At 50.6% G+C, this 115343-nt stretch carries 110 protein-coding genes and 6 pseudogenes (2 of these 116 cut by a window edge); 85 read left to right on the forward strand and 31 right to left on the reverse strand.

The features are described from left to right. On the forward strand, positions 1-619 hold the 3' end of the coding sequence (locus tag LC084_RS18555; protein WP_226572757.1) for a DUF3748 domain-containing protein. Its footprint begins 647 nt before the window's first position; 619 of the gene's 1266 nt are visible here — the last part of the coding sequence; the start codon falls outside the window, past its left edge; its stop codon occupies positions 617-619. 33 nt (positions 620-652) lie between these two features. Here LC084_RS18555 and LC084_RS18560 read toward each other — a convergent pair whose 3' ends face one another. Continuing rightward, positions 653-976, reverse strand: a complete 324-nt coding sequence (locus tag LC084_RS18560) for a YceK/YidQ family lipoprotein (protein ID WP_226572759.1) — start codon at positions 974-976, stop codon at positions 653-655. Positions 977-1286: 310 nt separating this feature from the next. On the opposite strand from LC084_RS18560, the gene ibpA reads away from it, so the two are divergent. The 6 genes from ibpA to LC084_RS18590 all read left to right on the forward strand — a co-directional run bounded on the left by ibpA (position 1287) and on the right by LC084_RS18590 (position 6053). After that, complete coding sequence (ibpA, locus tag LC084_RS18565) at positions 1287-1700, forward strand: small heat shock chaperone IbpA (RefSeq protein WP_226572762.1); 414 nt, start codon at positions 1287-1289, stop codon at positions 1698-1700. Between the two features lie 119 nt (positions 1701-1819). Then, positions 1820-2248, forward strand: a complete 429-nt coding sequence (ibpB, locus tag LC084_RS18570; protein ID WP_226572764.1) for a small heat shock chaperone IbpB — start codon at positions 1820-1822, stop codon at positions 2246-2248. A gap of 177 nt (positions 2249-2425) precedes the next feature. Further along, a complete protein-coding gene (locus LC084_RS18575) occupies positions 2426-4084 on the forward strand; it encodes a putative transporter (protein WP_226573030.1) in 1659 nt (552 codons plus the stop codon). Between the two features lie 105 nt (positions 4085-4189). Next, entirely contained in the window at positions 4190-4534 is a 345-nt protein-coding gene (locus LC084_RS18580) for a YidH family protein (RefSeq protein WP_226572766.1), read from the forward strand. Then, positions 4527-4892 (forward strand): DUF202 domain-containing protein, encoded by a 366-nt coding sequence (locus LC084_RS18585; protein ID WP_226572767.1) that lies wholly within the window; start codon positions 4527-4529, stop codon positions 4890-4892. The genes LC084_RS18580 and LC084_RS18585 overlap by 8 nt, the downstream gene beginning before the upstream one ends. Positions 4893-4997: 105 nt before the next feature. Continuing rightward, positions 4998-6053 (forward strand): cellulase family glycosylhydrolase, encoded by a 1056-nt coding sequence (locus LC084_RS18590; protein WP_404808762.1) that lies wholly within the window; start codon positions 4998-5000, stop codon positions 6051-6053. Positions 6054-6055: 2 nt separating this feature from the next. Here LC084_RS18590 and emrD read toward each other — a convergent pair whose 3' ends face one another. Further along, positions 6056-7243, reverse strand: a complete 1188-nt coding sequence (gene emrD / locus LC084_RS18595; RefSeq protein WP_226572768.1) for a multidrug efflux MFS transporter EmrD — start codon at positions 7241-7243, stop codon at positions 6056-6058. A 152-nt stretch (positions 7244-7395) separates the two neighbouring features. Continuing rightward, positions 7396-7866, reverse strand: a complete 471-nt coding sequence (locus LC084_RS18600; RefSeq protein ID WP_226572769.1) for a GNAT family N-acetyltransferase — start codon at positions 7864-7866, stop codon at positions 7396-7398. Positions 7867-8926: 1060 nt separating this feature from the next. Here LC084_RS18600 and LC084_RS18605 point away from each other — a divergent pair. The 37 genes and pseudogenes from LC084_RS18605 to LC084_RS18780 all read left to right on the forward strand — a co-directional run bounded on the left by LC084_RS18605 (position 8927) and on the right by LC084_RS18780 (position 50738). Further along, on the forward strand, positions 8927-9424 hold the full coding sequence (locus LC084_RS18605) for an SH3 domain-containing protein (RefSeq protein ID WP_226572770.1): 498 nt from the start codon (positions 8927-8929) through the stop codon (positions 9422-9424). Between the two features lie 26 nt (positions 9425-9450). Continuing rightward, entirely contained in the window at positions 9451-9954 is a 504-nt protein-coding gene (tssJ, locus tag LC084_RS18610; RefSeq protein WP_226573035.1) for a type VI secretion system lipoprotein TssJ, read from the forward strand. Between the two features lie 24 nt (positions 9955-9978). Continuing rightward, complete coding sequence (gene tssK, locus LC084_RS18615) at positions 9979-11322, forward strand: type VI secretion system baseplate subunit TssK (RefSeq protein ID WP_226572772.1); 1344 nt, start codon at positions 9979-9981, stop codon at positions 11320-11322. Positions 11323-11342: 20 nt separating this feature from the next. Continuing rightward, a complete protein-coding gene (locus LC084_RS18620) occupies positions 11343-12581 on the forward strand; it encodes a DotU family type VI secretion system protein (RefSeq protein ID WP_226572774.1) in 1239 nt (412 codons plus the stop codon). 3 nt (positions 12582-12584) lie between these two features. Continuing rightward, on the forward strand, positions 12585-16214 hold the full coding sequence (gene tssM / locus LC084_RS18625; protein WP_226572776.1) for a type VI secretion system membrane subunit TssM: 3630 nt from the start codon (positions 12585-12587) through the stop codon (positions 16212-16214). A gap of 16 nt (positions 16215-16230) precedes the next feature. After that, positions 16231-16941, forward strand: a complete 711-nt coding sequence (gene tagF, locus LC084_RS18630) for a type VI secretion system-associated protein TagF (protein WP_226572779.1) — start codon at positions 16231-16233, stop codon at positions 16939-16941. Between the two features lie 10 nt (positions 16942-16951). Then, on the forward strand, positions 16952-17983 hold the full coding sequence (gene tssA, locus LC084_RS18635) for a type VI secretion system protein TssA (RefSeq protein WP_226572781.1): 1032 nt from the start codon (positions 16952-16954) through the stop codon (positions 17981-17983). A 74-nt stretch (positions 17984-18057) separates the two neighbouring features. Continuing rightward, positions 18058-18582: a type VI secretion system contractile sheath small subunit gene (tssB, locus tag LC084_RS18640; protein ID WP_036113871.1), complete on the forward strand. Its 525-nt coding sequence runs from the start codon at positions 18058-18060 to the stop codon at positions 18580-18582. Positions 18583-18585: 3 nt separating this feature from the next. Then, positions 18586-20082: a type VI secretion system contractile sheath large subunit gene (tssC, locus tag LC084_RS18645; RefSeq protein ID WP_226572783.1), complete on the forward strand. Its 1497-nt coding sequence runs from the start codon at positions 18586-18588 to the stop codon at positions 20080-20082. A gap of 696 nt (positions 20083-20778) precedes the next feature. After that, on the forward strand, positions 20779-21261 hold the full coding sequence (locus tag LC084_RS18650; RefSeq protein WP_036113859.1) for an Hcp family type VI secretion system effector: 483 nt from the start codon (positions 20779-20781) through the stop codon (positions 21259-21261). A gap of 114 nt (positions 21262-21375) precedes the next feature. Beyond that, positions 21376-22047 (forward strand): hypothetical protein, encoded by a 672-nt coding sequence (locus tag LC084_RS18655; protein WP_226572785.1) that lies wholly within the window; start codon positions 21376-21378, stop codon positions 22045-22047. Between the two features lie 51 nt (positions 22048-22098). Further along, complete coding sequence (locus tag LC084_RS18660) at positions 22099-22332, forward strand: hypothetical protein (protein WP_226572787.1); 234 nt, start codon at positions 22099-22101, stop codon at positions 22330-22332. 52 nt (positions 22333-22384) lie between these two features. Next, positions 22385-22504: pseudogene (locus LC084_RS23385) on the forward strand (lysozyme inhibitor LprI family protein); the annotation flags it as partial. Between the two features lie 27 nt (positions 22505-22531). Further along, positions 22532-22894, forward strand: coding sequence for a hypothetical protein (locus LC084_RS18670; RefSeq protein WP_226572789.1), 363 nt, complete (start codon positions 22532-22534; stop codon positions 22892-22894). 93 nt (positions 22895-22987) lie between these two features. After that, complete coding sequence (locus tag LC084_RS18675; protein ID WP_226572791.1) at positions 22988-23344, forward strand: T6SS amidase immunity protein Tai4 family protein; 357 nt, start codon at positions 22988-22990, stop codon at positions 23342-23344. Positions 23345-23509: 165 nt separating this feature from the next. After that, positions 23510-25507: a type VI secretion system-associated FHA domain protein TagH gene (gene tagH / locus LC084_RS18680; protein ID WP_226572793.1), complete on the forward strand. Its 1998-nt coding sequence runs from the start codon at positions 23510-23512 to the stop codon at positions 25505-25507. Then, positions 25504-26298: a PP2C family protein-serine/threonine phosphatase gene (locus LC084_RS18685; RefSeq protein ID WP_226572795.1), complete on the forward strand. Its 795-nt coding sequence runs from the start codon at positions 25504-25506 to the stop codon at positions 26296-26298. The genes tagH and LC084_RS18685 overlap by 4 nt, the downstream gene beginning before the upstream one ends. 21 nt (positions 26299-26319) lie before the next feature. After that, on the forward strand, positions 26320-27297 hold the full coding sequence (locus LC084_RS18690; RefSeq protein WP_226572796.1) for a hypothetical protein: 978 nt from the start codon (positions 26320-26322) through the stop codon (positions 27295-27297). 23 nt (positions 27298-27320) lie between these two features. Next, positions 27321-28145, forward strand: a complete 825-nt coding sequence (locus tag LC084_RS18695; protein ID WP_226572797.1) for a type VI secretion system accessory protein TagJ — start codon at positions 27321-27323, stop codon at positions 28143-28145. Next, on the forward strand, positions 28138-28710 hold the full coding sequence (gene tssE, locus LC084_RS18700) for a type VI secretion system baseplate subunit TssE (RefSeq protein WP_226572798.1): 573 nt from the start codon (positions 28138-28140) through the stop codon (positions 28708-28710). Before LC084_RS18695 ends, tssE begins: the two co-directional genes overlap by 8 nt. Positions 28711-28712: 2 nt before the next feature. Beyond that, a complete protein-coding gene (gene tssF / locus LC084_RS18705; RefSeq protein ID WP_226572799.1) occupies positions 28713-30584 on the forward strand; it encodes a type VI secretion system baseplate subunit TssF in 1872 nt (623 codons plus the stop codon). Then, positions 30581-31645, forward strand: a complete 1065-nt coding sequence (gene tssG, locus LC084_RS18710) for a type VI secretion system baseplate subunit TssG (protein ID WP_226572800.1) — start codon at positions 30581-30583, stop codon at positions 31643-31645. Before tssF ends, tssG begins: the two co-directional genes overlap by 4 nt. A gap of 75 nt (positions 31646-31720) precedes the next feature. Next, positions 31721-34354, forward strand: a complete 2634-nt coding sequence (gene tssH, locus LC084_RS18715) for a type VI secretion system ATPase TssH (RefSeq protein ID WP_226572801.1) — start codon at positions 31721-31723, stop codon at positions 34352-34354. A gap of 32 nt (positions 34355-34386) precedes the next feature. Beyond that, on the forward strand, positions 34387-35808 hold the full coding sequence (locus LC084_RS18720) for a serine/threonine protein kinase (protein WP_226572802.1): 1422 nt from the start codon (positions 34387-34389) through the stop codon (positions 35806-35808). Positions 35809-36068: 260 nt separating this feature from the next. Further along, a complete protein-coding gene (locus LC084_RS18725; protein WP_226572804.1) occupies positions 36069-37994 on the forward strand; it encodes a type VI secretion system Vgr family protein in 1926 nt (641 codons plus the stop codon). Between the two features lie 156 nt (positions 37995-38150). After that, entirely contained in the window at positions 38151-38531 is a 381-nt protein-coding gene (locus LC084_RS18730; protein WP_226572807.1) for a DcrB-related protein, read from the forward strand. A 53-nt stretch (positions 38532-38584) separates the two neighbouring features. Beyond that, positions 38585-39427, forward strand: a complete 843-nt coding sequence (locus tag LC084_RS18735; RefSeq protein WP_226572808.1) for an N-acetylmuramidase domain-containing protein — start codon at positions 38585-38587, stop codon at positions 39425-39427. Further along, positions 39424-39990, forward strand: coding sequence for a hypothetical protein (locus LC084_RS18740; protein ID WP_226572810.1), 567 nt, complete (start codon positions 39424-39426; stop codon positions 39988-39990). Before LC084_RS18735 ends, LC084_RS18740 begins: the two co-directional genes overlap by 4 nt. A 240-nt stretch (positions 39991-40230) precedes the next feature. Beyond that, positions 40231-40833 carry a hypothetical protein gene (locus tag LC084_RS18745; protein ID WP_226572812.1) on the forward strand — a complete coding sequence of 201 codons (603 nt, stop codon included), beginning with the start codon at positions 40231-40233 and terminating at the stop codon, positions 40831-40833. Positions 40834-40857: 24 nt separating this feature from the next. Continuing rightward, on the forward strand, positions 40858-41724 hold the full coding sequence (locus LC084_RS18750) for an N-acetylmuramidase domain-containing protein (protein WP_226572813.1): 867 nt from the start codon (positions 40858-40860) through the stop codon (positions 41722-41724). 81 nt (positions 41725-41805) lie between these two features. Beyond that, positions 41806-42249, forward strand: coding sequence for a DcrB-related protein (locus LC084_RS18755; protein WP_226572814.1), 444 nt, complete (start codon positions 41806-41808; stop codon positions 42247-42249). 1 nt (position 42250) lies between these two features. After that, positions 42251-46633 carry an RHS repeat-associated core domain-containing protein gene (locus tag LC084_RS18760; protein ID WP_226572815.1) on the forward strand — a complete coding sequence of 1461 codons (4383 nt, stop codon included), beginning with the start codon at positions 42251-42253 and terminating at the stop codon, positions 46631-46633. Between the two features lie 15 nt (positions 46634-46648). Next, on the forward strand, positions 46649-47251 hold the full coding sequence (locus LC084_RS18765; protein ID WP_226572816.1) for a hypothetical protein: 603 nt from the start codon (positions 46649-46651) through the stop codon (positions 47249-47251). A gap of 516 nt (positions 47252-47767) precedes the next feature. Further along, on the forward strand, positions 47768-47995 hold the full coding sequence (locus tag LC084_RS23390; protein ID WP_404808728.1) for a DUF805 domain-containing protein: 228 nt from the start codon (positions 47768-47770) through the stop codon (positions 47993-47995). Between the two features lie 37 nt (positions 47996-48032). Further along, positions 48033-49866, forward strand: a pseudogene (locus LC084_RS18770) (RHS repeat-associated core domain-containing protein); the annotation flags it as partial. Positions 49867-49893: 27 nt separating this feature from the next. Beyond that, positions 49894-50217 (forward strand): hypothetical protein, encoded by a 324-nt coding sequence (locus LC084_RS18775; protein ID WP_226573055.1) that lies wholly within the window; start codon positions 49894-49896, stop codon positions 50215-50217. 23 nt (positions 50218-50240) lie between these two features. Further along, positions 50241-50738, forward strand: coding sequence for a hypothetical protein (locus LC084_RS18780; protein ID WP_226572817.1), 498 nt, complete (start codon positions 50241-50243; stop codon positions 50736-50738). 150 nt (positions 50739-50888) lie between these two features. Here the strand turns inward: LC084_RS18780 and LC084_RS18785 are convergent, their stop codons facing one another. Then, positions 50889-51464, reverse strand: a complete 576-nt coding sequence (locus LC084_RS18785; protein WP_226572818.1) for a DUF4291 domain-containing protein — start codon at positions 51462-51464, stop codon at positions 50889-50891. A 411-nt stretch (positions 51465-51875) separates the two neighbouring features. Between LC084_RS18785 and LC084_RS18790 the strand changes: the two are divergent. From LC084_RS18790 to LC084_RS18815, 6 genes and pseudogenes are all read left to right on the forward strand, one after another. After that, positions 51876-52385, forward strand: a pseudogene (locus LC084_RS18790) (RHS repeat-associated core domain-containing protein); the annotation flags it as partial. Then, positions 52382-52846: a hypothetical protein gene (locus LC084_RS18795; RefSeq protein ID WP_226572820.1), complete on the forward strand. Its 465-nt coding sequence runs from the start codon at positions 52382-52384 to the stop codon at positions 52844-52846. The pseudogene LC084_RS18790 and the gene LC084_RS18795, both read left to right, overlap by 4 nt. 399 nt (positions 52847-53245) lie before the next feature. Then, positions 53246-54343 carry an ADP-ribosylarginine hydrolase Tri1 gene (gene tri1, locus LC084_RS18800; RefSeq protein ID WP_226572822.1) on the forward strand — a complete coding sequence of 366 codons (1098 nt, stop codon included), beginning with the start codon at positions 53246-53248 and terminating at the stop codon, positions 54341-54343. A 101-nt stretch (positions 54344-54444) separates the two neighbouring features. Beyond that, complete coding sequence (locus tag LC084_RS18805) at positions 54445-54756, forward strand: DUF805 domain-containing protein (RefSeq protein ID WP_226572823.1); 312 nt, start codon at positions 54445-54447, stop codon at positions 54754-54756. Between the two features lie 105 nt (positions 54757-54861). Beyond that, on the forward strand, positions 54862-55119 hold the full coding sequence (locus tag LC084_RS18810; protein ID WP_226572825.1) for a helix-turn-helix domain-containing protein: 258 nt from the start codon (positions 54862-54864) through the stop codon (positions 55117-55119). 191 nt (positions 55120-55310) lie between these two features. Continuing rightward, on the forward strand, positions 55311-56303 hold the full coding sequence (locus tag LC084_RS18815; RefSeq protein WP_226572827.1) for an Rpn family recombination-promoting nuclease/putative transposase: 993 nt from the start codon (positions 55311-55313) through the stop codon (positions 56301-56303). Positions 56304-56454: 151 nt separating this feature from the next. On the opposite strand, the gene LC084_RS18820 is transcribed toward LC084_RS18815, so the two are convergent. From LC084_RS18820 to LC084_RS18840, 5 genes are all read right to left on the reverse strand, one after another. Then, positions 56455-57750: a histidine-type phosphatase gene (locus LC084_RS18820; RefSeq protein ID WP_226572828.1), complete on the reverse strand. Its 1296-nt coding sequence runs from the start codon at positions 57748-57750 to the stop codon at positions 56455-56457. Positions 57751-57768: 18 nt separating this feature from the next. Continuing rightward, on the reverse strand, positions 57769-58464 hold the full coding sequence (locus LC084_RS18825) for an oligogalacturonate-specific porin KdgM family protein (protein ID WP_226572829.1): 696 nt from the start codon (positions 58462-58464) through the stop codon (positions 57769-57771). A gap of 466 nt (positions 58465-58930) precedes the next feature. Beyond that, a complete protein-coding gene (locus LC084_RS18830) occupies positions 58931-60124 on the reverse strand; it encodes an amino acid aminotransferase (protein WP_226573037.1) in 1194 nt (397 codons plus the stop codon). A gap of 26 nt (positions 60125-60150) precedes the next feature. Continuing rightward, positions 60151-60765: a YitT family protein gene (locus LC084_RS18835; protein WP_226572831.1), complete on the reverse strand. Its 615-nt coding sequence runs from the start codon at positions 60763-60765 to the stop codon at positions 60151-60153. A gap of 251 nt (positions 60766-61016) precedes the next feature. Next, the gene (locus tag LC084_RS18840) at positions 61017-61496 is read right to left on the reverse strand and encodes an Lrp/AsnC family transcriptional regulator (protein WP_036113765.1); all 480 of its coding nucleotides are present in this window, start codon (positions 61494-61496) and stop codon (positions 61017-61019) included. A gap of 329 nt (positions 61497-61825) precedes the next feature. Between LC084_RS18840 and LC084_RS18845 the strand changes: the two genes are divergently transcribed. Both LC084_RS18845 and LC084_RS18850 read left to right on the forward strand, forming a co-directional pair. Beyond that, positions 61826-63208: an amino acid permease gene (locus tag LC084_RS18845; RefSeq protein ID WP_226572833.1), complete on the forward strand. Its 1383-nt coding sequence runs from the start codon at positions 61826-61828 to the stop codon at positions 63206-63208. A gap of 1476 nt (positions 63209-64684) precedes the next feature. After that, positions 64685-64897: a YdgH/BhsA/McbA family protein gene (locus LC084_RS18850; RefSeq protein WP_226572835.1), complete on the forward strand. Its 213-nt coding sequence runs from the start codon at positions 64685-64687 to the stop codon at positions 64895-64897. Between the two features lie 242 nt (positions 64898-65139). Here LC084_RS18850 and LC084_RS18855 read toward each other — a convergent pair whose 3' ends face one another. Genes LC084_RS18855 through LC084_RS18885 form a run of 7 tightly spaced genes read right to left on the reverse strand, consistent with a single transcriptional unit; the run spans position 65140 to position 71436 of the window. After that, positions 65140-67236: a flagellar biosynthesis protein FlhA gene (locus LC084_RS18855; protein WP_226572837.1), complete on the reverse strand. Its 2097-nt coding sequence runs from the start codon at positions 67234-67236 to the stop codon at positions 65140-65142. Next, positions 67226-68356, reverse strand: a complete 1131-nt coding sequence (gene flhB / locus LC084_RS18860; RefSeq protein WP_226572838.1) for a flagellar biosynthesis protein FlhB — start codon at positions 68354-68356, stop codon at positions 67226-67228. Before flhB ends, LC084_RS18855 begins: the two co-directional genes overlap by 11 nt. Next, a complete protein-coding gene (fliR, locus tag LC084_RS18865; RefSeq protein ID WP_226572839.1) occupies positions 68356-69135 on the reverse strand; it encodes a flagellar biosynthetic protein FliR in 780 nt (259 codons plus the stop codon). The genes flhB and fliR overlap by 1 nt, the downstream gene beginning before the upstream one ends. Continuing rightward, positions 69135-69404: a flagellar biosynthesis protein FliQ gene (gene fliQ, locus LC084_RS18870; protein WP_226572840.1), complete on the reverse strand. Its 270-nt coding sequence runs from the start codon at positions 69402-69404 to the stop codon at positions 69135-69137. The genes fliR and fliQ overlap by 1 nt, the downstream gene beginning before the upstream one ends. A gap of 4 nt (positions 69405-69408) precedes the next feature. Next, a complete protein-coding gene (gene fliP / locus LC084_RS18875) occupies positions 69409-70152 on the reverse strand; it encodes a flagellar type III secretion system pore protein FliP (RefSeq protein WP_226572841.1) in 744 nt (247 codons plus the stop codon). After that, a complete protein-coding gene (fliN, locus tag LC084_RS18880) occupies positions 70149-70550 on the reverse strand; it encodes a flagellar motor switch protein FliN (RefSeq protein ID WP_226572842.1) in 402 nt (133 codons plus the stop codon). The genes fliP and fliN overlap by 4 nt, the downstream gene beginning before the upstream one ends. Next, positions 70543-71436, reverse strand: coding sequence for a FliM/FliN family flagellar motor switch protein (locus LC084_RS18885; RefSeq protein ID WP_226572843.1), 894 nt, complete (start codon positions 71434-71436; stop codon positions 70543-70545). The genes fliN and LC084_RS18885 overlap by 8 nt, the downstream gene beginning before the upstream one ends. Positions 71437-71958: 522 nt before the next feature. On the opposite strand from LC084_RS18885, the pseudogene LC084_RS18890 reads away from it, so the two are divergent. The 7 genes and pseudogenes from LC084_RS18890 to fliJ all read left to right on the forward strand — a co-directional run. Beyond that, positions 71959-72921: pseudogene (locus tag LC084_RS18890) on the forward strand (sigma-54 interaction domain-containing protein); the annotation flags it as partial. Positions 72922-72944: 23 nt separating this feature from the next. After that, positions 72945-73295, forward strand: a complete 351-nt coding sequence (fliE, locus tag LC084_RS18895) for a flagellar hook-basal body complex protein FliE (protein WP_226572847.1) — start codon at positions 72945-72947, stop codon at positions 73293-73295. Positions 73296-73305: 10 nt separating this feature from the next. Further along, entirely contained in the window at positions 73306-74970 is a 1665-nt protein-coding gene (gene fliF / locus LC084_RS18900; RefSeq protein WP_226572849.1) for a flagellar basal-body MS-ring/collar protein FliF, read from the forward strand. After that, positions 74939-75973, forward strand: a complete 1035-nt coding sequence (locus LC084_RS18905) for a flagellar motor switch protein FliG (protein WP_226572851.1) — start codon at positions 74939-74941, stop codon at positions 75971-75973. The genes fliF and LC084_RS18905 overlap by 32 nt, the downstream gene beginning before the upstream one ends. Before the next feature lie 12 nt (positions 75974-75985). After that, on the forward strand, positions 75986-76699 hold the full coding sequence (gene fliH / locus LC084_RS18910) for a flagellar assembly protein FliH (protein ID WP_226572853.1): 714 nt from the start codon (positions 75986-75988) through the stop codon (positions 76697-76699). Further along, the gene (fliI, locus tag LC084_RS18915; protein ID WP_226572855.1) at positions 76686-78005 is read left to right on the forward strand and encodes a flagellar protein export ATPase FliI; all 1320 of its coding nucleotides are present in this window, start codon (positions 76686-76688) and stop codon (positions 78003-78005) included. The genes fliH and fliI overlap by 14 nt, the downstream gene beginning before the upstream one ends. Before the next feature lie 5 nt (positions 78006-78010). Continuing rightward, the gene (gene fliJ, locus LC084_RS18920) at positions 78011-78442 is read left to right on the forward strand and encodes a flagellar export protein FliJ (RefSeq protein ID WP_226572857.1); all 432 of its coding nucleotides are present in this window, start codon (positions 78011-78013) and stop codon (positions 78440-78442) included. A gap of 30 nt (positions 78443-78472) precedes the next feature. Here fliJ and LC084_RS18925 read toward each other — a convergent pair whose 3' ends face one another. The 4 genes from LC084_RS18925 to flgA all read right to left on the reverse strand — a co-directional run bounded on the left by LC084_RS18925 (position 78473) and on the right by flgA (position 80846). Then, positions 78473-79135 (reverse strand): DUF4396 domain-containing protein, encoded by a 663-nt coding sequence (locus tag LC084_RS18925; protein ID WP_226572859.1) that lies wholly within the window; start codon positions 79133-79135, stop codon positions 78473-78475. Positions 79136-79229: 94 nt separating this feature from the next. Continuing rightward, positions 79230-79670, reverse strand: coding sequence for a flagellar protein FlgN (flgN, locus tag LC084_RS18930; protein ID WP_226572860.1), 441 nt, complete (start codon positions 79668-79670; stop codon positions 79230-79232). Continuing rightward, entirely contained in the window at positions 79667-79948 is a 282-nt protein-coding gene (flgM, locus tag LC084_RS18935) for a flagellar biosynthesis anti-sigma factor FlgM (protein ID WP_226572863.1), read from the reverse strand. Before flgM ends, flgN begins: the two co-directional genes overlap by 4 nt. Positions 79949-80063: 115 nt before the next feature. After that, positions 80064-80846, reverse strand: a complete 783-nt coding sequence (gene flgA, locus LC084_RS18940) for a flagellar basal body P-ring formation chaperone FlgA (RefSeq protein ID WP_226572866.1) — start codon at positions 80844-80846, stop codon at positions 80064-80066. A gap of 81 nt (positions 80847-80927) precedes the next feature. Between flgA and flgB the strand changes: the two genes are divergently transcribed. The 12 genes from flgB to LC084_RS19000 all read left to right on the forward strand — a co-directional run bounded on the left by flgB (position 80928) and on the right by LC084_RS19000 (position 90672). Further along, a complete protein-coding gene (flgB, locus tag LC084_RS18945) occupies positions 80928-81278 on the forward strand; it encodes a flagellar basal body rod protein FlgB (RefSeq protein WP_226572868.1) in 351 nt (116 codons plus the stop codon). A gap of 20 nt (positions 81279-81298) precedes the next feature. Further along, entirely contained in the window at positions 81299-81727 is a 429-nt protein-coding gene (gene flgC, locus LC084_RS18950; protein ID WP_226572870.1) for a flagellar basal body rod protein FlgC, read from the forward strand. Continuing rightward, positions 81727-82401 carry a flagellar hook assembly protein FlgD gene (gene flgD / locus LC084_RS18955; protein WP_226572871.1) on the forward strand — a complete coding sequence of 225 codons (675 nt, stop codon included), beginning with the start codon at positions 81727-81729 and terminating at the stop codon, positions 82399-82401. Before flgC ends, flgD begins: the two co-directional genes overlap by 1 nt. Before the next feature lie 30 nt (positions 82402-82431). Then, entirely contained in the window at positions 82432-83628 is a 1197-nt protein-coding gene (flgE, locus tag LC084_RS18960) for a flagellar hook protein FlgE (RefSeq protein ID WP_226572872.1), read from the forward strand. Beyond that, positions 83628-84359 carry a flagellar basal body rod protein FlgF gene (locus LC084_RS18965; protein ID WP_226572873.1) on the forward strand — a complete coding sequence of 244 codons (732 nt, stop codon included), beginning with the start codon at positions 83628-83630 and terminating at the stop codon, positions 84357-84359. Before flgE ends, LC084_RS18965 begins: the two co-directional genes overlap by 1 nt. Positions 84360-84389: 30 nt before the next feature. Then, positions 84390-85175 (forward strand): flagellar basal-body rod protein FlgG, encoded by a 786-nt coding sequence (gene flgG, locus LC084_RS18970; protein WP_226572874.1) that lies wholly within the window; start codon positions 84390-84392, stop codon positions 85173-85175. A 31-nt stretch (positions 85176-85206) separates the two neighbouring features. Then, on the forward strand, positions 85207-85860 hold the full coding sequence (flgH, locus tag LC084_RS18975; protein ID WP_226573038.1) for a flagellar basal body L-ring protein FlgH: 654 nt from the start codon (positions 85207-85209) through the stop codon (positions 85858-85860). 10 nt (positions 85861-85870) lie between these two features. After that, the gene (locus LC084_RS18980; RefSeq protein WP_226572876.1) at positions 85871-86965 is read left to right on the forward strand and encodes a flagellar basal body P-ring protein FlgI; all 1095 of its coding nucleotides are present in this window, start codon (positions 85871-85873) and stop codon (positions 86963-86965) included. A gap of 12 nt (positions 86966-86977) precedes the next feature. Then, positions 86978-87283: a rod-binding protein gene (locus LC084_RS18985; protein ID WP_226572878.1), complete on the forward strand. Its 306-nt coding sequence runs from the start codon at positions 86978-86980 to the stop codon at positions 87281-87283. 89 nt (positions 87284-87372) lie between these two features. Next, on the forward strand, positions 87373-88737 hold the full coding sequence (flgK, locus tag LC084_RS18990) for a flagellar hook-associated protein FlgK (protein WP_226572880.1): 1365 nt from the start codon (positions 87373-87375) through the stop codon (positions 88735-88737). Between the two features lie 18 nt (positions 88738-88755). Continuing rightward, a complete protein-coding gene (flgL, locus tag LC084_RS18995; protein ID WP_226572882.1) occupies positions 88756-89676 on the forward strand; it encodes a flagellar hook-associated protein FlgL in 921 nt (306 codons plus the stop codon). 6 nt (positions 89677-89682) lie between these two features. Beyond that, complete coding sequence (locus tag LC084_RS19000; protein ID WP_226572884.1) at positions 89683-90672, forward strand: hypothetical protein; 990 nt, start codon at positions 89683-89685, stop codon at positions 90670-90672. A gap of 27 nt (positions 90673-90699) precedes the next feature. Here LC084_RS19000 and LC084_RS19005 read toward each other — a convergent pair whose 3' ends face one another. Together LC084_RS19005 and LC084_RS19010 are read right to left on the reverse strand one after the other, a co-directional pair. Continuing rightward, a complete protein-coding gene (locus LC084_RS19005) occupies positions 90700-91164 on the reverse strand; it encodes a hypothetical protein (protein ID WP_226572886.1) in 465 nt (154 codons plus the stop codon). Continuing rightward, positions 91136-92179 carry a winged helix-turn-helix domain-containing protein gene (locus tag LC084_RS19010; protein ID WP_226572888.1) on the reverse strand — a complete coding sequence of 348 codons (1044 nt, stop codon included), beginning with the start codon at positions 92177-92179 and terminating at the stop codon, positions 91136-91138. Before LC084_RS19010 ends, LC084_RS19005 begins: the two co-directional genes overlap by 29 nt. A 738-nt stretch (positions 92180-92917) precedes the next feature. Here LC084_RS19010 and LC084_RS19015 point away from each other — a divergent pair. The 10 genes and pseudogenes from LC084_RS19015 (at position 92918) to LC084_RS19060 (ending at position 101044) form a co-directional block, all read left to right on the forward strand. Then, positions 92918-93757, forward strand: a pseudogene (locus LC084_RS19015) (flagellin N-terminal helical domain-containing protein). Positions 93758-94028: 271 nt separating this feature from the next. Further along, positions 94029-95324: a flagellar filament capping protein FliD gene (fliD, locus tag LC084_RS19020; protein WP_226572890.1), complete on the forward strand. Its 1296-nt coding sequence runs from the start codon at positions 94029-94031 to the stop codon at positions 95322-95324. Positions 95325-95336: 12 nt separating this feature from the next. Continuing rightward, complete coding sequence (gene fliS, locus LC084_RS19025) at positions 95337-95732, forward strand: flagellar export chaperone FliS (RefSeq protein WP_226572893.1); 396 nt, start codon at positions 95337-95339, stop codon at positions 95730-95732. Further along, a complete protein-coding gene (locus LC084_RS19030; RefSeq protein ID WP_226572895.1) occupies positions 95725-96030 on the forward strand; it encodes a hypothetical protein in 306 nt (101 codons plus the stop codon). The genes fliS and LC084_RS19030 overlap by 8 nt, the downstream gene beginning before the upstream one ends. After that, a complete protein-coding gene (locus tag LC084_RS19035; protein ID WP_226572897.1) occupies positions 96030-97202 on the forward strand; it encodes a flagellar hook-length control protein FliK in 1173 nt (390 codons plus the stop codon). Before LC084_RS19030 ends, LC084_RS19035 begins: the two co-directional genes overlap by 1 nt. A 24-nt stretch (positions 97203-97226) precedes the next feature. Further along, positions 97227-97697, forward strand: coding sequence for a flagellar basal body-associated FliL family protein (locus LC084_RS19040; RefSeq protein WP_226572899.1), 471 nt, complete (start codon positions 97227-97229; stop codon positions 97695-97697). Between the two features lie 14 nt (positions 97698-97711). After that, positions 97712-98449, forward strand: a complete 738-nt coding sequence (locus LC084_RS19045; RefSeq protein ID WP_226572901.1) for a FliA/WhiG family RNA polymerase sigma factor — start codon at positions 97712-97714, stop codon at positions 98447-98449. Then, the gene (gene motA / locus LC084_RS19050; RefSeq protein WP_226572902.1) at positions 98428-99294 is read left to right on the forward strand and encodes a flagellar motor stator protein MotA; all 867 of its coding nucleotides are present in this window, start codon (positions 98428-98430) and stop codon (positions 99292-99294) included. Before LC084_RS19045 ends, motA begins: the two co-directional genes overlap by 22 nt. Further along, positions 99291-100196, forward strand: coding sequence for a putative lateral flagellar export/assembly protein LafU (lafU, locus tag LC084_RS19055; protein WP_226572903.1), 906 nt, complete (start codon positions 99291-99293; stop codon positions 100194-100196). The genes motA and lafU overlap by 4 nt, the downstream gene beginning before the upstream one ends. Before the next feature lie 38 nt (positions 100197-100234). After that, entirely contained in the window at positions 100235-101044 is an 810-nt protein-coding gene (locus LC084_RS19060; RefSeq protein WP_226572905.1) for a C40 family peptidase, read from the forward strand. A 55-nt stretch (positions 101045-101099) separates the two neighbouring features. Here the strand turns inward: LC084_RS19060 and LC084_RS19065 are convergent. After that, positions 101100-101195, reverse strand: a pseudogene (locus LC084_RS19065) (IS200/IS605 family transposase); the annotation flags it as partial. Between the two features lie 527 nt (positions 101196-101722). On the opposite strand from LC084_RS19065, the gene LC084_RS19070 reads away from it, so the two are divergent. Continuing rightward, on the forward strand, positions 101723-103309 hold the full coding sequence (locus LC084_RS19070) for a hypothetical protein (RefSeq protein ID WP_226572907.1): 1587 nt from the start codon (positions 101723-101725) through the stop codon (positions 103307-103309). Between the two features lie 191 nt (positions 103310-103500). Further along, positions 103501-104052, forward strand: a complete 552-nt coding sequence (locus LC084_RS19075) for a flavodoxin family protein (protein WP_226572909.1) — start codon at positions 103501-103503, stop codon at positions 104050-104052. A gap of 1037 nt (positions 104053-105089) precedes the next feature. Here LC084_RS19075 and eat read toward each other — a convergent pair. Continuing rightward, positions 105090-106454: an ethanolamine permease gene (gene eat / locus LC084_RS19080; RefSeq protein WP_226572912.1), complete on the reverse strand. Its 1365-nt coding sequence runs from the start codon at positions 106452-106454 to the stop codon at positions 105090-105092. A gap of 274 nt (positions 106455-106728) precedes the next feature. Here eat and LC084_RS19085 point away from each other — a divergent pair, with 274 nt between their 5' ends. Further along, positions 106729-107736, forward strand: a complete 1008-nt coding sequence (locus tag LC084_RS19085) for a phosphotransferase enzyme family protein (protein WP_226572914.1) — start codon at positions 106729-106731, stop codon at positions 107734-107736. A gap of 187 nt (positions 107737-107923) precedes the next feature. Next, positions 107924-109000 (forward strand): AraC-like transcriptional regulator QhpR, encoded by a 1077-nt coding sequence (gene qhpR / locus LC084_RS19090; protein ID WP_226573040.1) that lies wholly within the window; start codon positions 107924-107926, stop codon positions 108998-109000. Between the two features lie 168 nt (positions 109001-109168). On the opposite strand, the gene sra is transcribed toward qhpR, so the two are convergent. The 7 genes from sra to fucI form a co-directional block, all read right to left on the reverse strand. After that, the gene (gene sra, locus LC084_RS19095) at positions 109169-109312 is read right to left on the reverse strand and encodes a stationary-phase-induced ribosome-associated protein (RefSeq protein WP_072007014.1); all 144 of its coding nucleotides are present in this window, start codon (positions 109310-109312) and stop codon (positions 109169-109171) included. 94 nt (positions 109313-109406) lie between these two features. Next, positions 109407-109877, reverse strand: a complete 471-nt coding sequence (locus LC084_RS19100) for an Hsp20 family protein (RefSeq protein WP_226572916.1) — start codon at positions 109875-109877, stop codon at positions 109407-109409. A gap of 168 nt (positions 109878-110045) precedes the next feature. After that, positions 110046-111188 carry an alpha/beta fold hydrolase gene (locus tag LC084_RS19105; RefSeq protein WP_226572918.1) on the reverse strand — a complete coding sequence of 381 codons (1143 nt, stop codon included), beginning with the start codon at positions 111186-111188 and terminating at the stop codon, positions 110046-110048. A 130-nt stretch (positions 111189-111318) separates the two neighbouring features. After that, positions 111319-112047: an L-fucose operon activator gene (gene fucR, locus LC084_RS19110; RefSeq protein WP_226572920.1), complete on the reverse strand. Its 729-nt coding sequence runs from the start codon at positions 112045-112047 to the stop codon at positions 111319-111321. A gap of 32 nt (positions 112048-112079) precedes the next feature. Beyond that, positions 112080-112505 carry an L-fucose mutarotase gene (gene fucU, locus LC084_RS19115; RefSeq protein ID WP_226572922.1) on the reverse strand — a complete coding sequence of 142 codons (426 nt, stop codon included), beginning with the start codon at positions 112503-112505 and terminating at the stop codon, positions 112080-112082. 18 nt (positions 112506-112523) lie between these two features. Next, positions 112524-113963: an L-fuculokinase gene (fucK, locus tag LC084_RS19120; RefSeq protein ID WP_226572924.1), complete on the reverse strand. Its 1440-nt coding sequence runs from the start codon at positions 113961-113963 to the stop codon at positions 112524-112526. 82 nt (positions 113964-114045) lie between these two features. After that, positions 114046-115343, reverse strand: the 3' portion of a protein-coding gene (gene fucI / locus LC084_RS19125; RefSeq protein WP_226572926.1) for an L-fucose isomerase. 478 nt of this gene lie beyond the right edge of the window; only the last 1298 of its 1776 coding nucleotides appear in the window; its start codon lies beyond the right edge, outside the window; its stop codon occupies positions 114046-114048.

Below are 115343 nucleotides of genomic sequence, written 5' to 3' on the forward strand. Positions count from 1 at the left end.
CTACCTGAAATCAAACGGTGAACGCCAGCGTTATGCACTCGCTTTTATTGGCGACACACGCTCAGCACAGGGCAAAACAATACCTGAATTGTTTATTGCCGACTTACCCGATAACGAAGCTGCCTGGAAAACTCAGGGCGACGCACCCCTGGCCGGTACACCCGGCACTATGCCTGCACCACCAGCAGGTATTAACCAAAAACGCCTGACTTACACCCATCACCGCACTTATCCAGGCTTAGTTAACCAGCCGCGTCATTGGGTGCGCGCCAGCCCGGATGGGGAAAATATCGCTTTTCTGATGCGTGATGATAGCGGAGTCGTTCAGGTATGGTTGGTTTCACCCAACGGGGGCGAATGCCGGCAGTTAACCCAGCTTGAGCATGATGTTCAGTCGGCGATTAACTGGCATCCAACAGGCAAATGGCTGGGCTTTATCTGCGAGCAGAAAGTGGTGATGTGCAGCTATCCGGAAGGGAAAATACGTGAACTTACCAGCCCACAAAAAGAGATCTCTGGTGATGCGGTTGTCTTCTCACCTGATGGGCAGTTTATTGCCTGGATGCAACCTGACGAACAAGGTTTCCGCCAGATATTTATCTGCCATACCGGTTGTTGAACCTGAGCCGGGTACCGCTACCCGGCAATAATATCAGGGGGCCGCGGGGGGGATAACTGAATTAGTCGCGAGGTTTTTCTGCTCACTTTTTTCTACCCTTGCCCGGACAGAATCATTAGTGTGAAATGCATCCCAGGGCAGCAACAGTGTGTCTGCCACAGCCGTTAATGGCATATCCAGTGCCACAAAAGGCTTCAGCCCCCAACTGGTATCATCGTCTTTCAGTAACGCATAACTCGCTCTGGTGCCTGGGTAATACCCTTCCTGGCCACCAGTGTGCGTCATCATACTGGAACAGCCGCATAAAGCGACTAACCCACTCCCTAAAAAAACTTGCTGTAATTGGCGTATTTTCATAGTGTTATCGTCATTTTCGCCGAAGCTTCTATTGCGGAAAAAATAAACCGCAGTGGCCCAGTCCTTAACGCACCTGCTTCCATGCAAAAGACACATTCATTTGCGCCAGGTGCTACATGATTTTCGTTTAGTCTACGCGATGTGAAATAAAGTGCAAAAAAAGCGCAATTTGCACACTTGAAAACAACGAGTCTGTCACCATCTAATCATCAGAGCCAAAAACGGATAGGCCAGATGGGTATCCGGGTTCTGCGGTCTGTCCAACAGGAAGGCCATAAAACATTCTCGCTGATTTCAGGAGCTACTAACGATGCGTAATTTTGATTTCTCTCCACTTTACCGTTCTGCCATTGGTTTTGACCGCCTGTTTAACCACCTGGAAAATAGCCAGACCCAAAGCAACGGAGGTTACCCTCCTTACAACGTTGAACTGGTTGATGAAAACCACTACCGCATAGCGATTGCTGTTGCTGGTTTTGCTGAAAGTGAACTGGACATTACCGCACAGGACAACCTGCTGGTGGTAAAAGGCGCACACGCGACGGAAGAAAAAGAACGGACCTATCTCTACCAGGGCATTGCTGAACGCAACTTCGAGCGCAAATTCCAACTGGCTGACAACATTCACGTCAAAGGGGCTAACCTGGTGAATGGCTTGCTGTATATCGAACTGGAACGCGTTATTCCCGAAGCTAACAAACCGCGTCGCATCGCCATTAACTAATTCTGTTTGTGCTGTACTGCCAGTTGGGTAGTGCAGCCTGTTACGTGCTTGCCGTCAGGGAGCACAGGCCGGAAACGTATACCGGCAGTATTCACTCGCTTCAAAGAAGGAGACTGATTATGCGTAATTATGATTTTTCCCCCTTATTCCGTCAGTGGATTGGTTTTGACAAACTGGCTAACGCTATGCTGAACAGTAGCGAAGCCCAGTCGTTCCCTCCCTATAACATCGAAAAAGCGGACGATAACCATTACCGCATCACACTGGCACTGGCAGGTTTTCGCCAGGAAGACCTGGATATTCAGCTTGAAGGGCAGCGCCTTTCCATAAAAGGAACGCCGGTCAAACCCGAACAAGAAACCACCTGGCTACACCATGGTCTGGCAACTGAGCCATTTAGCTTAAGTTTTACCCTGGCCGACCATATGCAAGTCTCTGCTGCAACCTTCAATAACGGGTTACTGCATATTGATTTAACCCGCGAAGTCCCCGAGGCTCTGGTACCGCAACGTATCGCCATTAGCGAGCGCCCGGCACTCAATAGCTAATTAGCTAATTCTTGCACTTGTAGTCCCTGCCGCACCTGGTTAATCCGGTGCGGTTTTTTTTGCCTGTAGCAGAGCGTGCTTAACCTTGGTTAATACGTGGTCTTTTGTGCGCTGTCAGGCAGTTATCTTTACTGTGCTCTGCCACAATCAAACCAACGCAGCAACAGGGGCTGAATGATGAGTGATATCGCGCTAACTGTCAGCATACTGGCACTGGTTGCCATCGTTGGTTTGTGGATTGGCAATATTCGCATCCGTGGCATTGGTTTTGGCATTGGTGGCGTGCTATTCGGCGGAATAATCGTCGGGCATTTTCTCGATATGGCTGGTGTGAAGATCAACAGCGATATTTTGCATTTTGTTCAGGAGTTTGGCCTGATCCTGTTTGTTTACACCATCGGTATTCAGGTGGGGCCTGGTTTCTTCTCTTCCCTGCGGGTTTCCGGCCTAAGGCTTAACCTTTTTGCCATGTTAATTGTGGTGCTGGGTGGGCTGGTTACTGCATTACTGTATTGGTTATGCGATATCCCCTTACCCGTCGTTCTGGGTATTTTCTCAGGCGCAGTGACTAACACTCCGGCACTCGGTGCCGGGCAGCAAATTCTTACTGACCTGGGTGTACCAGCGGCACTGCGTAACGAAATGGGGATGAGCTACGCCATGGCGTACCCTTTTGGTATTTGCGGTATTTTGTTCAGCATGTGGCTGTTGCGCGTGGTTCTGCGTATTAACGTCAACCGTGAAGCGGCTCGCTTCCAGAAAGTTAACGGCCAGGCCCAGCCGTTAAGCGCCATTAACGTTCAGGTGAATAACCCAAACCTTCATAATCTGGCACTCCAGGATATTCCGCTACTGAATAACGACAACATTGTCTGCTCCCGGTTAAAACGTGGAGAAACACTAATGGTCCCCTCTTCGTCCACCTTAATTGAGCGGGGAGACTTACTGTACCTGGTTGGCAACAAAGAGGATTTGCACAGCGCACAACTGGTATTAGGCCAGCAAGTTGATGCCGGGCTTTCCACCAGTGGTACTGATTTGCGGGTAGAAAGGGTGGTGGTAACCAACGAAAAAGTCCTGGGGAAAAAAATCCGCGACCTGGGTATTAAAACGAAGTATGACGTAGTGATTTCCCGGCTAAACCGTGCCGGGGTTGAGCTGGTTGCCAGCAGCCATGCCAGCCTGCAATTCGGCGATATTCTTAACCTGGTTGGGCGGCAGGTCGATATTGATGCTGTCGCGGCATTGCTGGGTAATGCAAAACAAAAACTCCAGCAGGTACAGATGTTACCTGTTTTTATTGGTGTGGGGCTTGGAGTGTTATTAGGGTCTGTCCCACTTTTTATCCCCGGTTTCCCGGTTGCCCTTCGTTTGGGGCTGGCGGGTGGCCCACTGATAATGGCACTGATTCTTGGCCGAATCGGCAGTATTGGCAAGCTGTACTGGTTTATGCCTCCCAGTGCGAACCAGGCGTTGCGTGAGCTGGGCATTGTATTGTTTCTGGCTGTGGTCGGGTTGAAATCCGGCAGCGGCTTTGTGGCCACGTTGACTCAGGGGGATGGGGTGCTGTGGATGGGATACGGTATTCTTATCACCGCCATTCCGTTATTGGTTGTGGGTTTTACTGCCCGTCTGCTGGCAAAAATGAACTACCTGACAATTTGCGGCATGCTGGCCGGTTCCATGACAGACCCTCCAGCCTTGGCATTTGCCAATAATCTTCATGCCACCAGCGGCGCGGCTGCCCTCTCATACGCTACCGTTTACCCACTGGTAATGTTTTTGCGAATTATCACGCCACAATTACTGGCTATTCTCCTGTGGGGTGTCACCTGATGAGCACCCAGCCCGTTGTTGCATTTTGCCTGGTGATTTCCCGGCCATAACATGTTGATATAAGAAGATGGCCGGGCATCTCTCTGCATATGCACAAGGAGCATAATGAAAATCACCCAACTGGGCGAAGCGCCTGACTACCGCTTTTCTCTGGCGAACGAGCGCACCTTTCTTGCATGGATCCGCACGGCTTTAGGCTTCCTGGCTGCGGGCGTTGGGTTGGATCAACTGGCTCCTGACCTTGCCACACCACTTATTCGTGAAATATTGTCGTTATTCCTGTGTCTGTTCGCTGGCGGCCTGGCGGTATACAGTTACATTCGCTGGTTACGCAATGAAAAAGCGATGCGGCTGAAGCAGGATTTACCCTATACCCGCGGGCTGAAGTTGATAAGCCTGGTGATGGTCGTGGTGGTGGTGATTGCAATGGTGATGGTGTTTTATGCCTGAATCTTCCCGCCGCCTGCGCCGTGAACAGGACCCTGGCCTGCAACCGGAACGCACGGCACTTGCCTGGTACCGTACATTGCTGGGATACGGTGCCTTGCTGGCACTGGCATTACGCCACAGTTGGCATCGCGCCGGGCCATTATTCTGGGTATCGTTGCTAGTGCTGGCGGTTCTGGTGGGCGTGGTTTATGCCTGGGCACGGCAACGCCAGCTAATGGACATCGCCCGCCAGGATTTACTTGGTGCGCAAACTGTCCGTGGCAAATGTGTGATTGCCTTGGGGGTTCTCGGGCTGGCGTTATTATTTGCCGCTGTGCATATTCACCAAATTTGGTTACATCTTTGGTCACCAGAATAACGATTTTATTTATGCACCTGTTTCCCCAAAGCATGCTAAATAAATACATATATTTCTGATATCAATTGCCGGAAGGTCAATGCCTTGAAGACTTTCATCGCGTTTATGACAGGGTTAGTCAGTGCAACGGCCTGTGCCACATCATTGCCCGCCACAGCACCGATACCCTCGGTTGTGCCAGTGCAGGCTGAAACCGCTGCACCTTCACGCTTGCCAGCAGGTTTTACTGCCCGGCAATATGCCGCTGCATTGGGTACCGGTATGGATGTTGACTGGGCAAGAACGGAACGTGGAATTCGCGAGTTTGACCCGTTAGTGGTACGTGATTATCAACAGCGCGGGCTGGGGCATGTGCGCATTCGGGTAGCCAATGACGCAACAGAAAGGCACTTACTTCATTTACGCAAAATTGTTGAAGCCTGTGAAAAATATGGCGTGATACCCATCATTTCTTACCAGGCGGATGAATTTAAAAATGATCCCTCTGGGAGTAATGAAGCCAAAGTAGTTGCCTGGTGGAATACCGTAAGCCGCTATTTTGCCAGTACCCACCCTGAACTTGGGTTCGATATCATCTACGAGCCCAGTGAGAAACTAAACCATGATCAACAGGCGCTAAACCGCCTTTATGACAAAGTCGTGCGGGATATTCACCATATTGACCCACAGCGTATGGTGTTTATTGCACCGCGCCAGCGTGCCACACCGGAAGACCTGGTTAACCTCAAGTGGCCTTCCCAGAGTAACGGCCATGTGCTGGCCGAATGGCATATTTTCCCCTGGGGGCCTGTGAAAGTGGGTAATAAATATCCATGGACCACAGGAACCGCTGCGGAAAAAGCCGCGATTCGTAGCCGTATCAATACTGCGCTGCACTGGCAGCAGAAAACCGGGCATTTTTCTTGGGTTGGGGGCTGGTCGGCTGGTGCAACGCTGAAAAACCCGGTTCAGCCTTCCCAAATCGCCTTCGCGACGTTTATGGCATGTGAACTCCAGCAGGCACAGATTCCTTATGCACTCAATGCCGATAACCTGTTTTACGATGGGGAGGAAGGTGCCTGGCGGCCGGGTACTGCGGCATTACTCCAGGCGATGATAAAACCCGCGTGTCCGCCTGCTGACGCGAAAATACCCGGAAAAACTAAAGCACACCATCATTGAGATTAAACGGGTTGGCGGCGGTGATGTTGTTGGCGCAACGCCAGGGGCAACCAGCACCCCAGCATTACCAGGCCCATCGCGGTCATCAACATACCTACACTACTCTGGCTGGTTTGCGGTAACAGCGCAGAGAGCCAGGCCATCGAACCTGCCCCCATATTTTGTAATCCGCCTACCAGTGCGCCAGCGGTGCCAGCCAGGAACGGGAACGGCTCCATGGCACCACTGGTTGCTAATGGGAAAACCATACCTGCACCGAAGAAAAACAGCGCGGCAGGCACCAGCAGTGTCCAGATATTCATCACGCCAGCCCAACCGGGAATCCACATTAGCAAACCGGCAACCAGGCAACTAAGCACAGCCTGCCACATTAACGTAGTAAACTGTTTCCCTGCTCGCCCCGCATACCAGGCACCAAAAAAAGCAGCGGGAATAGGCAGAATAAACAAAATACTAACGGTAACACTATTCAGCCCAAGCACACTGCCCATCAACACACCCGCACAGGCCTCGAATACAGCAATACCTGCCAGCCCACCCACCAGCATCAACAAATAGCAGCAAAATGCACGTTGGCTGAATAAGGCCTGGTAGTTACGTAATAGTGAAGTGGGGTGCGATGCCTGGGGGCGCGTTTCAGGCATAAAACGCGCAATACACAGAGTAACAACCAGGCACAATAGCAACAGAAAAACAAAGCAAGCACGCCACCCCGCAAAGGTATTGAGCACACCACCCAGTAAAGGTGCTAATAGCGGGCTAACCAGAATGCCCATATTTAACAAGCTATTAGATTTTCGTAAAGACGGCCCCTCATATAAATCGCGTGGCATGGTTCGGGCCATCACGCCCGCCACACCGGTGCCCATTCCCTGTAACCCACTCGCCAGCACCAGCACCGAAAAGTGCGGTGTTGTGGCCGCAACAAGAGTTGCGAGCATAAACACGCTCATCCCCACCAGAATCACAGGGCGGCGACCAGTCAGGTCTGAAATCGGGCCATAAAATAATTGGGAGAGACCATAGGTCAGCAGATACGCTGCCATAACGCTCTGAATCGCACCTTCCCGCACCTGGAAACTGGCGGCCATATTAGTCATTGCCGGTATATAAATGGTTTGCGCCATCTGCCCGACGGCGATCAGCAGAATAAGCAGTATTAACTGCGGTTTATGCGTCAGCGTTTTCATGGTTTTTTAGATAATTATTCTGTAAATGCAGGTTATGATTCTGCGTGAATCTTAATTTGTCGAGGAATCTACCATGAAAATAGCCGTGCCTCTATTCGGCTTGGGTAATTCTTAATAGTCTGGCGTATTTGGCAGGAAACAGATGTTGGCAACTATTGTTGCCAGTTGTTGAGTGTGGCAGGTGCGAGGTATTTTTGGTGCGTCAGCCGTTCCTGCCCATATACGGGAAGAAACCCTAGGGACTGATAAAAATCAAACGCTGTTTCTGGCGCGTGGGTGTTGAGGTGGTGAAAACCGGCAAGCCTTGCGTGGGTTTCCAGTGTACTAACAAGGCGCAGGCCCACTTTTTGGCGGCGAAATGCCGGGCTAACATAAAGGTGGCGTAATCGTGCTGCTTTCGGGTGTGTGTCAAACGGGCACTGGTTAAGGCCTCCAATACCTGCCAGCTCTCCTTCTACCCAGGCCGCGAGAAGAATTTCACCTGTCTTATCGAAAAGGTTACTTCCATCCTGCCAGTGTTGTTCAAGGCGCCTGAGCATGGCGAAACCTTCACTCTGGCTGGCCGCACAGAGTTCCGCAAAACCCTGTAGCGGCAAGGTGACGGGGTTAATCGTTGTAAGCATCGCAGTCGTACCAACCTGTGTGTGTGGCTCTGCCCGGAATACCAGGGGTGAGGATTGTCTGATTTATGCTCGCATCTCGGTGTAGCAGGAATAGCAGATTTTAAAACGTGATCTGTATCACATAAAAAAATGATCTATAGGTTAATCCTTTTACCTGCTTATTATTAATTCCATATCACCTTTCCGGTGGAAGAATATATTCGGATAAAACTCATACGAAATATATTTCGTAATATTTCTACTACGATAAAAAAGTGACTATAAAAGCCTACTAAATATTGTAGGTATTGGCTTTTTGGGCCTCATTCCTTCGTACTATTAGGACTATTCCTGGTTATTTTTATAGCCCTGATAAAATATCGTATGGCTCATAAAATTAATACCTGATTACACATTTTTTATGTGTGTTTTTTGTACATATAAATGTACTTCATACTGATATTTAATAAATATCAGTAGCTTGAAAGACTTTTCTGATGCATAAGCGTGTCAAAATCCCCTTGCGGACAGAGTAGAGCACACAGCAGTGCTTCCAGCAAACAGCGCCTCAGTTTGTAATTACACACAAGGGTTTTTTGGCTCCTTAAGTAAAATATATCCGTGCTAAAACTGATGGGTGAATATATCCATCTGTTTGTTGTGTCGTCTTTGTAGCAGGGAAAATAAAATCTGATGGTGTATCCGGTCCTTATATGTGTAAGGTTCGTGCGGTAGCTTTACCTTTGAGACAGTGAACACCGATTATTTCGTATGTTTATTATTTCATGCTTGAGCACTATCTCGAAGACTACAGCACTGTGTAATAATGTTGCAAAGGTATAGTGCCAGACCCGCTGGTCGATTAACCTTATACGCGTTATACCTTCAGATTGCTTGCTGGCATTGTGGCTTTTAGCGGGGGTTACATCGCTGATGTCACTGCAATCTACACGATGTTTTTATGGTTGGTTTGCCGTTATGCGCGACGGTGAAGGCAATCGCTTTCGTCCATGCCTGTACGTACAACGCCTCAGGTACGGCATCAAACTTTTGTCACTCCCTCTTTCAATGGAAGAATACGATGAAATTACGAATCGTCCTTGCTCTGTTATTTGTATTCGGTGTATCTGGTTGTGTGAAACATCCACCCGCTGTGAATGATGACACTATCGTCAGCAGCACCGTTGATGGTGTGAAACTGACTTACCGTCATGCTATTACGCCACCGACTGAATTCCACCCGATTAATGAAGAGTACCGTGCGCTTTACAAAGCTTCTGTAATGAGCCGCCCGGATTTTGGTGGTAACGTCGTGCGTTATTTGGATAACGGTGGCACTTACCAGGTTCTCGGTCGTGTTCAGGATTACTGGATGGCGGTTGCTGAGCAGGGTAAAGATGAGCTGATTGGTTATGTTCCCCTGCGCGCTGTCGTGAAAAGCGACCTGTACGATGCAACCTTGCGTAAAGATCGCCCACGCAAACGCCGTGCTGCCGCGAAGAAAACCAACTGTGTGTCTGTTGATAACAACAGCCAGGCATGCAAAAACACCAACAGCGGAACCTGGATAATCCAGTAAGCCGCTTTCTCGTGTGAATCCTCATGATGAAAACTCGTCTGATGCGCCAGGGACTCCTGGCGTTTTTCATGGTGGCGCTGGCACTGTTATCAGGTTGTGTTTCTTCATCGCGCACTGTGCCTGCCAAATACAACCTGGTATTCATGGCTCACCCGCAGATAAACCAGTCTGCGCCGCTTAAAATCCGGGTCTTTTTGCTCAAATCAGACGCTGACTTTATGTCAGCTGACTTTTATTCGTTACAAAACAATCCTCAGGGCGTTCTGGGCGCGAACCTGCTAAACAGCGATCAGTTCTTCCTGATGCCTGGCCAGCAGAACAAACAGCTCGCTGGTCAAAGCACCCCGGATGCCCGTTTTATCGGCATCATGGCGGAATACCAGTCTCTTGATGGTAAAAAATGGCGCGTCTCCTTGCCGTTACCGGCACCCAGCGAAGACAGCTTCTACAAGTTCTGGAAATGGTCGTCAGATACGCTCGAAGCGCACCTGTTCCTGGATATCAATGGCATACGTGTTGTTAACGAATAACCCGTCTTACAACAGGAAAGCAGTATGAACAAAGCAGAAAAGGTCGTGTGGACAGAAGGCATGTTCCTGCGTCCCCATCATTTTCAACGTGCGGAAAGCTACCTGAAAAGCCAGTTACGCGACTGGGGAATGCAAACCCGTCCGTACATGTGGGGTTTTCAGCACATTGAATTTGACGAAGCTTTACTGCGCCAGGGCTGTGTGGCGCTAAGTAGCGCAACAGGCCTGTTACCCGACGGTACGCCATTTTCTTTTACACGAGCAGAAGATGGCCCGGCTCCGCTGGCTATTGGCGATAACGTAAATAACGCCCGTGTCGTGCTGGCTTTACCTGTGAGCCGTTCAGGCCGTGAAGCGGTGATTTTTAGTGAAGCCTCTGACTCCCTGGCGCGTTATATCGCCTGGGAAGCGGATGTGGACGACGACAACGACATGGCGGTGGGCAGCGCCACAGTCCAGTTTGGCAAATTACGCCTGCGCCTGATGCTGGAAAGTGACCTGACCGCGGAATGGACAGCGGTTGGCGTGGCGCAGGTTATCGAAAAGCGCAACGACAACCAGGTTCGCTTGGAAAACAGCTATATACCGCCGATGCTCAATGCCATTAACAATGAGCATTTGTTCGCTTACCTGACAGACATGCACGGCCTGCTGGCACAGCGCAGCCAGCAAATTGGCCAGCACCTGAGTAAACCTGGCCGGTTCAATACCTCAGAAATGATTGAGTTCAGCCTGCTGGCATTAGTGAACCGCCATTTGGGGTTATCAGAGCATCTGCGCAACCTGCCATTACTCCACCCGGAACAACTGTGGCGCGAATGGATTGGCTTCGCGACTGAACTTGCTACCTGGATGCCGCAACGTTCACCTGCTGCCAGCTTGCCAGTTTATGACCATGATGACCTTGCCTGGTGCTTCAGCAAACTTCTCCTGATGTTACGCCAGGGCCTGTCGCAGGTTATGGAAGAAAGCGCGATTCAGTTGCCACTTAACGAACGCTCTCATGGCCTGAATGTCGCCACTGTGCCAGAAACCAGCATGGTGAAAGAGTTTGGTTTTGTGCTGGCGGTGCGGGCGAATGTTCCAGGCGACGCATTGCAAACCCATTTCCCGGCACAAATGAAGATTGCACCGGTCACCAAAATTCGCGACCTGGTGCAGCTCCAGTTACCTGGCATGGTATTGCGTGCAATGCCGGTTGCTCCCCCGCAAATCCCCTGGCACGCCGGTTACAGCTACTTCCAGTTGGAGAAGGGCGGGGAATTATGGAAAGAAATGGAAAAATCAGGCGCATTTGCGCTGCATCTGGCCGGTGAATTTCCAGGGCTGGATATGGAATTTTGGGCTATTCGTAGCCACGCAGAATAATTCAAGGGTACGCGCCAATTATGCAGGAATCTCAAGCCACAGCCGGTGATGCCATGTTTGCAGGCGCCAGCAGCGCTAATCCGCTGGTGGCGGCAGCCAATCCTTTACTGAATGCCATTGTTCAAATCCGCCACTCTGTTTCACACAACGACCCGGCAGGATTACGCCAACGGTTAATAGACGAAATTCGCCGCTTCGAAGTACGTTGCCAGCAATCAGGCCTGGCATATGAAGTGATTGTTGGTGCGCGCTACTGCTTGTGCACCGCACTGGATGAAGCCGCATCGCTTACCCCCTGGGGTAGCCGCAGTGTCTGGGCGGGCAGCGGTTTGCTGGTCACCTTCCATAACGAAACCTGGGGCGGCGAAAAGTTCTTCCAGTTACTGGCACGGCTTTCACAAAACCCACGTGAGCACATCAACTTACTGGAAATGATCAACACCTGCTTGTTGCTGGGGTTCGAAGGGCGCTACCGCGTGCTGGATAACGGGCGCACACAACTGGAAACGATTAAACAGCGTTTATGGCAGATGATTCGAGGCGTGCGTGGCCAGTATGCTCCGGCGCTTTCTGTGCACCCGGAAGACCAGCCAGTTATGCGCAAATTATGGCGCCCGGTTGTGCCTGTATGGGCATGTACCGCTCTGGCCGGGTTCCTTGCCTGCCTGTTTTATATCGGCCTGAACTGGCGGCTTGGTGATTACACCAGCCCGGTGCTTGCCGCGGTGTACCAGACCACATTGCCAGACGTTACCATTAAAAATCCGGCACCGCGCCACCCGCCAGTCCTTAATCTGCGTGCGTTCCTGAGCCCAGAAATCAAAGCAGGCCTGGTTGCAGTACGCGATGAATCAGACCGCAGCGTGGTTATCCTCAAAGGCGATGGCCTGTTTGCATCAGGCTCAACTGTCGTGCGTGACCGTTACAAACCGGTTATCGACAGAGTGGCGAAAGCGATGGACAACGTCAGCGGTAAAATTCTGGTTGTCGGTTACACCGATAACGTACCGATTCGCAGTGCGCGCTTTGCCTCGAACTACGAACTGTCTCTTGAGCGTGCCCAGTCAGTCACGGACATGCTGGAAAAACAGCTTTCCCGCCCGGAAAGGGTGAAAGCGGAAGGGCGTGGCGACACCAACCCGGTGGCGCCTAATAACACAGCAGAAAACCGCGCCCGTAACCGCCGTGTTGAAATCACTTTACTTGTCTCGCCGGAAAATACCCAGGCTGAGCTGAACGGCATTGCGCAAGGAAACTAAAGGATGTTGAGAGTTCTCCTTTCCATACTCACCAACCGCATTTTATGGGGTTTTGTTGGGGTAACTGCATTTGCGGCGGTTATCTGGATGATTGGCCCCCTGTTTTCCATTGTGGATACTCGCCCGCTGGAATCGGTGCAAAACCGGGTTATCAGTATTGGCCTTATCTACCTGGTGTGGATCCACAGCCATATCATTCCGCGGATTTATAACGCGTGGCTTAACCGCAAAATGATGGAGAACATCAACAAGAATGCGGCCGGTGAAGATACCACTGCACCGGAAAATCGCCAGCGCCTGACCAATGAAGAACAGGTTTTGGCAGAACGCTTTAATGATGCCTCCCAGTTCCTGAAAAAAGCGCACTTCAGCCGCAGCCAGCATGGCCACCCGTGGCTACAGCGCTTCAGCCAGCAGTACCTGTACCAACTGCCCTGGTATGTCATGATTGGTGCGCCGGGTGCCGGGAAAACCACTGCACTGATCAACTCCGGCCTGCAATTTCCGCTGGCGGACAAATTCGGGAAAACGGCGCTGCGCGGTATAGGTGGCACCCGTAACTGCGACTGGTGGTTTACTAACGAAGCCGTCTTACTGGATACCGCCGGGCGTTATTCAACCCACGAAAGCCAGCAGGCACTTGATGCCAGCGAGTGGCAGCGTTTTATGGGGCTGCTGCGTAAATACCGTGGCCGCCAGCCTATCAACGGCGTCATCATGACCATCAGCATTTCTGATTTGCTGACATTGTCGCCGGAAGCGATGCAACAGCAGGCAACCAACCTGCGCCAGCGCCTGGCAGAACTGCATGAACAACTGGGTATTCGCTTCCCGGTGTATGTCATGGTCACCAAAGCGGATTTACTTAAAGGGTTCAGTGCCTATTTTGCCGGGTTGGATAAAGCCCAGCGTGAACAAATCTGGGGCTTTACCTTCCCCTGGTCGCAATCAAGCCTGGCCAGTTTCGACCTGATGGGCGCGTTTGCCCAAGAATATGCGCTATTACAACAACGCCTTGATGCCGGGCTGCCTGACATCATGTTGCAGGAAAGCGACCCGCAAACCCGCGCGGAAAGCTACCTGTTCCCGCAGGAATTTGCCGCACTGCGCCCACTGTTGGCTGATTACCTGAGCACCGTTTTTGCCCGCTCCAACTTCGAAACCGAATTCTCTCCACGCGGCATTTACTTTGCCAGTGGTACCCAGGAAGGCCTGCCTTTCGACCGGGTAATGGGCGATTTAGCGCGCGCCCTGCACTTACCGCAAGATAATAACAACGGTAGTGACAAGCAACAGACCAACGATGCCTGGGACAGCGTTAGCAAAGAAGCGCCAATTCCTGGCAACAAAGGCCAAAGTTACTTTATTAAAAACCTGCTGCAGCGGGTAATTTTCCAGGAAGCGGGGATTGCCGGGCAAAACCGCTGGTGGGCGATTCGTAACCGGGCGGTTATCTGGTCGGGCTATGCTGCACTGGCGGCTGTGCTGGTGGTACTTGCCGGGTTATGGCTCACCAGTTACGGCAACAACAAAGGCTATTTGGCCGAAGTGCAGGCGAAAGTGCCGGGGGTTCAGGCGCAGAGTAAAGCGTTACAAACCAGCGACAGCAGCGATTTGTTCGATCTCCTGCCATTCCTCAACAGCCTGCAGAATCTGCCCAAAAGCGATACCGTAGATATTAACTCGCCGGGTATCACCTGGCGTATGGGCCTGTATCGCGGTAATGAAGTGAGCGATGCCACCCAGTCGTTATACCAAAAAGCATTGCAGGAAATGGTATTGCCGGCAGTAGCTCAACGAATTACCACCTGGTTACGTAACGACAACGGCAGCGATGTGGAATACAGCTATGAAGCGCTGAAAGCCTACCAGATGCTGTACCAGCCGAAGCATTACGATGGCAAATTCCTCCATGCCTGGGTGATGTTCAACCTGTCACGTAATTTGCCACGCAATGTTACGCAGAATGAACTGCATCAAATGGAGTGGCACCTGACCCAGCTGCTGGAAAACCAGATTCAGTCTTCGCCTTACGCCAAAGACGACGAACTTATCCAGCGCGAGCAGCAACTGATTAACCAAAATCCGCTGTCAGTCAGGGTTTATGGCCGCCTGAAACGTTTGCTGGAGCACGATGATTCTCTCCAGCCAGTTTCACTGGCAACGCTGGGCGGGCCACAAAGTGAATTGGTGTTCTCGCGCAAAACAGGCAAGCCAATCACGGATGGTGTGCCGGGCCTGTATACCCCGGAAGGCTACTGGAACCATTTTGAGAAACAAATCGCCAGTGTGACGGCGTCATTGCACGAAGACGACGCCTGGGTGCTTGGCGCACCACAGAAAGAAGACCAAAAAGCCATTAATGAAGCTGTGCGCCAACTCTATGCACGTGATTTTATGGCGGCCTGGGATAACTACCTGGCAGATATTCAACTGAATAACAGTGCAGACCTGACTCACCGCATCAATACGGCCCGCGTGTTATCCAGCAACAATTCACCGTTGCGCCAGTTAGTCATGAACCTGAGTAAAGTGCTCACGCTTTCCCGGGCCAGTGATACGCCGGAAGATAAAAAAGCCGCAGCGGATGACAACAGCAGTTCATTGAATAACTTATTTGGCGCAACCAGTAACGGTGCCATTGCCGCAGCACAAACACCGGAACAACAAGTTACCGATCACTACGCGCCAATCATTGATCTGGCCCAGCCGCTGGAAAAAGGCGGTAAAGCCATCGTATTTGATGATTTTCTCAAACAGATTGATGACCTGTACCGTTACCTGACCGCCGTGCAGGACGCTGCAAATAGTGGCATGCCAGCACCTGGTGGCGATGCCATCAGCCGCCTGCAAGCCAGCGCAGGGCGCTTACCTGGTGGCCTCAACAACATGTTTACCAGCATGGCGGTGGGTGCAAGCTCAGATACCCAGCGCCGCGACATGGACAATATTCGCAAACGCCTGAATGTTGAAATTGGCAGCTTCTGCCGCCAGGCCATTGCCGGGCGCTACCCGTTAGTGCGCAGTGCGCATGCGGATATCACCCCGGATGATTTGGCGCGCATGTTTGCGCCGGGAACCGGGTTAATGGATGCCTTCTTCCGCGACAACCTGACAAACCGGGTCGATACCACCCAGGCGCGCTGGCGCTTTACGCCAGGCATCGATGGTAAAACCCTGCCTGGCGGTGAAGCTATTCTGCGGCCTTTCCAGCAGGCGCAATACATTCGCGATGCCTTCTTCTCGAATGGTGCAACCACACCGGGTTACAAAGTGACGATACGCACCATCCGTATGGATAACGATATTCTGACCCTTTCGCTGGATGTAGACGGGCAACTGCTGCGTTACAGCCACGGGCCACAGGCGGTACAACTGGTGAGCTGGCCGGGTACCGGCGGCACCAACCAGGTGCGCATGCAACTGGGGCTCGCCAATGGCACGACATCCACGTTGGTAAGCAGCGGCCCATGGGCACTGAACCGGTTCTTTGACCGGGCGAAACAGTCCCCTGGCAGCAACAGCCTGAGCCGCCAGGCAACATTTACTGTTGACGGGCACAACGTGACGCTTGAGTTCACCCCAAACAGCATTCGTAACCCGTTCCAGCTTTCTGGCTTCTCATGCCCTTAACTGCAAGGAATGTTGAATGAGCAACTACCCTGTACCGTGCTGGTTTGGGAAATTGCCCAGCACCGGTGATTTTTTGCAGCGCCGCTTTCCCGATGCGCTGCAACGCCAGTGGTCACACTGGTTCCAGGTTGGCCTGCATAACTGGCAAAACCAGAATGACCCGGCCCACAGTGCCAAGCGCGAATTCCATAAAGCCCCCGTGTGGAATTTTGCGGTACCGCCCATGCTGGGCAGCCAGGTTATCCAACTGGGTTGCCTGCTCCCCGGGCGAGACAGCGTAGGGCGGCAGTACCCGGTATGTGCCCTGAGCGCATTCAGCCCGGCGGAATGGTCGCCCCAGTGCCTGGCGCTGGCGGAGCCCTGGTACCAACAACTGGGCCGCACCCTGATGACCGCTGTCAGAAATGGTTTTGCCGGTGAGCAACTTGACCAGGCGATATTAAGCATTCCGTCGCCAGTGGTGCCGGAAGGGGATGCCCAGTCAGACATTCTGGATGTCATTGGTTATGACGATGCACCCGCAGCACTGAGCTGGCGCCAGGCTGCTGAATGTTTTGAACCACAACGGCAAACCAGCTTTTGGTGGACAAACCGCTGCGATGGCTACCCGCTGTACACCCATGTACACAGTGGCAATTTCACCAGCCAGTTATTTTCCATGCTGTTTGACCCCGCAGGTGGTGCTCAACCTGGCCGCCACGGGTTGTATCCTCCCATGTTTGACTGACAGGTAATTCATGAACATAGACGCTTTTCTGGCCCCGGTCAGCGCCGACAAACCTTGTGGCGATAACCTGGAGTACGATGCCGATTTCCAGGCAATGGAACAGGCAAGCCAGGGGAAAGCAGAGCAACAGTTTGGCGACACCATCATCCCGGCAGAACCGGCAGACTGGACCAAAGTCGAAAAACTGGCCACCAGCCTGCTGGAGCGCAGTAAAGACCTGCGGGTAATTATGGCGCTTATCCATGCCTGGACCCGGCGGCGCGGCCTGCAAGGTTATGCCGATGGCCTGCTGCTGATTCAACAGGTGCTGGTGCTCTACTGGGAACCGCTGTACCCCCTGCTGGAAGAATACGGCGAACGGGATCCGTTTTACCGCTTAAACGCGCTGGCTGCACTGGGTGATGGTTCCGAACTTACCACTGCTGTACGCCAGTCTGCATTACTGCGCAGCGCGGCCGACACACTTTCGTTACGCGATGCCTGTAGTTTATTGGATGGCAGCAAAACCGAGTGCCCGGATTACCCCGGCGGGCGTCCCCGCCTGGTAGATGAACTGGCACGCGGCGGGCAGCCTGGCATTGAAGCCTTGCTGCATATTCGTGAACGCCTGCTCACCATTCGTGAAGTGCTCAGCGAACAACTGGGCGAAAGCGCACTGCCGGAAATGGAAGTGCTGCTGAAAACAGTCAATACGGTGGCTCAGGCTTGCGATGCAACGGATTTATCCACCCTGATCCCCGGCCTGACAGGCGAAAGCCAGACCGAGGGCAACACAGTGGCTGAATCTGATGAACAACAACCCGCTGCGGCTGCACCACGTAATGTGGACTGGCGCAGTGTTCAACCGGCAACGCGTGAAGATGCACAACTGATGTTGGAAAAAGCGCGCCAGTATTTCCTGCTGTATGAACCGAGCCACCCGGCACCGCTGCTGATTGAACGCGTACAGCGGCTGATTGAAATGAACTTTATGGACATCATTCGCGACCTCGCACCCGATGGTGTCCACCAACTGGAAAATATATTCGGGCGCCGTGATTAACCGGCGCACCCTCTTGTGGCGAAGGCACAGCGCCGTCGCCTCACCTTCACCGCGCATATTCGATGGAGAACACCATGGCAATGAGTAACAGTGGGCAGAAATTTATTGCCCGTAACCGCGCACCCCGCGTACAGATTGAGTACGACGTAGAAATCTACGGTGCGGAGCGCAAAATCCAGCTTCCTTTCGTTATGGGCGTGATGGCAGATTTAGTCGGTAAACCTGTCGAGCCTTTAGCCCCGGTAGATGAACGCAAGTTCCTTGAAATTGATATTGATAATTTTGATGAACGGATGAAAGCGTTGAAACCCCGCGTGGCGTTCCAGGTAGACAACACGCTGACTGGCGACGGCAAACTGAATGTCGAACTGACCTTCGACAGCATGGATGACTTCCTGCCAGACGCCGTTGCACGCAAAGTTGAACCGCTGAACAAATTACTGGAAGCCCGCACCCAACTTTCTAACCTGCTGACCTACATGGATGGCAAAAATGGCGCGGAAGCCCTGATTGCGAAAGTGCTGCAGGACCCGACATTACTGCAATCCCTGAGCCAGGCACCCAAAGCGGCAGACACCGCCAAAGGTGACGAGGAGTAATCGATGAGTAACCAAACTGAACAACAGCAAAACAGCGCTCAGACGTTTACCCAGGATGAATTCAGCGCGCTGCTGAGCAAAGAATTCCGCCCGAAAACAGACCAGGCGCGTGAAGCAGTAGAAAGCGCGGTAAAAACCCTGGCGCAACAGGCGCTGGAAAATACCGTCACCATTTCCAGCGATACCTACCGCACCATTCAGGCGCTGATCGCGGAAATTGATGAAAAACTTTCCGAACAGGTTAACCAGATTATTCACCACGACGAATTCCAGAAACTGGAAAGCGCATGGCGTGGCCTGAGCTACCTGGTGAACAACACCGAAACCGACGAGATGCTGAAAATCCGCTTTATGAGCGTCTCCAAAAAAGAACTGGGCCGTACCCTGAAACGTTTTAAAGGCGTGGGTTGGGACCAGAGCCCGGTGTTCAAAAAAATCTACGAAGAAGAATATGGCCAGTTCGGTGGCGAACCTTTCGGCTGCCTGGTGGGCGATTACTACTTCGACCACAGCCCGCAGGATGTTGAACTGCTTAGCGAAATGGCACGCATTGGTGCCGCAGCACACTGCCCGTTCATTACCGGTTCTGCACCGAGCGTGATGCAAATGGAATCCTGGCAAGAGCTGGCTAACCCACGCGACCTGACCAAAATCTTCCAGAACACGGAATATGCTGCATGGCGCAGCCTGCGTGAATCCGAAGATGCCCGCTACCTGGGCCTGGTTATGCCACGCTTCCTGTCCCGCCTGCCTTACGGTGTGCGCACTAACCCGGTAGACAGCTTCGATTTCGAAGAGCAAGTGGATGGCGCTAACCACGACAGCTACACTTGGAGCAACGCTGCTTACGCCATGGCGGCCAACATCAACCGTTCATTTAAAGAATTTGGCTGGTGTACCTCTATTCGCGGCGTGGAATCTGGTGGTGCAGTAGAAAACCTGCCTTGCCATACCTTCCCAAGTGATGATGGCGGTGTGGATATGAAATGCCCCACAGAAATTGCCATCAGCGACCGCCGCGAAGCAGAACTGGCGAAAAACGGCTTTATGCCGCTGGTTCACCGCAAAAACTCTGACTTTGCTGCCTTTATTGGTGCTCAGTCACTGCAAAAACCGGCGGAATACCACGATGCCGATGCAACTGCGAACGCCCGTCTGGCCGCCCGCCTGCCGTATCTGTTCGCCTGCTGCCGTTTTGCGCATTACCTGAAATGTATTGTGCGCGACAAAATTGGCTCATTCCGCGAACGCGACGATATGGAACGCTGGCTGAACAGCTGGGTGATGAACTATGTGGATGGTGACCCGGCGAACTCCTCGCAGGAAACTAAATCCCGCAAACCGCTGGCCGCAGCAGAAGTGCAGGTGGAAGAAATTGAAGATAACCCAGGCTACTACGCCGCGAAATTCTTCCTGCGCCCGCATTACCAACTGGAAGGCCTGACTGTTTCACTGCGTCTGGTTTCCAAACTGCCATCACTGAAAACCAATGATGCGTAAGTAACTTCTGACTTCTCCGGGCTGCCTTTTGGGAGCCCGGAATACTAAAAGGATTATTATGAAGGATACACCGGAAGAAGTTGCTGATGGCATGTTAAAAATTTTTGAGAAGAAGAGTAATACTGGAATTATGTGACTGGAGTGGGAACTTGGTGAAGATCGTAATAAATACAATTATATTTTTTATTGCTGTATCTATCGCGATTTTTTATTTTCCTGAAAAATTACGCTCTCGGAGTTAGCTTGATTTAATTTTTTTAAAAACATAGCGTAATATGAAAAATATCACTGCAATAAAAATTGCCTTCCCAAAAATAAAACCAAATGAATAGGTGTTAAAACTTCCAGTTTTAACAATCAAACATAGTGATTGCATAAATAGATATATTGCGTATATCCCTATGATTATGAATATGATAAACATCGCTTTTGCCAGATTTTTTTTCATATTAAAGATCTCCTGTTTCCTTTTTAAATGCAAAAAGCATAACTGATTTTAGTTGTTAACAATCCCAGTTTTAACCAACAAAATCAACATCTGAGTTCAATGAGTTTACTGGTTTATTATTCCAGATAATAAACCAGTGCCGAGGCAGAGGTAAAATATGGACGGTTTTATGAAGCCCCATGATTTCCTGTTTGCCATATTAAGTGCTGTAACCAGCAAAACTAACCAATCAAAGAGTAGAGATTATTATGGCTATTGATATGTTTTTGAAAGTCGACGGTGTGACGGGTGAGTCCAAAGACTCTAATCACTCTGGCTGGACTGATATCACTTCTTTCTCCTGGGGTGCTTCTCAGCCGGGTAACATGAGCGTTGGCGGTGGCGGCGGTGCCGGTAAAGTAAACTTTAACGACCTGCACGTTAATGCCCTGATCGACAAATCAGCAACCGCTATCATGAAATACTGTGCGAACGGTAAACACCTGACCAAAGTTGAACTGTCTGTATGTAAAGCAGGTGGTCAGCAGGTGGAATACGCACGCATCACTCTGGAAGAAGTTCTGGTAACTTCTGTTCAGTACACTGGTGCAGATAACGGCGACACCGTTGGTGTTACCTATGCATTCCAGGCTGGTAAAGTGAAACAGCAGTACTGGGAACAAACTTCTTCCGGTAGCAAAGGCGCTGAAAGCTCCGTTGGCTGGAATATCAAAGAAAACAGCGAAGCGTAAGCGAGTTGTTGATGGCGATCCCGGAAGGGATCGCTTTTAACCCTATTTCGGTTAATCAGATATTTTCAAGGCTGTTCTTTTTACAGCTTAGGAGTTACAGCTTAGGAGCCGTAAATGGTCAGGAGACTGATATTTTCAGTTCTGCTACTTAGTCTTTCCACCATCGTTAACGCAGAACAGCTCCTTAAACAAGGGGTACTTCAGGTCTATTGGTTGCCAGTCTGGAATGATACCGGCACAGTCAATACACCTGAATTACACTATCGCTATTTTGTTTTAAGTGCTAATCACCATGCTGAAAAAATTGTTAACCTCGATAAGCAAAATAGTGAAGCGCTGTTAACTCGTTATTTTAGCCCGGTTCCTGAAAACTTTTTGAAGTTCAAAGAAGGCCACCTGGAACGTTCAGGTACCGCAGTTATAAATCATTTGTCATCGAACACGGAATGCGACCACCATTACTACAGTGGGCAACTGAGTAAATTTACTGTTGGTACTGACCAGCACTTCGATATTAATGTACTGGAAAATGCAGCAGGGTGTGAAGCCAGACCTTATCGCCTCTTGTATACACTTAAATCCGGTATAACTGATGCGCATTTTAAACAGGATCCAGATGTTAGCGCTAAAAATGGAGCAATGATTACTGCTGATATGGCTATTGTGACTTTGGAACGTGTAAATCAGCAGTGGATTAAAGCAGCACAATATGATGCCAACCAGCCAGACTCTGTTGGAAAAAATCAAGGGTTTATTCTTCTTAGTCAACTTCAGCCACTGAACTGAGTTATGGTGATATATCATAGGTCAACACATTGATATGCTATTGGTTGTGGAATGAAAACAATAACTTTGCTTCTTGCAGTGTGGGTGATATCAACAATAAATGTCTATGCTGATGACGGTTGTGCAAGCCAGACATCTGACAGTGATATACTGCAATGCACTCTGAAAGCAAAGCAACAGGCTGAAGCCAGCCTTAACGCTGCGTATTCAGCAGCAAAAAAACGGATTAATAACTCTTACGCCGCAGATAAAAACTTAGCTCAAGACTACCTTAGACTACCTTAAAACATTACTCGACTCCCAGCGTGGATGGCTTAAATTCAGGGATGGGCAGTGCAGGCTGGAAGCTTTTCTGGCTGAAGAAGGTACCCGTGCTCACAACATGCTGGAGAGTAAATGTGTTGCACGTATGGATAATGAGCGCGTTACACAACTGGCAGCAATGCCATATCAATAATGCAGCCTTTTAGTGTGAAACTTAGTAATGGTAAAAATACTTATAGCATGTTCTGCATTGGTGTTGTGCTCTTCATTATGTTACGCGGATAGCACCGTTCAATATAGCGGCAATAAATTCACTGCTTTGATTACGCGGCATTGTGCTGAAGGCAACGTTTCGTGTGATAATGTTTCTATTGAATCAAAAAGTAAAGCCACAGGGCGTAGCATTACTTTAAAAGGGAAAACAATAAATATTAATTGCCCGGCAACTTGTGATTTCAGGGGATATGAATTTAAGAATGGTGCTTATACTTATTCACTGGTTACTGATGATTCCGAAAAATGGGTTTACTCCATCTATCATGGGAATAAATTAATTTCAGAGGATAAGGGTGTGATTAATTGATGGCATGTGCCAAAAAGACAGGCTTGATACTCTTGAGGAAAACTATCGTCAGTATCCCTTATTATTTGTCAATATTAAATTTGGGTAAGCTTGATGAAAATTAATCATTTTTTTATTTTTATCCTTTTTGCATCACCTGCAGGAAGCACTTTGCCAAATTTATCAACGTTTTCGCAGCAGGAAATATTCACTCACTGGATTGAAAATCGCTGCATTGCAAAAATTGCAGATACAGAACGCATGAAGCAGGATGCAAACCAGAGTGCGGCGGTATGGTTAGAGTACAGCCAGTTACCTGTAGATGCATTTAATGATGCAGATAAACTGATTAATGAAGAAGGAAAAATTAGTTTATCTGGTTCAGTCAAGGGTGAATATAACGTGTTGCGCTGTACTTTGATTGCCAATAGCTCTGGTGCAGTCAAAATTTATAAATCATTTACAAACTGATCGTTATTAAACTCTACCCACTATCTGGGCAGCACGTTTTATCTTACAAAGTGAGACAAATCTCAACTTCATTTTGATATTCTACCTTCGCTCCCCAAACGCTGCAGGCCTTACTGAAAGACCTGCAACGTTTGAGCGCTAATCATACCCAGGCAGGAATACGCTATGCGATTCACGATAATCACCAACAAACCGGGTCAACAACCGCCGCAGACCAGTTGCGATTTCTATCCGCCAGGCGGCACCATTGGGCGCGGTTCCGATAACAACCTTGTGCTGCCAGATGAAACGCGCACCATTTCTCGCCTGCAGGCGATAGTGCATATTACAGCAGAGGGCACCTGCCGCATTACTAACCGTGGCAACATCACCCGCGTACTGCTGAATGATATTCCGCTGGATCGCGGCCGCCAGGTTGAACTCGAAGATGGCGATATTCTGGGCATTGATGAATACCGCCTGCAAGTTACGGCACTGGGGGCGCAGCCGACTGCGCCTCAACAACCTGCTGCACACCATGCCGCCAGTGCCGTTCCTCATAAGGCAGCACCTGCACCGGTTCGCCCGGCGCCTGCTGCGCCAGTGCAACCCGCAGCTGTCAACACCGATGGCACAGCGGCTGTCCCCAGTGAAATCTGGGACAGCCTGATGCAGGAATTCTCTATTTCCGACAATATCTCCAGTGGCCCGGCGGCTGGGAAAGTTGAGCACCTGGCTGCAGATCCTGGACACAACCCCTTTGCGGAGCCAGAAAGCGCGGAGCGTAACCCGGAAGACCCACTCGCCCAGTTCAATACCAGCGAGCCGCTGTTTAACGAGAAAAAACCGCAGACGGATAACTTATTCGCAGAGTCTTCACTGTTTAGCGGCGACAGCATTTTTGAAGACAATACCCCGTCTTCGCTGGTTCAGCCGGAAACCGCAGAAAATAAACCGGCAGTTGGCAACAGTGAACTGGATCCACTGGCTTTATTCGGTGCCAGTGAAGCCACACCGGCAGCACGTAACCACGATGACCCGCTGGGCCTGATGATGGGGAATGCCGTGCCATTAACGGCACCCGACAGCATCACTCAACCGCCGGAAGCAATAACACCGGCAGAACGGCATCATGCAGCAGAGCCGCATGTAAATGAGCCACATGCCATAAAACCTTCTGTGGCAGAACAGCCTGCCCGTGAACCCGAACCTGCAGCCACACACCCTGCAGCCACAAACAACGAAAACCCGGTTTCTGCACTGTTTGAAACGGCATCGCTGGCATCTTCCCCCTTGTTTGCTGAAGACGAGACAGCCACGACTGTTACCCCAGCCGATATCCTGGTAACACCGCCACCAGTGCAGGAAACCGCAGAAGAAACCATACCAGCCAGTGCAACACCAGCGGCCAGCGGCTACGAAGGCATTACCCTGCCCACGCCGCAGACCGTGCAACGCGCCCATGTGCAGACCCCCAAAGGCCGCCTGCGTATCGACCCGGTCGCCTCACCGTCGCCTGCCGACAAAACCGCGCCGGTCACCAGCCAGCAAGGTGAAGGTGATGTATTGCAGGGCGAGTTATTGGCTGCATTACTGGAAGGTATGGGCCTTGGCGACATGCAGCCCGTACCGCAGTTCGACAAAGAAAACATGCGCCAGTTTGGGCAAATGCTGAGTATGTTTTCGCAGGGCACGGTGGCGTTGCTCTCTTCCCGCTCCATTCTCAAACGCGGTGTCAAAGCCGATATGACCATGGTGCTGGACGATGCCAACAACCCGTTCAAATTACTGCCCTCCGGGAAAACCGTGCTGATGCAAATGTTCGGTACGCGCATGCCCGGCTTTATGCCGCCGCGAAAATCCGTGCGTGATGCCCTGATAGACCTGCAGGCTCACCAACTGGGCATGATCTCCGGTATCCGGGCCATTATTGCCGCCATGCTGCAGTCGTTTAACCCGGAACAGCTCGAAGAGCAGGCACGAGAAGATGGCGTAGTGTCGCGCATTGGTTTACCTGGCAGCCGCAAAGCTGCTCTGTGGGATTACTTTGTGAAAACCTACGGCGAAACCGCTGGGGAAATTGAAGATGACTTCCATACCTTGTTTGGTGAAGCATTCCTGCACGCTTACGACATGGAAGTGAACCAGTACAAAGACTCACAAAGTGGATCGGAAGAAGAATGAATATCACCATGGCATCGCTCTCCCAACAAGGAGAGCGGACAAGCAACCAGGATCAAACCGGTGAGGTGATTGGCGAACGCGCGGCATGCTTTCTGGTATGTGATGGTGTTGCGGGTAACTCAGGTGGCGAAGTGGCCGCGCGTATCGCCCGTAATGCTATCCTGGCGGCGTTTGATGGCGAGCAGCACCTTAACCCGCAGTATATCCGCCAGTATGTAAATAACGCCAACCAGGCAATTCGCAGCGAACAGAGAAACGACCAGGACAACAGCAAAATGGGCACCACACTGGTCAGCCTGTTTATTGACCGCGATTACCACCTGGCGTACTGGGCACATGCGGGTGACAGCCGCCTGTATTTGTTCCGGCGTGGCTTTTTATACCAGGTCACCACCGATCACAGCCTGATCCAGCAGTTAAAAGATGCCGGCCACCAGACAGAAGGTGTCAGCAGCAACCTGCTCTATTTTGCCTTAGGCATGGGTGATGAACGCCGGGAAGCCAGCTACAGCGATGTGGTTCCTGTAGAAGACGGTGATGCTTTTTTGCTGTGTACTGATGGTTTTTGGCATGGCGTAACACAAGAACAGATGCAGCAGTCTTTGCAAATGGTGAACACGCCACAAGAGTGGCTGACACTGATGCACCAAAGCCTGCGTAAATATGGCGAAACCAGTGACGATACACAGGATAATTACAGTGCGATAGCCGTATGGGTTGGTCAGCCACAAGAAACCACGCTGATCCACACACTGGCAGAGGCCGCACAATTTTTTCCCCTTCGTGATTGATTGAATCGAACAAGGATTTATATGAAATATTGGCTTTCGGGTTTACTGGCGTTGTTGGCGGCATCGTCCAGCGCGTGGGCAGAAAATTACCGGATTGTTCAGTCACCGTCCCTGAAGCTGGATGTCTGGATAGACAACATCCAGGACAACACAGCGAAAAGTTGGTGTACCAATGAATTACCGCTGCGTATTGTTGCGAACGGCGAGAAAAAACCGGAAATCCTGCAGGCTTTCCTGCCACAGGTTGGCAAGTTGCTGCAAAGCCAGTGTGGCACACTAAACACCCTGCGCTGGCAAATGACAGCCCCGGATGGCATCAAACTGGCGACCGGTACTGCAGAGAAAAAGCATGACTGGCGTGTTGATATCGCCCCTGCTGCTCAGGTTATTGCTGCCGCTATTCCCCCGGCAAATAATCAACGCGCAGAAGACCTTTCACAACCCGCAGACCGTACACCCTGGTTTGAATTTAACCTGAAAGATGGTTGCCGCCTGCGCACCTTCTGGCAGGGTGATAGCGCCTCACAGGCCTTGTTTATTCCGGCAAAAGACGACGGAAAATGTGAAAAAGGTGGCTGGCTGAATGGCCGGGGTAAAGTTACCCAACAGGGCCAGAATGGCAGCCAGACTATCACCATGACCTTTGTTCACGGCTTCCCGGTGGCCGGGTTTAACCCAGCAGCCAACACCAACACCTTACTGATTGCTTCGGTCAATAACGAACGCATGGTGGTGAGCGACGAACGTTCACCGCAAAGCTGGCTGATTATGCAGTATGTCCCGCGGATTAACGGCTGGAAGGTGGATGGCACGGTAGCGGTAGAAATGCCGCGTGACCAGGCCAGTGACGGCGACAAACTGAAAGCCCGCCTGGATGAAGTGCGCAAAGTCTGGGGGCCTTACCTGGAGCCGAATACCGCGCTGACCATTCAACTGGTGGAAGCCGTGCATCTGCAACTCAAAGACCCGGCAGCAGGCGCATACCATACGCTGAAGTAACCTAACCACCACAAGGAATGATTATGCACACCCTCTACCAACAGATGGCCGGAGATTCGCTGGCAGAAACCCTGACGCGCCTGGAAAGTGACATTAAATCCCGGCCTGCGGATGCGGACCTGCGTGCAGCGTTTGTTCAGTTGCTCTGTCTGGCGGGAAACTGGCAGCGTGCCCGTACCCAACTGAAAAGCTGGGCGGCGCTGAAACCCCAGGCACAACCCACGGTGACCTTGCTGGAACAGGCAATTGAAGGCGAAATAACACGCGCACAGGTTTTTGCCGGTGAGACTGCGCCCAGAATGCCGGAAGAAGCCTGGCCCTGGGTTCAGCATCTGGTTACCGCACTGGCACGGGAAAATGCAGGCGATAACGCCGCAGCCCTGGCACTGCGCGAACAGGCACTGGAAGCCGCGGAACTGAATCCGGGTTCCTTGCAAGTAAACGAAGAAAGTGTGGCGTTTGACTGGCTGATGGATGGCGATGCTCGCCTGGGGCCAGTGTGCGAATTTATCGTTAACGGGCATTACTTCTGGGCACCATTTTGCGCCATTCGGGAAATCATTTTTCAGGCTCCGGCAAGCGTCACCGACCTGGTGTGGCGGCATGCCCGAATCACTCTGGTAGATGGCAGCGAACAAGTTTGCCAAATCCCGGCGCGTTACCCGGTAGATGCCCGCACGGAAGACCGCTTTCTGCTGGGGCGCGAAACCCACTGGGCAGCACTGGACGAAGACGGTGCGTTTTGTCTCGGCCAGGGGCAGAAAGTGCTGCTCAATGCCGATGATGCTTATTCCTTGCTGACACTGGATACGCTGGCCTTCGCTGGCTCCGAATCTGACCATGAGTAATCACGACCAGAACGCTAACCCTTCTGATCTGCTACGAACTGGCTACCGCCAACGGGCCAGTAAGCAGACAGTGGGCGCGCGCGATAAAATGCAGCCCTCCCTGCTGGACCGGCTGACAGATGACGCGCCCGATCAGCAAAAAGAACCCGCCAGCCATAATCTGATTTCCCACAGCACACTGCGCCGCAACGTGCTGCGCGACTTACAGTGGCTGTTCAACACCATCAACAATGAAGCGCAGAACGATCTGCGCGATTTTGCCCATATTCGCCGTTCGGTCGTGAATTTCGGTATCGCTCCGCTTGCCGGGAAACGGATGTCGGAAATTGAATGGCAGGATATTCAGCGCAAGCTCACCGAAGCGATTCTGGCTTTTGAACCCAGAATCATTCCGCAAGGGTTGCAAGTGCGCTGTCTGTCTGACCCGCAATCGCTGGATGCACACAACGTTTTGTCCATCGAAATAAAAGGCCGGTTGTGGTGTGTTCCCTGGCCGCTGGAGTTCCTGTTCCGCACCGATGTGGATCTGGAAAACGGGCATTTTGAGTTAAAAGACGCAGGCTGATTATGGACAGTAAACTTCTCGACTATTACAACCGCGAGCTGGCGTATCTGCGCGAAATGGGTGCAGAGTTTGCCAGCCGCTATCCCAAAGTGGCCGGTCGGCTCGGGATGCGGGGTATCGAAGTCGCAGACCCTTACGTCGAACGCCTGATGGAAGGCTTTGCCTTTCTGACCTCGCGCGTCCAGCTAAAAATGGATGCGGAATTTCCGCGTTTCTCTCAGCGATTGCTGGAAATGTTCGCGCCGAACTACCTTGCGCCCACGCCCTCTATGGCGATTGCCCAGCTCCAGCCTGATATGCAAAAAGGCGACTTGAGCGACGGCTTCACCGTGCCACGTGGCACCATGATGGACAGCCTGGCGCTGAAAAAAAATGGTGTCACCTGTGCCTGGACTACTGCCCATGATGTCACGCTGTTGCCACTGCATATCAGCAATGTGGAACTGGGTGGCGTCCCGGCCGATGCACCACTGATGGCGATGGGGCTAAGCCAACGGGGTGCTGCCAGCGCACTGCGTATTCGCATTAGCTGCAATGGCAAAAATACGCTGGAAAACCTGAACTTCGACCGGCTGGATTTTTTCCTCAGTGGCCCGGACATAGAAGCACAGAAATTACTTGAGCTGGTGATGCAGCACTCTGTGGGCCTGTTTTGCCAGACCGTGGCGCCATCACCGCAACGTATTGTGCTGGGCGATGATGCCCTGACCCAGGAAGGGTTCGCACCGGAACAGGCTATGTTGCCTGATGACCTGCGAAACTTCGATGGCTACCGCCTGCTACAGGAATACTTCGCATTCCCGGCGCGTTGCCAGTTTATTGCCATCAGCCAGTTACAGAGCCTGCTGGCGAAAAGTGCCGGAGCCAGTGCTTTTGACATCGTTATTTTGCTGGATAAAGCCGACAGTGCGCTGGAGCGCATCGTGGATAAAGCGTACTTTGCCCTGCACTGCACACCGGTTATCAACCTGTTCCCCAAATATGCGGAGCGGCAAAAGATTCAGGACAGCCAGGGCGAATACCACTTAGTTGTTGATAATGTTCGCCCACTGGATTACGAAATCTATGCGGTAAAAAATATCTATGGCTCACGTTCTGATCGCCGGGAAGAGCAGCTATTCCGCCCGTTCTGGCAATCATTCAGTGGTGACCACGGCAACTACGGCACTTACTTCTCCCTGCGCCGTGAACAGCGCGCGCTTTCAGAGCATGCTCTGCGTTATGGCACCCGTACCGGCTATGTCGGCTCTGAAGTGTTTGTTTCACTGGTAGATGAAAGCCATACGCCCTGGTCCGACAGCCTGAGCCACCTGACAGCAGAAGTGCTGTGCACCAGCCGGGATTTACCGCTGATGCTGCAACAAGATTTGGGTGAGTTTGTGATGCCGGATTCACTACCCGTTGCCGGTATCACTTTGCTGAAAGGCCCCACTCCGCCGCGCCCGGCTCTGGCCGAAGGGGTTGCCACCTGGCGGCTTATCAGCCACCTGCAAATGAACTACCTCAGCCTGATGGACAGCGAAAACGGTGAAGGGGCTGAAGCCCTGCGCCAGCTGCTCGGGCTGTATGGCAACCTTGCAGAAGTGCCCGTTGCCCGCCAGATAGATGGCCTGCGCCGTTGCCAGTTACGCCCGGTTCACCGCCGGGTACCGGAGCCTGGGCCGATTGTTTTTGCCCGTGGCATTGCCATTGACCTGCAAGTGGATGAACAGGATTTCTCTGGGTTCAGCCCCTGGTTGCTTGGCAGTGTGCTCGAGCGTGTGTTCTCCCGCCTGGTGGCAATCAACAGTTTTACGGAAGTGACACTGACCAGCCAGCAACGCGGTGAAATTGGCTGGTGGGGGCCACGTATGGGGAAACGGGCACTGATATGAGTGAAACCTCAACACCTGAAACCCGGTTACCGCCAATTACGCGGGTAACCCGCCTGGCGGAAAACTTCTGGCCAGCTGTTATGGCAGCGCCCTGGCGTTATGACCTGTTTCAATTACTGCGCCGGGTTGATGCCCAGGGCGGTGGCCGTTATCCCCTGGGGCGTGCGCCGTTACCCCGTTTTGATGTCTTACGGGTTGCCCAACAACCTTCGATGGCGTTTGCGCCCTCCACACTGGCAACGGTAAAAACACTCGACGGTACCGATTTACACGAAGTGTCGATTTTCAGCTTCGGGTTATTTGGCCCCAACGGCCCGTTACCAGTGCACATGACAGAATACGTGCGTGAACGTATCTATCACCACCAGGATGATTCCCTGAGTGCGTTCGCCGACTTGTTTCACCATCGCCTGAGCCTGTTGTTTTACCGTGCCTGGGCCGATGCGCAACCCACAGTTTCGCTGGACAGGCCGGATAACCGCCGTTTTGAAGACTACCTGGCCTGCCTTACTGGTATGGGGTTACCCGGGCAGCGCCACCGGGGAAGCCTGAGTGAACATGCCCGGTTTGGGCTGGCCGGACACCTGACTCGCAGTGGTCGTGATGCTGAAGGGCTGGAAAAAATGCTGCGCCACTATTTCCAGGTACCGGTACGGGTGCGTGGCAATATTCCGCACTGGATGCCGATAGACCCGCGGGACCAAACCCGGCTGGGTGGCCAGGGGCGGCGGGCACCGCGCCTGGGGGAATCGACCTTTGTGGGCATTGCCGTGCGCGATGTGCAGCATAAATTCCGCCTCGAAATTGGCCCACTTAGCTTGCAGGGCTACCAGCGTTTTCTGCCAGGTGGGCGAGAAGTAACTGAATTACGTGACTGGGTACGCCAGTACCTGGGAACGGATTATGCCTGGGATGTGCGCCTTACCCTAAAAGGTGCCGAGGCAACCGGTGCAACTCTTGGCGGCAACACCCGCCTGGGGTACAGCGCCTGGCTGGGCGAGAGCCCGAAAAAACCTGACCGCCATGATCTGGTGTTTATGCCGGAGCCAGAACACAGCTAACGCATGGGTTGGGTTTTACAACAATAACAACATTGTATTTCAGGCACCTGGTGCCAACCGTCAACAGGAATAATCATGTCAGAGATCAGCCGTGCCGTATTATTCGGCAAACTGGATACGCTGTTATTTACCGCGCTGGAGAGCGCAACCGCCTTTTGTAAGTTGCGCGGCAACCCCTACGTTGAGCTTGCACACTGGCTGCATCAGTTAATGCAGCAGCAGGACGGCGACTTACAACAGTTGGTTCGCCATTTCGGCCTCGACGAAGCAGCCCTGGCGCGTGACATTGTGGCTGCACTGGACAGCCTGCCCCGTGGCGCAACTGCGATTTCTGATTTGTCGGAACATGTGGACACAGCAGTTGAACGCGCCTGGGTATATGCCTCTCTCACTTTTGGTGCCGGGCGTATTCGCGGCGGGCATCTACTGATTGGCCTGTTGAAAACCTGGAACCTTGCCAATGTGTTGAAGGGAATTTCCGGCCAGTTTACCCGCCTGAACGCCGACCAGCTTATTGACCAGTTCGACACCATTTTTGCCAACAGCAAAGAAGCCCAGCAAATTGCCAGCGCACCACAAAGCGAACAGGCCGCGCCGGGCAGCCAGCAAAGCGCCCTGGCGCAATATGGCCAGAACCTCACAGAAAAAGCCCGTGATGGCAAAATCGACCCGGTAGTTGGCCGTGATGAAGAAATTCGCCAGATGGTGGATATTCTGATGCGTCGCCGCCAGAACAACCCACTGCTTACCGGTGAAGCTGGGGTGGGGAAAACAGCCGTTGTCGAAGGCCTGGCCTGCCGCATTGCACAAGGAGATGTCCCGGCACCTTTACAGGCGGTACAGCTCTGGCTGCTGGATATCGGTTTACTGCAGGCTGGTGCTGGCATGAAAGGCGAATTTGAAGCCCGCCTGCAAAGCCTGATTAACGAAGTCCAGTCAAGCCCGGAACCCATCATCCTGTTTATTGATGAAATTCACACCCTGATTGGTGCGGGTGGGCAGCAGGGAACTGGCGATGCCGCCAACCTGATGAAACCGGCGCTGGCTCGCGGCCAACTGCGCACCATTGGCGCCACCACCTGGGCCGAATACAAAAAATACATTGAGAAAGACCCGGCGCTTACCCGCCGTTTCCAGACTGTACAAGTGCACGAACCGGATGAAGAAAAAGCGCTGTTAATGCTGCGCAGCACGGTTTCCCCGCTGGAAAAACACCACCATGTATTACTGCTGGATGAAGCCGTGGCTGCCGCAGTGAAACTTTCTCACCGCTATATCCCGGCACGCCAGTTGCCCGATAAAGCCGTTGCCCTGCTGGATACCGCCTGTGCCCGTGTGGCAGTGAGCCAGAGTGCTCCACCGCCACAACTGGAAGACTGCCTGCATCGCCTGGAAGCCATTGAAGTGGCACTGGAGATTGCCCACCGTGAAGGGCGCATTGGCCTGGGTGACAGCACCAGGGTTACAACCCTGGAAGCAGATAAAGCCCGTGAAGAAGCCCTGCGTGAAACCCTGACTGCGCGTTGGGAGCAGGAGCGCACGCTGGTGGACGATATTATTGCGTTACGTGCCGAGCGCCACGCGTTGCCAGAAACACCCGAGGCCGATGATGACCGGGCATCAACCATTAATCAGCAACTCAGCGAGCGCCAGCAACAACTGCGCGAATTACAGGGCGATGCCCCGTTACTGTTTGCCGCTGTAGATGCCAATGTGGTTGCCGCTGTTGTCTCCGACTGGACAGGCATCCCGCTGGGGCGCATGGTGAAAAACGAAATCGATGCCGTGCTGCAACTGGCCGATACACTCAACCAGCGTGTGATTGGCCAGCGCCATGGCCTGGAAATGATTGCCCGCCGGGTGCGAACCACGCGAGCCCGCCTGGACGACCCGAACAAACCTGTTGGTGTCTTTATGCTGTGTGGCCCATCGGGTGTTGGGAAAACCGAGACCGCGCTGGCACTGGCGGAATCTTTATACGGCGGTGAGCAGAACATCATTACCATCAATATGAGTGAGTTCCAGGAAGCCCACACCGTTTCCACCCTGAAAGGCGCACCTCCGGGATATGTTGGTTATGGTGAAGGTGGTGTACTGACAGAAGCTGTACGCCGCCGCCCTTACAGTGTGGTATTACTGGACGAAATTGAAAAAGCGCACCCGGATGTACACGAAATTTTCTTCCAGGTATTTGATAAAGGGTGGATGGAAGATGGTGAAGGGCGGCATATTGATTTCCGCAACACCATTATTATTCTGACCTCTAACGTGGGGACGGATTTAATCAGCGCCATGTGTGCTGACCCGGATCTGATGCCAGACCCCGAAGCCCTGAGCGGTGCGCTGCGCCAGCCATTACTGCAAGTTTTCCCACCTGCTTTACTGGGGCGCTTACTGGTCGTACCTTATTATCCGCTCAGTGATACTATGCTGGCGGAAATTGTCCGTCTGCAATTACACCGTATTCAGCGCCGCCTGGAAGAAAACCATGGCATTATTTCAGACGTGGACGATAGCGTTATCACCCAAATCGTTCAACGCTGTACGGAAGTTGAGTCTGGCGGGCGCATGGTTGATGCCATTCTCACTAACACGCTACTGCCGCAAATGAGTACCCTTTTACTGAGTGCCAGTGCGCGGGATGAACAATTCCGGCGGTTGCGTATCATGGTTGAACAGGGCGAATTTCAGTGTCAGTTTGAGGCGTAACGCCATTACCACAGGAAGCGAGTTTTCCCATTATGTCGGAATACGAAAACAATCGGACCGTATCTAACGCACTCCCCGTTGGATACCGTTTCAATGAGTTTGAAATTAAGGAAGTCATTGGTGGTGGCGGGTTTGGCATTGTCTATCGCGCCTGGGATCATCAACTGGAACGCACTATCGCCATTAAAGAGTTCATGCCATCGTCGCTGGCGGTGCGCAACGACGATATGCGCCTGGTACTGCGTAGCGAACGCTTCGGCAAAGCTTTTACTGCCGGGCTGAACAGCTTTATTCAGGAAGCGCGCCTGCTGGCTCGCTTTAACCACCCGAACCTGCTGCATGTGCTGCGCTTCTGGGTGCATAACGATACGGCGTATATGGGCACCGCGTTTTACAGCGGCACGACATTATCTCGCCTGCGCGAACAGCACCCGGAACGTATCGATGAAACTTGGATCCGCCGCATGCTGCCCATGCTGCTGGGCGCGGTGAAAACCATCCATCAGGAAGGTTACCTGCACCGGGATATTTCCCTGGATAACATCCAGATTCAGGATAACGGTTTGCCAGTATTGCTGGATTTCGGCTCTGCCCGGCGCAGTATCGGCAATATTTCCGATGAAACTGAAACCATGTTGCGCCCTGGGTTTGCGCCTATCGAACAGTACACCGATGACAACGACAGCGAACAGGGCCCGTGGACGGATATCTACGCCCTGGGTGCCGTGTTGCATACTCTGGTTGTGGGCGCACCGCCGCCAGTCAGTGTGGTGCGTAGCATTGAAGATAACTACCAGCCACTGATGAAACGCCGCCCGCAAGGCTTCTCACCGGCGTTACTGAATGCGATTGACCAGGCGCTGGCACTGAAAATGGAAGACCGGCCACAATCCATTGATGCCTTTGCCGCGCTGGTGGAAACCCCGGTAGCCGGTATTGATGATGTCGCACAGGTTAACCGCCCAGGTACCATGTTGGTGCCGGTGGAAACCGAAGAAGAAACCCCGAAACCTGCCGGGCTGAAACGCTTTATGATGCCGGGCCTGGTTGCTGCGGGTGTTCTGGTTGGGGTTGCGCTGGGTGGTGTGTTATTCCATGGTGGCGGTTCTGAATCAGTGCCAACCGCCAGCGAAGCACCAGCACCGGCCACCCCGGCAAATACTGCCAGTAATACGGCGGTTGCGGCTAACACATCGTCTGCGCCAGCAGCGGTTACTACGCCGGTTGCGACTAATGCAGAGCCTGTTGCCCTGGTTTATGTGCGGATGCGCGAAGGCGACCAGTTGACGCTGAATGGCAAGCAACAAGCGGTTGTTCCTGCCAGCAATGGTTTTGCTTCACTGCAACTGCCTGCCGGGCAGTACGAACTAAGAGTGACTGGCCACGGTGATGCACGTAATGAAAACATTACCGTCGACCGCCCCGGCACCTGGTTTATCAACCCGCAATCCTGAGTACCTGAAACGGGCAGTCAGTTAACTGCCCGCCTGATTCTTACCAGTAAATTTACCGGGCTTATCTTATTGCCCGGTTTTGCTGTGTTTAACACACCTTTACTCCAATAATTTTTATTGCAGGCTCCGCAAGAGCGGCCACGCCTGCAATTTGTGAAATCTAAAGAGTATGTCCTCTTATTCGCCAGTAGGCAGCGGTGACACCAACAGGTGTGCCGCTGTGTTCTCTGTTGCAAACAACACATCCTGGGAATGAATTTATGTTGAACCGAATTACCGTCCAGCTCCCGGTTGAAGGGCTGTTATTCTGGAAACTTTCCGGGCGTGAAGCGTTATCGGAATCCTTTGCGCTGACAGTGACTGTGCTGGGCACAGATGCCCGTATCGACCGTAGCAGCTTGTTGGGAAAAGCCATTACCGTCACCATTCCAACGGAAAATCTGCTTACCTCCCGTTATATCAACGGCAAAATTACCCGAGTAGGTGTGAGCGCGACAGAAATCAGTGGCACCCGTTATGCGGTGTACGCGCTGACAGTGGAACCCGATTTGTGGCCAATGAAACGCGACCACAACCTGCGTATTTTCCAGAACCAGACCGTACCGCAGATTGTGAAAACCCTGCTGGGCGAATATCAGGTCAACATTGAAGATAAACTTACCGGCAGCTACCGGGTGTGGGAATACTGCGTTCAGTACCAGGAAAGCAGTTTCGCGTTTATCAGCCGCCTGATGGAGCTGGAAGGTATCAGCTACCACTTCCGCCACGAGGCAGACAAACACACGATGGTGCTGACAGATGCGGTAGAGCAGCATGTGCCGTTCACCGGGTATGAAAGCATTCCGTACCATGTAACGGGCTCTGGCGGCAGTACCGATGAAGAAGGTATTAGCCAGTGGGCGCTGGAAGACAGCGTGACGCCGGGTATTTACAGCCTGGACGATTACGACTTCCGCAAACCCAACGCCTGGCTTTACCAGGCGCGGCAGAACCCGGTTTCACCTTCGCCGGGCAGCATAGACGTTTACGACTGGCCAGGGCGCTTTGTGGAACACGGGCACGGTGAATTTTACGCCCGTATCCGCCAGGAGCGCTGGCAAGTAGAACACCAAAAGGTTTATGGCACTGGCACAGCAATCGGGATTGCACCGGGTTATACCTTTACTCTGCTTAATGCGCCGTTCTTCAGCGATAACGGCGAATACCTGACCATTAGCGCAGATTACATGTATGAAGAAAACCGCTATGCCAGCGGCAGTGACAGCGACACCATTCACCGTACTGATTTTACCGTGATCCCGTCTTCTATTCCGTTCCGCCCGGCATTCAGCGCCCAGTGGCCACGAACTGGTGGGCCGCAGACGGCAAAAGTGGTGGGGCCGTCCGGGGAATCCATCTGGACTGATAAATACGGCCGGGTAAAAGTGAAATTCCACTGGGACCGCCTGGCAAAAGGCGATGACACCAGCTCCTGCTGGGTGCGTGTTTCCAGCGCCTGGGCAGGCCAGGGTTACGGTGGCGTACAAATTCCCCGCGTGGGCGATGAAGTGGTGGTGGACTTTATTAACGGCGACCCGGATCGCCCCATCATTACCGGCCGTGTGTATAACGATGCCAGTATGCCACCCTGGGCACTGCCTGCTGCTGCAACGCAAATGGGCTTCCTGAGCCGTTCCAAAGACGGCACCGCCAGTACCGCTAACGCCCTGCGTTTTGAAGATAAAGCCGGTTCAGAACAGGTGTGGCTCCACGCTGAACGCAACCTGGACGTGGATGTGGAAAACGATGAAAACCATAACATCGATAAAAACCACACCCATTTTGTAGGTGAAAATGAAGTGCAGCGCGTGGTTAAAGACCAGACTGTGGGTGTGAAGGGAGAAGTGAAAACCATCACCGGCGGCAATATGATGGAAGAAGTGGTTAATAACTACATTCTGACCACCGGAGAGGGTATTCGCCTGGCATGTGGTAATAGCGCCATTGAGCTTGCTAAAGACGGCTCGGTAACGATTATTGGCACCAAATTGAATATCACTGTAAGCGGCCAGGGAGATATTAATGCGCAGCCATTAAATCTGAACTCAGGTAATGGCTCTAATACCTCAGCACCGGGTAAAGATTTTAAATCCGTCATCCAGCAAGATCTCGACAGTTTCTTTGTTTTTAATGCCAACGAAGAATAGCCAGCGCCGACAATGTGCCTGAATCGCCCGGGAACGGGCGATGCTTAATACCACAGGGCAGCACGTTTATTTTATTCATCGACACGGGGTGGGGGGAGTGGCTATACCACTGCCTGTGGCCCGGCTTTAGTCGCCAGCAACCGTTAAGACCGTACTATGAAGAAATCTACGCGTAGTGAGCAATCCACCGAAGCCTTTACCTTCAGCGTCTCCCGCAGCGCCGCCAGTATTGACGACAAGCTGCACGATGTTGCGGCCAGTATGATTCGCGAACTGGAAGAAAGCCTGGCTGATTTCAGGCTGAACTCTTTTGAAATCATTGATGTAGATGGCATCCCTGCCGCCGAATTGTTCTACGAATTTAAAAGCGACAACACACCCGTTCACCAAAAACAGACCGTTTTATTGCTGGATGACCCGGTTATGGGCAAAAAGAAGGTTTGTTATATCGGCACCTGCGTGGGCGATTACAGCGAAAGCGATATCGAGCAGTACCGCAAAATGATTCGCGGAATTCGTTTTCAGCATGGGAAGTGAATGTTTTTTATTTAATTAAGACAACAATACTTATTAAATATTTTGAGGGCTTTATGGCAAGGATAAATTCACCTGTTGGCGAAAATCAGCGTAATTTATATGGTGATGTTCGCACAATTCAAACCTTATTGAATAAAAATAGTGTTATTACAAGACCAGGTCATTTATTAGCAGAAGATGGAAAGATTGGCCCAAATACCATAGCCAGAATTCGGTTGTTTCAGGAAAAAGTGGTGCGGATGCGTAACCCGGATGGCGTGATTGACCCGAACGGCGTCACCATGCGTAACCTGACCCTGCATGCCAATTTCCATACCACTGTTAATCGCACAACAAGGGTACCTGGCATTACTCAGGAACAGTTTGTTCAGGCCGCTGCAACTTTAGGCTGTGAAGTGGCTGCCATCAAAGCGGTGGTGTACACCGAGTCTCCCCGTGGGGCATTTGATGAAAAAGGCCGCCCGTCAATTTTATATGAACGCCATTACTTCCATAAGTTAACTGGCGGAAAGTATGACAGTAATCCGGTGCTGTCTAACCCTACAGCAGGTGGATATGGAAAATACAGTGCTCAGTATGGCAAGCTTGAAGAAGCCATGAAACTCGATAAAAATGCTGCACTCCGGTCGGCATCCTGGGGCGCTTTTCAAATTATGGGTAACAACTTCAAGGAAGCTGGCTTTTCTTCGGTTGATGATTTTGTGAAAGCGATGGGAACACTCCAGGGGCAATTGGATGCCTTTGTCAGATTTATCGCGAATAACGCACATCGTAAAAATGCCCTGATTAATAAAAACTGGGCTTCATTTGCTTATAATTATAATGGGCCTGCGTATCGTAAAAATAATTATGATAATAAACTGGCTCATAACTACCAAAAGGCGTTATCTGAATGAATCAAACACGCATAAGTGCATGTGCCTTAGCGCTGTCACTACTTTTCCCTGTTTCTGCTTTAGCGGGCGTGACACTCAAAGCAATAAATACCCACAGCTATGAAAAAAGCCTTTATGAGGCTGCAGCAAAACAGCAGATTGAAAATGGTGCACCGGTTGATAAACAGGCTTTCTCAGTAAAAAGTGATGATAAAGTTCTGGGGAATATTCTTGCAGGCCAGGGTTTTAATGCTAATGACGACAATGTTTGTTTTGTTTCATGGGCAGCCCCGGACGGAAAAATTCAGAATCTGGTGCCAACCATTGGTTTCGATAACTGGGAAGCCGAGGTTTGTGGCGGAACCCGTGCTGTGGGCGTGCTGGCTGATGATAAAGACAGTATCAAGCTTGCTGTTATTTATGATGCACAATCGCCCAACGCCAGTGCAGTTGAATCCGTTATCTTCTCGGTCAATACAGCAACCGGCGCTTTCACTACAGACAATGCCCTGACAGCAAAACTGGGTTCGCAGGGTGCGGCCACGCTCCAGGCACTGAAAACCCTTTACCGCGCTTCACATTAACACCGCCGCCGGGCCGGTTACTGCGCGCCCGGCGCAACAGATAATGCCATTCCAGAGACCCCTATGAATTACACCTTTAACGAAGGGCAGATAGCCCTGTTCCCCGGACAGTATGATCCGCGGAATTCGTTTTCAGCATGGGAAGCGATGATAGGCTCTAAGTATCAAGGTCTATGTTTCAATACTGTATAATTAACATTGATTTCCATTTTTTGTGCATTTTGATGTTTCGGGGATTTTATGAAAAAATTTTTGGCTTGTATTATTGGGATGGTTACTTTTCCTGTTATGGCGTCTGATATTTCGGCGGGGATATATGACAGTCTCCTCATTGCAAAGAGTAAGTCTGGTGATATATCCGGTTATTATCAGGAATCAATAGGAAGAGACAGTGATCCTACTTGCTCATTTTATTTTTATGGGCATGATAATCAGCGTGGAACAATCCTGATTAATTCATGGTCATCAGTACAAAAAAGTGGTTATATTAAATCGTCTGATACGGGGGTAGTATTGAAAATCCCCGGAGGTACGGAGCATGATGGTTGCATCAATGTTATAGGGCCGCAAATTAATACTGGAATTAATTTAAAGAAAATAAAATCAACAAACTGGCAGTCGCTTGCTACCGCAATAAAAGAAAAAGTCTATATTTATTCTTTGCCGAATCGTGAGGCAAGGAGAAAAGGTTGGATTGTTCAACAAGATGTTGCGGGTGTCGTGGAACAGAAAGGTGATTTTACAAATATTCAATATGTTGCTGAGAGTGGAAAGGTAACAGAAGGTTGGGTTATAACTAGTGATATTGAAATTGTATTACCTACAGGTAGTTTGAATAATTAATGATATTATAGATGGTGAATCAATATGGACTGTATAAAAATAAGTCATCCTGTTGGTATTGGTGAGGCAAATAAAAGGTCGGATGTTATTACTGTACAGAAGCTATTAAATGATGTTTATAGAAAACATCCACTCCTTATTGTTGATGGTGTCGTTGGCCCTAAAACTGTTCAGAGAATTAAAGATTTTCAATTACATCATGTTGGGTTAAGGCAACCTGATGGTATTGTTGATGTGAATGGAAAAACAATCAGGGCGCTACACTTTAAAAAGAGCAATTATACTGCTTCTAATAAGATTCACCTTAAAGAAAATGCTACCGAACAGGAACTTTTCATAGAGGCTGCTCACATTTTAGGGTGTGAAGCTGCTGCTGTTAAAGCTGTTGCAAGTACGGAAACAAAATCTTCCGCATTTTTTGCTTCAGGTAAGCCTGCGATTCTTTTTGAGCGACATGTTTTTTCCAGATTGACTGGTTCTATTTATGATGACAAACATCCAGATCTGTCATCGACTACTCCGTATAAAACAAAAGGGCATGGGCCTGATTATTATGGAGGGCATGCGGAACAATATTCTAAACTAGACAGGGCGAGGATGTTAAATGATGTCGCTGCACTAGAATCAGCGTCATGGGGAGAATTCCAGATCATGGGTGAGAATTTTTCCGCATGTGGTTTTTCTTCTGTATATGCATTTGTTAACGCGATGAATACTATTCAGGGGCAATTTTCAGCATTTGTTAACCTTATAAAATCTGACCATGTCTTGCTCAATGCATTAAAGAATAAAACTTGGGTGACTTTTGCAAGAAGATATAATGGCAAGAATTTCACCATTAACCATTATGATGCCAAAATGGCAAATTATTATCACCAGTATTCATCTTAAAAACCCTTTTCATATTAACACCGCCGCCGGGCCGGTTACTGCGCGCCCGGCGCAACAGATAATGCCATTCCAGAGACCCCTATGAATTACACCTTTAACGAAGGGCAGATAGCCCTGTTCCCCGGACAGTGGGCGGATGCCTCAACACATATCCTGCGAGATACTGACAGCGGGCTTTCTGTGGTGATCACCCGCGGGCCGGTGCCAGAAGACAGCGACTTCGAGAAAGAATTTCACCGCCAGTGGGATGGCATGCGCCCGCAAATGACTTCCCTGCAACAGGGCGAATTCACCCGGGTGAGCGTAGGGCCGGACAACCTGACCCGCGGTGTGGAAGTGGAAAGCCACTTTGCGCGTAACGGCGTGGATTTGTGGCAAAAACAACTGGCAGTGCCGGTGGCGGATAAACCCCAAATGCTGCTGTTTACCTTTTCAGCCCTGCGGGCGTTCAGCGAACAGGATGAACAACACTGGAGCCAGTTAAAAGCCAGCATTACGTTTAACCCTACGGAGCAGGACGCCTGAAATGAGTGACAACCACGCGGCCCGCCTGGGCGATAAAATTATTCATACCACACTGCTGGCTGACATCATCAGTACCGTGGCTGAAGTAGGCACTTATGCGCTGATGGGCGCGGTTGTTGGGGCTGCTGTTACGGCGGCGGCACCGCTGCTCGGTGGTGGTGCGTTGAGTGCGGCAGTGGCCAGCGTGGGGGCGGCGGCGTCGGGTGCAGCAGGTGCTGGCGCGGTGGGGTGTGTGTTATCCGGCGTGATGGGTGGGGTATTGGCGAGTGTAACCGGTCTGGCCGATGAAATCAGTTCATCCGCCACCGCACTGGGCAACCTGATCTCACCGCCATCCCCGGCCGGGAAAATCAGCTCTGGCTCCAGTAATGTGAATATCAATGGCAAACCGGCGGCCCGGGCTGCGGGCCACGCCACTGAACCGGCGAAGAAGGAAGAGTCGGATTCGGGTATCAGCTTCCTTGATATGGCGGCGGGTGTGTTGGGTTTTGCCAGCTCAGTGGCAGAGAATATGTGGCAGCCCACGGTGGCAGGCGCGGATGCCAACACCGAGTCTTTACCCCTGGACACCATTAATTGTGAAAAACACTCCCCGCAGGAGTACCTGGCGGAAGGTTCCAGCAACGTGTTCATCAACGGGCAGCCAGCCGTGCGGGCTAATGATCGCACAACCTGTGACGCCACCATCTCCACCAGTGTGTCGCCCGATGTCACCATCGGCGGCGGCACACTGACAGTACGCCCGATCCACAGCGGTAAATTACCGGGTTTTGACCTGGCCGTAATGGGCATAATGCTGCTGATGGGGCGCCCCAGCAAAATACTGCGTAACCTGCCTTGTATTGTGATGTCTGGTGTGTCGGGGATGGGTGTCAGTATGCTCACCAGCGCGGTCATGGCGGTAATTAACCCGGTCCATGCCGCCAGCGGCGTAAAAGTACTGAATGACGACAACGAACTGGATGTCGCGCTGCCGGGGCGTTTCCCGTTCCGCATGCAGCGCGCCTACAACAGCCTGAACACCCGCGACGGCCTGTTCGGCACCGGCTGGAGCACCGCCTTCGACAGTTACCTGCATGTCGACGGTGACCAGGCCACCTGGTATGAAGACACCGGGCGCGAATTGCAGTTCACCCTGCCAAAACCGGACAGCATGCTGCTGAGCCCGGCCGAAGGGATCCTGGTGCGCCGCAATGAACACGGCGATGTGGTGATTGGCGACCAGGACAGCAGCCAGTGGCGGCTGTTCAAACCGACCCGGGAGAACCCGTCGCACCTGAAACTGGCCATGTTGTGTGATGATTACGGCAACAGTCTGGAAATGAGCTACGACGAACAGGGCCGCCTGGTGCGCATTCATGATGCCGCTGGCGCGGTGGACGTCACACTGGCTTACACACACCCGGATTTCCCGCAGCGTGTCACCGCCCTGAGCCATTTCGACGGCAACCAGCACTGGCCCCTGATGCAGTGGGGCTATGACAGCCGCGGCCTGCTGGCTTCTGCCACCGATGCCAGCGGCGTCACTCGCCGTGAATACCGTTACAACGATGACCGGTTAATGGTGTGGCACCGCCTGCCCGGCGGGCTGGAAAGTGAATACCGCTGGGAAAAACAAGACCACTGGCGCGTGGTGGAAAACCGCACCAGTACCGGGGAACACAGCAAAATCGAATACGACCTGGTGGCGCGTATCACTACCGTCACCCGGGAAAACGGTGCCGTTCGCCGCCACCACTGGAATGCCAGCCAAATGGTCACCCGCCTGGAAGATGAACGCGGTGAAAACTGGCTGTTTGAGTGGGATGAGAACGACCAGCTGCTCAGCGAAACTGACCCGCTGGGCAACACCTGGAAATATGTGTACGACATCAACGGCAACCAGGTCCGCGTGACTGACCCGCAAGGTAACGTGCAGTCCACCGAATGGCTGGCACACCGTGCCCTGCCGGTTCAGGTGACGGACCCGGAAGGCAACAGCACCCACTACACCTATGACGCACACCACGGCCTGAAAAGCATCACCGACGCACAGGGTGGCACTACCACCGTGCAGCGCGATGAATACGGCCTGGTTATCAGTGAGACGGACCCAAAAGGCGGCCGCCGCCATACCGATTATAACCGTGCCGGGCTGGTAAGCGCGGCAACTGACTGCTCCGGGCGCACCACCCGTTACCGTTACCACCCGCTGGGCTGGCTGCTGGAAGAAACCGCGGCAGACGGCACGGTGACCGGCTACCAGTACGATGCAGCAGGGCGCCCCACCGGGCTGACCCGGCCAGAAGGCTGGCAGGAGAGCCTGAAATGGAGTACTCGCGGCCTGCCGGAATGGCACCAGACAGCAGACGGGCGGCGCCACGGTTTCCGCTACGATAACGCCGGGCGGCTGACAGCCACGCAGGACCCGGAAGGGAACACTGTTCAGCGCGAATACGATGCCCGCAGCCGCCTGTTGGCTCTGCGCAATGAAAACGGCGAGGCATACCGCTTCACCTGGGGCGATGACAACCTGCTGCTGGCAGAAACCGGGCTGGACGGAGTGTCCACCCGCTATGAATACGATCCCTGCGGGCGCACACTCCGGCGCACCTTCGCGGCAGGCCATGCCGACGCCATCATCCTCGGCTTCCATTATGATGAACGGGGCCTGCTGACGGCCCGCACCAGCCCGGATGCACGCACCCGCTACCAGTGGTCAAAACGCGGCCAGATGGTGTCTGTTTCCCGCCACCCGGCACTGGGTGATGGCGCTTACAGCGATGCGGCCGAACAGGTGCTGCACTTCGGCTATAACGCGCTGGGGCAACTGGTGAGTGAAGACGGCGACAACGCCACCCTCGCCTGGGAATACGATGAACTGGGCAACCGCACGCAGACCACGCTGCCGGACGGGCGGCAGTTAAAACAGTTCTACTACGGCAGCGGGCACCTGCTGAGCATTGCGCTGGACAGCCTGCCGGTCACGGACTTCACCCGGGACGTGCTGCACCGTGAAACCAGCCGTACCCAGGGCGTGCTGGGCAGCCACACCCGTTACGATGCGCTGGGCCGCCTGCAGGCCCGTGATGTGTTCAGCGGTCACCCGCAACGCCCGGGGGACATGCACTGGCGGCAGCGCTGGGAATACGATTTCCGCAATAACCTGGTGCGTGAAGAGCGCAACCGCGACCCGTTCGATGCCAGCCGCTGGTCCTACGACAGCACGGGCAAACTGCAGCAGCAGGAAGACAGCCGCAGTGGCACAGTGAACTGGCCGCAGGACGGCGCGGGCAACCCGCTGGCACAGAGTGGCGGCCGTGTACTGCACAACCGGGTGACGGAACTGAACGGTATTCGCTGGCGTTACGACATACACGGGCGCACGGTGGAGAAAATCAGCGGCCAGCAGCGCTGGCGCTACCGTTACGACACGGAACACCGTCTGACAGACGTAGTGAGCGAAACCCGGCACCGCCCGGCGGTGCATGTGAGCTTCCAGTACGACCCGCTGGGCAGGCGCATCAGCAAAACGCGCTGGCAGGTGCGGGAAGACGGCAGCGAAAGCACCCGGGTGACGACACGGTTTGTGTGGGAAGGGCTGCGCCTGCTGCAGGAAGTACACGGCGACATCCCGCTGACCTATGTGTATGCAGACCAGGGGAGCTATGAACCACTGGCGCGTATCGACGGCATCACTGACCCGGAAATATACTGGTTCCACTGCCAGCCCAACGGCACGCCGGAGCGGCTGACGGACAACGAAGGGCGGGTGCGCTGGGAAGGGCTGACGGGAGCCTGGGGCAAACTGTTACGCGAAGCGCCGGTCCATGCGGCAGGCTTTGCGCAGAACCTGCGGATGCAAGGGCAGTACCTGGACAGAGAGACCGGTTTGCATTATAACCTGTTCAGGTATTACGACCCGGACAGTGGGCGGTTTACACAGCAGGACCCGATAGGGCTGGCAGGTGGGCTGAACCTGTACCAGTATGCGCCAAATGCGCAGGGCTGGGTGGATCCGCTTGGATGGATGAGTTGTAGTAGTGATGCAACTGCATTACGAAGTAATATGCAAGCAGCAGGGAAAAGGACTCCTAGCTTTAAAAATTCAGCACATCATATTGTTATGTCAAACTCAAAAGACCCAAGAATGGTCTTTCTTCGTAATAAAATGGATGAACTTGGGATTAAAGTTAACTCAGCAGATAACGGGGTTTATTTGCCTACAAACTCGACAGTTAAAAATAATGCTGATACAACTGCAATAGCTCATTCTAGAGTTCATACTAACACTTATAAACAGAACGTATATGACAGACTTAAAGATATAAATAATAAATCTGACTTTGAGTCTGAGCTTGGTAGTATTGCTAGTGAGTTGTCAGGTGGGATATTTGAATTTTAATTGACTGAGGTGAACATGAATAATGAAGTTGAAAATATCAAGAATTTATTTTTATTATTGAAGATGAAAGGGGTGGGATATTTTAGTAAGGATTTAATAACTATTTTGTCCGAGTGTGATAATCCTATTATTACAAAAGGTCCATACATAAATGTCAGACCGTTTGAAATCGAAAGATCAGGCTTTAAAGTAGGTAAGGTGTTGAAGAAAGAACCAGCCAAGATTAAAAACATATACAAATATTATATTGATAAATTTGACCGTGTTAGGTTAATAGAAATTCTTGATGGAAATTTAGGGGATAAAGAAATTTACATATACAACCCTAATGAAATAGTCAGTTTTTTCTTTGATGCAGCAGGTGATATTCGAAATGTAAGAAAGTCATTTGTAGATGGTTGTGTGTTTATCAAAGAGATAAATTATGGTAAGTTTGGTTTTTCCATTTCAGATTATAAATATGAGAATGACTTGGTTGTCTCTATCAATGTTTTTGAAAAAGAGCACCAAGATGTGAAGGGGGCAACTTATAATGTTGAGTTTAAATATAATAACAGAGATTTGACATCAATTGTAAATATTTTCCCTAATGGATATGAGGAGCAAAGGTACCCATAAACTATAACTTGGGGAGGTATTCTCGAGCTATCCGGAATTATTGGGATGCAATCAATATTTGATAGAGTTCTGTTGTGATAGAAAATCATTAATTACTGATGAATACACACGTAAAACTTGAATTTACAGGCAAAGTGAAATCCTGTGCAATGGAGTTATTGGATTGTGTTTTTACCAGACTTGGTTTTGCATCATTTACGGGACGGTTGTGCCATCGTAACTAACTTGGCAGGGCATCCCGGCAGAGTGGAGAACGAAACTGGCACAGCATGAGCATATTGTGTCGCTTGCTGACGGGTTGTTTCAGCTGTCTTCCCATTCTGATGCGTAATAATGGCTGCCTGCGTACCCAGGCGTGACTGTTATCTCGCCCTTTCCTGCTTTCTAACCTGCACAATAATACAACCATCTTTTTAATACTGCGGACATTCAATGCGTATACTCAGGGTCCTGAAAAAAGGTATTTTCTCCACGTTCAGTTACGAAGGGAGGGATACCCGGTTTGAATAGGGTGTCGTGTTCATTTTTCAGTGCCTGTGGTACTTCGGCTGGCTGAGGTTTTCCTCTGCGGAGGATACCAGCATTATTCTGTTACTGTGCTTTATCCTGCCGTTACTGGCCTCCGCGGTTCGCAGAATAAATGACGCCGGTTATTCGCGGTTTGTGATTATTCTGTTGGTGTTTTTCCCTTATATCCTTTTTCCCTTTCTGTTGTTGCCTGCCTCAGTGAATAGCAGTCAGTAAACTCCTGTAACCTTTCAGGTATTACGACCCGGACAGAGGGCGCACCACCCGTTACCGTTACCACCCGCTGGGCTGGCAAGAGAGCCTGAAATGGAGTACTCGCGGCCTGCCGGAATGGCACCAGACAGCAGACGGGCGGCGCCACGGTTTCCGCTACGATAACGCCGGGCGGCTGACAGCCATGCAGGACCCGGAAGGGAACACTGTTCAGCGCGAATACGATGCCCGCAGCCGCCTGGTGGCTCTGCGCAATGAAAACGGCGAGGCATACCGCTTCACCTGGGGCGATGACAACCTGCTGCTGGCAGAAACCGGGCTGGACGGTGTGTCCACCCGCTATGAATACGATGCCTGCGGGCGCACACTCCGGCGCACTTTCGCCGCAGGCCATGCCGACGCCATCATCCACGGCTTCCATTATGATGAACGGGGCCTGCTGACGGCCCGCACCAGCCCGGATGCGCGCACCCGCTACCAGTGGTCAAAACGCGGCCAGATGGTGTCTGTTTCCCGCCACCCGGCTCTGGGTGACGGCGCTTACAGCGATGCATCCGAACAGGTGCTGCACTTCGGCTATAACGCGCTGGGGCAACTGGTGAGTGAAGACGGCGACAACGCCACCCTCGCCTGGGAATACGATGAGCTGGGCAACCGCACGCAGACCACGCTGCCGGACGGGCGGCAGTTAAAACAGTTCTATTACGGCAGCGGGCACCTGCTGAGCATTGCGCTGGACAGCCTGCCGGTTACGGACTTCACCCGGGACGTGCTGCACCGTGAAACCAGCCGTACCCAGGGCGTGCTGGGCAGCCACACCCGCTACGATGCGCTGGGCCGCCTGCAGGCCCGTGATGTGTTCAGCGGTCACCCGCAACGCCCGGGGGACATGCACTGGCGGCAGCGCTGGGAATACGATTTCCGCAATAACCTGGTGCGTGAAGAGCGCAACCGCGACCCGTTCGATGCCAGCCGCTGGTCCTACGACAGCACGGGCAAACTGCAGCAGCAGGAAGACAGCCGCAGTGGCACAGTGAACTGGCCGCAGGACGGCGCGGGCAACCCGCTGGCACAGAGTGGCGGCCGTGTACTGCACAACCGGGTGACGGAACTGAACGGTATTCGCTGGCGTTACGACATACACGGGCGCACGGTGGAGAAAATCAGCGGCCAGCAGCGCTGGCGCTACCGTTACGACACGGAACACCGTCTGACAGACGTAGTGAGCGAAACCCGGCACCGCCCGGCGGTGCATGTGAGCTTCCAGTACGACCCGCTGGGCAGGCGCATCAGCAAAACGCGCTGGCAGGTGCGGGAAGACGGCAGCGAAAGCACCCGGGTGACGACACGGTTTGTGTGGGAAGGACTGCGCCTGCTGCAGGAAGTGCACGGCGACATCCCACTGACCTATGTGTATGCAGACCAGGGGAGCTATGAACCGCTGGCGCGTATCGATGGCATCACCGACCCGGAAATATACTGGTTCCACTGCCAGCCCAACGGCACGCCGGAGCGGCTGACGGACAACGAAGGGCGCGTACGCTGGGAAGGGCTGACGGGAGCCTGGGGCAAACTGTTACGCGAAGCGCCGGTCCATGCGGGAGGCTTTGCGCAGAACCTGCGGATGCAGGGGCAGTACCTGGACAGAGACAAATGTGTCGGGAACACATTTGAACAGCGCGTAAGTGCTGGCCCGAAGGGCGAGCCGCAGGGAAGCGGCGAGTAAAACAGGTTTGCATTATAACCTGTTCAGGTATTACGACCCGGACAGCGGGCGGTTCACGCAGCAGGACCCGCCAGGGCTGGCAGGTGGGCTGAACCTGTACCAGTATGCGCCAAATGCGCAGGGCTGGGTGGATCCGTTGGGTTTGAGTTGTGGAACAACGAAGGTATACCGTTCCATGAGTCATGAGGATTATGCTCACTTGCTAAAAACTGGGAAGTTACGGGCGGCATCAGAAACATTTATTTCACCAAGGAAAGCTTTTTCTGAAAGTTATGAAGGGGTTTTAGTTAAATTTAATCTTAAAAAAGATGCGTTTAATGAGTTGAAATCAATAGGGGTTAAAGATACCTCTGAATTGACGGGAGTGACTTATCCAGATATGCCTGGTGTCAGTAAAGGGTGGAAGGATAATAATGCTTTCTTTAAGGCTGAAGGTGAACAAATAAATGTAGGCCTTGGGCGAGGGAAAGCATTGGATATATTTAATTCAGGGTATTGATAGTTTTGAAAGGTTAAATTGATATGGTTGAAGAAAAGCTTGAGTTATTTAGGTCGTTAATGAGAGGAAGTATTTCGTATGACTCTTTTATTGAAGAGTATGAGGCAAACTATGGTTTTTTGGATATTTGTAAGGAGTTGGATTCCGCTAAAGCAGAAAAGGATGCCAAAGCCATAGATGTTTATCTCTATTTGGGGGCTTTGATTCAATATGAGTATGGCTGCATGGACATATTAAATGAATTATTGTTATCTGATTGGCACAATAAGCATGAGGATTTAGTGAGGATCATAGAAAGCAAAAAAAACAAAAGCAGTGTGGATTATTTATACAATGCGATTTTTATGAATCTTGAATATATGGATTATGATGATGATTATGTCTTTGCTACAAAGTGTGTGAGAGCGCTATCTAAAATTGGCGGTGATGCTGCAATGAATAAGCTGAAGCTTTTATGTGCCTCAGAAAACAATATAATAAAAGATAGAGCCATGAAAGAAATAAAAAATAACAAAAAATAATAGTTACTATAAAAATATTATTAAATCACTTATTGTGGTTGAGTTATATAATGCTTTCTCTTGTTGCTATTTTTTCTTACCCTCACCTGTTTTATCTGGATAAATATAAAGCAGGTAAGGCTGTTTTCGAACTTGAAATCAACTCGCTATTCACTTGACGATTTCTGTAGAAAATGGTTGGTAGATGTAGCTTTTTTCAATTGGCAATAGAGCTAAAGCAGTTTCATATTTTCCGGTAGTAAGTAGGTTGTGTATTTCATGAACACTATTCGTAATGTCTGATATATTTCTTATCCATATATTTGTATATTTCTCTAGCACCTTATTTCTTATGCCGATTTGTATAGTTCTATAATTTAATTTTTGTAATGAAATATCTCTTTCCGGATCCCATTGTATTACTACATCATGATCTTGAATGCGTTTTTCAAGATTATTATAAGTGCTAAGTACGCCCTGCGATAAAATTTCCTTAAATCCTTCATGGCTAATATCAATAGCTAATATTCTCTTTTGTCTGACGTCTTTTAGTCCCCAACCAGAGCGATACATCATCCAAAGAAAGGATAGTTTAATCCATGTCATTCTAGTCATACTAAATGGAGGAGATGTAAATGTTCCAGTCTCTATGGCACAGTCAGCTATTTCATCAGAATATGCTTGATAAACGCGAATAAACTCTTCGGTATAGAAGGCTCTTATCTGTCTCTCCGGGGGAGTGTTCATTGAGTTTCCTTTTGTAATTTTTATCCAATTTTTTTTCATTGTAAGTTTTGTGTGTCAAGAATTATATATTGGGCTATAAAATTTTCTATCTTTGCCTAATGGATTATAGATAAAAATATAACAATCATTGAGTATTGATAGTTTGGTATTTCCATAATGTGTGAATGGGATATTCTATTAAATAATTGGAGTTTATTCCTGATGAGCTTGAATGTCATTTTTAGGAAAAATAAAGATAATGAGATTATTTTATCTTTAGGTGTGGGTATTTATTTTAATACTTTCGATTTTGAAAATTTTGCGATTATTTCTGGTCTATGATTATTCTGTTGGCGTTTTCCCTTTATATCCTTTTCCCCTTCCTGTTGTTGCCCGCCTCAGTGAATACCAGTAAGTAAACTCCTGTAACCTTTCAGGTATTACGACCCGGACAGCGGGCGGTTCACGCAGCAGGACCCGATAGGGCTGGCTGGTGGGTTGAACCTGTACCAGTATGCGCCAAATGCGCAGGGCTGGGTGGATCCGTTGGGGTTGAGTTGTCAAAATTCATCTAAGAGATTCACTAAACGTAATAATATTACAAAACGTTTTGTCGACTTATTGACTGGTAAAAAACCAAGTGATGTTGAATCGCATTTAAATAGTAAGGGTTGGGTTACGACATATCCACAAAGTGCAACGCCAGCAAAAACTCAGCATGTTGTTTTTGAAAAAGTGACAAAATCAGGTGAAATATATCACTTAGATTATAATCCTGCGGGGGTAACACATGGTAGTGATTATTGGAAAGTAATTAAACCTAATGATCCGGTGGAATCTGTATATGGGCGTATAGGTTATGGGGACTTCTCTCGCTATGATAAAATTAAAAACTCACCTGTATATATTGATGGTGATCTAATGAATGATTGGGGTAAATGATGACAAGGAATACTAAATTTGATTCTTCTCTTAATATCGTTCCGGGGAAATCCATAGGAGGGATATCTTTAGGTGATAATGTTGATGAGATTATTTTATCTTTGGGTGAAAACGTTCCTTTTGAAACTTTCGAATTTGAAAATTTTGGCACTAAATATCGTTGTTATAGATTGACTAAAGAGGGGCTTTCATTTACAACTGATGAACAGGGTAAAATAATCGCTTTATGGTGTGAACCTTCTTATAATGGACGTTTTAATGGTAGGTTATATCCTGGGATTACAGCCAAAGAATTAAGGGCTGTAACAAGGAAACAAATTTTAGTAAAAGGATATTTGGTTGTTGATGATATATATAATTTATATTTCGGAATGCCAGATGATATAGATGATTTTAATTCCTTTTCTGATATTGATGATGATGCTTGTTTTAATGAGTTATATGTTGGGGATCTTAAATGAGTAGGTTTTTATTTGTGTAGTATGGATGGGTGGTGATTAGCGTTAGTTTTTTGTTATTTTAATGACATGGGTCGCGTTAATCAATCCATGGGATATTATTTTAACATGAATATGCTGAAATCCTTTCTCTATAATGAGGTAAACTGCTTGACTACTTGGGTAGGTATTGGGTAAAAACAATATATATCACCTCCACAATATGGCGTTACGTGGGAATTCGAGTGGGGGAATATTACAGTGCAATCTAATCGCGAAACATTTGAATGTGGTATATATATAACATGGCCATTGTTACCCATTGGTTAATTATGTGGTTTTTTTAAAAGAATTAAAAATTTGAGTTGGAGCTTGTTTATATAAGTGACATCATAAGGTCGCTCTTGATATTAGGTGCATAAAATGACTGATTTACACCATGACCTTTCCGTTCTTAATAAAATAGTCAAAGAGAAGTATCTTCATACTATCCCAGAAGCATGGTGGCATGATTTTAATAACGGTTGCGAATTAACTGTTGATTATTCTCCATGGCTGAAGTGTCAAAATCCCCCGCCACAATGGCTTGCGTCTGTTGAGCCGGAATGCAGCAGAGCCTTGCTTCTGGATAAAGCCAGAGGCGCACTGGTTGGCCTGGCGGTGGCAGATGCGGTCGGTACCACGCTGGAATTTTTACCCCGGGATCAGAAAAATATCAGTGACATGGTTGGCGGTGGCCCCTTTGGGTTAAAACCCGGGGAATGGACGGATGATACGTCGATGGCACTTTGCCTGGCAGAAACCTGCCTGCACTGTGGCAAAGTGGATCTGACCGATTTTCGCAATCGCATGGTTAACTGGTACCACTATGGTGTGAACAGTGTGAATGGCATTTGCTTTGATATTGGTAATGCCACCCGCTATGCACTGGACAGCTATCTGCAACATGGCCCGGAATGGTTTGGAAACACAGATGCCAACACAGCGGGCAATGCGGCCATTATCCGGCAGACCCCCGTTGCTGTCGCGAATCGCCACTCACTGCTTCACACACTTGTCTGGTCTGAACTGCAGGGTAAAGCAACACACTGTGCGACGGAATCAGTAGACTGTTCCCGCCTGTTTGGCGTGTTACTGCACCATTTGCTGAATGGCAAAAGTAAAACAGAGGCACTGAGTACGAAGGTGTGCCCACTGAACGCCAGAAGTGCGCTGATTAATGCCGGAAGCTACCGGCATAAAACCCGCGATGAAATCCGTTCCAGTGGCTATGTGATTGATACCCTGGAAGCCGCGCTATGGGCTGTCTGGCACACCGATAACTTCCGGGATGCCGTGTTGCTCGCCGCCAACCTGGCGGATGACGCAGACAGTGTGGCAGCTACTGCCGGGCAACTGGCTGGTGCACTTTATGGCTGGCAGGGCATCCCGGCAGAGTGGAGAACGAAACTGGCGCAGCATGAGCATATTGTGTCGCTTGCTGACAGGTTGTTTCAGCTGTCATCTTCTTCTGATGCGTAATAATGGCTGCCTGCGTACCCAGGTGTGACTGTTATCTCGCCCTTTCCTGCTTTCTAACCTGCACAATAATACAACCATCTTTTTAATACTGCGGACATGCAATGCGTATACTCAGGGTCCTGAAAAAAGGTATTTTCTCCACGTTCAGTTACGAAGGGAGGGACACCCGGTTTGAATATGGTGTCGTGTTCATTTTTCAGTGCCTGTGGTACTTCGGCTGGCTGAGATTATCCTCTGCGGAGGATACCAGCATTATTCTGTTACTGTGTTTTATCCTGCCGTTACTGGCCTCCGCGGTTCGCAGAATAAATGACGCTGGTTATTCGCGGTTTGTGATTATTCTGTTGGTGTTTTTCCCTTATATCCTTTTCCCCTTCCTGTTGTTGCCTGCCACAGTGAATAGTAATCAGTGAATTTTTAATCTGTCTCCCCACTACGTTCCTCGTAGTATCCCCGCATAAAAAACCTTCGTAATATCTTCGTGTACCTCTCATTGCTTACGCTAATAAGGAAAGCCCATGCAAAAAGAGAACTGGCACCCGGCAGATATCATTGCAGCACTGCGCAAGAAAGACACCTCAATGGCGGCGGTATCGCGCCATGCAGGGTTAAGCTCCTCAACGTTGTCGAATGCGCTAACCCGCCCCTGGCCGAAAGGCGAATATCTGATAGCTCAGGCAATTGGTGTGCATCCGTCAGAAATCTGGCCGGAGCGTTATTACAAAGATGGCAAGATAATCGACAGAAGCCAGCTAATGCGCCGCCTGGGTGAATAACATCGGAAAAATATTGCCTGTGTGCCTGTGCAGGCAATCAACAAAGCTGGTGCATATTTCACAGGATATGCACCAGGGCTGCGTACCGGTACGCAAAAATCCAGGAAAGTACGGGTTGTGTAACGAAAGACCATGATCCGGGCAAACAGGCAGTGCTAGCCTGCACAGGAAACAGACCAGGGACGGATCAAATGAACAAGGAAACCACCGGGGCGATGCCGCATGATGCCGCATTTCGCCAGTTTCTTACCCAGCCAGAAATCGCACGGGATTTTATGGAGCTTCACCTTCCGCCACCGTTACGGGCTGTTTGTGATTTCAGTACGCTGAAACTGGAATCCGGCTCTTTTGTGGAAGATAACCTGAGCCAGTATTTCAGCGATATCCTTTACAGCCTGAAGACTACGACGGGTGATGAAGGCTATATCTATGTGTTGATTGAGCACCAGTCCACACCAGATAAACAGATGGCGTTCAGGTTATTACGTTATTCCGTAGCAGCCATGAAACGCCACCTGGATGCCGGGCATACCACACTGCCGCTGGTGATCCCGGTGCTCTTTTATGCCGGGAAACGCAGCCCTTACCCCTACTCCAGCCGCTGGCTGGATGCATTTGCAGACCCGGAACAGGCGGGCAAGTTGTACAGCCAGCCTTTCCCTTTGGTGGATGTTACGGTAATTCCTGATGATGAAATTGCGCACCACCGCAGTATGGCCGGGCTAACGTTGTTACAGAAACATATTCACCAGCGTGATCTGGCAAAACTGGTGGATAAACTTGCACCAATTTTACTTACTGGCTATCTTTCGTCATCACAGGTAGTTACCCTGGTAAACTATATTTTACGGGCGGGTGAAGCAGCAGATGCCAGAGCGTTTATTAAGACACTGGCACAACGTGTACCACAACATGGAGAGGCACTAATGACCATTGCACAACAATTGGAACAACTCGGACGTGAGGATGGGCGGAAGCAGGGTATACGTGAGGGTGAGCAAATTGGGATAAGGAAAGGTGAGCAAATCGGGATAAGGAAAGGCGAACAAATCGGGATAAGAAAGGGCCAGAAGCTGGCTGTGCACAATTTCGCCAAAACTCTTTTGCAACGTGGCTCGGACCGGGATTTTATTATGGAATTAACCGGCCTCTCGGAAGAGGAACTGGCGCAAATTCACTTCTGATTATTCACTCCCTGGAGCAATGTATAGCTGTGGACCTGCTGATGTTGATGTTGACGCAGAATGTTACCCGCCTCATCGCCTTCGTTTTGGTAAACCGCCTCAGCCCATGAACAGCCCCACCGGCAGGCTGTTCATGGAATGCAAACCGTTATTACTGAAACACAGCCACATCTTTGCCATCGTCGACCAGTTGCTGGCGCACATGGCTGACAAATTCAGCAAGCGGACACAAGGTGCCGACATCTGTTTTCTTGCACCATGAGGCCTGGAATTCCGCTTCGGGTAACGGGTGTTGCGCGTTCAGTGGTGAAAGCTGGCGCCACTGGTCCAGAGTACGGGCAGTGAATGTAATGCGCACCAGTTGCTCGCCGGTTTGGGTATTTTTGTAGCGAGCCAGGTTCAGGCTGCCGCCGGGAGGAATGTCGTTGCGTGGGTAAACCGGTAACTGCCAGTTAAACCCGAGCATGGTTTGAATTTGGGCAATATTGGTGTCATGGCCAACCAGCATCACCAGTGGACGTTGCAGTGCCGGGTTAATGGTTTGGCTGGTTGGGTTTTGTGTTCCGGCAGTGAGCGCATTAAGTAGCTGGCGCATCAGAATGGAACCACCGTGACGGGCATATTCTGGGGTATCACTCACCAGGTCATATTTCGCGGCATGCAGGGCCATCAAAGCGCTGACTTGCTCTGCGTTGGCAGCGTGGCCAAACGCCACCTGATCCAGTGGCAGGTTTTCACTGTATTGCAGGCGAATGGTTTCCCCCATTGAAGACCCTTCAGAAACCGGCCCGCCCAGTTTTACCTTCCCGTTATCACTGATTTTAACTTTCCAGGGTTTATCCAGAAACTTACAGCTGTCTTTATCTTGAGTGCATACCGCCTGGCGCAATAAATCAACGGCAGGCTGATAACGCTTCGCAGCTTCTTCCGGGCTCCCCATACGCGCCATGACTTCTTGTTTCACCACGGCCATATCCGGGTGTGCCAGCCCCATATCCAGAGTGTCGAACAATGGATCTTGTGGGGTGGAGGCGGAATGCACCGCAATACCGCAGCCGGGAAACATGCCATCGACCAGAGCCATACCTGTAGCTTTAGTGCGCTGGTCTGGCGCAGCCCATACCCAAACGCTGCCCTCTGCCGGGCAGTGTTGCTGTTCTTTTAAGGGTAAACCTTGTGCCAGCCATTGCTGGAGCTGGTAAGCCCCTTGTTGTGCCACGCCCATATAGCCGTGCCCGGTTAAAAAACCATCCGGTACTGTCCATTCAGGCCAGGCCTGGCCGGTGGCTTTCTGTAGTGAGGCGCTGTCGGTTTGTGGGCGCACGCCGTGGCGGCTCAGGGTAACCACTTTTTCGAGCACGTAGTTAGATGCTTCGGCGGCACTGGCGACGGGAGCGATACCGGCTACTAATGTTGCCAGCAGCAGTTTTACTGTCAGAGTCTTCATATTGCGCTTTCCTGGTGGTTAAAGAGAATAAGTGATACCCACACCAAACTCAGTCTGGCGTTGAGAGGTATCGTCATCCACTGACTCATTTTTGAATGAGATATAAGGTAGCAGATGTTGGGTAATCTGGTAGCCGAGGTCCAGTTCATACTCGTAGTCGCTGCGGCTTTTATTGTAGAGGTCCATATTCCCGAGGTAATAGGTGAGGGTATTGGTGACTTCAATGGCACCAAACTTTTGGCCATATTCAGCGTCTACCCGGTTAACCCGCTTCGTGTCTTTCTCTCTTCTGTCTGAAATTTCATAACTGTATTTAAGAGAAAACTTAGTGTCACTGGAGTAGCGGTATTTTAATTTTAACGAAGGTTTATATTTGTCTTCATTTTTCTTGATGGTCCAGGCCATTCCGGGTTCCAGTGCCCATCCGCGAGTAACATTCGCACTGTAATTTAATTTAAATTCCTTTTCTCTGAGTTTGTTATTATCAAAAGCATCGCCTTCATCGCCATTTTCTTTCTTCTTTGGTGAAAATTTAAACTTGGCGCCTACCCCAATGCCAGAGTCAAAGCGGTGGCTGCCTTCAAGTTTTTCGGTATGTTGTTTGGAGATATCTTCATAAGTGTGGGTGTAACTGAGGTCCATGGCATGGGAAAAATGCAAAGGCAGCAAAAGAATAGCTGGCAAACTAATAGCGGTGAATGTATTTTTGTTCATGATTAGCGCATCTTAAATAAGATAAAAGAGATGCTGAAATTTATTTTAAGAATATTTATTTTTTATGACGGAAATATTTCATTTTTATTTTGTAACGGGCTTTTTATAAAATAAATATCATTGGGAAGCTTATTTGTGTCGTTTTTCAGGTATTAAATTAGGTGAGATTAATCGTGGTTTTTTGTGTTTTGGGGAAAGTTTCAGTGTGTGTAAATCGATTTGTTGTTTTACTCATAAAAAACCCGCTGGTTTACCAGCGGGTGAATCTGATGACAAACCTCATGTCCGCACAGAATGAGAGGATTTCACCCAATAAAAAACCAGGAAAATCAATTTATTGATTTTCGGCTGCTAACTAAAAAGAAGGAAAAACCACGCTTTTTCCTTCTTTTTCATCAATCTGACCCGCTGGTAAACCAGCGGGTAAAAACAAGCCAACCCAATAATCACACTTAAGAAATCGTTTTTACTGCACGGCAGCAAATGCTTCGGCAACCGGCACGACATTGTTGTGGTTAAGCCCGGCCATGCAAACACGCCCGCTGGCAATCAAATACACACCCAAATCGTTGCGCAGTTTATCCACTTGTTCCGGGCTGAAGCCGGTATAACTGAACATGCCGCGCTGGGTCAGCAGGTGGTCAAAACTATGTTCGGGCAATGCCGTTTTCAGTGTATCAACCAGCACCTGGCGCATTTCACTGATACGGGTGCGCATGGCATCCACCTCTGCTCGCCACAGTGCATTCAGTTCCGGGGTGTTCAGCACGATGGAAACTAACTGAGCACCATAGTTAGGCGGGCTGGAGTAGTTACGGCGTACGGTTGCTTTTAACTGGCCCAGCACCCGGCTGGCGGCAGCGGCATCTTCACACACCACAGATAACCCGCCCACACGTTCGCCATACAGTGAGAAGATTTTCGAAAAAGAATTGCTGACCAGGGCTGGCAGGCCAGCGCTGGCAATGGCGCGGATGGCGTAAGCATCTTCTTCAATACCTGCGCCAAACCCCTGGTAGGCAATATCCAGGAACGGAATCAGCTCCCTTGCCTGCAGGACTTCAATCACTTCATCCCATTGTGCATGGGTTAAATCAGCACCGGTTGGGTTATGGCAACACGGGTGCAGCAGCACAATGCTGTGTGCTGGTAACTGGCGCAGCGTATCCAGCATGGCAGTGAAGTTTACTCCGCGGGTTTCTTTATCGAAATACGGGTAAGTATGCACATTGAAGCCTGCACCGGAGAAAATAGCGATATGGTTTTCCCAGGTTGGGTCGCTTACCCACACATCTGAATCCGGGAAGTAGCGTTTCAGGAAATCGGCTCCAACTTTCAGTGCGCCAGAACCGCCCAAAGTTTGAATTGTGGCGATGCGCCCAGCTTTCAGCGCGGCGTGTTGCTCACCAAATACCAGGTGTTGCACCGCGCTGCGGTAGGCGTTCAGCCCTTCCATAGGCAAATACACGCTGGCACCGGCAGGGTGCTGTTCCAGCAGGAGACGTGCACGCGCTACCGCTTCCAGTTCAGGAATAATGGCTTTCTCGTTGTAATAAAGACCAATGCTCAGGTTGACTTTGTTTGGCCGTGGGTCCTGGTGAAATTTTTCCATCAGCGACAAAATCGGGTCGCCCGCGTAGGCATCAACATGCTGGAACAACATTTAATACTCCTGGTAGTCAGAGGTTACACCGCGTAACGTCCGGGGCGGTGATTCATGGCAATAATCAGATTCAGCAGTGTGGCGCCAACAATTGAGGCAACCAGCATCGGCAGGCTGACAACGAACAGAGAGGCAGTAACGATGCAGGCATCTACCGCCATTTGGAATTTACCAGCGCGGATCCCGCTTTTGTCCTGCAAGTAAAGTGCAAGGATATTCATGCCGCCAAGGCTCGCTTTATGGCGGAACAGCACCACAAAACCAACCCCCATTATGATGTTGCCAAACAGTGTGGCATAGAACGGATTGAGTTGGTCGATGTGAATAAAATGGCCATGCAAATCAGAAAACAGTGAAACCAACGCAACAGCACAAAACGTCTTCAGAGTGAATTGCGTGCCCATGCGGCGTATCGACAGCCAGTAAAAAGGCAGGTTAATTACGAAGAATGCCACTCCAAAGGAAATATGAGTGACATAGTGAATCAGGAAAGCCAGGCCTGCGGTCCCGCCAGTCAGTGCGCCAGACTGGCGTAGTAAAACTACACCAAATGAGATCATCAGTGTGCCAAATAGCAGGGCCAGCGTATCTTCCAGCCAGGTGTGGGCGAGTTTATTTGGGGTTATAACATTATCCATAAGAAATTATGATTTTTCAGTGGAACAGGATAAGCATAACCAGCAATAAACGCGCCAAAATCACCTTGTAATCAGGCTGAATGGCTGATTATTCACCGACATATTCGCTAACACCCTGATACATCAGGCTTGGGGTTTTGCGCGTTTTGTGCGTGTTTAATCTTTTATATGGTTGAGGTGTGCATGTAATGGCTTTTATACACACAATCTGGACCTGCGTGTTGCACCATAATAAAGCGTTATGCCCCGATTCAGGGCAACATGTCACTGCCGGGCATCATCAGGCCGTTTTCCTTCAGGCGATTCAGTACCACGGACGTTTTCAGGTGCGCGACACTTTTATTACGCGAGAGGATCTTACTGATTAAATCGCTCAGGCCTTGCAGGTCCTGGACGGCCACTTTCAGCAGGTAATCAGCATCGCCCGTGGTTTTAAAGGCATCAATCACGGCATCGACATCACGCAGCATGGTATGGAAGCTTTCCACGCAGTCGGCAGTATGGTTCAGCAGGCGGACTTCAATCAGCCCCAGCACTTCACGACCAACAGCATCTGGTGCCAACCGGGCGTGGTAGCCAAGAATGAGTTGCGCCTGCTCCAGTGCGATGCGCCGCCGTGAACACTGGGAGGCAGACAGGCCAATCAGCTCGCTAAGTTCCTGGTTTGTCAGGCGTCCATTGGATTGCAGCAGGTTGAGGATTTTTACATCAAAGTCGTCGATATTGTACATAAGCCCGGTATCAGCGCAGGAAAAGTGGCTTACAGACTAGCAGTTTTTTCCCTTATGCGAAGCTTTGCTGTATGTGCATTTTTTGCTCTGCACCAATATGGATCTGTTTTGTGCATTAAATGGCTATTTTGTGCGTGAACAATGTGTAATCTGTATTAAAAATACGCATATCAGTCTTTTTGTAACTAATTATTCACATTTTGTGAATGTGCTGGGTGATTTAAATTATTTTTTGTATCAATTAGTTAGTGTTTTCTCTTGAGGAAAACCTTAAGCCTGGCCTGATAGTTGCTCCCTCCGGCTGTAACCTTTTGGACCCGGAGATGGTAATGGCTACTCAGCAAAACGATAACGAATTAAAACGTGGTTTAAAAAACCGACACATTCAGCTAATTGCACTGGGAGGCGCGGTTGGTACCGGGCTATTTTTAGGGATAGCGCAGACCATTCATATGGCCGGGCCTTCGGTTCTGTTGGGCTATGCTATCGCCGGGTTAATCGCCTTTTTTATTATGCGCCAGCTGGGTGAGATGGTGGTGGAAGAGCCGGTTGCTGGTTCCTTCAGCCATTTTGCTAATCGCTACTGGGGGCCGTTTGCCGGGTTTATGTCCGGCTGGAATTACTGGGTGCTGTATGTACTGGTGAGTATGGCCGAGCTGAGTGCTGTGGGCATTTATATCCAGTACTGGTGGCCGGAAGTGCCTACCTGGGTTTCTGCTGCGGTTTTCTTCCTGGTGATTAATGCGATTAACCTTACTCACGTAAAAGTGTATGGCGAGCTGGAATTCTGGTTTTCCATTATCAAAGTGGCGGCGATTGTCAGCATGATTGGCTTCGGTGCATATTTGCTGATAAGCGGTCATGGTGGTGCTGAAGCCACAGTGACTAATTTGTGGCAGCAGGGCGGTTTTTTCCCCAACGGCATTAGCGGGTTAGTGATGGCGATGGCGGTGATTATGTTCTCTTTTGGTGGTCTGGAGCTGGTGGGGATTACGGCTGCAGAAGCCGATAACCCGGAACAGACTATTCCCCGCGCCACTAACCAGGTTATCTGGCGCATTCTGTTGTTTTATGTTGGCTCTCTGGCGGTGTTGTTGTCGTTGTACCCATGGCAGAAAGTGGTGCAGGGCGGCAGCCCGTTTGTGCTGATTTTCCATGCACTGAATAGCAACCTGGTTGCCAATATTCTTAACCTGGTGGTGCTCTCTGCGGCACTCTCGGTTTACAACAGCTGTGTTTATTGCAACAGCCGTATGTTGTTTGGCCTGGCGCAACAGGGTAATGCACCGCGTGGGCTGCTGAAAATTAATCGCCGGGGTATTCCATTGGCAGCACTCGGGGTTTCTGCACTGGCAACCGCGCTGTGTGTGCTGATTAACTACATTATGCCGGGCAAGGCGTTTGAGCTGTTGATGGCGCTGGTGGTTTCTGCCCTGGTGATTAACTGGGCGATGATTTGTATTACGCACCTGAAGTTTCGCCAGGCGATGCAGCGTGTAGGGAAAACTACGCGTTTTAAAAGCCTGGGGTATCCGCTAACAAATATTCTGTGTCTGGTTTTCCTGGCCGCGATTCTGGTGATTATGTTTATGACTCCGGGGATTCGAATTTCGGTGTGTTTGATTCCGGTGTGGCTGGTGGTGCTTGGGGTGGGGTATTACCTGAAGAAGAAGCGTGCCGGGGAGGCGGAGCTGGTGTCGGGGAGTTTGTGAGTGTTTTGTTTATTGGACGTGTGCCGGTGTGGTGAGAGTTCCGTTCACTTGAAGTGATGCTGGTTCGGTGAAAGTTCCGTTCACTGAACCTGATGCCGGTTTGGTGAAAATTCCGTTCACTTCAAGTGATGTGGTTAATGTGGCTTCACGGCCGGTGAACGGGCTAAGGGGGCTTGCCCCCTTTGCAATCCCCGTATTCGCGGGCAACCGGTGCTGCGCACTGCGTTCACCTCCGGGCAGTCAGCCTGCGGCCGGCTCGACTCGGCATCCCTGCCTCGTTTCGCCTTATTTCGCCGTCCGGGCGGAATAACCTTGTCTTCCTTTCTGCGGTTCACCGGTTTTACGCGACTCAGCCAGCGCTGCGAGTGCGGGAGGGCTTGTGTTGTTCGGTGTGGCGGTGAGTGAAACTGGTGTTGCTGACACGGCGCGCAACGGGCGCTGTGCTGGCAGATCATTTTACTGTGGCAGCGGTACGTTAACTTTGCACTGATGCCGGTTCGGTGAAAGTTCCGTTCACTTGAAGTGATGAAGCTAATGTGGCTTCACAGACGGTGAACGTGTTAAGGGGCCCGCCCCTTAACAATCCGGTTTTTCGCGGGCAACCGGTGCTGCGCACTGCGTTCACCTCCGGGCAGTCAGCCTGCGGCCGGCTCGACTCGGCGTCCATGCCTCGTTTCGCCTTATTCCGCCATCCGGGCGGAATAACCTTGTCTTCCTTTCTGCGGTTCACCGGTTTTACGCGGTTCTGTCCAGGCTGTGAGTGCGGGATTGCTTGTGTTGTCTGGTGTGGCTGACACGGCGCGCAACGGGCGCTGTGCTGGCAGATCATTTTACTGTGGCAGCGGTACGTTAACTTTGCACTGATGCCGGTTCGGTGAAAGTTCCGTTCACTTCAAGTGATGTGGTTAATGTGGCTTCACGGCCGGTGAACGGGCTAAGGGGGCTTGCCCCCTTTGCAATCCCCGTATTCGCGGGCAACCGGTGCTGCGCACTGCGTTCACCTCCGGGCAGTCAGCCTGCGGCTGGCTCGACTCGGCATCCCTGCCTCGTTTCGCCTTATTCCGCCGTCCGGGCGGAATAACCTTGTCTTCCTTTCTGCGATTCACCGGTTTTACGCGGTTCTGTCCACGCTGCGAGTGCGGGAATGCTTGTGTTGTCTGGTGTGGCACTGGGCTTTGGATTTTTTGTTAACATCATAGCAACAACAGCACGCAATCGGTTTCGTGGCTTATCCCGGTTTAGTACCATAAAAGCAGTGCAATACACTGCAATTTAGCGAATTGTGCTCGATCATCTTCCATATCTCAAAGAACGCCCATTTTTTTGTCATTTTTTCTTTTTTGTAATCAATGAGTAATAAAAACGTGATTTAGATCGCACTTTTTGTCACTTACAAAATAATTAGCAGCCTTATTATACACCCCATCGAAGGCACACAGCCTTCCACCAGAAAGACCAAATTTAAGGAATATGACCATGAAAAGTATTAAAACTCTTGCTGCTGTTGCCGCTCTTTCTATGATTTCTTTCGCAAGCTTCGCGCAAACTGTTAGCGCAACTGCCAGCACTCTTGATGGCGCTGAAGCGAAAATCGCAGCTCAGGCTAAACAGCAGGGCGCTGACTCTTACAAAATTATCGAAGCCTTCAACGGTGACCGCGTTCACATGACCGCTGAACTGAACAAATAACCTATTGAGGTAGCGGATTAATCCACTACCTGATGATTGCCAGATTATTGCCTTTATTGTTTGAAACATGTTGTTTGACACATTACCCGCTACCCACTGCGAACCCGGTAGCAGTTAATGCGAGGAAGTGAACTACTCTCTCATTCCTGTCCGTTTTATCCCTGATGTACCTTCAGAGCGACACCGATGTCGCTCTTTTTTTTGCCCGTAATACTCCCAACCAGCACAATTCTTCTGCGCCATCAGGTAAGGTTACCCACAATTGCCAACTCACACTCATCAGGAACTTCGTTGTAAGAAAGCACATGTAGCCCACCCGCAAATAACCGTGCATAACGAGAAATGACTGGGCGCAACTGTGGAGCCACCAGCAATACAGGTGGCAGGCGTTTGGCTTTCATTTGCTCCTGCACCATCGGCAAGGTTTGCTGCAACTGGGACAAGATATTAGGGTCGACCGGGAAACTGTCCAGTGCCACTTTACCCCCCTGTTGTGCCTGATTCAGGGCATTAAGCAGCATGGTTTCCAGTGCATTATCCAGCGTCCATGCCGATAACCCGGAACGCTCACCATTGATTTGGTTAATCAATGCACGGCGCAGGGCATAACGCACATCGGATGTCAGCAACAAGGGGTCTTTTGTCAGAGCTGAACTTTCCAGCAAAGTAGCTGCAATACTGACGATATCTTTCAGGGAGACTTGCTCAAGTAATAACTGGCGATATACACGTAATAGCAACGAGTAGTTAAGCGCCTGCGCCAGGTCTTCGGCCAGTTTAGGGGCCAGGCTCGCAAGGCGTGAATTCAGGTGAGTAATATCATCGTAATTAAATAGTGCAGGTAAATGTTCGCGCGCCAGTTTGTTAACATGGGTCGCCACTACACTTGCGCAATCAACCACCTGGTAACCCAGTTGCAGTGCCTGCGCTTTTTGCTCCTGTGTAATCCACACGACTGCCATACCATAAGCCGGGTCGGTATCCAGCACACCATCAATCTCGCCATATAAATCGGCGCCAGGTATCGCCATCAATTTATCGGCGTGGACTTCACCAGTTCCAGCATGTACCCCATTGATATACAAAGCATATTGCGCAGGTTTTAGGCGGAAGTTTTCCCGTATCCGAATCTCTGGCAATAATACGCCGCTCTGCTCGGAAACGACCTGGCGCACACCACGAATGCGCTGGCTCAGTGGGCTGGTACCAGAAGAGTCAATCAGAGAAACCAGTTTATAGCCCAGGTTCAGGCCAATGGGTTCAACGACAGGGATCGTTTCCCAGCTCACGTCTGCCGTAGATTCAGGTGCCAGTGCTGATTGTACTTCCACCATGTCCGCTTCACTGTCAGCAGGAGTGATTCGCCGCCCTTGCCGCCAGGCCGCAAATAGCAACAGTGCGGTAAAACACAGAAACGCAATGTGTGGCATACCCGGTACAACAGCCAGGATAAACATCACGAACGCCGCGGTGTAAAGCACCTTCGGGTTTGCCAGCAACTGGCTTTTCACTTCGTGGCTGACATCATTTCCTTCACTGACACGTGTGACAATGATCGCCGCAGAGGTCGCCAGCAGTAACGAGGGGATTTGTGCGGCCAGGCCATCACCAATAGTCAGCAGTACATACTGGCGAAACGCCATAGAGGCACTGAGATCATGCTGGAAAATCCCGATACTCACGCCGCCAATCACGTTTATAACCAGCACCATGATCCCGGCAATAGCATCCCCGCGGACAAATTTAGACGCACCATCCATTGCGCCATAGAAATCCGCTTCTTTGCTCACTTCCTGGCGGCGGGTACGAGCCTGTTGTTGATCAATCAGCCCGGCATTCAGATCGGCGTCAATCGCCATCTGTTTACCAGGTAGGGCATCCAGTGTGAAACGAGCGGAAACTTCAGAGATACGCTCCGCCCCCTTGGTTACCACCACAAAGTTGATGATCATGAGAATCATAAATACGACGAAACCCACAACAAAATCACCGCCGATCACCACCTGACCAAAAGCTTCAATAACTTTACCGGCCGCGCCTTCGCCTTCATGGCCTTTTAGCAACACTACGCGTGTAGAAGCCACGTTCAACGTCAGGCGCATTAGGGTGGTAATCAGTAGCAGCGTCGGAAATATCGCGAAATCCAGTGGCCTCTGCATGTTCACTGATACCAGCAGCACCATTACCGCAAGTACAATATTGAAGGTGAACAGGATATCCAGCACCATTGGCGACAAAGGTAGAATGACCATTGCCAGGATACTGAGGAGAAGAACGGGAACCCCGACATGCGCCCGGCGTAACGCCGCCACGGCAGGTGCTAACTTACTACTCGCCATAAGATTGTAAGACCTCTTTGGGAATGGAAATTTGACGGTTCAGATGTGGCTCTGTTGCTTGCCCGGCACGCCAGGCTTTAATCTGCATGACATATGTAAGTACGTGAGCAATGGCCCGGTACAAGGTTGCCGGTATTTGTTGGTTCACTTTGGTGGTGTAATACACCGCGCGCGCCAGGGGCGGAAATTCAACGATTTCCACCTGATGCTCTTGCGCCAGCTCACGGATCACCCGTGCGATATCATCAGCACCTTTGGCGACAATCCACGGTGCCTGCGCTTTTTCAGGGTCATATTTTAGAGCCACGGCAAAGTGCGTTGGGTTGGTTATCACTACATCAGCGGTGGGAACGGTGCGCCGCATTTGGCCCATGGCCATTTGCCGTTGCAACTGGCGGATACGGCCTTTGATTTGTGGGTTTCCATCATTGTTTTTGTGCTCTTCTTTCACCTCCTGTTTGGTCATTTTCATCTTTTTGGTAAACAGGAAGTTGCTCAGCGGAATATCGAGCACAGCAAACACCACCATCACGGCAATAAACCACACTAATACGTGGTACAAAATGGAGAACCCCTGGTGAATGCCCTGCATTAAATAGAGACGTTGCAGGTGCAGCAGGTTGCTCATCTCGCTTAAGACCATGGAGTAAATAACCCCTAAAATAATTGCACATTTAAGGATCATCTTGCCCACATCAGACATATGGCTGGCAGCAAAAATCCGCTTTACTCCGCTGAGTGGACTGAGTTTTTTAAAATCAGGCTTGAGTTTGCTCAGTGCCACATTCCATCCACCCGGCACCAGGCTTGCCGCCATGCATACCAGCGGGATAGGTAACAAAGAAAAAATAACTCTAAGCAATACCCAGATATTGACCTGTGCAAATTGTTTTAACGCTTCCGGGTCATGGGTTTGCCCGGCCAGGCTTTCAATAGCGGCAAAAGATTCCCCTACAAGGTCGCGATACCAGGGCAGACATGCACTTATCACCATAAAAGAAGCCACCAACCCGGCGGCTGTAGTCATGTCTTTTGAACGGGGAAGGTCCCCCTTTTCACGCGCCTTACGCAGTTTCCCCGGGGTGGGTTTTTCGCTTTTATCACCAGAGGAACTGCTCATTAGTACGTCCTTATAGCTTCCAGTTTTGCCAGAATTTCATTAGTGAGATTAAGGTAGTGTTCCGGGATATTGCTCATCATCATGGCCACACACAGCAGCCCGAATAACATGCTTACCGGGAATCCCAACGAAAACAGGTTCAGCGTAGGTGAAATGCGGTTCAGCAGGCCAAAGCCCCCTTGCACAATCAGCATTACAAATGTGGTGGGCAACGCAATCAAAGTGGCTGAGGCCATAATCCAGCCCAGGCTTTCCACCAGCATCATCAATGTAGGGGTATTAATTGCCTGACCAGGAGGCCAGTAAATAAAGCCTTTATATAAAATAGTGACAACCAGCAAGTGCCCGTCCAGGGAAAAGAACAGCAGTGCGCAGAAGATAAAAATGACCTGGGAAATTACAGTGGTCGAGTTGCCATTCACTGGGTCATTCATCATTGCCATACCCAGGCCCATATTCATTGACAGGATATGTCCTGCAGTTTGCAGAGCAACAAACACCAGTTGTAGCGCCATACCAAATAACACACCCCACAAAATTTGCTCTCCCACCAGCAACAATGTGTGAAGGCTGAAAAATATTTCCGGGAGCGGGTAAGGTGGCAAGATAGGCCCCATTACTGCGGTTAACGCCAGTGCCAACGCAACTTTGCTGCGCCGGGAAAATGCCTGGTTATCCAGCACCGGGCTGAATTGCAGTAACGCCATAATGCGCACAAAGGGCAGCACCAGCGCTAACAGGCCATTCACCAACTGTTGAACCTCAGAGCCAGAGATCATCAGCCCACCAATGAAGAAGCCTGGTGGAAAATTTCCACCGTAAAATCGGCCAGCCGGGTTAGCATCCATTTCCCGGCAACGATCAAAATGGTGAGTGTGACCAACAGACGCGGTAGAAAGCTCAGTGTCTGTTCGTTAATTTGCGTCGTGGCCTGAAAAATACTCACACACAGCCCAACCAGCAGGCCAGGAACAATCGCCACGGCGGCAATCAGTAATACCAGTTGAATGCCCGAGGCCATAATGTCCCCGGCGAGATCCATATTCATTGCACTACAATCCTTGTACGCTGGCGGTGAGTGTGCCCACCATTAATGTCCAGCCATCGCACAGCACAAACAACATTAGCTTAAACGGCAGAGAGACAATCAGCGGGGAAAGCATCATCATCCCCATCGCCATTAAAATACTGGCAACAATTAAGTCGATAACTAAAAAGGGGATGTAGATCATGAAGCCTATCTGGAACGCGGTTTTCAGTTCGCTAAGCAAAAATGCTGGCGTAATAACTGTCAGATCCTGCTCGGTGGCATCCCCTTCCGTTCCTGCAATAGTCATTATCTGCCCTATCGCTTTTTTGTCTGTCTGTGCCAGCATAAACTGGCGTAACGGCGTGGCGGCGCGGGTTAATGCCTGTTGCAACGAGATTTCATCGTTCTGAAAAGGGGTAATCGCTTCCTGATGCACAGTGGTCCAGACCGGACGCATAACCAGTAAGGTCAGCGCCAGCGCAATCCCTGTCAGGATCTTATTCGGCGGGCTTTGTTGTAAACCCAGCGCCTGGCGCAAAATAGCCAGCACAATAATAAAGCGGGTAAAACTGGTCATCATCAAAACCATGATGGGCAGCAGGCCCAGCAAGGTCATCATGATCATAATTTCGATATTGACGTGATAATCCAGGCCCGAGCCGTTATCGCTGGTGCTGAACAGAGTAATTTCACCACCCGCTGCCAGTGCCGGTACAGCAAACAACATGGCTGCCAGCACTGGCAGAGCTAAATACCTGCGTTTCATGAGGCTAACTCACCTAAATCGTGGCTATTAAATTCAACAATACGCAGGCCATATTTGTCGTTAATCACTACCACTTCGGCTTTACCGAAAGGAATACCATTCACTTTGATATCCAGGGGGTCGCCAGCCAGTTTATCCAGTTCAATCACACTGTTGCTGTCCACCTCCATCAGGTCTGCCAGAGTGACATCCACCGATGCGACTTCCAGTGTCAGCATAACGGGAATACGGCTGAACAACGCCATCTTGCGGCGCTGCGCAACGTCATCTTCCACCGAATCTCGGCCCTGTATATCAAGACGCAGGTTGCCTTCAACCCGGTCTTCCATAGGCAACTCACCCAGGTCGATATCACTAAAATCCAGTGGCGTTTCCAGCCCATTTTCTAAATCAGTCATGATGTTTCTCAATCAGGTTGTCGTTAAAATCGCAAAAAAATAATTTCCCGCGCTCCTGAGCAATGCTGGCTGTCAGGATTTGTGCTTTATCCACAAAAACTGGCACTGGCTCATTGAGTGCAATGGGAATAATGTCCCCTGGGCGAATTTCGGCCAGTTGGTCAACCGTAAAAGTCATGCCAGTTAGCTTGCCACTGAGCCGTACAGGCATATGCGCAAACAAGTGTTCGAGGGCGGCTGGGGGTCGGCTCGGGGCCCCTTGAACAGTTCCGTTACGCAAGCGTTGTAATAAACGGTCAACCAATGCGTTATCCAGTAAAAGGTTAAAACACCCTTGTTGGTAACCATCCATTTTCAGTTGAATACACCCAGCCCACTGGTGAATAATCGTGCTGTGATCTTGCTCCGGGTTAATATCCACCCCAGTAACTGTGTTATCCAGCACCAGAGAAATAATGTCCTTGGCGATTTTATTCTTCAGCCGTTCTTCGGTTTTGGTTACCGGAATATTGAGATTATCCTGGTCATTCTCATTGAGAGAATCATTGCTGGTATCATCACTTAACCCATAATAATCATTCAGGATGCGCAACAATAAAGGCCGCTCAATATCAAAACCCACATTACCGTATCCAGTAGAATAAATTAGCGCATTGCGTAAATTCTTCCCTGAAGAAAATTCAATTGATGCCAGAGAGACATTTACTCGTAATTTCTTCAAAAAATAGATACTCAGCCTTGCATCTAAATAGTCAAAGTTATCATTTAACAGCTCAGGTAACTTATGCCAGGGCTTACCCAACTTACTGGCATCCAGATAAATAAGAGGCTCAACCTCATCAAGCTGATGGATTTTTATTCTCTTACGAAACATGTCCTTGTTCATTACATCTGTCCTTACAGGCAGTGATCTTTGCATTCCATGCGAAAAAATTGCGTTCTTCATTTAACTTTTCACAATAAAGTGCCGTTCTTAATCCCTGCCATATACTGAAACAAAGGATAGGTGTTAATTAGAACGTTATGAGCGTTAAAAAACAATAGCAATAAAATTATTATTGAATGAATAATTTCTTTTAATCCCCGCACCAAGAACCACTCAACACCATGATTTTAAAAGATTAATATTTTAATACCCATTAAAAATGAGACATTAATTCATTTGAAAGACATACTTAAGAAAAATCGAATGGAAGATTCTTACTAAGCAAAATCCGACATGAAAAATACCATTTCATTAATGGGTTTTTACCTCAAGATAAGATTCAACTTATAGAGAACGATCATTACTGACTTAATTATGTGCCAACAAAGCACAACCCTGAAAAATGAATAACGAGCACTTATGCGTACATTAGTAAAAATTGAAAACATGCACACCAATCGTTTCATTGCCAGCGATCCAAATAGTATGGATGCATTTTCTCTTGCGCATCGTGTAGCACAATTCCATGTTCCGGTGTTAATCACTGGCGAAACTGGCTCTGGTAAAGAGTGTATTGCTAAGTACATTCATGAGAATGCTTTTGGCGAAAATGCTCCCTATATTGGTGTGAACTGTGCAGCCATTCCGGAAAATATGCTGGAGGCTATGTTATTTGGTTATGAAAAAGGTGCATTTACCGGAGCAATAACACGTGTAGCTGGAAAATTCGAGCTGGCTAACGGCGGTACATTATTGCTCGATGAAATTGGCGATATGCCAATGGCACTCCAGGTAAAGTTATTACGTGTATTACAAGAGAATACCGTCGAACGTTTGGGTGGAAATCAGAAAATCCCACTCGACGTACGGATTATTGCCTCAACCAATAAAGATTTATCAGAAGAAATAGCCTGTGGCCGTTTTCGTGAAGATTTATATTACCGAATTGCTGTTATGCCTATTCATGTCGCTCCTTTACGGGAACGCCCACAGGATATTTTACCGCTGGCTCGCCATTTTATTCGTAAATATCACCAATTTCATGGTGCGGATATTCATCTTAGCGGTGATGCCTGTCAGGCTCTGGTACAACACGGCTGGCCGGGTAATGTGCGTGAACTGGAAAATGTTATCCAGCGCGGGCTTATCCTGTGTGATGGAACAGAAATCCATGCCCGGGACTTTGGCCCAGGCTACGTCACCAAAGAAGAGACTTGTGGGCACCAGACACAATCAGAGACAACGGGTGCAGCTCAGCCCCCAATACATCGCATGAAACAACAAGGCCGCCTGGCAGAATACCATTATCTGATTGAACTATTGCGCCGCCATGATGGGAATAAATCCCGTACGGCTGCGTTTTTAGGCATTACCCCACGCGCCTTGCGTTACCGTCTGGCTGCAATGCGGGAAGATGGCCTGGATATTGCCGCAATATCAAACTAACTGCACACATGAAAGGACTCATAATGGCACAACATCTATCCGGCGTAAGCCCGGTTGACGGGCAACGCGCCCTGGTTGAGGCGCTGGCGCAAACCGCTACTGCCGCAAGTTCCGGGATCAGCAGCGCCACGCAACCTACCAATCCAGCAGGCCAGCCCTCTTTCGCCGCGCTGATGAACAACGCCATTAATAGCGTGAACCAGCTCCAACACAGTGCCGCAATACAACAACATGCGGTAACGACAGGTCAGAGTGATGACCTGGCTGGTGCCATGGTTGAAAGCCAAAAAGCCAGCATTGCCTTCTCAGCGATAATTCAGGTTCGCAATAAGCTAACCCGGGCGCTGGACGACATCATGAATACACCTCTGTAAGGTGGCTATAGTGTTAAACAAACTCACCTCTCGCCTGAGCGCACTTGCGCTACCGGGCAACATAAATAAAACGCAATTGCTTATTGGTGCCGGTGGTCTGGTGTTGACCGGCGCGATTGTGTTATCCCTCTGGCGCAATGACCAGGGCTATGTAGCGCTCTATGGTAAGGCTGAAAATATTCCTGTCGCACAAGTTGTCGAAGTGCTGGGTACAGAAAATATTGCTTACCGGGTTAATCCGGTATCGGGCGATATTCTGGTTACAGAAAAGTCGCTGGCAAGGGCTCGTATGGCGCTAGCCGCCAAAGGAATTTCTGCCACACTGCCAGACGGCTATGAACTGATGGATAAAGAGGAAATGCTCGGTTCCAGTCAGTTTATCCAGAATGTACGTTACAAACGTAGCCTCGAAGGTGAATTGGCGCGTAGTGTGATGGCACTGGACGTCGTGGAACGCGCCCGTGTGCATCTTGGCCTGAGCGATGCCAGTTCATTCGTTCTCAATAACCGCCCAGAAAGCAGCGCCTCTGTACTGGTGCAACTGTTACCTGGCAGGCAACTTGATGATACGCAAATCGCAGCCATTATTCAGTTAGTCACCGGCAGTGTGCCGGGTATGAAACCCGCAAATGTCAGTGTGGTGGATAGCCAAGGTAACCTGTTATCAGAAACCTTTGCCGCCAGCCAGGGCAGTGCGATGCAAAGCCGCGCCAGCCAGGACGCTGTACAGCGTATTCGCACCGAGACTACCCATAATATTGCTGCACTGTTGGCCCCTTTGGTCGGCAGCGGCAACTTTCGCATTAGTGTCGCGCCTCAGGTGGACTTAAGCCACATTGAAGAAACACAGGAAAGGCTGGGAGAACAACCCAAAGTACGGGAGGAAAATCTCAGCGAAGAGAATACCAGCCGGGAGATGGCACTTGGAATTCCTGGCTCACTGAGTAACCGTCCGGCAACGCCGCCAGCAGAAGGCAATGCCACACAAAATACCGATAACCCATCTGGCCCCGTAGCCAGCCGTAGTAATGCACAACGCAGCTACGCATTTGACCGGGATATTCGTCATATTCGCCATCCTGGATGGAAGCTGGAAAAATTGCAGGTAGCTGTTGTCCTCAATCAGAGTGCACCCGCAGCCCAGGAACTGACACAAGAGCAGTTAGAAAACATCACACAGATGATTGAGCAGGCTGCAGGGCTTAATCCCAGCCGGGGAGATGTGCTCAGCCTGAATGTACTGGCTTTCAGCGACCCCCCCGCCCTACCAGATTTACCCGAAGACAAATGGTGGCAAGATCCGTCCATCCAGTTCTGGGGGCAAAATGCAGGGATCCTCTTGCTGGCACTGCTGGTATTACTGTTTGGTCTGCGTCCGTTGGTACGGCGCTTCACATCACCTACAAACTCGATGGCACAGTTGCCGCCAGCTGAAACGCAGTTGGAATCACAATCGCCTCTAACCTCTGCAGAAAACGAGGACGAAATACCACTGAAAACCTTGGCAAATAGCCCTTTCCAGCAGGAAGACAATCTGCCTCCGATGAGTTCCGGTTTGGAAACCAAAGTAGAGTTTTTGCAAACCCTAGCCAGCAATGAAACTGACCGCATGGCGGAAGTGATGAAACAATGGATTAGTAGCCATGAACGAAGCAACGAAAAAGAAAAAGAGTAGTAATCCACCAACAGATAGCCGCACTCCCCTGGAACAGGCCGCGATTCTGTTACTGAGCGTAGGCGAAGAAGCTGCAGCACAACTGATGCAAAAATTCTCACGAGAAGAAGTGCTGGTTCTGAGTGAAACGATGGCGCGCCTGCATGGAGTAAAAGTAAATCACGTGCGTCAGGCTATTAACCGTTTTTTCCAGGATTATAGTGAGCAAAGCGGAATTAACGGCGCATCACGCAGCTATTTGCAGGGTATTTTGCAAAAAGCACTGGGTAGTGAAATTGCCCGTAGTGTGATTAACGGTATTTACGGCGAAGCAATTCGTTACCGCATGACACGTCTGCAATGGGTGGATGTCCCGCAGTTAGTCGCGCTAATTGAGCACGAACACCTGCAATTACAGGCGGTATTCCTGGCTTTTCTACCACCGGATGTTGCCGCTAATGTACTGGATGCATTGCCAAAATCACGGCAGGACGAAATTATATGGCGTATTGCTCGTCTTGATGATGTTAACCGCGATGTTATCAATGAACTGGATCGTCTGATTGAACGGGGAGTGGCGGTTATTTCTGAGCATGGTTCTCGTGTCGCGGGCGTGCGCCATGCAGCAAATATAATGAACCGCATTCCGTCCAGTCAGGAAACATTGCTCTCTCAGTTGCGCGAGCGTGACGAGCAAATTGTCGATGCATTAAAAGATGAAATGTATGAATTCTTTATTCTCAGCCGCCAAAGCCCACAGACCCTGCAACGCATTATGGACGATGTTTCTCTCGAGGCATGGGCTATAGCCCTTAAAGGTACCGAACCGGTACTGAGCCAGGCCATTTACGGTGTGCTGCCCAAACGTCAGGCCACACAGTTGCAAAGCAGTACTGCGCGTCTGGGCCCATTGCCTGTCAGCCGCATAGAACAAGAGCGCAAAGCTATTATGGCCACGGTTCGTGAACTGGCAGAACAGGGTGAAATCGATATCCAGTTGTTTGCTGAACGTACCCTTGAATAACCGGAGACTCTGATGGAAAAACACACTCGTCAGGCTTTAATCAAACCGCGGCGTTACCAGTTTCCCCCGTTACGCCAGGGGAAACCAGGCCATATGTCCACCGATGCCTCCCAGGATAGTCTGACAGCACAGCAGCAGCTGTCTCAGGGTTATAACGATGGCATGAACCAGGGGTTTGCTCGCGGGATGGAAGAGGGGAAGCAGGAAGGCTACCAGGAAGGTGTGCGTCTCGGTTTTGAAGAAGGCATGCGTAAAGGTTTGACTGAAGGAAAACGCCAGGCCCGGCAACAATTTGATGAAACCGTATCACCACTGGATAGCGCCAGCCAGGCTGTAAACAGCTTTTTATCAGGTTACGAACAACAGCGCCGTACTGAGTTGTTGCAACTGGTAGAAAAAGTCACCCGCCAGGTTATCCGCTGTGAACTGGCGCTGCAGCCCACACAATTACTGGCACTGGTAGAAGAAGCCCTGAATGGGTTGGCTGAACCCGCTGGGCAAATTCGGGTACAAATGAACCCGGAGGAATTCACACGGATACAGGACACTCTGCCAGAAAAAGTCCAGGAATGGGGGCTGTGTGCGGAGGCCACACTTTCTCCTGGCGAATGCCGGGTTATCACAGAGCAGGCAGAAATTGATATTGGTTGTGCGCACCGTCTTGATCACTGCATGGACACATTGAAATCCACATTATTGCCAGAGCAGGCTCATGAAACGGAATGATTTTGAACAAGCACTGAGCGCTATCGACACAACACCACTAGCGAAAGTGGCAGGAAAATTGGTGCGTGTTCATGGCCCGTTACTGGCATGTACCGGTTGCCGGTTAGCCGTTGGTCAGCATTGCCAGGTCGAGGGGCCTGGCACTGGGCGCATTGATGCTCAGGTTGTAGGTTTTGACAGGGAAATTACCTGGTTAATGCCACTTTCCCAACCTGAAGGGCTGACTGCCGGTGCGCGTGTTTTCCCAGCGGACAAACAACACAATCTGATGATAGGGCCGCAATGGCTGGGTCGCGTGATTAATGGCATGGGTGAACCATTGGATGACAAAGGTAAACTCCACGGCGAAACGCCGCTACCCGCACAGGTTAGCCAGGTTCATCCACTGAAACGCCGGGCTGTCGATACTACGTTGGATGTAGGTGTGCGCGCAATTAACAGCCTGCTGACCATTGGTAAAGGCCAGCGTGTTGGGTTAATGGCCGGGAGCGGCGTAGGTAAAAGTGTGTTAATTGGCATGATAACCCGCTTCACACAGGCAGATGTGGTGGTGGTCGGGCTGATTGGTGAACGGGGCCGAGAAGTTAAAGAATTTATTGATGATGCATTACAGGAAGAAGGATTAGCGAAGTCGGTTGTGGTAGCTGCACCAGCAGGTGAGTCGCCACTGATGCGTATCCAGGCCACCGAGTTATGCCACCGCATTGCCACCTGGTTTCGCGACCAGGGAAAAGATGTATTACTGATTGTTGACTCCCTTACCCGTTACGCCATGGCACAACGGGAAATTGCGCTGTCGCTGGGCGAACCGCCGGCAACCAAAGGTTATCCACCGTCGGCCTTCGCCATGATCCCTCGTTTGGTTGAAAGCGCTGGGAACAGTACCAGCGCAGGCACAATGACCGCTATCTATACCGTGCTTGCAGAAGGTGATGACCAGCAGGACCCTATTGTTGACTGCGCGCGTGCGGTGCTCGACGGGCATATTGTGTTATCCCGTAGCCTTGCAGAAAGTGGTCACTACCCGGCAATTGATATCGGGCAGTCCATTAGCCGTTGCATGAACCAAATAACTGAGCGCACGCATCAGGAAGCGGCCCGTGCGTTTAAACAGACTTGGGCAGTATGGCAACAAGTACAGCCACTGATTGCACTCGGAGGCTATATTGCCGGTGCCGACCCACTGGCAGACAAAGCCGTGAATCTTGCTCCGGCTATCGGGCGTTTTCTTCAGCAGAATGTCAATGACGCGGTTGTCACCCAACAGGCGGTTCATGAACTCAGTACCCTGGTACAGGCAGGTTAATTATCATGTCCAACACACTGCATACCCTTGAACAATTACACTTGTTACGTCGTCGCCAATTGGATGAAATGAGCCGCGATTTCTCACGCCACCAGCAACAGCAGCAGCGCCTAAAAAAAACACTTGATACCTTAACAGGCCTGGCAACAGAGTTGCCTGTAATCACATCGCCCAGCCCCAGCCAACTCTGCAACCAGGTCAATTACCAGCGGACATTGCAACGGGTTATCGACGGGCAAACCCAGGCACACGCACTGGCTCAGGCAGAGGCCCGTCGCCTGCAAGGAAACTTATTACTTGCACGCAAAAAACACCAAGGGCTGGAAAACTTACTGAACCGGCAACGTGAACAACAGCAGGAAACCTTGCGTCGCAAAGAACAACAGGCTACTGATGCACTGGCCGCACAACAGATCAGGCAGCGGATAATGAGGTAATAAAACGCGTGCTCACTTTCTTTAATGTCATTACATGGCATGTTTGATACCGCGTTTTAGTAGCAAATAATTTGCAGGGACAGAAATAGCATAACCGGTAAACATCGCCACAACCATCTGCCCCCAAAATGTGACTGAACCAGTATCAGGTGCGCTATTGAGATCGCCTCTGCGAAAAAACCACAAACAAATAAACATTCCTGCCTGAAAAACAAGCAGGGAAATCGTATCGGCTTTGATCGCTTTTATTAAGGCTCTAATACGTGACCGTTCCCCCATCTCACGCACAGGCAGATACTGGAACAAAATACCCAGGAAAAATGCCGCAACGAATGAAACCAGAGTATGCCCAAAGAATTTGGAACCAGCCAGAGTCACTTCCGTTAAAGCAGCAAAAGGCACGGCGATGATATCGCCAATAACACACCCTGCTCCGCAGTGGGTTGCCGAAATGCAAGCATCCCGCCAACTTACGCGATGCAGGCGGCTAAAGTGGTATGAATGATGGTTATGATCGTGCTGACGAGTCCCCAGAGCCTGCCAGACAAACCAGCCAAAAACCGGCATATAGAGCCCTGTAACCGGCCAGGTGACAGACATAATTTTCATATGTTGAGGATGATGGCGAATATCCCAGGCAATGCCCAGAGCAGTACAAAGACTTGCGATAACAATCAGACTGTATAAAAACACGCGCCCTCCATTCTTAAACTTTTAGCTTAGACGGGGCTGTGTGTTTATGCAGGTAAAAGGTTTTACCAGAACGTAGAAAAAACGTGCGGCAACTTTATCGATGCTGGTAGAGCCAGTTTTCTGGTTCGCTGGCATTCAGTATGCTTTGCACAATGTCGTACTGCATATTCAGTAGTGTGCCATTGTACTGATTCGCCACCTGCGCTTCTCTGGCCTGTGTTTCTACTTGCTGCCATAGCAACCCTACACTGTCTTGCCAGGCTGGAGGCAAATTGTTAATCAGACGCTGCACACCATGATTATTAGTGCTCACTCCCAGAGCGCTTAACAACCGATGACGAGTACTTCCGGTGCTACTTAACTTGTGGTACAGACTAAAAATTTGCTGATTGATGGTCTCCAGTTCTTCACTATTACGTGCCAGAATCGCCTGCCGCTGGCGTAGTAATAGGGCATTCAGACCACGCCAGGCCTTATGGTCCTGGCTGAGATCGCGCATAAATTGCTGCAGGTACTGCCGGGCAAGATTATTCATTGGCCCCCCTGGTGAAACCGACGCATCGCCTGGCTAAGTGCATCCAGGTCGATACTAACCTCCCCATTTGCAATAGCAGCTTTCATTTCCGCTACACGAGCCAGGTCCACTTCAGGCATCGATTTAAGTGCTGCCAGTGCTGCTTCAGGAACAGGTTCATTGGCAGCGGCAAGTGGTAATACTTCGGTAATACGCTCTTCATGCCCTGCCGCTTTCGTAGGCAGGCTTTCTGTCATCTGGCGAGTGACAAGCGGTTGTGAGCCGGTAATTTTCATCATTGTTGTCCTGTCATAAAAGGCCATCACACATCAGGTTCAGGCGGAAAAACATTTTCCACTGTGGTAATCGAGCAAAACGGCCAGGTCAGTCCAAAACTTAAATCATTGCCCCAGTTTATTCACCACTGCCTTCCACCACTTTCACCAAACCTGAGCTCACTACCTGCGCCAACACAATACGCTCACTGGATAGGTTTTTGACACGAATCATACTGCCTGTGCGCCCGTTCTGAAGCGCCTCACCTTGTGTGCGAGCCTCAATCCCCTGATGGCTGGCAATCAGTGTCACCTGTTGCCCGCGGGAAATGACCTGGGGCTTATCGACATGTTGCAGCGAAATCACCTGGCCTTCCCGCACCCGGCGCTTAACAGAAAGCCCGACAATATTCTCCATTTTCGTTTCATACCCCCCACGAATCGCCACAATATTTTGCTTTTTCAATACTAAATCTTCTTTAGTGATCAGGTGGTCCCGCAACAGCATATGGCGGGAAGTCACTACAGGTAAGTGTATTTCGGGTTTCACCGTTACAGATGTTTGCCAGCCCAGTGAGTCATTACAACGCACTATTACTTTCATCCGGCTGAAATCCTGAGCTGATAATCCACTTAACTCTGTTTCTGGCGTGGTGGCACAACGTGGAAAATTGGCCGCATCCTGAGCAACAAAGAGCGCGATGTGTAACTGCCAGTTTTGCCACTGTTGGCGTTTAGCTTCTTTATTTATGGCCTGATTCACTACTTGGCGGGAGGCGTTTTCAATCTGCTGTCGCGTTGTGGGAGAGCCATTTGCCGCAACCACAGTACAGGCGGAAAAAGCCCACAAAATGCCCGCACTGACAGGGAAAAAAAACTTCCTATTTAACGGAGAGAAAATCATTAGGTTACTGAAATACATAAAATTAAATTCCTGGCACGATGATTGCTATTAATAAAGTATGAGGAAGCCATCAACCAGAAATAAACAAGGATGTACCCTGTGAGTATTCATTTTGACAAAGCGTTAGGCATTCACCCCGAAGCCCTTGCTTTGCGAGTAACCCGGGCAGAAGTGCTTTCTGCCAACCTGGCGAATGTGGATACGCCCGGTTACCAGGCTAAAGATATTGATTTTGCCGCCCAGATGCAACGCGCAAGTTCACCAGGATTACGCCACACTTCACCAGAAACGCTGTATCGCGTGCCTTATCAGCCTGCGGCTGACGGCAACACGGTTGAGCTGGATGTCGAACAGGCTGAATTTGCCAAAAATGCCCAGGCGTTTCACATGAGCCTGACCTTCCTGAATATGAAATTTGCTGGCCTGAAAAAGGCCATAGAAGAACGCTAACTCGCAAGGTACCCCTGAAAATGGCATTTGAAGCAATCTATCAAATATCCAGCTCAGCCATGGCGGCACAGACCGTACGGCTGAATACGATTGCCAGTAACCTGGCAAATGCAGAAACCCCCGCCACAGCAGAAGACAGCACCTATAAAGCGCGGCGCCCGGTGTTCGCCTCTGTCTACAATTCTGCACAAAACCCGCACCATAGCGCACTGCAAAGCGCCCGTGTTCAGGTGTTGGATGTTGTGGAAACCAGTGGTGCCAACCAGCGCTACCAACCCGGTCACCCATTAGCCGACAGCAGCGGTTATGTCTGGTACCCCGAAATTAACGTGGTGGAGGAGATGGCCGACATGATGTCTGCTTCGCGTAATTTTGAGACTAATGTCGAAGTGCTTAACAACGTCAAAAGCATGCAACAAAGTCTTTTGCGTCTGGGCGAGGCAAGCTAATGAATATCAACCAGGCCAGCACTACGACACAAACTGCCAATAACAATAATGTTGTGAGCAACAACACCGCGTCATCAATGAACACCATGTTTATGCAATTGTTGGTGGCACAAATACAAAACCAGGATCCACTCAACCCCACAGACGGAACTGAATATGTTAGCCAATTGGCACAACTGACACAGGTACAGTCCATGGAAGTAATGTCGCAACTCATGGCAAACAACACCGTGCTAATGGACAACCTCCAGACTCTGAGCACGGGTAACCTGGTGGGGCAGCCCGTGATGGTTAACACAGATCGGTTTAGCTGCGACGGTGAAACATTGGTTCGTGGCCGCCTGACACTGGAACACCCGGCAAACGTTGTCACGGTGATTGTTAAAGAGAGCAATGGTACTGAACACAAAATCGAGCTTGGTAGCCAAGGGGCCGGGCAGGTGGATTTCACTATTGACCCCAAGGAACTGGGTATCGAAGCTGGTGATGTCACTCTTAGTGTAATGACAGATACCAGCGAAACCACCGCCCCCATTGAAATAGGCGGTGTAGTAACGAATGTGCGGATTCCGCTCGATGGTAGCGCGACGCTGCTTAATATCGCCGGGCTGGGGGAAGTGGCTTATCACAATATCACCCAGTTCGGTGCATCAACCACTCCAGGCGCGGCATGACGCCGCCCGTTAATACAGGACGTATTTTTTATGAGCTTCAATGTTGCTATTTCTGGTCTGAATGCCATTAACGACCAACTCGGCGCAATTTCCAACAATATTGCCAACTCCGGTACGGTGGGATTTAAATCTGGCCGGGCGGAGTTCGCTTCTCTATATGCCTCCAGCCAACCACTGGGAGTGGGTGTTACTGGCATGACACAGAGTATTACCAAAGGCGGAAGTATTGCTTCCACCGGAAATAGTCTGGACCTGGCAATTTCCGGTAATGGCTTTTTTATGGTGCAAGATGCTGGCGGTAATACAGCGTTTACCCGTGCGGGTTATTTTGGCACCGATGCAAATGGCAACCTGGTGAACAACCTGGGTATGCAGTTACAGGGCAACCCGGTCGATGCGAATGGAAATCTGCAAACCGGTACCGTCTCTGGACTGCAAATCAATAACAACGCCATTGCGGCCAAAAGTACCAGCAGCCTGGATTTTACCACCAATCTGGATGCCCGAGCCGATGTGCCAGAAGTGACACCTTTCGACGCCGACAACAGCGAAAGCTGGAACAATGTCTACACCACACAGGTATATGACTCTTTGGGCCGGGAACATACGCTGAACCAGTATTATGTGAAAACTGACGATAACACTTGGGAAGTTTGGTACACCCTGAATGGCGAACCTGTTGATTCTCCAACTGGCCCACAAACCCTGTCATTTACTGAACAGGGCATATTGTCTTCCCCCACCACACCAGTGGATATTCAGATGGATATTCCCGGTGCCGCACCATTATCGCTGGCGGTGAACTACAGCGGTTCAACACAATTTGGCTCCGAGTTTTCAGTCAGCAAAAACCAAGGCAATGGTTACACGTCTGGCGAATGTACCGGGCAAATGATTGACGATGAAGGTTACGTGTACGCTACCTACTCAAACGGTGAGCGCATGCTTCAGGGGCAATTGGTACTGGCGACCTTCACCAACGCGAATGGTTTATCCAGTCAGGATGGTACCACCTGGGTACAAACATCCAGCTCCGGTGAGCCAATTATCGGCAGGCCCGGTACCGGTTTATTGGGCAATATCGTTGCCGGTGCACTGGAATCGTCCAATGTGGACTTAACCAATGAACTGGTTGGCCTGATGACCGCACAACGCAACTACCAGGCCAATACCAAAGTGATCAGCACCAATGACAATATGCTGAGCTCCCTGTTCCAGGCGGTGTAATGGATAAGCTGATTTTTACCGCAGTCAGCGGTGCCTCGCGTAATTTAGCTCGCCAGCAGATCCATGCGAATAACCTGGCGAACGTCAATACTGCTGGGTTTCGTCGCGATTTGGAAACAGCCAATAGCCAGTTGCTTACTGCCGCAGGCTACGCATCACGCCAACTTGTTAATACCGCAACCAGTGCCGTAGATACATCACCTGCTGCTTTGCGTGAAACCGGGCGCGATCTGGATATTGCCATTAAAGGCGAAGGGCTGATCGCGCTGGCGGCAAATGACAGGGAGGTCTATACCCGTAACGGGCAAATTACCCTTGGGCCAGAAGGCGACCTCAGCATTAATGGCTACCCAGTCATTGGCGATAATGGCCCCATTATTCTGCCGCCTTTCTCTGCTCTGCATATCAGTGATGACGGGGTGATTTCTCTGGTGGCAGAGGACGGCAATATGGCAGCACCACTGGATGTTGACCGTATTAAACTGGTGAGTATTCCTGGTGCCGACCTCAGCAAAAATGAAGCAGGGTTTTTGGTTACCGCCGCACAGGAAAACCCTCGCGATGAAGATATCGTCGTTGCCAGCCGACACCTGGAAAGCGCCAATGTTTCTGTGATGGATGAAATGCTGTCCAGCATTGCGCTGAACCGCCAGTTCGAAGCACAAATCAAGATGATGAAAGCCGCAGAAGAACTTGCGAATGCCGGAAACCGGTTATTACGCGGCGCATGATGTGCCCGCAAGAACAACAAAGGATGAACAATGAACCCCGCATTATGGATAAGTAAAACTGGCCTGGCAGCACAGGATGCTCGAATGGCCGCTATTTCCAACAACCTGGCAAACGTAAACACAACGGGTTTTAAACGCGACCGGGTAATGTTTTCTGATTTGTTTTACCAGAACCAACGCGCACCAGGTGCCTTACTGGATCAGAACAATACTGCACCCACTGGGATCCAGTACGGTAGCGGCGTAAAAGTTACAGGGACCCAGAAAGAATTTACCGTGGGTAGCATTCAAAATACAGGTAAGGATCTGGATATCGCCATTTCAGGGCAGGGCTTTTTCCAGGTGGAAACCAGTGATGGTGACATTGCCTATACACGGGCTGGAAACCTGCAAATAAATCCCGACGGTATGATAACCAATGCTCAGGGGCTGCCACTGGTTCCACAAATCGACCTCCCAGAAAATGTACAGTCTCTTCAAATTGCCCGTGATGGCACAGTAAGCGCCACTATAGCAGGGGAAACCGACCTGGTGGAATTAGGGCAAATCACGTTAGTGAACTTCGTTAACCCAGCCGGGCTGGAAGCCTTGGGTGGCAACCTGTACCGGGAAACCGCCGCTAGTGGCGATGCTGTGGAAGGTGTCCCCGGCGAAGAGGCCTTTGGGCACCTGGAACAAGGCTCGCTTGAAGGCTCTAACGTGCAGGTAGTTGAAGAAATGGTGGACATGATCATGGTTCAACGGGCTTATGAAATGAACGCCAAAATGGTGTCTGCTGCCGATGACATGCTGAAGTTTGTCACTCAGGCATTGTAATAAGAGGCACACAGTGATGAATAGAGCAACCATGATGGTAGCCGGTGCAGCATTTTTTCTGGTGGGGTGCGAAAGCCAGACCCTGCTGGTTCATAAAGATGACGCCCAGTACGCTCCTCCGGTAATGCCTGTTGAAGCGCCAGCTAAACCCACTAATGGTGGGTTATACAGCGCCGGATACAACTGGTCGCTGGTACAGGACCGCCGGGCTTACAGGGTAGGAGATATTCTAACTATCCATCTGGATGAATCCACCCAGGCCAGCAAGCAGGCACGTACCAATTTCGGCAAAAAGAACGATGTTTCGATTGGCATACCGGAAGCTTTTGGTCAGTCCATCGACAAACTATCAGGCTCCCTGGATGGCAGCCGTAATTTTAATGGCAATGCAACCAGCCAACAGCAAAACAGCCTGCGCGGTGCGATTACCGTAGCGGTATACAGCGTGCAACCCAATGGGGTGCTTGCCATTCGCGGAGAAAAGTGGCTTACCCTGAACCAGGGTGATGAGTATATGCGGGTAACAGGGCTGGTAAGGGCAGAAGATATCGAGCCGGATAACTCAGTGTCTTCCCAACGTATCGCCAATGCACGTATTGCCTATGCCGGCCGGGGGGCGCTAAGTGATGCCAACTCTGCCGGGTGGTTAACCCGTTTCTTCAACCACCCACTGTTCCCTATGTAAGGAAAACACAATGAAAGGATTCTGTTCACTGTTGTGCCTGTTACTGGTTACCGTAAGCGCCCACGCAGAACGGCTGGGTAACCTGGTCGATATTCAGGGCGTACGTGGCAATCAGCTTATTGGCTATAGCCTGGTGGTTGGACTGGACGGTACGGGTGATAAAAATCAGGTGAAATTTACCAGCCAGTCGGTCACCAATATGTTGCGCCAGTTCGGTGTGCAAATGCCCGCTAATATTTCCCCAAAAGTAAAAAATGTCGCAGCCGTCGCGATCAGCGCCACGTTGCCGCCGGGGTATTCTCCCGGGCAAACCATTGATATTACAGTATCGTCTATTGGTGACGCCAAAAGCCTGCGTGGTGGTACCTTGCTGTTAACACAATTGCGCGGGGCAGATGGTGAAGTGTATGCGCTGGCGCAAGGTAATGTGGTTGTAGGTGGCATTAAGGCGGAAGGTAGCAGCGGTTCCAGTATCACCATAAATACACCAACTACTGGGCGCATTCCTAATGGTGCCACCGTTGAGCGCCCGGTTGAATCCGATTTTCACACCAGTGGGCAGGTCACTCTCAACTTGAAGCGCCCAAGCTTTAGTACCGCCAATAATGTAGCAATGGCTCTCAACACTGCATTTGGTGCAGGCACAGCCACTGCACAGAGCGCAACCAATATCAGCGTGAATGCCCCGGCAGACAGTGCCAGCCGGGTGTCGTTTATGTCTCTGCTTGAAGATGTCCAGGTGAATTCAGGCAAGGTTATCCCACGGGTGGTTTTCAACTCACGTACTGGCACTGTCGTGATTGGCGATGGCGTTGTGGTGCGTGCAGCAGCAGTCGCCCACGGCAACCTCACCGTCACCATTAACGAATCCACCCAAGTAAGCCAGCCCGGAGCACTAAGTAATGGCACGACAGTAGCAGCACCACAAAGCGAGATTGAAATACTCCGCGAACGGGGGCATATGGTAGCGCTTCCGGCGGGCACCAATTTACGTAGTATTGTGAACACTATTAACAGCTTAGGTGCTGCCCCTGATGACACGATGGCCATTTTACAGGCGCTGCATGAAGCTGGCGCGCTGGATGCCGAGTTGGTTGTGATTTAAGGAGCCATACCCATGATAACCTCATTATCCTCAACCACCAGTTCACCGGGAAGCCTGGCAATGGGTGAATCCCGCCCACAAAATTTGGCGGAAGCTGCCAGCCAATTTGAAGCGATGTTTCTGCGTACTTTGCTCAGCCAAATGCGCAGTGCCAATACCGCCCTGAATCAGGACTCGCTGTTTAACAGCAAACAGCAAACTATGCTGCGCGAACTTTATGATGACCAACTTGCAGACCATCTGGCAGCGCAAGGCAGTGTAGGTATTAGCCGCATGATACTTGCGCAACTGGGTGGGCAGAACAAGTCCGCAACTTAAGAACCTGGGCAGATTGACCGTTTTAGTCAGATAACTGCGGGACTTCCCGCAATGGAATGTGAAGATTTATCCCGGTATGGAAACGACGAATGAACATGATTAATACCGCATACAGCGGGTTACAAACCGCTCAAATGGGCATGAATACGACGGCAATGAATGTCGCCAATATGCTGACTCCAGGTTACAGCCGGCAAGGCATAGTCCAAAGCGCTGTCGGCCCTTATGGCACGGCTCAGGTTGGCAATGGCGTACAGGTAGACAGCATTCGCCGCATATCGAGCCAATATCTGGTAAACCAGGTATGGCACACCAGCAGCCAGGCCAGTTATTACCAAATCAATCAGCAATATTTCAGCGCTCTGGAGCAGGTGATTGGCAATGACAGCACCAGCATCGGTAATGGGCTGGATGATTTTTTTAGTGCCCTGAGCGAATTAACCACCCAACCAGAATCACCTGCATTGCGCCAGCAGTTTCTTAACCAATCCCGAGCAATGGCAACTCGTTTTAACAATACCCAGGACATGATTAACTCCCAGCGCATGTCAATAAACAGCCAGAGAGATGCCACAGTTTCTCAGATAAATACGCTGACAACAGGTATTGCCGAGTACAACCAGAAAATTGCTGCCATGGAAAGTACAGGCGGCAACAGCAATGTCTTACGCGATCAGCGCGACGAGCTGGTAAGAGAATTAAGCCTGTTAACTGAAGTTAACGTGGTAGAAAACAGCCATGGCCATTACAACATTAGTATGAAAAGTGGCCAGCCACTGGTCAGTGGTACCACTGCAGGCCAAATGAGTAGTGAGCGTGATGAGAATGGCCTCCCCGTATTAAGCTTGCAATTTGCCGATCACACTTTTCCTTTGTCCGCTTCACCAGGTGGGCAATTGGGGGCGTTGTATGATTACGAAATCGGCACATTGAATGACATGGAAGTTGCTCTACAAGGCATGGCTGAAGCCCTGGCCCAGCAGGTGAATGACCAGTTAGCGCAAGGCTACGATCTGAATGGTAACCCAGGGAAACCTTTATTCTCGTTTGATCCGAACAACCCGGCGGGCATGTTGCAGGTGAATACGCTCAGCCCGAGCGAACTGGCGCTTTCAGGAATGCCAGATGAACCCGGAAACGGCGATAATTTACAGTTAATCCTGGCTATTCAGGACCAGAAATTCAACTTGCCTGGGCTTGGCAATATGACCCTTGCAGAAGCCAGTGCCTCGATGGTATCAACACTTGGCATCGACAGCCGCAATAATCAGATAGAACTGACTGCCTCGTTAACTATTCTTGAACAGGCGCTACAACAGCGCGATAACCTCAGTGCAGTCAATCAGGATGAAGAAGCTATCAATCTGCAAATTTATATGCAGGCATACCAGTCAAATATGAAGGTCATCTCGGCAGGTAATCAACTGTTCAATGATCTCCTCGGTCTTTTTTAATCAGGGAAGGAATAATTCATGCGGGTAAGCAGCCTGAATAACACACAAGTGATGTTGTCGCAAATGCACAATAACAATATGAAAATGAGCCAAATTATGCAGCAACTGTCGACACAAAAGCGGGTAAATGTGCCCTCTGACGACCCCATCGCCGCAACACGGATTAACCAGCTACAGCGGGAACAATCAACTATTGCACAGTACCAGGACAATATTACCCGCCTCTCTGGCTCATTGTCGACTCAGGAAGCTCAAGTACAAAGCGCCAGCGACCTGCTCTGGGCTATGAACGACACCCTATTACAAGCGGCTAACGGTTCAAATGGTGATAAAAACATGCAAGGTTTTGGCATGGAACTCAACATGCTGCTTGATTCCCTGGTTGACACTGTAAACACCAAAAGTGCTTCTGGTAGTTATTTGTTTGGTGGCACGAAGAACCAGACAGCCCCAATACAGTGGGATGATGCCACAGAAAGCTGGGTGTTTATGGGTAACCACAATACCCGAGAAACCACCGTCGCCAATGGTGTTCAGGTCACGGAAAACGTCCATCTGGCACAATGCCTGAGCCTGGGTGGTGATGAACTGGGTTTACTGAATGAGCTGTATACGCTGAGCGAAAAAATGCAGGACCCGGCAGTTTCTCCAGCCACTTACCAGCAAGATATCCAGAACCTGCTTGATGCAGTCAGTGACGCTCAGGACGAGATTGGTGCGATTTTTACCGAACTGGGTGGCCGCCAAAACCAGCTGACCTTGCTGCAAAATGCCCATACTGATGTCAGCACAGCAAACGGTATGGTGTTGAGCGAACTGGCTGATGCTGATGTAGCGACATCAACCATTGAGCTACAACTCTATGTTAACGCAACCCAAATCACTTTCAGAGCATGGAACATGGTGAACCAGTTGTCTTTATTTAACTCGATGGGGTAACACGTTATGCAGGTTAGTTTATCCCCAACAAAAACCCACCTAACGCAAACCGCGGCTGCGCGCACCAACAAAATGCAGCAGGCCGCCCGTGTCAGCACGCCAGCAAAGGTAACCACCCCCGACTTCCCTGAACCGGCGTTGTTGTCACGCAAACCTGCGCGTTACAACACTCAACTCAATGCGCAACTTACAGCCATTCAGCAAGCCGAAGATTACCTACAGAATCTGGAAGGCGTGTTACTGCATTATCGCCACACAAAAGGCCAGGCAGGTGCCCGCCCTGCAGAGCTACAACAACAGCTGACACAGCGCCTTCAACAGTCTGCGGGTACAGTAGACCGGCAGCTGAATGTCACGCTGACCCAGGCCTCTCAAATACAATTCAGTCTGGGATTCCCGAGCGAGTTATTCTTCCAGCCACAAGGTGAAACACTAATCTTTGCCGCTGGGAAGGGGTACAACCACCTGGCGGCGGTGACGTTACCTGAAACATCGTCACCTCGGCAAATTCTGGCGCACCTGAATACCTGCCTGGGTAAATTCGGTATTCATGGCGAATTCGGTCCTAAGGGCGAGTGTCAGTTTACGGCGAATGAATCGCATTGGGATGAACTAAAAGGGTCATTGCGGGTACGGGGAGAAGGCGTTCATTTTCCAGCAGACAGCTTTACGCTGTTATCGCCAATGACTCAGGCAAGCCCGGTAGATAACCTGCAACAGTTAACAGGAATGTGGAATAATGTTGCTCGCAGGGAAGTAGAGCAGGCGTTGCACCATATCACTCACCAGCAAACAACCCTGCGCCAGCATAAAGCCAGCGTAACAGTGAGGATCCGTGAAATGTCACCAGCGCTGACCACACAACATGTTCAGCAAACAGCGCAAGGCCTGGCACGCCAACTGGCCAGCAGCCGAAACCATTTCGAACAACTGGCTCAAGCACTGTCAGCACAGGCCAACATTCCCCAAGCGACCGTAAGGCATTTACTCGGGTAATATCATGATTCTTTGTAGCGGTTCAGCTCAACGCGGTGGGAGGTAAATACCACCGCTTTGCCAAACAAAGACACTTTGCCCATCAATAACCAGTCGCCACGTTTCAATTTCACGGCTTAAAAACAGATCCATCATGTTCTCCAGCATCAGGTTCTTTTTTTCCGTGGAAAACGCAACCGGGTGGAATTCGTAGAAGCGCCGCTCACCATCATTACGCCGCATAATGAATTTTCCCTGCATAAGGAAGTTATTACCATCCGTGCTGACAAAAGTGGTAATCAATTCATTATTAACAATTTTAGTAATAAAATCATAATGCTCACTCTTTTCTGAGCTCAGATCATAGTAGCCAAACGGGATAGTCCCTACCACATTGCCACGCACCCCGACCCAAGTATAAATAGACCAACGATTCTGATACCACAGCAAGGCGGCAATAGCGCAAACCAGCCCGATAAGCACACTAATTTTTAGTGCAGGTCGCCAGGTCATGCATTTCTCTCCGGGTTTCTTTCAAAATCAGATCATTAAGGCGCTCTGTATTCACACGCCAGTGATGGATCACCATTACATACTGTTGCTGGCTACACGGGCCTTTAACAATAAAGCTATAATTCAGAGACTGGCCGAGTGCCTGGTAATACACCGACATGCTGGCAGACCTCTCGTTTAACTCAGTATTCAGCGTATAAAATGTTTTCTGAAGCCGAGCGAACAGGTTGTCTTTACTGTTACTTCTTACGCCTTTCTCTTCAATGCCATACAAACGAATATGGCTGAATGCTGTTTCATTACTCCGGTTCACTGACAGGTGCACATCATGGTGTTCATGCCACAAAACTTGCCCGGCAAGGAACACCAGCACCACTGTAGCGAGCAGCAATGACAGATTTAAAGGTTGACGAAGCCAGTTTAATACCTGCAGGGGAACCGATTGAGAAGTGGGTTTCACATCGCCAGGAGGCTCTTCGGCCACAGATACCGTAGTGGTTGCTACCTGAACCTCTTCCACAGATTCTTCAGGTGACGACTGGTGGCCGAGTGGTTCATCGAGTGTATGCTCTAATTCACTAGCGGCAGCAGCAGCTTTTATGAAATCGGTTTGCAACTCAACCAGGTCCGCTGGTAATAAGGCAGCAGCGGTATTACCCACAATATAATTGTGTGATTGTTTGCGAGGCTGAGTACGGCAATATTCCGACGATAATAAATAACCTCGCTTGGGAATTGTGCGAATAATACGTTGTTTTTTACCGTCATCTTCCAGAGCAGTGCGCAGGGCATGTATCGCATTTGGCAGACTGTTGCTGCCTATGACACGATGCACCCATACCATATTAGTGATATCTTCGCGGCTCAGCACACTACCTGCGTGCTCAACCAATACGATTAGCAGGCGAAACTGGTATTCGCCAAGCTTGCGTATTTCACCTGTCTCAGCATGAACCAGCGCATTTGCCGATTCATCGATTAACCAGTCATTAATAAGATAATCGTGTTTATCCATTCTAAAACCGCTGGTCACAGACTATTTCCTTAAATGCCCCACTCCTCTGGTAGCATTTGTTCTTGTACTATTTTAACGTCCCTTATCCCATTTGCAGCAGGAGAGACCAAAAATAAACGTTTACTACTCATGGCGCCAAACACAGCTTATGGTATCTACATGATTTGGTCACAAGCATACCATAACCAATTCCATAATTTATTTTAAATAATATATCCAAAGAATAGAGAGTGCTTAATAACATCACTTAATATGATCTACATATTGTTAACTTACTATAATAATAGATTATAACATAAACCATGAAGTCATTCATAACATAACTTAAATAAAGCAAAATAAGGTAATGAAAACAAGACAGAAATTTCCATTCAAGACTATTTGACATACTTTTCTATGCCATAAATAACCTTTTCACTTTATCCTACTTGCTTAATGCCTACATCAAATCAAACTCAAAAAAACAAGTAGCACATCTGTTTAACATAATAAGAATTATCTCTCATCTCCCGGTCGCTAGATGAGGAAAATTAAATAAAATGTGGATAATTTACATTTCCTTTATTTTCCCGGTTACTCAAAATTACTTCACTAAAAAGCAATAAAATCAATAAATTATGGTAAAAAATATTTTTCTACATTGTTCTGAAAAAAGAATTTAATTTCTGCCATGAATGGTCCGTTTTATCCAGTGGCAGGAATCCACCTGATACACAGCTCACTAAGGAAATAAATTTTATGTCAATGTCCATTTTTACCAGCTCATCTTCCATGGCAGCAGTTAATGCAATGAACAAATCCAACAGTATGCTCTCTACTGCTATGGAGCGTTTGGGTACGGGGAAACGTATTAACTCAGCAGCAGATGATGCAGCAGGGCTGCAAATCGCTTCCCGCTTACAAGGCCAGGTTAGTGGTATGGCGGTGGCACAGCGTAATATCAGTGATGCCACAGCTCTGTTGCAAACTGGCGAAGGTGCATTCGATGAAATGACCAATATCATGTACCGCATGAAGGACCTGGCTACCCAGGGTGCGAACGATACCAACTCTGCAGCAGACCGCGCCGCAATTCAGGGCGAACTCGATCAGTTGAGTGCAGAACTGGATAATATTATGGGCAACACCTCTTATGCTGGCGATAAGCTGTTTGCTGCTGGTGGAAAATTCGACGATGAGCTGAATTTCCAGATCGGCGCGAGCGCTGGTGAAGCCATGAAACTGGATATCTCTGATCAACTCGATGACCTGCGCGATATAGTAAAAGACCTGGCAGACTTGTCTGTCGACGATGCAGATGATGCTCAGGAGTTTATGACAGAGCTGGAAACCGCTATTGATGAAGTCAGCGCCATGCGTTCCACCTTTGGTGCCAATATCAACCGCCTGGGCCACTCTGCAGCGAACCTTGCCAACATGAAGGACAACACCGAGCTTGGCCTTGGCAACATTCGCGATGCTGACTTTGCAGCAGAAGCCACCAACATGACCCGCAACTAGATGCTGGCACAAACCAGTATGTCTATGCTGCGCCAGTCTAACAGCATGTCTGGCATGGTAATGTCTCTGCTGGGTTAATCCTTGTTGCAAACTTATTTAAAAAACACCGCTCTGGCGGTGTTTTTTTTACCGCGTTGACTTCCGCTTTCACGACACAGGCGGAAATCCACTTTCCTCACCAAATTTAATCATTTGATTTTAAATAAAAAATAAGTTGGCACGCACCTTGCTAATTATAGAACCGTGAGGCGCAAGATATCGCAATAAAGCACAGCCATCACCCATGCCAGCGCCTGGTGGAAAGGAAGGTCGCGCACTTGTTTTTATTGTTTTAAGGGAAAAATTAATTATGTCCGATTTACTCAGCCTTGATCCTCAAACGCTGGCAACCCAACTGGCGTTTTACGATATCCAGCCCATGCAGAATGCGATTAAAACGCAAACCGCCACTCTGAACGCCCAGCAAACTGCATTGCGGGCCCTTCGTACAGCACTGACAGATTTCCGTACATCAATCCAGGGTATGAACCAGTCGGGCCAGAGCATGCTGCAAACTCAGGCAACCACCAATATGACAGGTATTGCCAATGTCACCACCACCGCCACAGCCCAAAAAGGGACCTATAACATTGAAGTGGACCAGTTAGCCAGCGCGCATCAAATCGGCTATGCAGGGCTGACCGACGAAGATATCAGCAATGCCAGCGGTACCATGACTATTGATCTGGCGGGTGAAGAGCTGAATATAGACCTGACGGACATTGATTCGCTGGCTGACCTCGCCGCTACTATAAATAACGCGGAAAATAACCCAGGAGTAACAGCTTCGCTGGTTCGCACTGATGGCAAGGTCATGCTGATGCTCAGCAGCGACGAAACCGGGGCAACCAATACCCTCGATGTACAAATTGATGGCGATGACTCAACTCAGGCTTTGTTCTCCAACCCGGCACAAATTTCTGCAGCTCAGGATGCACAGTTCCGCATGGGCGAAGTGTCATTCACCCACAGCAGCAACACCATTGACAACTTGATTGAAGGGGTCACGGTTGAATTAATCGGTGTCACCGAAGGGAAGCCGCTCACCATCAATGTTGATACCGATACTGAAGCCACTAAAGAGCAGGTGAATACGTTCGTTGACTCCTGGAACACACTAATGACCTCGCTCAATACACTCACTTCAAACGGTGTAGACGGTGAGCGCGGTGCTCTGGCGGGCGACCCTACAATCAGTGCCCTGCAACGCGACCTGAACACATTACTACGTAGCGAAATTGATGGCTTCACCATTGCTGATTTCGGTATCAGCGCAGACCGCAATGGCAAACTCAAAATTGATAATGACGCCCTGACAAAACAACTGCAATCCAACCCACAATCAGTCACCACTTTTTTTAATGGTCCGGATGGCCTCCTGAGCAGTATGGATAAATCCCTCGACCGCTATCTCAACAGCACAGACGGTTTGCTGAAAAGCCGCCAGGAAACGCTTGATCGCCGCCAGGAAGAAATTGACCGAAAAAGCGAAAAAATGAACACCCGTTATGACACTGCGTACAACCGCTACCTGCGCCAGTTCACTCAGCTACAACAAGTTACGCTGCAAATGAACAGCACTATGAGCATGTTCGGTTTAGTTTAAGGAGGAACACCGATGTACCACAACACAGAAGACTATTCAGGTCACTACCAGGCATCTGACCTTGCTGTTCAGATTGCCTCGGCTAACCCGCATCAGTTGGTATTGATGCTGTTCGACGGTTTATTGGATGAACTTGAACGCACCAAAAGCCACATTGTAGCCCGCCGTTTCGAGCACAAAGCAGCCAGCGTGAATAAGTGCATTGATATTCTCAACGCACTGACAAGTGCGCTGGATTTCGATAAAGGCGGTGATGTGGCTGCGAATTTGTCCCGGCTTTATGACTACTGCGTTTATCGCCTCTATCACAGCAGCCACGCCTTGTCGGTTGAACAAGTAGACGAAGTCACCCTGATTCTGCGCCAGCTTCAGCAAGGGTGGCAACAAATGGGCTTGCCTCATGACTAACCCGCACACTATTTATCGCCTGGCCACTGAGCTGCGCCAGGCGGCCAGTATCCGTAACTGGGCCCTGGTCATGCAGGTCGACCAGCACATTGCGTCATTACTGAGTGGCCTGCAGGGAGCAACGCTGTCACCCGCACAGAGTAAAGCGATTGATGTCCTGCAAACCACACATCGCCAGGTTAATGCCTGGTGCCACCAACAAAGTGATGTCCTGCGGGAAAAAATGGAGCAAACCCGCAACAACCGCGAAAGAGCGGCTGCATATGCAACATTTATGGACGAAAAGGACTTAGGCTAATGGCGTGGATCTCGGCATCGGAACAAGGGCAACATTGGCAAGCCCTCCCGGCGCAGCCTGAAACAGGCCTGCTGCCGCAACCCGGCACTATCGCAGCCAACACAGAGCAAGCTCCGGAAATGTTCTCTCATATGCTGCTCAATGTGGAAGCAGGCGTGTCCCCGCTATCGCCCGATGATGTACAAAGCGATTCTGTACATCCTCAAGTACCGCTGGCGGATACAGGCGATAACACAATTGTCGCCCATGACTCTGTAGTTGCTCATGAAGTTGCTATTTCACGAGCAACTACAGCGTTACCCGGAACCCAGGTGACAGCACTACCCTTACCCCTTGCTGAGCGTACATCATCCGTAAACCGTGTTTTCTTTACTGATATAACCAAAGCGCCAGTAGAAGTCACTCAGACCACAGCCACTTCCTCAGCAACAATGGCGATGCTGGGTAGCGTGCAACCGGCCAAACTACAGCCGATTCAGGCAGGAGAAGTACAGCAACAACCTGCCGTGATTATGGGCTCAAGGGATGCGGTTGCGCTGCCTCAGGTGGCGAACCACCAGCCCATAGCAATAGCAACACAGGCACCAGACACCCAGCCCGGTAACTGCATCGGAGCCGTACAACACATTCAAATTGGTCTATCAGCACAGGCCCCACTTGCGGTACCTGTTCAGCCTGAACCCGTTGCACCAGACACCAGCCAGCGCCCAGCTACCACCACAGCGGCTAGTCTGGCAACGCCGGCACACCAGGAACACCAACACTCGCAAACTGAACGGTTACAGGCCGCTTTGGGTGCCCGGTTACAACTGCATATTGCTAACCGAACTCAGTCTGCACATATCCGTCTGGACCCACCGTCACTCGGCAAAATCGACATTCAACTGCATATGGAACAAGGCCAGCTTCAGGTTGCATTGCATACCCAGCATGAAGAGGTCGCTCGGGCATTGAGGTTGGTCAGCCACGGGCTGCAGGAACAACTGGAAGCAGATACCGAACAGCGCGTCAGTGTACTGATATCAACAGGCCATGGAAGCTCATCTCACCAATCACACCCTGAGGGGGCAGGCCAGTCTGCAGACGAATCCAGCCCGGCAACCGCCAGAGAGTCACTCACTGTGCCACCAACAGAACGCCACCAGGATTCAACCATCATCCTGACGATATAACTCAGCGCAATAACAAGGAGCGTTATGAATATCAAAATTATTTTAAGTGCAGTGGTATTAGCCCTGTGCGTTGCCGCTGGTAGCGCCGCACTTACCCTATTCGGGCTACAGCACATGGGAAACAAGCATGACCAGAGCGCGTCTACCACTGGCGATGCCTTGCAAAATCGCACAGCAGATTCCGTTGAATTTGTTGAGATAGCTAATCTGATTGTCACGCTGAAAGGAAATAACGGTGAACCTCGTTACTTATTGCTGGAACAAGCGCTGATAACCACGAATCCGGAAGATGCCCGGCGCACTCAAACATTGCTGCCCGCATTACGCGGTGCTGCCGTCGGCCTGCTTAACGGATTGCCTTACACGGATGTCCGGGGCATGTCAGTAGAAGAACTAACGCAAAAACTTACTACGCGTTACGACGAGCAGCTCCAGCAACTCAACACCAGTAAGCCTTTTGAGGATGTCATCATCAGCAAAATGGTGTTCCAGTAAATAAGGACTACCGAATGAACACAGCAAATGGATTTACTGAAGCTGCTCTCACCCCCATTCAGGAAGCACAATACCTGAATGAGTGGCTACCCCTGGTGCATAAAATCCTGAAACAAGTTAGTTGGCAGGCAAGCGGGATTATCGATAAAGACGATATGGAACAAATTGCATTGATGGGGTTACTTTCTTCACTGCGTCGCTATGGCATACCCGACGAACAATTTATTGGGTACGCCTCCCAGCGTATTCGTGGCGCTATCCTTGATGAGCTGCGCCAACATGACTGGCGCTCTCGCCGATTACGGCAAAAAAACCACCAACTTAACGATGCAATCAACAAATTGGTCAGCAAACTTGGCTATAACCCACGGCCTGATGAAATTTGTTTACACCTCAATATTTCTCCTGAAGCCTATATGGAATACCAGCAAATTGAGAGCGCCAAGACGCTGCAAAGTCTGGATGAGTTATTGTCTTCGTCAACCCACAATTCACTACTGGGCAATACCTTCGCATCACGAGAACTGGACGATGAGATAATGAGTGCCGACATGCTGCGTCAGGCACTTGCCAGCCTGGACTCCCGTGAACTACTTATCCTCACGCTTTATTACCAACATGAAATGAGCCTGAAAGAAATTGCTCTGACGCTCAATCTGACGGAAGCGCGGGTATGTCAGATAAACAAAAAGCTCGCCAGGAAGATCCACTGTTTTGTTGAGAATCAAACATGCAAAAATTTATCGGTTTAATGGTCATTATGGTTTGTGTCGTCGGGGGGTTTTTGATGTCTGGCGGCAAAATGGCAGTTTTCTGGCAACCCGGAGAAATCGTTATTATTTTAGGCGCTGGCTTCGGTGCCACAATGCTTGCCAACCCGCGCTCAGTGTTACAAGAAATGTATCGCCAGTTCCGTGGGGTACTGCGTAAGAACGAATATACCGACGAATATCAGCGCCAGTTATTAATGCTGCTATTTGAACTGTTGGAATTGGTGCAAGAAGGTGGTCTGAAAACACTGGATGAGCATATTGAAGCACCTGAAAATAGTGCGTTATTTCAGAAGTACCCACTCATTATGGGCGATAAAGCGTTGGTCACATTCATTTCCGACAACTTCCGCCTGATGGCCATGGGCAAAATCAACGAGCATGAACTGGAAGGCCTGCTCGAACAGGAACTGGTTGCAATGGAAGAAAACCTGCTGCTGCCATCTCGCTCATTGCACCGCACCGCTGAAGCGATGCCGGGTTTCGGTATTTGCGCCGCTGTACTGGGGATTATTATCACCATGCAGTCCATTGACGGTTCCATTGCGGTAATTGGCGTGAAAGTTGCTGCGGCCCTGGTCGGCACTTTTCTGGGGGTATTTTTCTGCTATTGCCTGATGGACCCAGTGGCAAATGCGATGGAACAACGTACGAAAAAGCAACTGGCAATTCTGGAATGTGTTCGCACCGTGCTGGTAAACCATGTGGCCGGGAAACCAACATTACTGGCCGTAGATGCCGGGAGGAAAATGTTGCCCATAGATGCAAAACCCAACTTCGCAACACTGGATGGCTGGGTAAATTCAATGCAGGATAACGCCGGATGAAAAATCACAGCGGACACGGCACGACAATAATCAAACGCAGTGCCCGTCGCAACCACGCAGGCCACCATGGAGGTGCCTGGAAAGTCGCCTTTGCTGACTTCACACTGGCGATGATGGCATTGTTTATGGTGCTGTGGATTATGGGGGCATCTTCGGAAGAAGAACGGCATGAGATTGTCTCAAACCTCTATACCGATTCACTGTTCGACATATTTTCGTCCCGAAGCACATCTTCTGGCAGCAACACGCTGCCACTCTTCGAGCCCTCAGGTAACCCCCTTCCTGTCGCGCAGGCCACCGCTCTTCAAACAGCTACACAAGAGCCCGAAACACCCCAGGCTCGGGAGGAACGCTCACAACGTGAAATTGAAGAACTGGCACGTTTAATTGCTCAAATCACTTCGGTTTATAACGCCCAGTCTAATCTGCATATTGAAATCGTACCCCAGGGGTTACGCATTCTGATAACCGATGACCAGCAGCGGGAAATGTTCCAGCGTAGTAGCGCTATTCTGGCACCGTTTTTTCAGCGGTTGTTAAGCGAGTTTGCCCCCGCACTGAACACCATTGAGCACAAAATCATAATAACCGGGCATACTGATGCCACCCGGTATCGTGACCAACAGCGCTACAGTAACTGGAATCTCTCTGGTGACCGGGCATTACAGGCGCGGCGGGTACTGACCGAAGCAGGGCTAAATGAACAACGCGTTTTGCAAGTCAGTGGCATGGCCGACCAAATGTTGTTTCACCCTGAAGACCCACACCATGCCGCCAACCGGCGTATTGAAATTATGGTGTTGACCCACTCAACCAGTGAAGCGCTCTACCAGTTTTTCGGCCATCAGGGGCAGAATATTGTCGCCCCTATTATTGACAAAATCAGCATGACAACGGAATAACTCATCTGGTTCTGAGGGAAAAGGAGATAAACCCGTTTATGACAAGGAAAGTCACAAAACACCTGCCTGTACCGGCATCATTATTACTGAGCAGTTTGTTGTGCCTGCCACTGGATGCAATAGCAACAGGCAATGAAGACAGGCATAAACAGCACACTGCACGCAATACTACCAATAATAACGCGGCTCAGGCTGATGACGCCGTACAGGCGCGGATGCGTAACCGGGATAGATTACTGGCACAGCGTCAAAACGCCCCTACCGCCGTGCCATCAACACCAGGCCAGCGACAAAAGCATGCCGTAAACCAGCGTGCAGAGCGGGAAAAAAATCGGGAATTGCTGGCAATGTATGCCAACTGGTTACCCGGCCAGCATAACGCGGCCCAATACATTGAAGACCCACGGAGGTCTGCCGGGCGGCAAACACATTCACTACGTGAACAGAGCACCATTCATCATGTGGTAAGCCGCCTGAAAGCACAACTGGGGAAACCCTATGTCTGGGGAGGTCACTCACCAGCAAGTGGCTTTGATTGCAGTGGCTTAGTGTGGTACGCCTTTAACCCGCTTCTTAACCGTAAATTACCCCGTACCGCAAACGCCATGTATCAGGACCAGCAACTCAGCCAGATTCACCGCCAGCAATTGCGTAAAGGCGACCTGGTATTTTTCAGTATCAAAACGCCTAATGCAGCAGATCATGTAGGTGTTTACCTTGGCGATGGTCAGTTTATTGAAGCACCCCGAACCGGGAAAAATATTCGGATCAGTGAATTAAACAATGAATTCTGGAAATCAAAATACCTGGGAGCACGCCGGGTTATAAAAGAATCAGTCCTGTTATAGCACGAATAAATAACCTCCAGCACAGCCGGAGGTTTTTCAGATGCGCCTGTAATGCTTTGTTTCTGTATTTGAATTTCAGATTGCCAAACTGCCCATAGAGCATCAGGCTACTTTTACCTTTCAGGTAACCCATGAACCCCGACACACTCACCACCTGGCCAAGAGTATAGTGCGCATCAGTTGCCAGCCTATCGCCCATCCCTCCCAGTAAACTTCGCCACAAGCTAGCCTGGAATAAAAACGATCCTCTATGCTGGGGCTGATAGCCAATAAATTATTTAAATGAAAATGCTCAAATAATTTTTTTTAATAAAAACCAACACAAAATAAATAACAAAACATCCGAAGCCGAAAAACATTGATGATTTATTATGTTAGTTACCAGTAATTAATCATGATTAAAAAACATCATCACAATCCCAAACCCGCCCATGATGCATAAAATAAAAATACTCTAACTTTAAAATCACAACGTTTTCTCTTTTTATATTTTCATGTTACTTAGAATTAAATAACTATCACATATTTACCCCGGCTCCTTTTAATTATAATTCGCCAGAAAATGAATATCTCTCTTCAGTTATCATTTATCCGCTATAGAAAGACTGAGGAAGTGCCAAAAAATGCCGATATATACTTAACTGTATGCCAACTCAACCGGCCCACGAAGGAGGCTCCATGCGCACCTGGTTCGATAAACTGACAGGCAAGAACAAACCGCCCCGGTTTACGAAAAATTGGGATCCGGAGCGTGAAGCCATTTATCACTGGATGGGGGTCTGGCAACGTAGCCAAAACCGCGAAGAGATGGCATTGCCCGATGAGCCACCCGCTGAAGAGGAAAGCTTGCGCTGGGCACCTGGCGCACTGGATGGAACACTGGCATGGCATACCGGGCAACCGGATGACGTACGCCAAAAAGTCGCTCTGATTATGCATGTACTCCAGGCTGTACTGGCTGTGCCATCCGATGCACCAGCAATGAAAAGCTTGTATAGCTTGCTAAACGAAGGCTATCCCCTGAGTTATATCGATGCCCTATTGCAAGAAATCGCCAACACCCGAACCATTTCAGCCGAACGCCTGCGCTGGTTTGCCGAGTGGCTGGCAACACAGGCACCGGACCGCAATGTGGTGAAAGTCGCTATGGCATTGCTGGTGTTTTTCCCAGGTGATCGGAGTGTATCAATCCTGACAACATTAGGCGGGCATGATGAATTTACGCTCTATGCAGTAGTGGCATTGCGCGCCATGTTAAGCCAGGAAGAATATGCACAAATATGGTTTACGCTGGCGCAACGAGCAGAAGGTTGGGGTCGTATTCACCTGATTGAACGTTTACCCACACCTCTTCCCGAAGAGGTCCGTCACTGGCTGCTGCGTAAAGGCTATAACAACACTGTTATGAATGAATACACCGCCTGGCATTGTGCCAGTAGCGGGGACTTACCCCGGGCGTTGCAGGAAGAACAGGACGAAGCACTGTTACTGGGTGCTGCTGGCATTATTCAGGCACTGATTGCTGGCGGCCCTGCTCGTGATATGCGTAATTATGACGACAATCACCTGCTTTGCACCCGCTGGTTACAGCGAATACATCCCTTACCGCCTGCGGATCTGCACTATTATCTGTGCGCCAGTGCCATTGCTAACTGGGCAGCACGCCAGGCAGAAGAAGACACAGATAACACACCGCACTGGCTGGATTTACGCCATAATGCCGTGGATATACTGGCTAATCCAGGATGGGCAGAGTGCATTGCCCAAGAATTTGACCAGCCAGACTGGTCACGCTTTTATCTGGCAGTCCAGGCGAGCCAGTGCCGCGGAGAAGACCCCTGGACCAAAGTCTATGAGCGTCAGCTTCATTTCCCGGACGAAAGCCATTGGTATACGCTGCTGCAAACCCATGCCAGGGAACGGGCCACCATGGTTCAGGTGCTGGCAGAACAACAATTAAACCTGGCGCAGATCGCGAGCGGCCCTTCTCTTGAATCCGGGATCGGGGATGGCTGGCATGATCACCATGTACTGGATGGGATCTTATATGGGCTACAACGTTTCCCGGGCGTTGGATGGTCCCTGGTGGATGCAGGGCTATACAGCCCACTGATTCATAACCGCAGTGTGGCTCTGCAAGTCCTTGAGGCCTGGGCATTACCCGATGATACTCGCTGGCGGCTGGAACATTTATTACGTCTTGAGCCAGACGATGAACTGCGCCTGCGAATTAGTGAACAACTGGCAACATTATCGGCCGCATAACATTTTGTGCGGTTTTTCTGACAAGCACGTTGTACCCGAGCGGTACGCTAACCTGCATACGCACTGATACGGGTATTGAGGTAAGTACCCTCTGCCAGTCAAATCCCTGATAAAAGGTGGTTTGTATTCTGCCTGCTACTGCGTTATATCCCTGTAGCAAAGTGTTCACTATCCTCATGACAGGAGAGACCATGACTAAAGTTGCAGTCGTTTATTATTCTGGCTACGGCCACACCAAACTGGTAGCAGAAAGTGTTGCATCAGGTGCCCAGGCGGAACTTATCGAGATTGACCAGGAAGGCAATATCCCGGAAACCGCATGGGATACATTGCAGGCTGCAGACGCCATTATTTTCGGTGCGCCTACCTATATGGGTTCTGCTCCCTGGCAGTTTAAGAAATTCGCAGATGCCAGCTCCAAAATCTGGTTTACCCGTGCCTGGCAGGACAAAGTGTTTGGTGGCTTTACCAACAGCGCCAGCCTGAATGGCGACAAACAAGTCACCATGATTGCCCTGCAAACACTCGCAGCACAACATGGCGGGATTTGGGTAAGCCTGGGCCAGGCTCCAGCCAACACGTTGGCCTCTTCGCGTGATGACGTTAATAACCTGGGTGGCTCAGCTGGCCCACTGGTACAGTCTCCTTCTGATGCTGGTGCCGATAAAATCCCGGCAGGCGACCTGGAATCCGTACGCCTGTATGGCGCACGCGTTGCCGCCATTGCCGCTCGCCTGAAATAAGCCACAAGGGGGCCAGGCCCCCTTTAACCCCTTCACTGGCTGTGAAGCCACATTAACCACTCCACTGAAAGTGAACGAAATTTTTACCACACTGGCATCAGTGTTCAGTGAAGGTAACCCGAACCACATTTTTCCAGCACAGTGCCGGTTGCGCGCCGTGTCAACAACACCAGTTTCACTCACCAGCTGCGCCCGGCGCACGCAGGGGGGCCGTCCCCCCTGCACCCCCGTGGGTGGCTGGCAAAATCGCCGCTGCGCGGACATTCGGCTTACCCTGGCAGGCTTATCGGGTACCGCTCCGAGTCGGCCTCCTGCCTCCCGTCGCTCTGCCTGCATCCATGCAGGCAGCCCCGGCCCGCCAGGCACGCCTCAACGATTTCGAGGCCACTAACCCCCACGCCTGTAAGCCCCAGCAAAACACAAAGAAAACATACCATATCCAGAGTTTACAGCCATACCAGACAACACAAGCAATCCCGCACCTGCAGCGCTGGCTGAGTCGCGTAAAACCGGTGAACCGCAGAAAGGAAGACAAGGTTATTCCGCCAGGACGGCGGAATAAGGCGAAACGAGGCAGGACGCCGAGTCGAGCCGGCCGCGGGCTGACTGCCCGGAGGTGAACGCAGTGCGCAGCACCGGTTGCCCGCGAAAACCGGATTGTTAAGGGGCGGGCCCCTTAACACGTTCACCGGCTGTGAAGCCACATTAACCACATCACTTGAAGTGAACGGAACTTTCACCGAACCAGCATCAGCGCGAAGTGAACGGAACTTTCACCGAACCAGCATCAGCGCGAAGTGAACGGAACTTTCACCGAACCAGCATCAGCGCGAAGTGAACGGAACTTTCACCGAACCGGCATCAGCGCAAGGTGAACGGAACTTTCACCGAACCGGCATCCGGTTCAGCGAATATAACCCGAACCACATTCCACCAGCACGGCACCTATTGCACGCCGTGCCAGCAACACAAGTTTCACTCACCGCCCGTTCACATGAAGCGATATTAACCACATCACTTCACGTAAACAGAAACAACTACTCACTCTCCAGCACAACCTCTGCATTCGCCACATTCTCCCGGCGCGACTTCGTCGACAGAAAATAGAGATAACCCGCAACCATAAAGGCAATAAACAACCCACCAATTTCCGGGTTAAACCACAGCATCGCCACCAGGCAAATCACGGAACAAACCAGCGCAATCGCCGGAATAACCGGGTAACCCGGTGCACGATAACTGCGTTCCAGATCCGGTGCACTGCGGCGCAGGCGGAACAGGCTCAGCATACTCATGATATACATCACAATGGCACCGAACACGGCCATGGTTATCATGGCAGCAGTCAGGCTCATACCCTGCAGGTTCACACCATCACAGAAAATCGCGATGATACCAATCACACCACCGGCAAGAATGGCGCGGTGTGGCGTCTGGAAACGGGACAGTTTTGCCAGGCCATGGGGCAGGTAGCCAGCACGGGCCAGCGCAAAGAACTGGCGAGAATAGCCAAGAATAATCCCGTGGAAACTGGCGATCAGGCCGAACAGGCCAATCCACACCAGCATATGCATCCAACTGGAGTGCTCCCCAACAATCATTTTCATTGCCTGGGGCAGGGGGTCGTTAATGTCGGACAGTTTACGCCAGTCACCTGCGCCACCTGCCAGTAACATCACCCCAATCGCCAGCACCACCAGAGTAAGAATACCGGTGATATAGGCGCGTGGAATGGTGCGTTTCGGGTCTTTCGCTTCTTCTGCGGCCATTGCTGCCCCTTCAATCGCCAGGAAGAACCAGATAGCGAATGGAATAGCGGCAAACATACCGGAAACAGAAGTCAGTGAGAAACCATCACTGCCTGCCCAGCCATGGGAGACAAAATTGCTCATGGTAAACCCTGGGGAAACCACGCCCATAAATACCAGTAGTTCGATAACCGCCAGAATAGTCACTACCAGTTCGAACATGGCAGCCAGTTTCACACCCAGAATATTCAGCCCCATAAAGACGATATATGCGCCAACAGCCGCATATTTCGGATCCAGCCCGGGGAACTGCACATTCAGGTAAGCACCTATCGCCATAGCAATAGCAGGTGGTGCAAAGACAAACTCAATCAGGGTCGCCATACCTGCAATCAGGCCACCAGTGTCACCAAAAGCTTTACGGCTATAGGCAAATGGGCCACCTGCCTGCGGAATGGCGGTAGTCAGCTCGGTAAAGCTGAAAATAAAACAGGTATACATTGCAGCAATAAACAGTGTGGTAATCAGGAACCCCAGCGTACCTGCCACTCCCCAACCATAGCTCCAGCCAAAATACTCTCCGGATATGACCAGACCCACGGCAATACCCCACAAGTGCAGGGCGCCCAGTGTGGGCTTAAGTTTTGTCGTCATATTTGTATCCCCGTCAGTTATCGTCGTTGTGTGAACGCGTTATTTTGTGAACGTCTTATTTTGCGAATAGTGGTGCGTTTGCTCTCTGATAATGCCGCCAGTACGGTGGGGAAAACTTGACATCAGCGCGTCGATTCTTGCGCGCTGATGTCAACTTGCGGGCAAAAAGCGGTGTGAATAGCCGTCTGAGTCAATTTTTGTGGCTGTAGTGTCAAGCGCGACAAGGGGAAAAAACTTCATGCTGAATGCACCCTGAACCAGACGGACAATATTCATGAGTGCAAAACAGTATGACACCCTGGACAACACCACCCTGACACTACTGGCGCAGCAGGCATTGCGCCGTTACCCGGCACCCTTGCAGGGAGAAATCCGCCTGTTATGCCGTTCTGAAAATGCCACCTTTGTGGTGACTGCTGGCGGGAAACGCTATGCCCTGCGTCTGCATCGCGGCGATTACCATGAAAAAGTAGATATCGAAAGCGAGCTATTGTGGCTGGATGCACTACGTGAAGCGGGTATTCCGGTGCCTGAGGCGTTGGTTGACTGCGACGGCGTGAGGGTTCAAACATTGCCACTGGCAGACGGACAAGTGCGTCATGCCGTTTTGTTTCACTGGATTGACGGTGACATGCCGGATACCGGCGTTGATCCCCGGGCTTTTCGCCAGTTAGGGGAGATTACTGCCCGGCTGCACCAGCACAGCAGGCAGTGGCGCAAACCGGAAGGTTTTCGGCGTATTTTGTGGGACCACACTTCCATGGTTGGCCCAGAAGGGCACTGGGGCGACTGGCGAGATGCTAAGGGGCTTAAACATCACGACCATGACGTGGTTAATGCCGCCCTGGCACGTATTCGCCAGCAACTCAATGAATATGGGCAGGATCAGGCGCGATTTGGGCTGATCCATGCCGATCTGCGCCTCACCAATTTATTGCTCTGGCAGGGCGAAACCCGGGTGATTGACTTTGATGACTGCGGCATGGGTTGGTATCTCCATGACCTTGCAGCCGCGATCAGTTTTGTTGAGCACCACCCACGGGCTGAAGCCTGGGTGGAGAACTGGCTGGCGGGTTATGAACAGGTGGCACATATTTCTGACGCGGATATGGCGGTGGTCCCGGCATTATTGATGCAGCGCCGTATACAGCTAACAGCCTGGGTGGCCTCTCATGCAGAAACTGAGATGGCGCAAAGCCTGGGGAATGAATGGGTGGGCCACACGGTACGTTTATGCCACCGTTTTATGGGCGAAGAGGCTCTGCTACCTGTTGGGGCATAACGCCCTGTTCGGTTGCCCCTGTGATGCAATGTAAAGATGAGATGCACTATGAGCGGGCAACCAGACTCAGCGAAGCAAACTATCAGGGGGTTATAGCGGCTAACTGATTGATTCTGTTTAACCCCAGAAGTGGTACGAATATTGCTCTCACTTATCCCATTCATTAACAGGTAAAGGTGAAGCAATGATGACAACGCCTTCGCTGCATTCGGCATTCTCCGGCTCGCTTAACAGCGCAGCAGGGGGAAATATGGGAGTTTTATCTGCCGCCGCCTCCGGTCTGGGCGATTTTATTGGCCAGTATGGTGGCGATGCAGACCGGGTTTTTGGCATCAGTGGCGTAGATCCTGAATTGCTTGCCAGCCCTACACTCAGCCTCGGGTTGGTTAACTATTGCCGGGTAATGGAAGAGGCTGCACATAACTCAGGTTTTGATAATTTCGGTTTACACTACGGACGGCAGTTTAAACCGCAGTCATTAGGCCTGATTGGCTATATCGGTTTGTGTTCCGGCACACTGGAGCAAGCGCTGCATAACGTGGCAAACGCATTTCCGTATCACCAGCACGACACTTTGGTGCGTATGGTAGATAAAGGCGATTGCTGGCGGCTGGATTACCAGGTGCGCCACGGCGCAATTCTTGCCCGTCGCCAGGATGCTGAGCTGACGTTAGGCATGTTTATGAACCTGATTCGCCATGCTATGGGCCCGCACTGGGCACCACGGGAAGTCCATTTTGAGCACCCGCGCCCGGAACAGTGGCACGAACACTGTAAACTGTTCGATGCCCCCGTGTATTTTGAGCAGCCTTTTAATTCGCTGATTATTCCCAAACGCGAGCTTTCCCGTGCCATGCCAGACAGCGACCCAATGCTGCTATTGGTGATGCAGGATGCCATTCGCCGCCTGAACAACCGGGTGCCCAACCAGGGTATTGTGGACCAGACGCGCACGCAAGTGCACCTGCAACTGGCTATGGGTGAACCGGTACTTGACGATGTCGCGGAAAAAATGGGCCTGTCTTGTGGCTCGTTGCAGCGGCGGTTACGTGAGCAGGGCGTGAGTTTTACCACGCTGGTGGACAAGGTTCGTTGCGAAATGGCAACGCACTATTTACAACAGAACCAGTTACCGGTGTCAGAGATGGCACTGTTACTGGGGTATTCAGAAGTGAGCGCGTTTTCCCGCGCGTTCCGTCGTTGGTTTGGGGTAAGCCCGCGTCAATGGCGAAAAGGTGAGCAGGTTCTTGCTTACCGGGAATGATAAAGCGACCGGGAAGAGTGGGTTCTCATCCGTCTGCGTGGCTTTTATCTGGGGAAGTGTACTAAAAAGAAAAACAGTGGCATTAATGCAAGCGTGCCAGTTGAGACGCGATAAAAAATGCGTCCGGGGCTGTTCGTCACAAGGACACCCCCGGACGCATTAATTCAATTATTCACTTTGGTTGAGATGGCGGTGCCGCCCGGAGCCATGTTTTACAATGGTGGCAGCATTATCGTGAATGACCAGTTTACGGTGGTTCGACAACCAATGATCCTGCCCTAATAACTGACGTGCCTGACGATTCGTCTTCATGCATTCTCCTTACGTTGTACAAAGATGTTAAGGATACTTCGTGTTATCAGAGCGCCCGGCAGATACCGGACGCGGCTTTACTGTTATGCGACGCTTACACCTGGTGTTCAAGTGCTTTACTGTTGCTGTTTGTAATTGCAATCCGCTGTGGTTTTTCCTCTTCTGGAATTTCCTGCAGCAAACTGATAGTGAGTAACCCTTCATTCAGCGCCGCTCCGGTCACAGTAACACTGTCTGGCAAACTGAAGCTGGAACGGAAGCTGGCGCGGCTGATTCCGCGGTGAATCCAGCTCTCTTCGCTACCACCTTTTTCTTCTTCATGCTTACCGGAAATGGTGAGCTGACCACCCGTGGTTTCAATTTGCAGTTCGTGTTCTTTCCAGCCCGGCACACTCAAAACTAAGTCGTAGCGGTTATCGCCAGTACGTTTGATATCGTAGGAAGGTGCGCCGCTAAGCGGTGTATCGCCAGTTAGCTGGCTGAACAACCGGTCAATTCGGTTGAAGCGGTCAGGGAACAGTGAGTCTGAAAATAATGGGAATAAAGACAAAGCATTACGTGCCATGATTAACCTCCTGAACATAGTCAATATTCAAAAAGCAGTTCATGTTTTGTGGCGGGGGTTGTGCCCCCTCCGCAATGAAATATAGGGTGGCTGATGTTTTTTTCAACCCAAAAAAGTGAAATTTTTTTTGTAGCCACCCCCGGCCTGGCTTACCGGGGGTAGGCACGATTATTGTTTGGCAGAGAGTGCGTGAAGTACAAAAGGCACAGAATCACGTAATGATGGATTGACTGTCCCGCTGTGGTCCAGCCCTGGGTATTCACGAATCTCAACATCCGTTCCGGCCGCTTTCACCTGGCTTGCAAAGTGCTGTTGCATCGCCGTTGGCACATTAATGTCATTGCCGCCAATGCCAATAAAAACCGGATGGTTGATATGCAGAGTTGGGTAACGCAGTGCAGGGGTTTGCTGCTTCAACACAGATTGAATCGCAGGTTTCAGGCTGTTATCTGCATTCAGTTTTTCAGCCATAACAGCCTGAGTGAGTGGTGTGATGCACAGCTTGCTGGCCTCATTGAGTAACGGCAGGGCTTTTTGCTGAAAATCATTTTCCGGTTTCAACGCCGGGTTATGGTCGGCAGCGGAAAGGTAAATATAGAATGCATAAGGAATTTTCGGGTCCCCGCCATTCCCGGTTGATTCTCCGGTGAAGAGCTTATCGGCAGAAAGCGTGTCATCAAAAAAAGGTGTGCCCGTCAACACCGTCGCTCGCACATGTAATTCCGGCGCATAATCGGGCTGCCAACCAGCAGTAGAAAATGCAGCGTGCGCCCCCTGAGACTGGCCAACCAGAACCAGCTTATTAGCCAAAGGGAAGTTTTTCATCGCGGCCCGCACACTGTCCAGCACACTCCAGGCTTCTGCCCGTGCGTTCAGGTAATGGTGCAGCCCTGCTGAACCCAGCCCGGCATAATCGGGTGCAACAACTGCAAACCCCAGCGATAACCAGGTATTCAGGTACTGGCTGTCCCTTGGGGTACGTGGGTTCAGTGACGGCGCGCAATCCCTTCCTACACCCACGGTCCCGTGTGTCCAAACCACGACCGGCCAGCCACCCTCAGGTGTTTTACCATGGGGAAGAAACAGCGCTGCAGTGTCTTCGCGCGGGGTTTTCCCGTCTACGCCACTGACCGAGCTGTAAGTTATAAGATATTGTTCGGCGGCTTCCTGTAAGCCATGGTCAGCAGGCAGTGCGACTTTGTTCACCAGCTTACCGGCCGTTGTATCGGGGGCGGCAGCATAAGCCAGTGAAAAGGTGAAAGGTAATAATGCAGGCAGCGCCCAGCGCGCCAGTGAGCGAGGTATCAACATAGCGTGTTCCCTGTTTGTGGCTTCAAGACCACCACCTGGCAGTCAGTTTTCAGGGGGTAAGTGTAGCGAAACCAACCGTATAATGCCGTTTTTATACGGTAAATATTGCTTATTCCTGGTTGCCTCGCATTTACACTGAGGCGGCAATACCTGGCGTGTCCACATCTGAAATAATATGAGTGACATCATCCAGCATACCGATTTTGACCTCGCTGGCGCGGTTGAATTTACTTTTATCTATCAACAATAAAGACTGCCCGGCGCGTTTAAGCAGGACCGATTTAAACTCCGCATTATAAATATTGGAATCCCACAGTTGCCCTTGTTGGTCCACGCCTTCACAGGAAAAAATAAACAAGTCGATTTCCAGTGATTTTAACTGGTGTATGAGCGCGTTATTTAAGTAACACCCATATTTTCTCTGCAATTGCCCCCCAGAGATAATCAGGTTGATTTGTTCGTGTTTCCCTAACTCATGGCAAATAGGGTGGCTATTGGTAAACACAGTCAGTTCAATATCGGGTAATTGGCGAGCCAGGTACCAGCAGGTAGAGCTGGCATCCAGCGCAATAACCATACCTTCATCTATCCACTCCAGCGCTTCCCTGGCGATGTCTGCTTTATGGGCGTAATGGCTTTTTAGGCGGATATGGAAAGGATCGCCACTGTCATGGTTTTCCCGGCGAAGGGAACGGGCACGACCATGGCTGCGTTGTATTTTCCCCTGCGCCTGGAGTTCGCCTAAATCGCGCCGAATGGTTTCCTGGCTGACATGCAATTTGCTGGCGAGCGCGCCGGTCGTCAAACTCTGGTACTGCGTCAGTAATTCCACAATAGCCTGGTGGCGCGCTGGTTTCATGTTGGTCTCCGGTATGTTCAGGAAGCTCGGCTCTATAGAGGGGTTACCCCTTTTTTTAACAAGATATTGCCATATTTGGCGCATTCTCCTGTGATAACAATGGCAAAAGCGTTTTTGGCTCGTTCATAAAAGGCAAAACGTTCAATGCGCATAATGTCAGGGCAGGGTTGCTGCGCTGATAATGCCTTGCGATAACGAACCTCTACATCCGGGTCCAGCGTATCGCCTTCTACGGCAGCCATCATAATTAAAGGCGGTGCATAACTGTCCAGCTCGAATAACGGAATAATGGCGCGGAGTAAATCACTGACAGCCAGGCCGTCAGCGCGGATCACTTGTGGGCCAATGCTGTGGGCCGGGAAATGCGCATCTGAAAAGACTATTTCATCTCCGTGCCCCATTTCAGCAAGGACTTTCAGTAATTCCGGGGAAGTCAGTGGTGATATTGTTTTTAACATGGTGCTCTCCTTGTGAAGTTACTGCTCAATGGCAGAAGCTATGCCGCCAGGTGTGACAGCAAGTGGCGTCTCCGGGTAGAAATAGCGGTAATGAAAATTGACTTGCGCTCTGGCTTGTTCGGCACTGCTGAATTCCCCTGCGCCATACCAGGCAAACATGGCCGCGCCGCAAACAGTGGTTTCTGCTTCATCCAGCACTTTTACCGGAATGCCCAGCGTGTCTGCTTTGATCTGGTTCCACAGCGTATTCCTGCTACCACCGCCCACCATCAACAGCTCCTGGGTATGGAAGCCGCCAATACGCTCGAGTATCTGTAAATTGTTTTTCAGGGACAGGCTCAGGGATTCCAGTGCTGCCCGGTAAAAATGCCCGCGGGTAGTATTGAGTGAAACGCCTTGCCATCCGGCTTGCCCTCCTGCCAGCAAATCACACTTCATCTGAACGCCATCACAGCCGGGAGCGATTCTGCGTGCTTCATCGACAATCTGTGACCAGGGTGTATCTGCCTGCCAAAATAATTTGCGGATCCACTCCAGCGTACCCGATGCCAGCCACTGCATGCCGGGGTTAAACAGCCCAGGAATACTGTCTGATTCACAGGTTGTATCTCTGTGGCGGGTAAGCCGGGCGGTATCAAGGTGTGGTGTGCGCGCCATCAGGATTTCCCATGTGCCGGAAGAGAGCACGGGTTCATCCTGCGCCGCACCTGCGCCAAATAACGCGAACTGGGTATCATGCCCGGCGGAAATAACCGGAATATTCGCTGGTAACCCAAGTTGTGTCGCGGCTTCGGGCAACAGTGTGCCGATGCAGGTTCCTGCATCAACCAGTGGTGGGAAAAGTGAGTCCTTTAGGCCAATTGCCTGAAGAATGTCCTGGCTGAATGTACGGGTGCGGATATCCAGCAACTGGCTGGTTCCCGCCATGGTCATATCGGTTGTCAGCTTCCCGGTTAGCCGGTGGTTAATCAGTGACGAAATAAACAACCAGGCATGAGCCTGTTCCAGCATCTCTGGGTGATTCTCTTTAAACCACACCAGTTTGTGGATGGTATTAAAGCCAAACTCCCCAACACCGCTGATTGCCTGGCGGCGCACCAGAGGCATTAGCTGGTCGGTGCGTGCAACCATATTGACTGTCCGCGGGCATTTCCAGCTAATAATGGGGTAAAGCATGTTGCCCTGTTTATCAACCAGCGCGCCATCCACCCCAAAGGTTGTCACCGTAATAGCCCGGATGGCGCAATCCGCCAGCGTAGCGCCAAGCTGTTGGCAACACAGAGCAAAATTCGCAAGAATGGCATCCAGAGACCACAAGTGCCAGGTTGGGTTTTCCGGGGAAGGAATGCTGGTGTTTTCTGTTGTCGCCCGGCCAACAATATGGCCTTGCTTATTGACGGCAATCGCCCGGATATTCGTTGCACCGCAATCCAGCACCAGAATGATGTCTTGTTTCATACTCACTCCAGATAAGCGCCTGCCCTGACACAAGTGCGGCAGAGCAGGCAGATTAACGTGTATACAGTTAGCGTTTATACGATTAGCGTTTATAAAGCGGCCCGTAATTCTGGCAGGCACGGTAATCCTGGCCTTCACTATCCATACCGTGCGCAGCCCAGCTCGATGGGCGATAAATACTCTCTGTTTCAACATTGTGCATACACACAGGAATGCGCAGCATGGAGGCCAGAGTGATAAAGTCTGCGCCAACATGGCCGATGGTGAGCACACCGTGGTTTGCGCCCCAGTTAGCCATTACCGAGTAAACATCCGTGAAAGGCCCATTACCGGTAAGACGTGGGGCAAACCAGGTGGTGGGCCAACTGGAATCTGTGCGTTTATTCAGTGCATCGTGTACGGCTTCTGGGAGTTCAACACTCCAGCCTTCGGCAATTTGCAGCACCGGGCCCAGGCCCTTAATCATATTGACGCGGGTCATGGTGAACGGAATGCCGCCTTCAGTCAGGAAGCAGGAAGAGAAACCACCACCACGGAAATATTCATGGATGGCCGGGCACCACTGTGTGGCGGCAAGGCAGGCATCCGCTTCCTGCTGGCTGATTTCCCAGTGAGGTTTAATGGTGGGTTTACCTGCGCTGTCTCGCTGTTTACCGGTGCCATCCAGCGCGGCAGAGCCTGAGTTTATCAGGTGAATAATCCCATTGGCGGCATGGCCGGTGAGCGCCTGGCCAGTTACCCGTTGCACCGCTTCTGGTGACCAGTAAGTGCGCACATCCGCAAAGATTTGTGCCGTGCCGGTTAACTGGTGGCCGAGCAACATTGCCACACCATTGAGGCTGTCGTTTTCTGTGGCAATAACACAGGGTTCACGAACCCCGTTCCAGTCAAATGAACTGTTCAGTATGGATTCTGCGGTATCGCCATTAGTGTATTGATCCGTCCAGTGGCGCTGCCCCTGGAAGCCTGCGGCAATCGCGTTGTAACCCAGTGATTCCTCAACCCGGCCTTTTTCAGCCAGTTTAGGGTTGCCGTGCATCATGTCGCGGATGCACATTGCCATCAGCAAACCTTCTTTGAGTACCGCGTGGTGTTGTTCCGCATTGCGCTGGTACTGTTTGGCATTTTTATCTTCGCCATAGCGGAAGTTTTTATCCGCCCATGCCAGCGCCATTTCCAGTTCGTCTTCATCATAAATTTTCTGGTCAATGCGACGGCGCAGTTCAGTCATATCCACAGCCTGTACCTTCATACCAAGCCAGGATTCAAAGAAATTATGGTCGACAATTGAACCGGCAATGCCCATCGACACACCACCCAAAGAGAGGTAACTCTTACCTTTCAGCGCTGCCACCGCCAGGCCTGCTCGGGCAAAGCGCA

The sequence above is a fragment of the Mangrovibacter yixingensis genome (assembly GCF_020523985.1).
GTDB classification, from domain to species: domain Bacteria; phylum Pseudomonadota; class Gammaproteobacteria; order Enterobacterales; family Enterobacteriaceae; genus Mangrovibacter; species Mangrovibacter yixingensis.

Excerpts from the sequence above, each read along its gene's own strand:
- fucK (WP_226572924.1), bottom strand. The coding sequence starts at position 113,963 with ATGAAACAAGACATCATTCTGGTGCTGGATTGCGGTGCAACGAATATC.
- LC084_RS18605 (WP_226572770.1), top strand. The coding sequence starts at position 8,927 with ATGAAATTACGAATCGTCCTTGCTCTGTTATTTGTATTCGGTGTATCT.
- fliN (WP_226572842.1), bottom strand. The coding sequence starts at position 70,550 with ATGACTGATTTAGAAAATGGGCTGGAAACGCCACTGGATTTTAGTGAT.
- LC084_RS18690 (WP_226572796.1), top strand. The coding sequence starts at position 26,320 with ATGAAATATTGGCTTTCGGGTTTACTGGCGTTGTTGGCGGCATCGTCC.
- fliJ (WP_226572857.1), top strand. The coding sequence starts at position 78,011 with ATGTCCAACACACTGCATACCCTTGAACAATTACACTTGTTACGTCGT.
- LC084_RS18980 (WP_226572876.1), top strand. The coding sequence starts at position 85,871 with ATGAAAGGATTCTGTTCACTGTTGTGCCTGTTACTGGTTACCGTAAGC.
- LC084_RS18575 (WP_226573030.1), top strand. The coding sequence starts at position 2,426 with ATGAGTGATATCGCGCTAACTGTCAGCATACTGGCACTGGTTGCCATC.
- LC084_RS18580 (WP_226572766.1), top strand. The coding sequence starts at position 4,190 with ATGAAAATCACCCAACTGGGCGAAGCGCCTGACTACCGCTTTTCTCTG.
- LC084_RS18755 (WP_226572814.1), top strand. The coding sequence starts at position 41,806 with ATGAATTACACCTTTAACGAAGGGCAGATAGCCCTGTTCCCCGGACAG.
- LC084_RS18670 (WP_226572789.1), top strand. The coding sequence starts at position 22,532 with ATGGTAAAAATACTTATAGCATGTTCTGCATTGGTGTTGTGCTCTTCA.
- fliD (WP_226572890.1), top strand. The coding sequence starts at position 94,029 with ATGTCCGATTTACTCAGCCTTGATCCTCAAACGCTGGCAACCCAACTG.
- sra (WP_072007014.1), bottom strand. The coding sequence starts at position 109,312 with ATGAAGACGAATCGTCAGGCACGTCAGTTATTAGGGCAGGATCATTGG.
- LC084_RS18695 (WP_226572797.1), top strand. The coding sequence starts at position 27,321 with ATGCACACCCTCTACCAACAGATGGCCGGAGATTCGCTGGCAGAAACC.
- LC084_RS18850 (WP_226572835.1), top strand. The coding sequence starts at position 64,685 with ATGAAAAGTATTAAAACTCTTGCTGCTGTTGCCGCTCTTTCTATGATT.
- tssK (WP_226572772.1), top strand. The coding sequence starts at position 9,979 with ATGAACAAAGCAGAAAAGGTCGTGTGGACAGAAGGCATGTTCCTGCGT.
- LC084_RS18855 (WP_226572837.1), bottom strand. The coding sequence starts at position 67,236 with ATGGCGAGTAGTAAGTTAGCACCTGCCGTGGCGGCGTTACGCCGGGCG.
- LC084_RS18745 (WP_226572812.1), top strand. The coding sequence starts at position 40,231 with ATGAAAAAATTTTTGGCTTGTATTATTGGGATGGTTACTTTTCCTGTT.
- ibpB (WP_226572764.1), top strand. The coding sequence starts at position 1,820 with ATGCGTAATTATGATTTTTCCCCCTTATTCCGTCAGTGGATTGGTTTT.
- LC084_RS19100 (WP_226572916.1), bottom strand. The coding sequence starts at position 109,877 with ATGGCACGTAATGCTTTGTCTTTATTCCCATTATTTTCAGACTCACTG.
- LC084_RS19005 (WP_226572886.1), bottom strand. The coding sequence starts at position 91,164 with ATGACCTGGCGACCTGCACTAAAAATTAGTGTGCTTATCGGGCTGGTT.
- LC084_RS18825 (WP_226572829.1), bottom strand. The coding sequence starts at position 58,464 with ATGAACAAAAATACATTCACCGCTATTAGTTTGCCAGCTATTCTTTTG.
- tssF (WP_226572799.1), top strand. The coding sequence starts at position 28,713 with ATGGACAGTAAACTTCTCGACTATTACAACCGCGAGCTGGCGTATCTG.
- flgC (WP_226572870.1), top strand. The coding sequence starts at position 81,299 with ATGGCATTTGAAGCAATCTATCAAATATCCAGCTCAGCCATGGCGGCA.
- LC084_RS18620 (WP_226572774.1), top strand. The coding sequence starts at position 11,343 with ATGCAGGAATCTCAAGCCACAGCCGGTGATGCCATGTTTGCAGGCGCC.
- LC084_RS18785 (WP_226572818.1), bottom strand. The coding sequence starts at position 51,464 with ATGAACACTCCCCCGGAGAGACAGATAAGAGCCTTCTATACCGAAGAG.
- LC084_RS19105 (WP_226572918.1), bottom strand. The coding sequence starts at position 111,188 with ATGTTGATACCTCGCTCACTGGCGCGCTGGGCGCTGCCTGCATTATTA.
- LC084_RS18810 (WP_226572825.1), top strand. The coding sequence starts at position 54,862 with ATGCAAAAAGAGAACTGGCACCCGGCAGATATCATTGCAGCACTGCGC.
- LC084_RS18815 (WP_226572827.1), top strand. The coding sequence starts at position 55,311 with ATGAACAAGGAAACCACCGGGGCGATGCCGCATGATGCCGCATTTCGC.
- LC084_RS18885 (WP_226572843.1), bottom strand. The coding sequence starts at position 71,436 with ATGAACAAGGACATGTTTCGTAAGAGAATAAAAATCCATCAGCTTGAT.
- flgD (WP_226572871.1), top strand. The coding sequence starts at position 81,727 with ATGAATATCAACCAGGCCAGCACTACGACACAAACTGCCAATAACAAT.
- LC084_RS18835 (WP_226572831.1), bottom strand. The coding sequence starts at position 60,765 with ATGGATAATGTTATAACCCCAAATAAACTCGCCCACACCTGGCTGGAA.
- tssB (WP_036113871.1), top strand. The coding sequence starts at position 18,058 with ATGGCAATGAGTAACAGTGGGCAGAAATTTATTGCCCGTAACCGCGCA.
- motA (WP_226572902.1), top strand. The coding sequence starts at position 98,428 with ATGCAAAAATTTATCGGTTTAATGGTCATTATGGTTTGTGTCGTCGGG.
- flgM (WP_226572863.1), bottom strand. The coding sequence starts at position 79,948 with ATGATGAAAATTACCGGCTCACAACCGCTTGTCACTCGCCAGATGACA.
- LC084_RS19075 (WP_226572909.1), top strand. The coding sequence starts at position 103,501 with ATGACTAAAGTTGCAGTCGTTTATTATTCTGGCTACGGCCACACCAAA.
- tagH (WP_226572793.1), top strand. The coding sequence starts at position 23,510 with ATGCGATTCACGATAATCACCAACAAACCGGGTCAACAACCGCCGCAG.
- tssM (WP_226572776.1), top strand. The coding sequence starts at position 12,585 with ATGTTGAGAGTTCTCCTTTCCATACTCACCAACCGCATTTTATGGGGT.
- LC084_RS18965 (WP_226572873.1), top strand. The coding sequence starts at position 83,628 with ATGGATAAGCTGATTTTTACCGCAGTCAGCGGTGCCTCGCGTAATTTA.
- flhB (WP_226572838.1), bottom strand. The coding sequence starts at position 68,356 with ATGAGCAGTTCCTCTGGTGATAAAAGCGAAAAACCCACCCCGGGGAAA.
- flgE (WP_226572872.1), top strand. The coding sequence starts at position 82,432 with ATGAGCTTCAATGTTGCTATTTCTGGTCTGAATGCCATTAACGACCAA.
- fliI (WP_226572855.1), top strand. The coding sequence starts at position 76,686 with ATGAAACGGAATGATTTTGAACAAGCACTGAGCGCTATCGACACAACA.
- LC084_RS18760 (WP_226572815.1), top strand. The coding sequence starts at position 42,251 with ATGAGTGACAACCACGCGGCCCGCCTGGGCGATAAAATTATTCATACC.
- ibpA (WP_226572762.1), top strand. The coding sequence starts at position 1,287 with ATGCGTAATTTTGATTTCTCTCCACTTTACCGTTCTGCCATTGGTTTT.
- flgN (WP_226572860.1), bottom strand. The coding sequence starts at position 79,670 with ATGAATAATCTTGCCCGGCAGTACCTGCAGCAATTTATGCGCGATCTC.
- LC084_RS18765 (WP_226572816.1), top strand. The coding sequence starts at position 46,649 with ATGAATAATGAAGTTGAAAATATCAAGAATTTATTTTTATTATTGAAG.
- LC084_RS18750 (WP_226572813.1), top strand. The coding sequence starts at position 40,858 with ATGGACTGTATAAAAATAAGTCATCCTGTTGGTATTGGTGAGGCAAAT.
- LC084_RS18660 (WP_226572787.1), top strand. The coding sequence starts at position 22,099 with ATGAAAACAATAACTTTGCTTCTTGCAGTGTGGGTGATATCAACAATA.
- flgK (WP_226572880.1), top strand. The coding sequence starts at position 87,373 with ATGAACATGATTAATACCGCATACAGCGGGTTACAAACCGCTCAAATG.
- fliH (WP_226572853.1), top strand. The coding sequence starts at position 75,986 with ATGGAAAAACACACTCGTCAGGCTTTAATCAAACCGCGGCGTTACCAG.
- emrD (WP_226572768.1), bottom strand. The coding sequence starts at position 7,243 with ATGAAAACGCTGACGCATAAACCGCAGTTAATACTGCTTATTCTGCTG.
- LC084_RS18845 (WP_226572833.1), top strand. The coding sequence starts at position 61,826 with ATGGCTACTCAGCAAAACGATAACGAATTAAAACGTGGTTTAAAAAAC.
- fucR (WP_226572920.1), bottom strand. The coding sequence starts at position 112,047 with ATGAAACCAGCGCGCCACCAGGCTATTGTGGAATTACTGACGCAGTAC.
- tssC (WP_226572783.1), top strand. The coding sequence starts at position 18,586 with ATGAGTAACCAAACTGAACAACAGCAAAACAGCGCTCAGACGTTTACC.
- tri1 (WP_226572822.1), top strand. The coding sequence starts at position 53,246 with ATGACTGATTTACACCATGACCTTTCCGTTCTTAATAAAATAGTCAAA.
- LC084_RS18905 (WP_226572851.1), top strand. The coding sequence starts at position 74,939 with ATGAACGAAGCAACGAAAAAGAAAAAGAGTAGTAATCCACCAACAGAT.
- LC084_RS18585 (WP_226572767.1), top strand. The coding sequence starts at position 4,527 with ATGCCTGAATCTTCCCGCCGCCTGCGCCGTGAACAGGACCCTGGCCTG.
- flgL (WP_226572882.1), top strand. The coding sequence starts at position 88,756 with ATGCGGGTAAGCAGCCTGAATAACACACAAGTGATGTTGTCGCAAATG.
- LC084_RS18730 (WP_226572807.1), top strand. The coding sequence starts at position 38,151 with ATGAAGAAATCTACGCGTAGTGAGCAATCCACCGAAGCCTTTACCTTC.
- LC084_RS18725 (WP_226572804.1), top strand. The coding sequence starts at position 36,069 with ATGTTGAACCGAATTACCGTCCAGCTCCCGGTTGAAGGGCTGTTATTC.
- LC084_RS18985 (WP_226572878.1), top strand. The coding sequence starts at position 86,978 with ATGATAACCTCATTATCCTCAACCACCAGTTCACCGGGAAGCCTGGCA.
- LC084_RS19070 (WP_226572907.1), top strand. The coding sequence starts at position 101,723 with ATGCGCACCTGGTTCGATAAACTGACAGGCAAGAACAAACCGCCCCGG.
- LC084_RS19040 (WP_226572899.1), top strand. The coding sequence starts at position 97,227 with ATGAATATCAAAATTATTTTAAGTGCAGTGGTATTAGCCCTGTGCGTT.
- flgA (WP_226572866.1), bottom strand. The coding sequence starts at position 80,846 with ATGTATTTCAGTAACCTAATGATTTTCTCTCCGTTAAATAGGAAGTTT.
- flgG (WP_226572874.1), top strand. The coding sequence starts at position 84,390 with ATGAACCCCGCATTATGGATAAGTAAAACTGGCCTGGCAGCACAGGAT.
- eat (WP_226572912.1), bottom strand. The coding sequence starts at position 106,454 with ATGACGACAAAACTTAAGCCCACACTGGGCGCCCTGCACTTGTGGGGT.
- LC084_RS19085 (WP_226572914.1), top strand. The coding sequence starts at position 106,729 with ATGAGTGCAAAACAGTATGACACCCTGGACAACACCACCCTGACACTA.
- fliQ (WP_226572840.1), bottom strand. The coding sequence starts at position 69,404 with ATGAATATGGATCTCGCCGGGGACATTATGGCCTCGGGCATTCAACTG.
- tssA (WP_226572781.1), top strand. The coding sequence starts at position 16,952 with ATGAACATAGACGCTTTTCTGGCCCCGGTCAGCGCCGACAAACCTTGT.
- fliP (WP_226572841.1), bottom strand. The coding sequence starts at position 70,152 with ATGAAACGCAGGTATTTAGCTCTGCCAGTGCTGGCAGCCATGTTGTTT.
- LC084_RS18685 (WP_226572795.1), top strand. The coding sequence starts at position 25,504 with ATGAATATCACCATGGCATCGCTCTCCCAACAAGGAGAGCGGACAAGC.
- LC084_RS18805 (WP_226572823.1), top strand. The coding sequence starts at position 54,445 with ATGCGTATACTCAGGGTCCTGAAAAAAGGTATTTTCTCCACGTTCAGT.
- LC084_RS18720 (WP_226572802.1), top strand. The coding sequence starts at position 34,387 with ATGTCGGAATACGAAAACAATCGGACCGTATCTAACGCACTCCCCGTT.
- LC084_RS18675 (WP_226572791.1), top strand. The coding sequence starts at position 22,988 with ATGAAAATTAATCATTTTTTTATTTTTATCCTTTTTGCATCACCTGCA.
- LC084_RS18775 (WP_226573055.1), top strand. The coding sequence starts at position 49,894 with ATGAGTCATGAGGATTATGCTCACTTGCTAAAAACTGGGAAGTTACGG.
- LC084_RS18655 (WP_226572785.1), top strand. The coding sequence starts at position 21,376 with ATGGTCAGGAGACTGATATTTTCAGTTCTGCTACTTAGTCTTTCCACC.
- tssE (WP_226572798.1), top strand. The coding sequence starts at position 28,138 with ATGAGTAATCACGACCAGAACGCTAACCCTTCTGATCTGCTACGAACT.
- qhpR (WP_226573040.1), top strand. The coding sequence starts at position 107,924 with ATGACAACGCCTTCGCTGCATTCGGCATTCTCCGGCTCGCTTAACAGC.
- LC084_RS19000 (WP_226572884.1), top strand. The coding sequence starts at position 89,683 with ATGCAGGTTAGTTTATCCCCAACAAAAACCCACCTAACGCAAACCGCG.
- LC084_RS18740 (WP_226572810.1), top strand. The coding sequence starts at position 39,424 with ATGAATCAAACACGCATAAGTGCATGTGCCTTAGCGCTGTCACTACTT.
- fliR (WP_226572839.1), bottom strand. The coding sequence starts at position 69,135 with ATGATCTCTGGCTCTGAGGTTCAACAGTTGGTGAATGGCCTGTTAGCG.
- flgH (WP_226573038.1), top strand. The coding sequence starts at position 85,207 with ATGATGGTAGCCGGTGCAGCATTTTTTCTGGTGGGGTGCGAAAGCCAG.
- tssH (WP_226572801.1), top strand. The coding sequence starts at position 31,721 with ATGTCAGAGATCAGCCGTGCCGTATTATTCGGCAAACTGGATACGCTG.
- LC084_RS19035 (WP_226572897.1), top strand. The coding sequence starts at position 96,030 with ATGGCGTGGATCTCGGCATCGGAACAAGGGCAACATTGGCAAGCCCTC.
- LC084_RS19060 (WP_226572905.1), top strand. The coding sequence starts at position 100,235 with ATGACAAGGAAAGTCACAAAACACCTGCCTGTACCGGCATCATTATTA.
- LC084_RS19010 (WP_226572888.1), bottom strand. The coding sequence starts at position 92,179 with ATGGATAAACACGATTATCTTATTAATGACTGGTTAATCGATGAATCG.
- LC084_RS18795 (WP_226572820.1), top strand. The coding sequence starts at position 52,382 with ATGATGACAAGGAATACTAAATTTGATTCTTCTCTTAATATCGTTCCG.
- LC084_RS18590 (WP_404808762.1), top strand. The coding sequence starts at position 4,998 with ATGACAGGGTTAGTCAGTGCAACGGCCTGTGCCACATCATTGCCCGCC.
- LC084_RS18840 (WP_036113765.1), bottom strand. The coding sequence starts at position 61,496 with ATGTACAATATCGACGACTTTGATGTAAAAATCCTCAACCTGCTGCAA.
- tagF (WP_226572779.1), top strand. The coding sequence starts at position 16,231 with ATGAGCAACTACCCTGTACCGTGCTGGTTTGGGAAATTGCCCAGCACC.
- LC084_RS18650 (WP_036113859.1), top strand. The coding sequence starts at position 20,779 with ATGGCTATTGATATGTTTTTGAAAGTCGACGGTGTGACGGGTGAGTCC.
- tssG (WP_226572800.1), top strand. The coding sequence starts at position 30,581 with ATGAGTGAAACCTCAACACCTGAAACCCGGTTACCGCCAATTACGCGG.
- tssJ (WP_226573035.1), top strand. The coding sequence starts at position 9,451 with ATGAAAACTCGTCTGATGCGCCAGGGACTCCTGGCGTTTTTCATGGTG.
- lafU (WP_226572903.1), top strand. The coding sequence starts at position 99,291 with ATGAAAAATCACAGCGGACACGGCACGACAATAATCAAACGCAGTGCC.
- LC084_RS18560 (WP_226572759.1), bottom strand. The coding sequence starts at position 976 with ATGAAAATACGCCAATTACAGCAAGTTTTTTTAGGGAGTGGGTTAGTC.
- fliS (WP_226572893.1), top strand. The coding sequence starts at position 95,337 with ATGTACCACAACACAGAAGACTATTCAGGTCACTACCAGGCATCTGAC.
- LC084_RS18600 (WP_226572769.1), bottom strand. The coding sequence starts at position 7,866 with ATGCTTACAACGATTAACCCCGTCACCTTGCCGCTACAGGGTTTTGCG.
- LC084_RS18780 (WP_226572817.1), top strand. The coding sequence starts at position 50,241 with ATGGTTGAAGAAAAGCTTGAGTTATTTAGGTCGTTAATGAGAGGAAGT.
- fliE (WP_226572847.1), top strand. The coding sequence starts at position 72,945 with ATGGCACAACATCTATCCGGCGTAAGCCCGGTTGACGGGCAACGCGCC.
- LC084_RS18820 (WP_226572828.1), bottom strand. The coding sequence starts at position 57,750 with ATGAAGACTCTGACAGTAAAACTGCTGCTGGCAACATTAGTAGCCGGT.
- LC084_RS18735 (WP_226572808.1), top strand. The coding sequence starts at position 38,585 with ATGGCAAGGATAAATTCACCTGTTGGCGAAAATCAGCGTAATTTATAT.
- LC084_RS19030 (WP_226572895.1), top strand. The coding sequence starts at position 95,725 with ATGACTAACCCGCACACTATTTATCGCCTGGCCACTGAGCTGCGCCAG.
- LC084_RS19045 (WP_226572901.1), top strand. The coding sequence starts at position 97,712 with ATGAACACAGCAAATGGATTTACTGAAGCTGCTCTCACCCCCATTCAG.
- fucU (WP_226572922.1), bottom strand. The coding sequence starts at position 112,505 with ATGTTAAAAACAATATCACCACTGACTTCCCCGGAATTACTGAAAGTC.